The sequence below is a fragment of the Lysinibacillus sphaericus OT4b.31 genome (genome assembly GCF_000392615.1).
In the GTDB taxonomy this organism is placed as follows: Bacteria; Bacillota; Bacilli; order Bacillales_A; family Planococcaceae; genus Lysinibacillus; species Lysinibacillus sphaericus_B.
Map to the genome: position 1 here is coordinate 1,477,062 of NZ_KB933398.1, position 115,343 is coordinate 1,592,404.

Annotated in this window: 109 protein-coding genes, 1 pseudogene and 1 other annotated feature (2 of these 111 cut by a window edge); of the genes and pseudogenes, 98 read left to right on the forward strand and 12 right to left on the reverse strand. The window is 38.8% G+C overall.

What is annotated here, in order from left to right; genetic code table 11:
- Positions 1-20: the start of a nucleotidyltransferase gene (locus H131_RS06630; protein WP_010858318.1), read on the reverse strand. Its footprint begins 1,192 nt before the window's first position; the window shows 20 of its 1,212 coding nt (coding positions 1-20); the start codon lies at positions 18-20; its stop codon lies beyond the left edge, outside the window.
- 188 nt (positions 21-208) lie between these two features.
- On the opposite strand from H131_RS06630, the gene H131_RS06635 reads away from it, so the two are divergent.
- From H131_RS06635 to ileS, 31 genes are all read left to right on the forward strand, one after another.
- Positions 209-742 (forward strand): YceD family protein, encoded by a 534-nt coding sequence (locus H131_RS06635; protein ID WP_010858319.1) that lies wholly within the window; start codon positions 209-211, stop codon positions 740-742.
- A 24-nt stretch (positions 743-766) separates the two neighbouring features.
- Positions 767-940 (forward strand): 50S ribosomal protein L32, encoded by a 174-nt coding sequence (rpmF, locus tag H131_RS06640; protein WP_010858320.1) that lies wholly within the window; start codon positions 767-769, stop codon positions 938-940.
- A gap of 163 nt (positions 941-1,103) precedes the next feature.
- Positions 1,104-1,871, forward strand: a complete 768-nt coding sequence (locus H131_RS06645) for an enoyl-CoA hydratase/isomerase family protein (protein ID WP_010858321.1) — start codon at positions 1,104-1,106, stop codon at positions 1,869-1,871.
- 110 nt (positions 1,872-1,981) lie between these two features.
- Positions 1,982-2,359, forward strand: coding sequence for a hypothetical protein (locus tag H131_RS06650; protein ID WP_010858322.1), 378 nt, complete (start codon positions 1,982-1,984; stop codon positions 2,357-2,359).
- A gap of 405 nt (positions 2,360-2,764) precedes the next feature.
- Positions 2,765-3,664, forward strand: coding sequence for a ketopantoate reductase family protein (locus H131_RS06655; protein WP_010858323.1), 900 nt, complete (start codon positions 2,765-2,767; stop codon positions 3,662-3,664).
- Entirely contained in the window at positions 3,664-4,059 is a 396-nt protein-coding gene (locus H131_RS06660; protein ID WP_010858324.1) for a DUF3397 domain-containing protein, read from the forward strand. Before H131_RS06655 ends, H131_RS06660 begins: the two co-directional genes overlap by 1 nt.
- Before the next feature lie 100 nt (positions 4,060-4,159).
- Entirely contained in the window at positions 4,160-5,776 is a 1,617-nt protein-coding gene (gene bshC / locus H131_RS06665; RefSeq protein WP_010858325.1) for a bacillithiol biosynthesis cysteine-adding enzyme BshC, read from the forward strand.
- 253 nt (positions 5,777-6,029) lie between these two features.
- Positions 6,030-6,461: a division/cell wall cluster transcriptional repressor MraZ gene (gene mraZ / locus H131_RS06670; RefSeq protein WP_010858326.1), complete on the forward strand. Its 432-nt coding sequence runs from the start codon at positions 6,030-6,032 to the stop codon at positions 6,459-6,461.
- Positions 6,462-6,524: 63 nt separating this feature from the next.
- A complete protein-coding gene (gene rsmH / locus H131_RS06675) occupies positions 6,525-7,475 on the forward strand; it encodes a 16S rRNA (cytosine(1402)-N(4))-methyltransferase RsmH (protein ID WP_010858327.1) in 951 nt (316 codons plus the stop codon).
- Positions 7,476-7,844 carry a cell division protein FtsL gene (gene ftsL2, locus H131_RS06680; RefSeq protein ID WP_010858328.1) on the forward strand — a complete coding sequence of 123 codons (369 nt, stop codon included), beginning with the start codon at positions 7,476-7,478 and terminating at the stop codon, positions 7,842-7,844.
- Complete coding sequence (locus tag H131_RS06685) at positions 7,841-10,057, forward strand: penicillin-binding protein (protein WP_010858329.1); 2,217 nt, start codon at positions 7,841-7,843, stop codon at positions 10,055-10,057. Before ftsL2 ends, H131_RS06685 begins: the two co-directional genes overlap by 4 nt.
- Before the next feature lie 58 nt (positions 10,058-10,115).
- Positions 10,116-12,032 (forward strand): stage V sporulation protein D, encoded by a 1,917-nt coding sequence (locus tag H131_RS06690; RefSeq protein ID WP_010858330.1) that lies wholly within the window; start codon positions 10,116-10,118, stop codon positions 12,030-12,032.
- Between the two features lie 125 nt (positions 12,033-12,157).
- Positions 12,158-13,132: a phospho-N-acetylmuramoyl-pentapeptide-transferase gene (gene mraY / locus H131_RS06695; protein WP_010858331.1), complete on the forward strand. Its 975-nt coding sequence runs from the start codon at positions 12,158-12,160 to the stop codon at positions 13,130-13,132.
- Complete coding sequence (gene murD / locus H131_RS06700; RefSeq protein ID WP_010858332.1) at positions 13,129-14,478, forward strand: UDP-N-acetylmuramoyl-L-alanine--D-glutamate ligase; 1,350 nt, start codon at positions 13,129-13,131, stop codon at positions 14,476-14,478. Before mraY ends, murD begins: the two co-directional genes overlap by 4 nt.
- Positions 14,479-14,518: 40 nt before the next feature.
- A complete protein-coding gene (gene ftsW / locus H131_RS06705; protein WP_010858333.1) occupies positions 14,519-15,598 on the forward strand; it encodes a putative lipid II flippase FtsW in 1,080 nt (359 codons plus the stop codon).
- 21 nt (positions 15,599-15,619) lie between these two features.
- Positions 15,620-16,450 carry a cell division protein FtsQ/DivIB gene (locus tag H131_RS06710; protein WP_010858334.1) on the forward strand — a complete coding sequence of 277 codons (831 nt, stop codon included), beginning with the start codon at positions 15,620-15,622 and terminating at the stop codon, positions 16,448-16,450.
- Entirely contained in the window at positions 16,428-17,156 is a 729-nt protein-coding gene (locus H131_RS06715) for a DUF881 domain-containing protein (protein ID WP_010858335.1), read from the forward strand. Before H131_RS06710 ends, H131_RS06715 begins: the two co-directional genes overlap by 23 nt.
- 108 nt (positions 17,157-17,264) lie before the next feature.
- Complete coding sequence (locus H131_RS06720) at positions 17,265-17,984, forward strand: DUF881 domain-containing protein (protein ID WP_010858336.1); 720 nt, start codon at positions 17,265-17,267, stop codon at positions 17,982-17,984.
- A 3-nt stretch (positions 17,985-17,987) separates the two neighbouring features.
- Positions 17,988-18,359, forward strand: coding sequence for a small basic family protein (locus H131_RS06725; protein WP_010858337.1), 372 nt, complete (start codon positions 17,988-17,990; stop codon positions 18,357-18,359).
- A gap of 95 nt (positions 18,360-18,454) precedes the next feature.
- The gene (gene ftsA / locus H131_RS06730; RefSeq protein WP_010858338.1) at positions 18,455-19,738 is read left to right on the forward strand and encodes a cell division protein FtsA; all 1,284 of its coding nucleotides are present in this window, start codon (positions 18,455-18,457) and stop codon (positions 19,736-19,738) included.
- 54 nt (positions 19,739-19,792) lie between these two features.
- Complete coding sequence (ftsZ, locus tag H131_RS06735) at positions 19,793-20,950, forward strand: cell division protein FtsZ (protein ID WP_010858339.1); 1,158 nt, start codon at positions 19,793-19,795, stop codon at positions 20,948-20,950.
- A 298-nt stretch (positions 20,951-21,248) separates the two neighbouring features.
- On the forward strand, positions 21,249-22,082 hold the full coding sequence (locus H131_RS06740; RefSeq protein WP_010858340.1) for a sigma-E processing peptidase SpoIIGA: 834 nt from the start codon (positions 21,249-21,251) through the stop codon (positions 22,080-22,082).
- Between the two features lie 13 nt (positions 22,083-22,095).
- A complete protein-coding gene (gene sigE / locus H131_RS06745) occupies positions 22,096-22,803 on the forward strand; it encodes an RNA polymerase sporulation sigma factor SigE (protein WP_024362133.1) in 708 nt (235 codons plus the stop codon).
- A gap of 114 nt (positions 22,804-22,917) precedes the next feature.
- Positions 22,918-23,691: an RNA polymerase sporulation sigma factor SigG gene (gene sigG, locus H131_RS06750; RefSeq protein ID WP_010858342.1), complete on the forward strand. Its 774-nt coding sequence runs from the start codon at positions 22,918-22,920 to the stop codon at positions 23,689-23,691.
- 134 nt (positions 23,692-23,825) lie between these two features.
- Positions 23,826-24,062 (forward strand): PRC-barrel domain-containing protein, encoded by a 237-nt coding sequence (locus tag H131_RS06755; protein WP_010858343.1) that lies wholly within the window; start codon positions 23,826-23,828, stop codon positions 24,060-24,062.
- Between the two features lie 171 nt (positions 24,063-24,233).
- Positions 24,234-24,938, forward strand: a complete 705-nt coding sequence (locus H131_RS06760; RefSeq protein WP_010858344.1) for a YggS family pyridoxal phosphate-dependent enzyme — start codon at positions 24,234-24,236, stop codon at positions 24,936-24,938.
- The gene (locus tag H131_RS06765; protein ID WP_036129925.1) at positions 24,922-25,413 is read left to right on the forward strand and encodes a cell division protein SepF; all 492 of its coding nucleotides are present in this window, start codon (positions 24,922-24,924) and stop codon (positions 25,411-25,413) included. The genes H131_RS06760 and H131_RS06765 overlap by 17 nt, the downstream gene beginning before the upstream one ends.
- A 20-nt stretch (positions 25,414-25,433) precedes the next feature.
- On the forward strand, positions 25,434-25,712 hold the full coding sequence (locus tag H131_RS06770) for a YggT family protein (protein WP_010858346.1): 279 nt from the start codon (positions 25,434-25,436) through the stop codon (positions 25,710-25,712).
- Between the two features lie 91 nt (positions 25,713-25,803).
- Positions 25,804-26,595 (forward strand): YlmH family RNA-binding protein, encoded by a 792-nt coding sequence (locus H131_RS06775; protein WP_010858347.1) that lies wholly within the window; start codon positions 25,804-25,806, stop codon positions 26,593-26,595.
- A gap of 95 nt (positions 26,596-26,690) precedes the next feature.
- Positions 26,691-27,215 carry a DivIVA domain-containing protein gene (locus tag H131_RS06780; protein WP_010858348.1) on the forward strand — a complete coding sequence of 175 codons (525 nt, stop codon included), beginning with the start codon at positions 26,691-26,693 and terminating at the stop codon, positions 27,213-27,215.
- Positions 27,216-27,346: 131 nt separating this feature from the next.
- Positions 27,347-27,568, forward strand: a binding site (T-box leader).
- 53 nt (positions 27,569-27,621) lie between these two features.
- Positions 27,622-30,390: an isoleucine--tRNA ligase gene (gene ileS / locus H131_RS06785; RefSeq protein ID WP_036131174.1), complete on the forward strand. Its 2,769-nt coding sequence runs from the start codon at positions 27,622-27,624 to the stop codon at positions 30,388-30,390.
- Positions 30,391-30,514: 124 nt separating this feature from the next.
- On the opposite strand, the gene H131_RS06790 is transcribed toward ileS, so the two are convergent.
- Positions 30,515-31,747: an AraC family transcriptional regulator gene (locus tag H131_RS06790; RefSeq protein WP_010858350.1), complete on the reverse strand. Its 1,233-nt coding sequence runs from the start codon at positions 31,745-31,747 to the stop codon at positions 30,515-30,517.
- Positions 31,748-31,938: 191 nt separating this feature from the next.
- Between H131_RS06790 and H131_RS06795 the strand changes: the two genes are divergently transcribed.
- From H131_RS06795 to pyrE, 16 genes are all read left to right on the forward strand, one after another.
- Positions 31,939-32,268: a hypothetical protein gene (locus tag H131_RS06795; protein WP_010858351.1), complete on the forward strand. Its 330-nt coding sequence runs from the start codon at positions 31,939-31,941 to the stop codon at positions 32,266-32,268.
- A 24-nt stretch (positions 32,269-32,292) separates the two neighbouring features.
- Complete coding sequence (locus H131_RS06800; RefSeq protein ID WP_010858352.1) at positions 32,293-33,861, forward strand: sodium/solute symporter; 1,569 nt, start codon at positions 32,293-32,295, stop codon at positions 33,859-33,861.
- Positions 33,862-33,978: 117 nt separating this feature from the next.
- Complete coding sequence (locus tag H131_RS06805) at positions 33,979-35,109, forward strand: FIST signal transduction protein (RefSeq protein ID WP_010858353.1); 1,131 nt, start codon at positions 33,979-33,981, stop codon at positions 35,107-35,109.
- A 16-nt stretch (positions 35,110-35,125) separates the two neighbouring features.
- A complete protein-coding gene (locus H131_RS06810) occupies positions 35,126-36,118 on the forward strand; it encodes a methyl-accepting chemotaxis protein (RefSeq protein WP_010858354.1) in 993 nt (330 codons plus the stop codon).
- 224 nt (positions 36,119-36,342) lie between these two features.
- Positions 36,343-36,822 (forward strand): signal peptidase II, encoded by a 480-nt coding sequence (lspA, locus tag H131_RS06815; protein WP_010858355.1) that lies wholly within the window; start codon positions 36,343-36,345, stop codon positions 36,820-36,822.
- The gene (locus H131_RS06820) at positions 36,819-37,730 is read left to right on the forward strand and encodes an RluA family pseudouridine synthase (RefSeq protein ID WP_010858356.1); all 912 of its coding nucleotides are present in this window, start codon (positions 36,819-36,821) and stop codon (positions 37,728-37,730) included. The genes lspA and H131_RS06820 overlap by 4 nt, the downstream gene beginning before the upstream one ends.
- Before the next feature lie 326 nt (positions 37,731-38,056).
- Positions 38,057-38,599, forward strand: a complete 543-nt coding sequence (pyrR, locus tag H131_RS06825) for a bifunctional pyr operon transcriptional regulator/uracil phosphoribosyltransferase PyrR (protein ID WP_010858357.1) — start codon at positions 38,057-38,059, stop codon at positions 38,597-38,599.
- Positions 38,600-38,619: 20 nt separating this feature from the next.
- Positions 38,620-39,951, forward strand: coding sequence for a solute carrier family 23 protein (locus H131_RS06830; protein WP_010858358.1), 1,332 nt, complete (start codon positions 38,620-38,622; stop codon positions 39,949-39,951).
- A 315-nt stretch (positions 39,952-40,266) separates the two neighbouring features.
- Positions 40,267-41,145 (forward strand): aspartate carbamoyltransferase catalytic subunit, encoded by an 879-nt coding sequence (locus H131_RS06835; RefSeq protein ID WP_010858359.1) that lies wholly within the window; start codon positions 40,267-40,269, stop codon positions 41,143-41,145.
- Between the two features lies 1 nt (position 41,146).
- Complete coding sequence (locus tag H131_RS06840; protein ID WP_010858360.1) at positions 41,147-42,424, forward strand: dihydroorotase; 1,278 nt, start codon at positions 41,147-41,149, stop codon at positions 42,422-42,424.
- On the forward strand, positions 42,424-43,524 hold the full coding sequence (locus H131_RS06845; RefSeq protein WP_010858361.1) for a carbamoyl phosphate synthase small subunit: 1,101 nt from the start codon (positions 42,424-42,426) through the stop codon (positions 43,522-43,524). Before H131_RS06840 ends, H131_RS06845 begins: the two co-directional genes overlap by 1 nt.
- Positions 43,517-46,714, forward strand: coding sequence for a carbamoyl-phosphate synthase large subunit (gene carB / locus H131_RS06850; protein WP_010858362.1), 3,198 nt, complete (start codon positions 43,517-43,519; stop codon positions 46,712-46,714). The genes H131_RS06845 and carB overlap by 8 nt, the downstream gene beginning before the upstream one ends.
- A gap of 1 nt (position 46,715) precedes the next feature.
- Positions 46,716-47,489: a dihydroorotate dehydrogenase electron transfer subunit gene (locus H131_RS06855; protein WP_010858363.1), complete on the forward strand. Its 774-nt coding sequence runs from the start codon at positions 46,716-46,718 to the stop codon at positions 47,487-47,489.
- Positions 47,486-48,397, forward strand: a complete 912-nt coding sequence (locus H131_RS06860; RefSeq protein ID WP_010858364.1) for a dihydroorotate dehydrogenase — start codon at positions 47,486-47,488, stop codon at positions 48,395-48,397. Before H131_RS06855 ends, H131_RS06860 begins: the two co-directional genes overlap by 4 nt.
- Positions 48,397-49,107, forward strand: a complete 711-nt coding sequence (gene pyrF, locus H131_RS06865) for an orotidine-5'-phosphate decarboxylase (protein ID WP_010858365.1) — start codon at positions 48,397-48,399, stop codon at positions 49,105-49,107. Before H131_RS06860 ends, pyrF begins: the two co-directional genes overlap by 1 nt.
- Positions 49,104-49,733 (forward strand): orotate phosphoribosyltransferase, encoded by a 630-nt coding sequence (gene pyrE, locus H131_RS06870; protein ID WP_010858366.1) that lies wholly within the window; start codon positions 49,104-49,106, stop codon positions 49,731-49,733. The genes pyrF and pyrE overlap by 4 nt, the downstream gene beginning before the upstream one ends.
- Before the next feature lie 209 nt (positions 49,734-49,942).
- On the opposite strand, the gene H131_RS06875 is transcribed toward pyrE, so the two are convergent.
- The gene (locus tag H131_RS06875; protein ID WP_010858367.1) at positions 49,943-50,731 is read right to left on the reverse strand and encodes an MBL fold metallo-hydrolase; all 789 of its coding nucleotides are present in this window, start codon (positions 50,729-50,731) and stop codon (positions 49,943-49,945) included.
- 1,217 nt (positions 50,732-51,948) lie between these two features.
- Between H131_RS06875 and H131_RS06880 the strand changes: the two genes are divergently transcribed.
- The 5 genes from H131_RS06880 to H131_RS06900 are packed head-to-tail and all read left to right on the forward strand — an operon-like array spanning position 51,949 to position 57,632.
- Complete coding sequence (locus tag H131_RS06880) at positions 51,949-52,962, forward strand: ABC transporter ATP-binding protein (RefSeq protein WP_010858368.1); 1,014 nt, start codon at positions 51,949-51,951, stop codon at positions 52,960-52,962.
- A complete protein-coding gene (locus H131_RS06885) occupies positions 52,959-53,906 on the forward strand; it encodes an ATP-binding cassette domain-containing protein (protein ID WP_010858369.1) in 948 nt (315 codons plus the stop codon). Before H131_RS06880 ends, H131_RS06885 begins: the two co-directional genes overlap by 4 nt.
- A 1-nt stretch (position 53,907) precedes the next feature.
- The gene (gene opp4B, locus H131_RS06890) at positions 53,908-54,870 is read left to right on the forward strand and encodes an oligopeptide ABC transporter permease (RefSeq protein ID WP_010858370.1); all 963 of its coding nucleotides are present in this window, start codon (positions 53,908-53,910) and stop codon (positions 54,868-54,870) included.
- Between the two features lie 35 nt (positions 54,871-54,905).
- Positions 54,906-55,808 carry an ABC transporter permease gene (locus tag H131_RS06895; protein WP_010858371.1) on the forward strand — a complete coding sequence of 301 codons (903 nt, stop codon included), beginning with the start codon at positions 54,906-54,908 and terminating at the stop codon, positions 55,806-55,808.
- Between the two features lie 15 nt (positions 55,809-55,823).
- Entirely contained in the window at positions 55,824-57,632 is a 1,809-nt protein-coding gene (locus H131_RS06900) for an oligopeptide ABC transporter substrate-binding protein (RefSeq protein ID WP_010858372.1), read from the forward strand.
- Positions 57,633-57,891: 259 nt separating this feature from the next.
- On the opposite strand, the gene H131_RS06905 is transcribed toward H131_RS06900, so the two are convergent.
- The 7 genes from H131_RS06905 to H131_RS06935 form a co-directional block, all read right to left on the reverse strand.
- The gene (locus H131_RS06905) at positions 57,892-58,818 is read right to left on the reverse strand and encodes an ABC transporter ATP-binding protein (protein ID WP_010858373.1); all 927 of its coding nucleotides are present in this window, start codon (positions 58,816-58,818) and stop codon (positions 57,892-57,894) included.
- On the reverse strand, positions 58,811-59,866 hold the full coding sequence (locus H131_RS06910) for an ABC transporter ATP-binding protein (protein ID WP_010858374.1): 1,056 nt from the start codon (positions 59,864-59,866) through the stop codon (positions 58,811-58,813). The genes H131_RS06905 and H131_RS06910 overlap by 8 nt, the downstream gene beginning before the upstream one ends.
- Positions 59,867-59,879: 13 nt before the next feature.
- A complete protein-coding gene (locus H131_RS06915; RefSeq protein ID WP_010858375.1) occupies positions 59,880-60,800 on the reverse strand; it encodes an ABC transporter permease in 921 nt (306 codons plus the stop codon).
- Positions 60,800-61,729, reverse strand: a complete 930-nt coding sequence (locus H131_RS06920; RefSeq protein ID WP_010858376.1) for an ABC transporter permease — start codon at positions 61,727-61,729, stop codon at positions 60,800-60,802. The genes H131_RS06915 and H131_RS06920 overlap by 1 nt, the downstream gene beginning before the upstream one ends.
- 146 nt (positions 61,730-61,875) lie before the next feature.
- Positions 61,876-63,528 carry a peptide ABC transporter substrate-binding protein gene (locus H131_RS06925; protein WP_010858377.1) on the reverse strand — a complete coding sequence of 551 codons (1,653 nt, stop codon included), beginning with the start codon at positions 63,526-63,528 and terminating at the stop codon, positions 61,876-61,878.
- A 1,333-nt stretch (positions 63,529-64,861) separates the two neighbouring features.
- A complete protein-coding gene (locus tag H131_RS06930) occupies positions 64,862-66,547 on the reverse strand; it encodes a methyl-accepting chemotaxis protein (RefSeq protein ID WP_010858378.1) in 1,686 nt (561 codons plus the stop codon).
- Between the two features lie 257 nt (positions 66,548-66,804).
- Complete coding sequence (locus tag H131_RS06935; RefSeq protein WP_010858379.1) at positions 66,805-68,499, reverse strand: Rqc2 family fibronectin-binding protein; 1,695 nt, start codon at positions 68,497-68,499, stop codon at positions 66,805-66,807.
- A 373-nt stretch (positions 68,500-68,872) separates the two neighbouring features.
- Between H131_RS06935 and H131_RS06940 the strand changes: the two genes are divergently transcribed.
- The 15 genes from H131_RS06940 (at position 68,873) to spoVM (ending at position 83,287) form a co-directional block, all read left to right on the forward strand.
- On the forward strand, positions 68,873-69,748 hold the full coding sequence (locus tag H131_RS06940; RefSeq protein WP_010858380.1) for a YicC/YloC family endoribonuclease: 876 nt from the start codon (positions 68,873-68,875) through the stop codon (positions 69,746-69,748).
- 43 nt (positions 69,749-69,791) lie between these two features.
- The gene (gene gmk / locus H131_RS06945; RefSeq protein WP_010858381.1) at positions 69,792-70,409 is read left to right on the forward strand and encodes a guanylate kinase; all 618 of its coding nucleotides are present in this window, start codon (positions 69,792-69,794) and stop codon (positions 70,407-70,409) included.
- A 4-nt stretch (positions 70,410-70,413) separates the two neighbouring features.
- Positions 70,414-70,641, forward strand: coding sequence for a DNA-directed RNA polymerase subunit omega (gene rpoZ / locus H131_RS06950; RefSeq protein ID WP_010858382.1), 228 nt, complete (start codon positions 70,414-70,416; stop codon positions 70,639-70,641).
- 167 nt (positions 70,642-70,808) lie between these two features.
- Positions 70,809-71,819, forward strand: coding sequence for a bifunctional phosphopantothenoylcysteine decarboxylase/phosphopantothenate--cysteine ligase CoaBC (coaBC, locus tag H131_RS06955; protein WP_010858383.1), 1,011 nt, complete (start codon positions 70,809-70,811; stop codon positions 71,817-71,819).
- A complete protein-coding gene (priA, locus tag H131_RS06960) occupies positions 71,816-74,230 on the forward strand; it encodes a primosomal protein N' (protein WP_010858384.1) in 2,415 nt (804 codons plus the stop codon). Before coaBC ends, priA begins: the two co-directional genes overlap by 4 nt.
- A 44-nt stretch (positions 74,231-74,274) precedes the next feature.
- Positions 74,275-74,769: a peptide deformylase gene (gene def / locus H131_RS06965; protein WP_010858385.1), complete on the forward strand. Its 495-nt coding sequence runs from the start codon at positions 74,275-74,277 to the stop codon at positions 74,767-74,769.
- Between the two features lies 1 nt (position 74,770).
- Positions 74,771-75,712, forward strand: a complete 942-nt coding sequence (gene fmt, locus H131_RS06970; protein ID WP_010858386.1) for a methionyl-tRNA formyltransferase — start codon at positions 74,771-74,773, stop codon at positions 75,710-75,712.
- The gene (rsmB, locus tag H131_RS06975) at positions 75,709-77,070 is read left to right on the forward strand and encodes a 16S rRNA (cytosine(967)-C(5))-methyltransferase RsmB (protein WP_010858387.1); all 1,362 of its coding nucleotides are present in this window, start codon (positions 75,709-75,711) and stop codon (positions 77,068-77,070) included. Before fmt ends, rsmB begins: the two co-directional genes overlap by 4 nt.
- Positions 77,070-78,212, forward strand: coding sequence for a dual-specificity RNA methyltransferase RlmN (gene rlmN, locus H131_RS06980; RefSeq protein WP_010858388.1), 1,143 nt, complete (start codon positions 77,070-77,072; stop codon positions 78,210-78,212). Before rsmB ends, rlmN begins: the two co-directional genes overlap by 1 nt.
- 6 nt (positions 78,213-78,218) lie before the next feature.
- The gene (locus H131_RS06985) at positions 78,219-78,968 is read left to right on the forward strand and encodes a Stp1/IreP family PP2C-type Ser/Thr phosphatase (RefSeq protein WP_010858389.1); all 750 of its coding nucleotides are present in this window, start codon (positions 78,219-78,221) and stop codon (positions 78,966-78,968) included.
- 2 nt (positions 78,969-78,970) lie between these two features.
- Positions 78,971-80,950: a Stk1 family PASTA domain-containing Ser/Thr kinase gene (gene pknB, locus H131_RS06990; protein ID WP_010858390.1), complete on the forward strand. Its 1,980-nt coding sequence runs from the start codon at positions 78,971-78,973 to the stop codon at positions 80,948-80,950.
- A gap of 11 nt (positions 80,951-80,961) precedes the next feature.
- Positions 80,962-81,846 carry a ribosome small subunit-dependent GTPase A gene (gene rsgA / locus H131_RS06995; RefSeq protein WP_010858391.1) on the forward strand — a complete coding sequence of 295 codons (885 nt, stop codon included), beginning with the start codon at positions 80,962-80,964 and terminating at the stop codon, positions 81,844-81,846.
- 2 nt (positions 81,847-81,848) lie between these two features.
- Positions 81,849-82,517 carry a ribulose-phosphate 3-epimerase gene (rpe, locus tag H131_RS07000; RefSeq protein ID WP_010858392.1) on the forward strand — a complete coding sequence of 223 codons (669 nt, stop codon included), beginning with the start codon at positions 81,849-81,851 and terminating at the stop codon, positions 82,515-82,517.
- Positions 82,514-83,167: a thiamine diphosphokinase gene (locus tag H131_RS07005; RefSeq protein ID WP_010858393.1), complete on the forward strand. Its 654-nt coding sequence runs from the start codon at positions 82,514-82,516 to the stop codon at positions 83,165-83,167. Before rpe ends, H131_RS07005 begins: the two co-directional genes overlap by 4 nt.
- Positions 83,168-83,179: 12 nt before the next feature.
- On the forward strand, positions 83,180-83,287 hold the full coding sequence (spoVM, locus tag H131_RS24275) for a stage V sporulation protein SpoVM (protein WP_230491827.1): 108 nt from the start codon (positions 83,180-83,182) through the stop codon (positions 83,285-83,287).
- 118 nt (positions 83,288-83,405) lie between these two features.
- On the opposite strand, the gene rpmB is transcribed toward spoVM, so the two are convergent.
- The gene (gene rpmB / locus H131_RS07010; RefSeq protein ID WP_004227417.1) at positions 83,406-83,594 is read right to left on the reverse strand and encodes a 50S ribosomal protein L28; all 189 of its coding nucleotides are present in this window, start codon (positions 83,592-83,594) and stop codon (positions 83,406-83,408) included.
- A 399-nt stretch (positions 83,595-83,993) separates the two neighbouring features.
- Here rpmB and H131_RS07015 point away from each other — a divergent pair, with 399 nt between their 5' ends.
- Together H131_RS07015 and H131_RS07020 are read left to right on the forward strand one after the other, a co-directional pair.
- Positions 83,994-84,392, forward strand: coding sequence for a helix-turn-helix domain-containing protein (locus H131_RS07015; RefSeq protein WP_010858394.1), 399 nt, complete (start codon positions 83,994-83,996; stop codon positions 84,390-84,392).
- A 117-nt stretch (positions 84,393-84,509) separates the two neighbouring features.
- Positions 84,510-85,078, forward strand: a pseudogene (locus tag H131_RS07020) (GNAT family N-acetyltransferase).
- A 444-nt stretch (positions 85,079-85,522) separates the two neighbouring features.
- Here the strand turns inward: H131_RS07020 and H131_RS07025 are convergent.
- Entirely contained in the window at positions 85,523-86,263 is a 741-nt protein-coding gene (locus tag H131_RS07025; protein WP_010858395.1) for an IclR family transcriptional regulator, read from the reverse strand.
- A gap of 218 nt (positions 86,264-86,481) precedes the next feature.
- Here H131_RS07025 and H131_RS07030 point away from each other — a divergent pair, with 218 nt between their 5' ends.
- The 29 genes from H131_RS07030 to ylqF all read left to right on the forward strand — a co-directional run.
- A complete protein-coding gene (locus H131_RS07030; RefSeq protein ID WP_010858396.1) occupies positions 86,482-87,354 on the forward strand; it encodes a dimethylarginine dimethylaminohydrolase family protein in 873 nt (290 codons plus the stop codon).
- Between the two features lie 18 nt (positions 87,355-87,372).
- Positions 87,373-88,134, forward strand: a complete 762-nt coding sequence (locus H131_RS07035; protein WP_010858397.1) for a dimethylarginine dimethylaminohydrolase family protein — start codon at positions 87,373-87,375, stop codon at positions 88,132-88,134.
- A gap of 170 nt (positions 88,135-88,304) precedes the next feature.
- On the forward strand, positions 88,305-89,687 hold the full coding sequence (locus H131_RS07040) for an amino acid permease (protein WP_196228915.1): 1,383 nt from the start codon (positions 88,305-88,307) through the stop codon (positions 89,685-89,687).
- Between the two features lie 50 nt (positions 89,688-89,737).
- The gene (locus tag H131_RS07045; protein WP_010858399.1) at positions 89,738-91,342 is read left to right on the forward strand and encodes a M20/M25/M40 family metallo-hydrolase; all 1,605 of its coding nucleotides are present in this window, start codon (positions 89,738-89,740) and stop codon (positions 91,340-91,342) included.
- 792 nt (positions 91,343-92,134) lie between these two features.
- Positions 92,135-92,542, forward strand: a complete 408-nt coding sequence (locus tag H131_RS25270) for a hypothetical protein (RefSeq protein ID WP_230491828.1) — start codon at positions 92,135-92,137, stop codon at positions 92,540-92,542.
- Positions 92,543-92,571: 29 nt separating this feature from the next.
- Entirely contained in the window at positions 92,572-92,829 is a 258-nt protein-coding gene (locus tag H131_RS25275) for a hypothetical protein (protein ID WP_010858402.1), read from the forward strand.
- A 14-nt stretch (positions 92,830-92,843) separates the two neighbouring features.
- Entirely contained in the window at positions 92,844-93,140 is a 297-nt protein-coding gene (locus tag H131_RS25280) for a GGDEF domain-containing protein (RefSeq protein ID WP_010858403.1), read from the forward strand.
- A gap of 248 nt (positions 93,141-93,388) precedes the next feature.
- Entirely contained in the window at positions 93,389-93,751 is a 363-nt protein-coding gene (locus tag H131_RS07060; protein ID WP_010858404.1) for an Asp23/Gls24 family envelope stress response protein, read from the forward strand.
- A gap of 18 nt (positions 93,752-93,769) precedes the next feature.
- A complete protein-coding gene (locus H131_RS07065) occupies positions 93,770-95,419 on the forward strand; it encodes a DAK2 domain-containing protein (RefSeq protein WP_010858405.1) in 1,650 nt (549 codons plus the stop codon).
- A 350-nt stretch (positions 95,420-95,769) separates the two neighbouring features.
- Positions 95,770-96,432 (forward strand): L-serine ammonia-lyase, iron-sulfur-dependent subunit beta, encoded by a 663-nt coding sequence (gene sdaAB, locus H131_RS07070; protein ID WP_010858406.1) that lies wholly within the window; start codon positions 95,770-95,772, stop codon positions 96,430-96,432.
- A 14-nt stretch (positions 96,433-96,446) separates the two neighbouring features.
- On the forward strand, positions 96,447-97,343 hold the full coding sequence (gene sdaAA, locus H131_RS07075) for an L-serine ammonia-lyase, iron-sulfur-dependent, subunit alpha (protein ID WP_010858407.1): 897 nt from the start codon (positions 96,447-96,449) through the stop codon (positions 97,341-97,343).
- A complete protein-coding gene (gene recG / locus H131_RS07080) occupies positions 97,336-99,381 on the forward strand; it encodes an ATP-dependent DNA helicase RecG (protein WP_010858408.1) in 2,046 nt (681 codons plus the stop codon). Before sdaAA ends, recG begins: the two co-directional genes overlap by 8 nt.
- 110 nt (positions 99,382-99,491) lie before the next feature.
- Positions 99,492-100,070, forward strand: a complete 579-nt coding sequence (gene fapR / locus H131_RS07085) for a transcription factor FapR (RefSeq protein WP_010858409.1) — start codon at positions 99,492-99,494, stop codon at positions 100,068-100,070.
- A complete protein-coding gene (gene plsX, locus H131_RS07090; RefSeq protein ID WP_010858410.1) occupies positions 100,067-101,059 on the forward strand; it encodes a phosphate acyltransferase PlsX in 993 nt (330 codons plus the stop codon). Before fapR ends, plsX begins: the two co-directional genes overlap by 4 nt.
- A gap of 19 nt (positions 101,060-101,078) precedes the next feature.
- Positions 101,079-102,032: an ACP S-malonyltransferase gene (gene fabD / locus H131_RS07095; RefSeq protein ID WP_010858411.1), complete on the forward strand. Its 954-nt coding sequence runs from the start codon at positions 101,079-101,081 to the stop codon at positions 102,030-102,032.
- Entirely contained in the window at positions 102,025-102,771 is a 747-nt protein-coding gene (gene fabG / locus H131_RS07100; protein WP_010858412.1) for a 3-oxoacyl-[acyl-carrier-protein] reductase, read from the forward strand. Before fabD ends, fabG begins: the two co-directional genes overlap by 8 nt.
- A gap of 61 nt (positions 102,772-102,832) precedes the next feature.
- On the forward strand, positions 102,833-103,069 hold the full coding sequence (gene acpP, locus H131_RS07105; protein WP_010858413.1) for an acyl carrier protein: 237 nt from the start codon (positions 102,833-102,835) through the stop codon (positions 103,067-103,069).
- Between the two features lie 358 nt (positions 103,070-103,427).
- Positions 103,428-104,192 (forward strand): ribonuclease III, encoded by a 765-nt coding sequence (gene rnc / locus H131_RS07110; protein WP_010858414.1) that lies wholly within the window; start codon positions 103,428-103,430, stop codon positions 104,190-104,192.
- Position 104,193: 1 nt separating this feature from the next.
- Positions 104,194-107,775, forward strand: a complete 3,582-nt coding sequence (smc, locus tag H131_RS07115) for a chromosome segregation protein SMC (RefSeq protein WP_010858415.1) — start codon at positions 104,194-104,196, stop codon at positions 107,773-107,775.
- Positions 107,772-109,043 carry a signal recognition particle-docking protein FtsY gene (ftsY, locus tag H131_RS07120; protein ID WP_010858416.1) on the forward strand — a complete coding sequence of 424 codons (1,272 nt, stop codon included), beginning with the start codon at positions 107,772-107,774 and terminating at the stop codon, positions 109,041-109,043. Before smc ends, ftsY begins: the two co-directional genes overlap by 4 nt.
- 290 nt (positions 109,044-109,333) lie before the next feature.
- On the forward strand, positions 109,334-109,669 hold the full coding sequence (locus H131_RS07125; RefSeq protein ID WP_010858417.1) for a putative DNA-binding protein: 336 nt from the start codon (positions 109,334-109,336) through the stop codon (positions 109,667-109,669).
- 12 nt (positions 109,670-109,681) lie between these two features.
- Complete coding sequence (ffh, locus tag H131_RS07130) at positions 109,682-111,040, forward strand: signal recognition particle protein (RefSeq protein WP_010858418.1); 1,359 nt, start codon at positions 109,682-109,684, stop codon at positions 111,038-111,040.
- A 94-nt stretch (positions 111,041-111,134) separates the two neighbouring features.
- Positions 111,135-111,407, forward strand: a complete 273-nt coding sequence (gene rpsP / locus H131_RS07135; RefSeq protein ID WP_010858419.1) for a 30S ribosomal protein S16 — start codon at positions 111,135-111,137, stop codon at positions 111,405-111,407.
- Positions 111,408-111,422: 15 nt separating this feature from the next.
- Positions 111,423-111,656: a KH domain-containing protein gene (locus tag H131_RS07140; RefSeq protein ID WP_004269410.1), complete on the forward strand. Its 234-nt coding sequence runs from the start codon at positions 111,423-111,425 to the stop codon at positions 111,654-111,656.
- Between the two features lie 254 nt (positions 111,657-111,910).
- Complete coding sequence (gene rimM, locus H131_RS07145) at positions 111,911-112,426, forward strand: ribosome maturation factor RimM (RefSeq protein WP_010858420.1); 516 nt, start codon at positions 111,911-111,913, stop codon at positions 112,424-112,426.
- Positions 112,426-113,154 (forward strand): tRNA (guanosine(37)-N1)-methyltransferase TrmD, encoded by a 729-nt coding sequence (gene trmD / locus H131_RS07150; RefSeq protein ID WP_010858421.1) that lies wholly within the window; start codon positions 112,426-112,428, stop codon positions 113,152-113,154. The genes rimM and trmD overlap by 1 nt, the downstream gene beginning before the upstream one ends.
- A gap of 126 nt (positions 113,155-113,280) precedes the next feature.
- Positions 113,281-113,625: a 50S ribosomal protein L19 gene (gene rplS / locus H131_RS07155; protein WP_010858422.1), complete on the forward strand. Its 345-nt coding sequence runs from the start codon at positions 113,281-113,283 to the stop codon at positions 113,623-113,625.
- 106 nt (positions 113,626-113,731) lie between these two features.
- On the forward strand, positions 113,732-114,295 hold the full coding sequence (lepB, locus tag H131_RS07160) for a signal peptidase I (RefSeq protein ID WP_010858423.1): 564 nt from the start codon (positions 113,732-113,734) through the stop codon (positions 114,293-114,295).
- Positions 114,296-114,481: 186 nt separating this feature from the next.
- Positions 114,482-115,343, forward strand: the 5' portion of a protein-coding gene (gene ylqF, locus H131_RS07165; RefSeq protein ID WP_010858424.1) for a ribosome biogenesis GTPase YlqF. 14 nt of this gene lie beyond the right edge of the window; 862 of the gene's 876 nt are visible here — the first part of the coding sequence; it begins with the start codon at positions 114,482-114,484; the stop codon falls past the right edge of the window.

Below are 115,343 nucleotides of genomic sequence, written 5' to 3' on the forward strand. Positions count from 1 at the left end.
ACAATGCCGACTGCTTGCATAACGTAAAACCCCCTTTATTTTTGGCCACGCATGGGCACTATTTTGACGACGCGCATGCGGACGAGTACAAATATACTATAATTATATATAATTATAGGTGGGTTTTAGGGTGGTGACAAGAAATTATCTTGACATCTATTTTTACACATTATATAATCAACAGTGTTGTCTCGAGGTGATTAAACGAATGAAATGGTCAATTCATCAATTATCTAAATACCGCCAAGACGGAATGCCAATTGATGCCTATGTGCAGTTGGACGAGGTGATGGAGCGAAACCAGGATATTCGAGCAATTTCGCCCGTTCATGTAAAAGGGCTATGTACCTTCGGTGCATCGCAAATGACATGTCAGTTGACTGTGGCGGCAACGTTAACACTTCCATGTGCACGCACGTGGGAAGATGTTGAGTTTCCTATCGAAGTTAAGACAGTTGAAGTATTCAGCTGGATTGATGATGAAAAAAGAGGGGAAGATGACGGAGACATTCACTACATTGTTGGTGAAGTAATCGACATGAAGCCAGTTCTTGAGGAGCTAGTACTTCTTGAGGTGCCAATGCAAGTATTCAAAGAGGATACCGAAGGACAAATGCAAGGTGGTAAAGACTGGTCTTACGCAACGGATGAAGACGTTGAACTACACAAAAAAACTGACGTACCAAAAGTGGATCCAAGACTAGCTGATTTAGCTAAGTATTTTGATCAAACAGACGAATAGACGATCTGTAAGGAGGTGCCATCAATGGCTGTACCATTTAGAAGAACTTCTAAAACTGCAAAAAGAAAGCGTCGTACGCATTTCAAACTATCTGTACCTGGTATGGTAGCTTGCCCAAACTGTGGCGAAGCAAAATTATCACACCGTGTTTGCAAAGCTTGCGGACAATACAAAGGTAAAGAAGTAGTAAGCAAATAATTCAGTGTTTGCTCACTTAAAAGGCTAGTAGAGAGACCATGGCTCTTTACTAGCCTTTTTATTTGTTAAAAAAGACGGAATTTTTAGTTAATAATAAAAAGATATATAGTGCTATAATAATTTTGTGATACAATCTATCCAACGAGGCAAAGGGGGAACGGTAATGGCATATACAATTGATAACAAAGAGGGTATCATGACATTTACGATAAATCGGGAAGAAAAACGTAATGCCGTAAATGATGAGGTCATGGATGGTCTTCAGAAAGTAATTACATATATTCATCATCATGATGATGTTCGTTTTTTAGTTGTAACAGGCGCAGGAGAGAAATCTTTCTGCTCTGGTGGTGATTTATCGGAGTTTCATTCACTTGAAACAGAGGATGAGGCATTTGGGATGTTAAGTAAGATGGGGAAAATATTATATGATCTTGCAACGTTACCGGTACCGACGATTGCGTTAATTAATGGGACAGCTGTTGGTGGTGGTTGCGAGATTGCTACTGCTTGTGATTTCCGCCTAGTAGCAAGTCATGCGAAGTGTGGTTTTATTCAAGGAACATTAGCGATTACAAGTGGTTGGGGTGGCGGTACATATTTATTTGAACGAGGTTTGCGCCATGACCGTGCGATGAAGATGCTAGTGGATGCGAAGCCATATCCTGCGGAATTACTATACGAGATTGGCTGGGCGATGTGTGTTTTCGAAGAGGCAAAAGAGGATGCGCTGAATGATTTTATCGAGCATATGCGAAAAATTCATCCTTCTGTGCACAAGGCATATAAGGAAATAGAGCTTCGTAAGTGGCGTGAACGAAATATGTATGAGCGTGTGATGGAAGAAGTACGCACATGTGCGAAACTTTGGGAAAGCGAGGCACATCATGAAGCGGTTAATAATTTCCTGACAAAAAAGAATAATAAGTAGTGTTTAATGGCGGTGATTATTAAAAAACATAATCACTGTCTTTTTGTATCCTGTGATTCTATTTTGCCTGCTAAAGCATATAGTAGTAAAAAATGTGAGGGTGATAGATTATGGAACTGAAAAAAAGAAAAGACCAATGGACAAAGGAAGATGATGAAAGATTAGCGGAAATTGTGTTGCATAATGTGCAGAATGGCAAAACACAGTTAGAGGCTTTTGAAATGGCGGCTCATGAACTAGGTCGTACAAAACAAGCATGTGGTTTCAGATGGAATAAAACGTTGCGTGGCCAATATAGTCAGTCACTTTTAGCTGTAAGAAATCAACCACAACAATCTATGCGAAGTCATTTAAAATTGGCTTTGACAAGTTTTGATGAATTAACAGAGGCCTATCAAACTCTGGAAATTAAGCACCGTGAATTGCAGAATGAGCATGAAAAGCTAGTGAAATGGTTACAGCAAGGTTACTCTCTGATGAAAGATTAAATATTTTAAATGCAAAAATGTTAAGTAGAATTTATTTATTTTTTATTTTAGCGGTAATGGATTTTGTAACCTTGAGTGAGCGAAAGATGTTTTTGAAAAATGGATAAAATAGATATACTCATACTGTATATAGCCAACATTGGTTGAAGCAATTAGCCATTTCGTATCGTAAACAACCTGCCAATCCTGTATAATAGAAGCACCTGCAAAGGAGGTGTCTCAGAGATGTTTCTGAGGCACCTCCTTCTAAGCGTAAAGAAAGCCGCGGTTATAGGGCGTTTAATATGGCAATAGTAAATTGATGAACACGGAGTTCTTGTTCCTTTAAAGAAAGGGTAGTTCACAGGGTTTGTTCTGTCCTTTTTAGATAATCCCTTATATACATGTAGAAGATGGAGGAGCGTTATGAATGTAGTGGTTATTGGTGCGGGGGCAGTCGGTCAGCTAACGGCAAGCTATTTAGCTGAGGCTGCTATGCACGTAACGTTAGCTGTACGGCGACGGGAGCAAGCGAGCCAACTAAATATTGAGCATCTAACGAGACTGAATATTGATGGAACAACAACGGCACATCAAGTTATTGCAACGACAGAGTTAGCTACGTTGCCGCAGCGGGATTTGATTGTAGTGGCAGTTAAATATGGTCAACTACAGAATCTCTATGGTCAAATAGCTGCTTTACCAAGTGAAGTACCGTTATTATTTATGCAAAATGGCTTAGCGCATTTCGATGAGGCGCTGCGCTTACCACAACAAAATATTGCTTTTTGCTCTGTTGCTTTTGGTGCTCAGGTAATAAATGATACAACCGTTCAACATAGAGGTGTTGGTACCTGTAAAATTGCGGTTGCGCGTGGGCATAATTCTGTCTTTAAAAAGCTCTCGCAAATGGAAAATCCTTTGTTTCCGGTTGAGTTTGTCCAAAATCCTGAGCAGATGTTATTTGAGAAAGCTGTATTTAACTGCATCATTAATCCGTTAACAGCTATTTTACTAATGAAGAATGGAGAGCTTTTAACGAATAAGCATGCTTTTATATTAATGCAAACAATCTATCAGGAGCTAACGCAAGCTTTTGTGAATTTACAATATACCATACCTTTTTCAGCAGTGACTGCCTTATGTGAAAAAACCGCAGCGAACACGTCGTCTATGCTGGCAGATCGTAAACTTGGGAAAAAAAGCGAAATTGACACGATTGTTGGCCCCATCTTGCAAAAAGCGTTAACAAATGGCCATATTTTACCTACTCTGCGTACGTTGTATAACCAAATGTTAGCAATAGAAGAGAGTGGTGAACGGTAGTGAAAGATTTTTTACATATAATTATTAGTATCATTATTTTTTGTCCCTTACTGCTATTTATCGTTGTCTATTTAATTAGTCGAAAGGTTAATATTCGAGGTACACATGCTTTTGGTGCAGCATCGGATGTTACCACATTTTGGCTGTTTTTCTCAGTACCACTGGCGATTGGTGTGCTTTGGGGAGTAAATATTGGTGCTCTGCTTGTGATGCTAGCAATAATGCTAGCGATGGTTTTTACATATATTGAATGGCGTACAAAAAAGGAACTGGAAGTGAAACCGCTATTACGCAAAATTTGGCGCTTTTTATTTTTAGTGCTAAGTTCAGCGTATTTTCTTATTTGCCTAGTAGGTTTGATTCAATCTGTTATAGAATATTTACAATCTGTATAAGCATTTTCTTTTCATGTTGAAGCCATAAGCGTTAAAATAAAAAGCATTAAAAAGTTTATAAGGAAATTGATGATTTAGTGAGTAGAGGAGTTTATGTTAAATGAAACTGGAGTCAATCCAAGTACCCGTTAAAAATCGTGTGCTAGCAGATTATTGGTCACCGAATACTGCCATTCATACGTTCTTTGAGTACGAATATAGTGATGTATCGTTTAAACGGCGAGTAAAATATTTAGAACAACAAGTGCGCGATCCGCAAAAATTAACAGCAATTATTCGTCAATTTATGGAGCCACTTGGTTTATCAGAAAAAGCGCAAGAACATTTACAGCAATTAGAGCAAGGAGCTGTCGCGGTTGTCGGTGGGCAACAAGCGGGTGTCTTAACAGGTCCTCTTTACTCAGTTCATAAGGCAATTTCAGTCATAACATTAGCGAAAGAGCAAAGTGAAAAGCTTCAAAGAGCGGTCGTACCTGTTTTTTGGATAGCTGGTGAAGATCATGATTTAGAAGAAATTAACCACACGTATACAATGCAAGGTGTGGAGCTCAAAAAGCGCGCCTATAGTGAGCGTTCAAGACGTAAAACGATGGCATCTACTACAAGCCTAAACAAAGAATCTATGATGCAATTAATCAATACTATTATGAAAGATTTCGGTGAAACAGTATACACAGAGGGACTCATTAAACAGCTGGTAGATGCACTTAACAAAAGTGAAACATTTACGGACTTCTTTGCTCGATTAATGAATCAGTTGTTTAAAGAAGAAGGTTTACTAATAATTGATGCAGCTGACGTGAACTTCCGACAATACGAAAGCGAGTACTTTGCACAAATCATAAATCATAGTGAGGAAATTGCAAGATTAGTAACGGAGAAGGAAGCTGAGTTTGAACGTGTTGGATATGATAAGCCAATATTGGCAACAAATGAAGCGGCTAATCTGTTTTATGTGAAAGATGGGGAACGCCATTTATTAGAAAGGCGTCAACAGCAATTCGTTAATTTTGCAGCGAATATTAAGCTATCTCGTGAGGAGTTATTGGCAATTGCAAAAGATCATCCTGAGCAATTAAGTAATAATGTAGTGACGCGTCCATTAATGCAGGAAATGGCTTTACCAGTATTGGCATTCGTAGGTGGACCTGGGGAACTTGCTTATTGGGCAACGTTAAAGGATGCCTTTTCGGTGTTGGGCTTACAAATGCCTATTTTTGCACCACGACTCAATATTACGATTATCACACGTCAAGTAGAACAACTATTACGTGAAAATAGTTTGTCTGTTGAAAATGTGTGGGAAGGTAAAGCGTTGCAGTTGAAGGAACATTTTATTGCTGAGGTGCAAGATGATGAAGCAAAACGTCAAATTCAAGCAATGCAACAACTGCTATTAGAACAATATGAGGCCTTTGAAGCATACTTAACTGAGCAACAAATTTCACTTGAAAAAATTCTTATGAAAAATAAGGAAAATCATTTAAAACAATTTGACTACATGCAACAAAAAATTGAGCAAACGGTGCTTAGTAAACATGAGACGACAATCCGTAAATTTATGAAGCTACAAAATGAGTTGTATCCAAATGAAGGATTTCAAGAACGATGTTATAATCCATATCAATATATGAATGAGTTTGGACCTAGGTTGATTGATGAAATGCTAGGAAAAACATATAGCATTGGAAATCATCACTATTTGTTATATCTATAAACATGTGAATAGGTCTTTTTGTTTATATATTGAGGTCCTGTCTATAAAAATTTGACGGAATTTATCGAACAAAAGGTAAAATAAAGAGCTACCCTCCTACGGGTAGCTCTTTATTTATGTCATTTATCACAAAATGAATTATTTGCTAAAGGTCTAATTTCACATTGGAGGTAAAAATGTCAAGTTTTTTTTAAAAAAAGTGGAGGAAAGTGGGGGGATGTGGTACATTATTTAATAAAGTGGGGTGAATAGCATGTTCATGGGAGAATATCAACACTCTGTTGATGCGAAAGGACGATTAATCGTGCCCGCAAAATTTCGTGAAGCCTTAGGTGAAACGTTTGTTGTAACACGCGGTCTTGATAATTGTTTGTTTGGCTATCCTATGGATGAATGGCGAAAACTCGAAGAAAAATTAAAAGGTTTACCGATGACGAAGAAGGATACCCGTGCATTTGCAAGATTCTTCTTTTCCGGTGCGACAGAAGTTGAGATAGACAAGCAAGGACGTATTAATATTCCTTCAACCCTCGTACAGCATGCACACTTAGTGAAAGAATGTGTTGTGTTAGGCGTTTCGAATCGAATTGAGATATGGGCAAAAGATGCTTGGGAAACTTACTTTAATGAGTCTGAACAATCTTTTAATGAAATTGCAGAAAATATGATTGGCTTTGATTTTTAATTTTTGTATTGGAACGTTTATACGTTAATTGAAAGAAGTTAAGGCCTGAGGGGAGCGAGTGGTATGTTCGATCATACAACCGTGTTATTAAAAGAAACTGTTGATGGGTTGAACCTCGATCCTGATGGTGTATATGTGGACTGTACGCTTGGCGGAGCAGGGCACAGTGAATATTTAGTACAACAATTATCAGATAAAGGTCGTCTCATTTGCTTTGATCAAGATACGATCGCTATTGACAATGCGAAAGTTCGATTAGCGCCCTATTTAGAGCGTGTTACATTTGTACATTCGAATTTCCGTTATTTAAAAGAAGAATTACTAGCACTTGGTATTGAAGAAGTAGATGGTATTTTATATGATCTTGGCGTCTCTTCTCCACAATTAGATACGCCAGAGCGCGGTTTTAGTTATCATCATGATGCACCGCTCGATATGCGCATGGATCAAACGGCAACGCTTTCAGCATTTCATGTTGTCAATGAATGGGCATACGAAGATTTAGTTCGTATCTTCTTCCGCTATGGAGAAGAAAAGTTTTCAAAACAAGTTGCTCGTAAAATCGAAGAGGCACGTAAAACGGCATCGATTGAAACAACAGGACAGCTTGTAGAACTTATTAAAGAGGGTATTCCAGCAGCGGCTCGCCGTAAAGGTGGACATCCTGCAAAGCGTATATTTCAAGCAATTCGAATTGCTGTCAATGATGAGCTAGGCGCAGCAGAGGACTCACTAGTCGATGCGATAGATATGATTAACGTAGGTGGACGCATCAGTGTCATTACGTTCCATTCATTGGAGGACCGCCTATGCAAGACTATTTTTAAGGAAGCGTCATCATTACCGGAATTACCACCGAATTTACCTGTAATTCCAGAAGACATGAAGCCAATCTTAAAGCTTGTAACGAGAAAACCGATTGTCCCTTCTGATGAAGAATTAGAAGTAAACAACCGTGCGCGTTCAGCGAAACTTAGAGTGGTGGAGAAAATTAACGACAAAGGGCGTGAGTAAATGGCAGCAGTTCGTGTAAGGCAGCACCAGCAGCAACATGTGCAACAACCGATAACACCACCTAGTCCACAACCCACTATCATACGTCGTAAAAAAACGAAACAGAAGTTTGAAAAGACAATGCTAATCGTCCTAGTTAGCATTGTTGCTGTACTAGCCGTACTAGTATTAAATAATCAAGCAGCTATACAAACAACAAGCATGGACATTCAAAAAATAGAAGCAGAGGCAGATGAAATTGCGAGACAGAATGTTGACTTAACAGTGCGTGTAAGTGAACTTTCTACATATGAAAACATATGGAAAAAAGCACAAGAACTCGGTTTAACTCAAAATGAGAAAAATGTAAAGGTAGTGCCGGGAAAATGAAAAAAAAGAAATTTCGATTCCAATGGGGAGCCTTTCTATTATTGATTTTTTATGGAGGGCTCTTTTTCCTATTATTCACTAGAATGGTTACATTACAAGCGACGGGGGAAGCAGAGGGACAAGCACTTGCGGCAAAGGCAGCAGCTAAATATGGAAAAGAGAGTGCGATTACTGCGAGTCGCGGGAAAATTTACGATAGAAATGGACAAACGATTGCCGAAGATACGCTGAGCTATCGTTTAATAGCAGTTGTAAATGAGAGTGCGTCTCCGAATCCTGAGAAACCTCGTCATGTCGTTGATGCGGAAAAGACTGCTAAAGTTTTAGCAGAGTACATTCCGATGGATGAACAGGCAATATACAAACAGCTGACAAAATTGAAGCCTGATGGCGAAAAGCCTTACCAAGTTGAGTTTGGTAGTGCAGGACGTGGTATTAACCATGAAGTCATGAGCAAACTTAAAGATGAAAAATTACCTGGAATTTTATTTGTCAGTGATTTAAAACGCTATTATCCAAACGGTGTTTTTGCCTCACATTTAATCGGTTTTGCAATAAAAGAGGATAAAGAAGACGGCTCAGTAACAACTAAAGGCAAAATGGGACTTGAATATACGTATGACAAAGAGCTAACTGGGGAAAACGGCAAAGTGAAGTACCAAACAGATGCTTTTAGTTATTTATTGCCTACCAGTGAGAAGATGGTGACACCAGCAAAAGATGGTGACGACATCTTTTTAACGATTGATAAAACAATTCAAAGTTTTTTAGAGGAAGCGATGACTCAAGTTGAACAGGAATATAATCCTGAATCAATGACAGCTGTTATTGCAGAGTCCAAAACAGGGAAAATCTTGGCGATGTCTCAGCGACCTACATTTAATCCTGATACACGTGACGGTAAAAATATGAAATGGCTGAATGAGGTTATTGAAGAAACGATTGAGCCAGGTTCGACGATGAAAACGTTCACACTAGCTTCGGCTATTGATACTGACACATGGCCACCAAATGCAGAATATATGTCAGGTCAATATACATTGCTTGATCGTACGATTCGAGATCACAATAAATACGGATGGGGCAAAATTACTTATTTAGAGGGCTTCCAACGCTCATCCAATACTGCAATGGCACACTTATTAAAAGTTATTGGTGACGATGTGTTTATAGAGTACCTAGACAGATTTGGTTTTGGTAAAAAAACAGGTATTGATTTACCGAATGAAGCAACAGGAACTATATTATCTCAGTATCCAATACAACGTGTTACAACAACTTATGGTCAAGGTTCAACGGTAACGCCTATTCAACTTATTCAAGCAATGACAGCGATTGCGAATGACGGAACGATGATGCAGCCCTACGTCATTGATCGTATTGTTGACTCATCAACAGGGAAAACGATCCAAAATCATGAGCCAGTTGAAAAGGGACAACCAGTTTCAGCCGGCACAGCGAAGCAAGTACGTGAAATACTCGCTTCTACATTAACGTCAAAATACGGGACAGCAAAGGATTTTGTGCTCGATGAATATCAAGTCGCAGGGAAAACGGGTACTGCCCAAATTCCTAAGGCCAATGGTGAATATTCATGGGGGGCAAATGAGTTCCTGTATTCATTTTTAGGCATGGCACCAGTAGATGATCCACAGCTTATTATGTATGTATCGGTAACAAAACCTAAGCTTAAGGGTGAGCTTGGTTCTGTACCAGTCTCAAAAATATTTAAGCCAGTTATGCAAAACAGTTTAAAACATTTAAACATTAATCCTCAGGATGTTCAGCATGTTAATCATGTAAATATTCAAGATTATACTGGGAAAGACACAAAAGCAGTTCAGGTGGAGCTAGCGAATGACGGCTTGCAACCGGTAATTGTAGGCGCTGGTGGTAAAATTATCGAGCAATATCCAAAGGGTAAACAAAAACTTGTAAACGGTAGCACTGTATTCTTAAAAACAGCAGGTGATACTACATTGCCAAACTTTACGAATTGGTCGTTGCGAAATGTACTTGTGTTCAAATCAATGTCAGGTCTACAAATTGAGGTTGTCGGAGAGGGCTTTGCTGCTAGTCAAAGTGTATCGGCAGGTACAGTGATTTCAGATAGTGCACCGATTGTCGTGAAACTGAAAACACCTGCTGAAAGCTTTGTGAAAGACGTAGAAGCGTCATCCGAAGGAGAAGTTGAACAAATAGAGGATGAATAGATACTGAATAGAAGTCCACTTTATTTCATACGTTGTAAAAAACAAGGTGTGATGTCGAATGAAGTGGATTTCAATCCATTCAAAAAAGCGTTTACGTATTTTATATGTATTGTTTATGTTGATGGCAGTAGCAATTATCATCCGACTGTTGTTTTTGCAGGTGTTCGATCAAAAGGAACTGACAAAAAAAGCAGAAGAAAACTGGGATCGTGAAATTCCATTTGCGAATGAGCGGGGACATATTACGGACCGAGACGGTAAAAGTATTGTGACGAATAAGTTAGCACCTACTTTATATTTTATGCCTTCTCAAAGTAATGATATTGAAGGTGCCGCAGCAAAAATAGCCCAAGTGCTTGAAGTAGATGAACAAAAACTATTGGAAAAAATGAATAAAAAAGTATACTTAGTAAAATTGGCACCTGAAGGCAAAAATATTTCTTATGAGAAAGCCGTTACATTACAAGGTATGCAAATTGAAGGATTATATAGTGGTGTAGATTATTCAAGGGACTATCCTTATGGTACGTTATTGTCACGTTTTATTGGTTTTACAGGCTATGATGCGCAAGGGCTAGCAGGTATTGAATATGAATACGATAAGTTCTTACAGGCAAATTCCTCTGCTATACGGCTTTTTACAGATGCTAGAGGTAATAACTTACCTAATGTAGCGAGCGCATGGAAGTCTGGAGAAGACGGTGCCACGATCGAACTAACGATTGATGTGGATGTACAACAGGTGGTTGAACGAGAATTGTCACAGGCAATGGAACGCTATGAAGCTGACCAAGCAATGGCTATTGCGATGGATCCCAACACAGGAGAAATATTAGCATTATCCTCGTATCCAACCTTTCATCCAGCACAGTACCAATTAGTTGAACCAGCTATCTATAATCAGAATTTACCAGTTTGGATGACTTATGAACCAGGTTCTACGTTCAAAATTATAACACTCAGTGCGGCACTAGAGGAAAATGTAGTGGATTTAGAACGTGATACTTTTTACGATCCTGGTTATACCATGGTTGCGGGAGCTAGGCTGCGCTGTTGGAAACGTGAAGGTCATGGACATGAAACTTTTCTTGAAGTGGTAGAAAACTCTTGTAACCCAGGTTTTATTGAATTAGGCCAGCGTATCGGTAATGAAAAACTACTTCAATATGTTAAAGATTTTGGCTTTGGTGAAAAAACGGGTTCGAATATTGCTGGGGAAGCATCAGGCATATTATTTTCAAAAGAAGCATTTGGTCCAGTAGAGCAGGCAACGACTTCATTCGGGCAAGGAGTAGCCGTAACACCAATCCAACAGGTGCAAGCAGTTGCCGCTGCAGTGAATGGGGGCAAGCTTTATACGCCATATGTTGTGAAAAAGGTTTTTAATCCGACTACTGGGGAAGTTATAAAAGAAACCGAACCAATCGTGAAAAGACAGGTTATTCGTGAAGAAACATCGGCAAAGGTACGTGGTGCGCTAGAGTCTGTTGTTGCCAAGGGTTCAGGGCGCCAGGCTTATCGAGATGGCCTTCGCATTGGAGGCAAAACGGGTACAGCACAAAAAGTAGAAAATGGTCGTTATAAGGATGGCGAATATATCGTATCTTTCATAGGCTTTGCACCAGCGGATAATCCACAAATTGTTGTCTATGTAGCAGTAGATAACCCGAAGAAAACGACGCAATTCGGTGGTGTTGTGGCAGCACCAATTGTTGGTCAAATTATTGAGGATGTTGCACCTTTTGTGGGTATTGAAAAATCGAAGGAACAGCTTGAAAAAGATTATCGATGGGGTGACCCAATTACTGTAAAGGTACCAAGTTTTATAGGTCAGACAAAGGATGATATTGCCAAGCAACATTACCCATTTCGTATTAAATGGCACGGGGAAGGGGCTAAAATTGGTAGTCAATTACCTGAAGTGGATAGTGTTATCGAACAAGATGGCACCATACATTTATATTTAGAGAACTAATGTAACTTTACCTTTAAAAAAAGGGAAAGAACCACTATTATTATGAAGGGTAGTAATAAATATATGAAAGTTTGTACTTTTTTCTTAATGAAGAAAGGGAAACGAGATTTAAAGGAGATTTTTCAATGAAACTCGCAACAACGCTTACCATTTTAGCTATTGCTTTTATAGTAACAGTTATCCTGGCACCAATTAGTATTCCGCTTCTTCGTCGACTGAAGTTTGGGCAAAGTATTCGTGAAGAAGGGCCAAAATCCCATATGAAAAAGGCTGGGACACCGACAATGGGGGGCCTTATCTTCTTAATGGCCATTATTCTCACAACTATGGGGATTGGTAGCTTTTTAGATTTATTCACGACTCAAACGGTGGTCCTCTTACTCGTATTAGTGGGGTTTGGATTGATAGGCTTCCTAGACGATGGTTTAAAGGTGATTTTTAAACGTAATTTAGGATTAACCTCGATTCAAAAACTAATAGGTCAAATTGTTATTGCCATCCTTGCTTATTTCTTATTGCATGTTGGTTCTTTTGACACAACACTGGCTATTCCATTTACAGACTGGACAATTGATCTTGGTATTTTCTATGTAGCCTTTTTAATTTTCTGGTTAGTCGGATTTTCAAATGCAGTAAACTTAACGGATGGACTAGACGGACTTGTGGCAGGAACAGCATCTATTGCATTTGCTGCATTTGGCGTTATTGCTTTATTCCAGAATCAAGCAGACGTTGCCTTATTCACATTTGCAGTGACGGGTGCCCTACTTGGATTTTTACTGTTTAACGCAAATCCAGCGAAAGTGTTTATGGGAGATACGGGTTCATTAGCGCTTGGCGGAGCTCTTGCAATGGTTTCTGTTTTAGTAAAGGAAGAGTTTTTACTCGTATTAGTTGGATTAGTATTTGTGATTGAAACATTATCTGTTATTTTACAGGTGGGGAGCTTTAAACTTCGCAAAAAACGTATTTTTAAAATGAGTCCTATTCACCATCATTTTGAATTATCTGGTTGGTCGGAATGGAAGGTAGTACTTGTTTTTTGGTCAACTGCTTTAGCAGTGGCATTGATTGCAGTTTTATCGGAGGCGTTCTTATGAAAAACTATACAGATTTACAACATAAAAAAATTCTTGTTCTAGGTCTAGCAAAAAGTGGCGTAGCAGCAGCTGAGATTTTACATGAGCTTGGAGCCTTTGTGACGGTTAATGATTCGAAGCCGTTTGATGAAAGCCCAGACGCACAAGGCTTATTGCAAAAAGGCATTACGGTTATTTGTGGACGCCATCCAGAAGATTTACTCGATGAAGGTTTTGAACTGGTCGTGAAAAATCCAGGAATTCCTTATAGCAATAAAATTGTCGCAGACGCACTAAGCCGTGATATTCCTGTATGGACAGAAATAGAGTTGGCGTACTTAATTAGTGATGCACCGTTTATTGGTATTACCGGATCGAATGGTAAAACGACAACAACGACATTGATTTTTGAAATGCTAGAGAATGGTGCAAAAAAACCGTTAATTGCAGGGAATATTGGGACAGTCGCATGTGGAGTAGCAAGGGAAGCGGAGAAAGATAATGTGATTGTCACTGAACTTTCTTCTTTCCAACTGATGGGAACGAAAACATACAAGCCGAAAATTGCTATTTTAACAAATCTTTACGATGCACATCTTGATTATCATGGCACTTTTGATAATTATGCAGAGGCAAAGTTTGGGGTAACACGTAATCAGGATGAAAGCGATTATTTCATCTATAATGCCGATCAACCAATTGTAGTTGGCTATGCTACAAAATCAAATGCAAAGAAAGTGCCATTTACTTCAAGAGGGTATGCACATGAAGGTATTAGTGCAGATGATACAACAATCTATTGGCAAGGCGAGCCGTATATGGAACGAGCGAATATCGCTCTTCCTGGTAAGCACAACTTAGAAAATATTTTAGCAGCCATAGCAGCTTGTCTATTAGTTGGCTGTGAAAAAGAGAAAATGAAAGAAGTTTTAGCGAACTTTGGTGGCGTGCGTCACCGTACGCAATATGTCCGTGAATGGAACGGCCGGAAGATTTACAATGACTCCAAAGCAACAAACTGCTTAGCAACGAAAAGTGCCTTGGATGCATTTCAGGCACCTGTCATTTTACTAGCAGGTGGCTTAGACCGTGGTCATTCATTTGAAGAGTTACGCCCTTGCATGAACCATGTGAAAGGTGTCGTTGCATTTGGTGAAACAGGCTTACGCTTTGTAGAATTTGCGAAATCATGTGGTGTGCAACACACTGTTATTGCTCAGAACGTAGAGGATGCGGTGCATTACGCAGCACCGATGTCTGCAGAGGGTGATGTGATTCTACTATCACCAGCTTGTGCAAGTTGGGATCAATATGACAGCTTTGAAATACGAGGTGACGTTTTTATTGATGCTGTAATGAAGCTGTAATGAGCCTGTAACTATTTTAGAATATACTTGACTTGGAAGGATGGCATTACTGAGAGGGAAAGAAAGCTATTTATTGCTTGTCACAACATTGATGCTATCAGTAATCGGCATTATTTTCGTCTATTCTGCAGGCACTTATTGGAGTGCCATTCATTATAGTGGAAAAATGCCGTTTTATATGAAGCAAAGTATATACTTTGTCGTAGGCATTGTAGTGTTTCTAATTACCATTCGTTTAAATATTCTGCGGGAGCAGTCCTTTTGGAAAATGGCCTATATATTTTCATTGGTTTTACTGGTCCTTGTTCTTATTCCTGGTATTGGACTGGTAAGAAACGGTTCTCAAAGTTGGATTGGTTTAGGCCCATTAACGATACAACCTGCAGAGTTGACGAAAATTACAGTCCTTGTATACATGAGTCATATATTAGCGCAACATAAAACAGGTACGCCGATTGTTAATTGGCGGCATGGATTAATCTTGTTATTACCTGTTGTACTTATTATGCTGCAACCGGATTTTGGTTCGGTATTTATACTTGTTGTTTCCGTGTTCTTATTATTTTTTGTAGCTGGGTACCCACTGAAGCTATATGCGATGTTTATGGTAGCGGGTATTGCCGGATTAGCTATTTTAATAGTCACGGCACCATACAGGTTAAAGCGCATTGAAGCATTTATTGACCCCTGGGTAGATCCTTTAGGCAGTGGCTTTCAGGCGGTGCAATCATTAATGGCGATTGGGCCAGCAGGTATTTTTGGACATGGTTTTGGCCAGAGTAGACAAAAATTTTTATATTTACCTGAGCCGCAAAATGACTTTATTTATGCGATTATTTTAGAAGAAGTTGGCTTACTTGGTGGGCTCGTTATTTTAGCCTTATTTATCTTGACAATATATGCAGGCTATAAATTTGCTGTACAGGCTAAGAACAGAACGTCCTATTATGCAATTATTGGACTTGTGACGATGTTAACTGTGCAAGCATTTTTAAATATAGCAGTAGTGATTGGTTTGGTCCCTGTAACGGGTGTCACATTACCCTTTATTAGCTACGGCGGGACATCTTTAGTAACAATGTGGTTAATAATAGGTATTATTTATCAATTAGCGAAATAAATATAAAGGAGGAGTACTTTTTTGGAGAAAGTAATTGATATAGAAGATCGCATACCTACGCTTAAAAAGCGACGAAAAAAGCGTACGAATCGCAAATTTATAGTGCTGATATTACTTTTCTTTTTAGTACTAGCAGTACTCCTTTATTTTCAATCTCCTTACAGTGATATCAAAAAAATCACGGTTAATGGTGCACAACTAGCAGAAGAGCAATATTACTTACAGACTAGTAACCTTGCGCCTGGGAAGTCGATGTGGAGCTTTAAAGTAGGAGATGTAGAAGAGGCTTTACGGAAGGATAAATGGGTACAAGAGGCGCATGTTAAGCGTAATTGGCTACGAGGCGTAACGATTGATATAAAGGAATGGAAAAAAGTTGCGTACTTAGCTGGTGATGGTACCTATTATCCATTACTTGAGAATGGTAAGCGTTTTGAGCAGGCTGAAGACAGCATTCCGATTGATGCACCTGTCTTTATAGGCATAACTGGAGAAAAAACTATTAACAAGCTTGTAGAGCAGTTAGCACGCTTAAAACCAGAAGTTTTAGCCTTAATTTCTCAAGTAAATACGAATGGTAATGAGACGAATCCAAATGCTGTCAAGCTTTATATGAATGATGGCTATGAGGTACGCGCAGTTATTCAGACATTAGCTGAAAAGCTAAACCATTACCCTTCAATCGTAGCGCAAATTGCAAATTTAGAAAAAGGTATTATCGATTTAGAGGTCGGCTCGTATTATCGTTCTTTTAATGATGAGTACAACCAAGTAAGTATAGACATGGAAAATCCAGATGGAGAAACGGCCAACCAGGAAGTGACAGAAGATGAACAACAAGAAAACGAATAGCAAAGGAAACTTCTTTTCAAGAAAACAATTTGAGCTGCTCATCGTTTGCGTGACAACAGGCTTTATCATCGGCTATTCCTACAACCAGGCAAGGGATAATCGGGAATCCAGTGCCATTAATTCACAACTTTATGAGCAAGAAGATTCGTATCGTGAGGAGTTAATTGAACAGCAAGAACGCAATAAAGAGCTTACAGAAGAGGCAAGTGCTTTACAAGAGAAAATACGCAAATATGAAAAAGAATTCGCATCTAGTGAAAAAAATTATAAGCAGCTTGTTGAACAAGCAGAAGATTTACGTTTATTACTAGGAGATTTAGATTCAGAAGGGAAAGGAATACGTATTACCCTTCAAGATGGTGATTATGATCCTAAGTCTGTCAATCCTAATGATTATATCGTGCATGAAAGTCATGTGTTTAAGCTGCTAAATGAACTGAAAATCTCTGGTGCACAGGCAATAGCTATTAACGGACAGCGCATTATAGCAAATTCTTATATTCGCTGTAATGGACCTGTTATTACGATTGATGGTAAGCAGCACCCAGCGCCTTTTGTTATTGAGGCAGTAGGAGACTCAGCAACACTCAGTGCCTCCTTAAACTTAAGTGGTGGCGTAGTAGATCAGCTGTTAAAGGACAATATTATTGTGTCACTAGAAGAAAATCAAAAACTAACAATGCCAAATGTAAAAATAGAAAGTTAACTATATCCTGATTTAGGACAAGCCTTCCGTCGCTGTGACAGCTCCTTGCACAAGTTTGGAGGCGATGACGCCGAGGTGTTAATTACGATACGTCTAGGAGGGGCTATTTTGAAAAAAAATATGTACACCCGAATAACGATCGTGCTATTTATTATCGGTTTGATGATAGCGGTACAGTACAATACCATTCAAAAACCAGCTGAGCGAGATACACGAGATATTTGGGCCATACGAGAAGAATTAGCAGAAGAGAAAAAAAGGCATTCCACATTATTAGCAGATATTCGCTCACTTAATGATGTAGTGGGTCGCTATGAGCAATCTGAAAAAGCAAATTTACAATCTATTTTAAATGAAACTTTGGATAGTTTAAAACAACAAGCAGGACTAACAGAAGTCACAGGACCAGGTGTGATACTTCGCGTCAAACCAGCGCCGGAATTAGTAGCAATGGGCTATGACCTCGAAGAAATCTCTCCTGATTTACTTACTCAATTATTGAATGCCTTGTTTAAATACGATGCTACAAGTGTTGCCATAGATGGTAACCGCATTGTACATACAACAGCCATTCGAGACATAAATGGAAAAACTACGGTGAATAGTGTTCCACTAACCTCACCACCATTCGAGATTTATGTTGGGACAACTTCTTTTAAGGAAGCGCAGAAAATGTATAACTCAATTCAAGCTTCCACATTTATCGACTCCTTTTATTTAGATAATTTTAATTTAGTAATAGAGGAGCCAATTGAATATTTAACAATCCCGGCATTCGATCATTCATTGACAAACGATTATTTAACAGAGGGCAAAAAAGGAGATTAATTTATGTGGCTACCATTTTTAGGTTTGGCATTTGGACTTGCCTTGGGCTTGTTAACAAATATCCAGATACCCTCTATTTATGAAAATTATCTTTCAATAGCAGTTTTGGCAGCGTTAGATACATTATTTGGCGGTATACGTGCCCAATTACAGCAAGTCTATGATGATAAAGTATTTGTATCAGGTTTCTTTTTTAATATAGTTCTGGCAGCAGGGCTTGCCTTCTTAGGTGTGAATTTAGGTGTGGACTTGTATTTAGCAGCCATTTTTGCTTTTGGCGTACGTTTGTTCCAAAATATTGCAATAATTAGGCGTATATTACTAACTCGATTAGATGAAAAACGTCACAAGAAGAACAAAACTTCCATAGAATGAGAGAAAAATTGCCCAAAATACTCGATTTGCTTAGACATTATGCTAGATTTACAATAGAATGAAATTAAGAGCATTTTTCAAGGAGGTGCAGCGAATTGAACCAACAAGAATTATATATATCACTTGATATTGGGTCATCCTCTATCAAAGTATTAATAGGTGAAATGAGCGACGGACAATTACACGTAATTGGGGTCGGAAATGTAAAATCGAATGGCGTTCGAAAAGGCGCGATTGTTGATATTGATGCAACAGTTCAATCTATTCGAAAGGCAGTGGAACAAGCAGAACGAATGACCGGTTATCAAATCGATGAAGTCGTTTTAGGCGTTCCAGCAAACCAGACGATGTTACAGCTAGTTAAAGGTGTTGTCGCTGTAAATAGTGAAAATAGAGAAATTACAGATGATGATTTAGACAGAGTGGTAGAATCTGCACAAGTCATGTCAATACCTCCTGAGCGTGAATTAGTAAACATCATTCCAAAACAATTTATTGTGGATAATTTAGACGAAATCAAAGATCCACGCGGTATGATTGGAATTCGTCTCGAAATGGATGCAACGATGATTACAACCTCTAAAACACTTTTACACAATGTACTTCGTTGTGTGGAGAGAGCAGGCTTAAGTATTAGAGAGATTTATCTGCAACCATTGGCAGCCGGTTATTTTGCTTTAACGGAAGATGAAAAAAATCAAGGTACTGCCTTCATAGAATTGGGAGGCGGTTCAACAACTATAGCAGTATTTGAAGAAGGTTTGTTAACTCATACGGGTGTGATACCAATTGGTGGTGATCACATTACAAAAGACATTTCAATTGTCTTAAAAACACCGACAGAGCAAGCAGAACAAATCAAACATCAATTTGGACATGCCTTTTACGACGATGCATCAGATGATGAACTCTTTGAGGTGCCGATTGTGGGTACAGATTCAAGAGATCAGTATAGCCAGCGCTTTATTTCAGAAATTATTGGTGCTCGTTTAGAAGAGTTATTTGAGTTAGTGATTGATGAGTTAGCACGTCTAGGCGTTCGAGATTTACCAGGTGGTGTTGTTTTAACTGGTGGTGTTGCAAAGCTTGATGGTATTGCGCAACTGGCGCGCCAGATACTGCAAACGCGTGTTAGAATATATATACCTGATTATATTGGCGTTAGAGAGCCTTCATTTACGACGGCAGTTGGACTAATTCGTTACGCCTATTTAGAAGATGATTTTTACGGAAAAAGTACGAATACGCAACCTATTGAATATGCGGTTGTAGGATCTCAATCAGCGACACCTAAGAAGCAAGAATATGCTGCACCATCAGAGTCTAAGGGAAGCGTAATCGGGAGAGCAAAAAAATTATTTGATAAATTTTTTGATTAACTTGAATGCGTAATGAATGATACAGAGTCGAGTTACCGTGGGAGGAAAAAAAGTATGTTAGAATTTGATACAAGTGTTGATCAACTTGCAGTTATAAAGGTCATTGGTGTCGGTGGCGGCGGTAACAACGCTGTCAACCGAATGATAGAACATGGTGTACAGGGTGTTGACTTTATCGCAGTAAATACAGATGCACAGGCTTTGAATTTATCGAAGGCTGAAATAAAGTTACAAATTGGTACAAAGCTTACACGTGGTTTAGGGGCTGGTGCAAATCCCGAGGTAGGGAAAAAGGCTGCTGAAGAAAGCCGTGAACAGTTAGAAGAAGTTCTACGCGGTGCGGATATGGTATTCGTAACGGCTGGAATGGGTGGTGGCACAGGTACTGGTGCTGCGCCAGTGATCGCACAAATTGCGCGTGATCTAGGAGCACTCACAGTCGGTGTAGTAACAAGACCTTTCACATTTGAAGGTCGCAAACGTCAAACACAAGCAATCGGTGGTATTGGCGGCATGAAGGAAGCGGTAGATACATTAATCGTGATTCCAAACGACAAGCTATTACAAATTGTCGATAAATCTACGCCAATGTTAGAAGCCTTCCGCGAAGCGGATAATGTTTTACGTCAAGGTGTACAAGGTATATCAGATTTAATCGCAACCCCGGGTCTTATTAACTTAGACTTTGCAGACGTAAAAACAATAATGTCTAATAAAGGTTCTGCATTAATGGGAATCGGTATAGCAACAGGTGAAAACCGTGCTGCAGAAGCAGCGAAAAAAGCGATTTCAAGTCCTTTACTTGAATCATCAATTGACGGCGCTAAAGGTGTTCTTATGAATATTACTGGCGGCTCAAACCTTAGCTTATTTGAAGTACAAGAAGCAGCCGATATCGTAGCTTCCGCGTCTGACGAAGAAGTAAATATGATTTTCGGTTCTGTTATTAACGAGAATTTAAAAGATGAAATTATCGTAACAGTCATAGCGACTGGTTTCTCTGAAGAAGCTTTACAACAACATCGTGGGGTTGCACGTCCAACATTAAATGCCAATAGACAAGCTGCTCCTCAACAACAAGCGCCAATTCGTGAGCAACGTCAAGAGGTTCATGTTCAGCAAGAACAACCACGTCAAAACCAGCAGAATTATGCACAGGATGATATGCTTGAAGTACCTGCATTTTTACGTAATCGTAAAAATCGTGGATAAAAGACAAGTATTTATCTTCTTGAAAGCTCGTATTTTACTTCGGTAAAATACGAGCTTTTTATATTTATAGGGCTGGTTTTGTACCATCGGTTCTACGCTTTCGCTTACTTCTTTTGACAGATGTTATGGATGATTTGAACTTTGTGGTTCCGGACTTGAAAGAAAATGATTTTCTTTATTATGTTCAAATGTGTAAGGAAAGCATGTATTTTGTCAAAACATTTTAACGAATTGATGCGATTGTTTGACAATATTTGTGACTGTGGCGTGCTAACTTTGTAAGTAGGAGGCGGCTGTTATGTATGGAGAATGGCTGGTGCTCATTAATACGCTTTATAATCTAGCGATACTCACGTTTACGGCAAAAGTAACACGGGTTCATGTAAAGAATACGAGATTATTAGTGAGTTCTATTTGTAGTAGTTTGATAGCTGTAATCGGTGGTCAAATGCTGATGACAATATTGCTAAGTTTTATCGTACTAATTGGTATTGCATTTCAATTCAAGATTCGAAGTTTTCAGAAGCAAGGACCAATTGTATTGGTAGCAACAATTGTTATTGGCGGACTTTTAACTGCGTTACAACCGTATTTAAAGAATCTATCTGTCATTCATTTGATTGTCATTTGTTTATTGTTAGCAATTGGCTATCTCGCTGTTTTTTATAAACAATGGGGGTTTGTGAAGTTGGAGCGTATAAGTGGTCAGTTTGTTTTTGATACAACATTAAGGATTTTCGATGTAATGATACCACTGTCGGCATTTGTTGATACAGGAAATCAATGCATCGAGCCTTTATCAGGAAAACCTGTCCATTTTGTTTCTTATACCGCTTTACGACCACATTTACCAGTAGCGATACGAAAAGGATTATCTGAATGGCAAGAAACTGATCCGTACGATGTATCAATGTTTTCAGCAGATTATCAACGACTAATTCGATTTATTCATGTAAATACAGTGCAACAACAAGCAGTTGTATTAGGTTTTCGCTTTGATGAGTGGCTTATAAAAGGAGAACCGTCACAAGTGAAAGCAAATGAATATATCGTTTTAACGAAAAAAGCTAAAAATTTTCCACATAGCACAGCAGCAATTTTACATTTTTCAGCGCTTTCAAATAACTCATAGAGGGGGAGAACTATTGCTTCTTAGGCTACTTGCTAGCTTGAAAAAATTATGGGGTAAGTTTCGGAGTCGTGAAACGTACTATATAGGGGGAAATGATTCATTGCCAGTGCCACTAAGTCGAGAAGAAGAAGTCACAGTCATTGCATCCTTTATGAACGGAGATTTACGAGCAAGAGACACACTTATTGAACGTAATTTACGTCTTGTAGTATATATTGCTAGACGTTTTGATAATACGGGTACACCAATTGAGGATTTAATAAGTATTGGATCAATTGGTTTGATTAAGGCGATTGAAACGTTCAATACCGATAAAAATATTAAGCTTGCAACGTACGCATCACGTTGTATTGAAAATGAAATCTTGATGCATTTACGTAAGACAAGTCGCATGAAGGGTGAGGTTTCACTAGATGAGCCATTAAATTCAGATGCAGATGGAAATGAATTACTTTTGTCAGATATTTTAGGAACAGAGGAACATATAATTTTAGATAATGTGGAAAAGAAAATCGAGCGACAACATATGTTCCATGCCATAAATTTACTAGGTGCGCGTGAAAGATATATTATGGAATGTCGTTTTGGCTTAAACGGAAAAATTGAAATGACGCAAAAAGAAGTAGCTGATCATTTAGGTATCTCGCAATCATATATTTCCCGTCTAGAGAAGAAAATTATTCAAGATTTACGGGAAAATTTGAATCAGCCAATATCATAGTTAGGGAAATTTATCCTACCTAAAATTGGTCGAAATTTTTCTGCATATTCTTGATTCTGTCGGACAAACTGATGTAACGGTTTAGTCAGAGAATAACATCCGGAGGAATCGAATATGCGAACAAAAGTAGATCTTTGCGGCTTAGATACATCGACTTTGCCAATTTTAAAGCACGAGGAAATGAAGGAACTCTTCATCCGTTTACAAGCAGGAGAAACAGAGATTCGTGAAGAGCTTGTAATGTGCAATTTAAGGTTAGTGCTCAGTATTGTCGGGCGATTTGCCTATAGGGGTGAACAGGCAGATGATTTATTTCAGGTAGGCTGTATTGGCCTCATGAAAGCCATTGATCATTTTGATTTAAAGCATAATGTACGATTTTCAACATATGCTGTACCAATGATCATTGGAGAAATTCGTCGCCATCTGCGTGATCATCATGCACTACGTGTTTCTCGCTCACTAAGAGATATTGCGTACAAGGCGATGCAGGCAAAAGAGCAATGGATAACCGATAATTTGCGAGAACCAACGATTGAAGAAATTGCTGAAATGATTGACATGAAAAAGGAAGATGTTTTATTTGCTTTAGATGCCATTCAAGACCCAGTTTCATTACAAGAGCCAATTTATTCAGACGGTGGAGACGCTGTTTATATGATGGACCAATTACGTGATGATGATGTATCGGAAGATCAATGGGTTGCCTACGTGTCGGTGAAAGAAAGCTTGCAAAAGTTAGATGAACGTCAGCAAATGATTGTAGCAAAGCGTTTTTATTTTGGTGAGACACAAACTGAAATTGCAAAGGAACTGGGGATTTCTCAAGCGCAAATTTCACGTCTAGAAAAAAATGCAATAGAAACGATGCAGAAAGATTATAAGTAAGTAGACAATGCGCACCCGAGATTTCGGTGCGCATTTTATCTTCATTTAGTTAGAAAAACGCTTACTGAGCGACAGTCAAAGTGATAGCAACGGGTACATTTATTGATGGTTCAATTGATTTAGGAGGGGTACAGATGCGTTTCTCAAATTTACAGCAAAAAGAAGTTATAGAAGCAGGTAATGGACGTTTTTTAGGGTTTGTTGTAGATGCAGAGGTTTCAAAGGAAACAGGCTATGTAACTGCTTTTATGATAGCAGAGCCTCGTAAGTATCTTGGGTTTTTTAGGGGAGAAGATTCAGTTAGAAAAGTTTATATGAAAGATGTGCTTGTTGTGGGAAAGGATGTCATCCTTGTGAAGGCACTATCATAAAACGAATGTTTGTGCTGCTAGTTCATATAAATAGCCAATCTGCGACTATTTTTACCTCAGTTGCGTACGAACAGCACAAATGTACTTTACTAATAGGTCAGGCTATTTATTGATAAATAAAGCGTTGCTTGTTACAATAAAAGAAACTAATGTTGCAAAGTTGGGAAAAAAGTGACGAAAATCTTAACAAATTTATACAAAATTACTGAACAAATACAAGCAGCACAAAAAAGTGCAAATCGTGAACACGATAATGTTCAAATTATAGCGGTGACTAAAGAGGTTTCTGTAGCAAGAACGCAAGAAGCGATTGAAGCGGGGCTAATGCATGTAGGAGAAAATCGCCCTGAAGGTTTAAAACTTAAAATTGAAGCGATTCAAGCTGATGTACATTGGCATTATATTGGTTCACTTCAAACACGTAAAGTGAAACAAATCATTAATGATATTGATTACTTACATTCATTGGATCGATTGAGCTTAGCTGAAGAAATTGAAAAAAGAGCAAACAAGCCTGTAAAATGCTTTGTACAAGTTAATGTATCAGGTGAAGAATCTAAGCATGGTTTAACAGCCGAAGAGACTATAACTTTTATCGAATCTTTACAAAACTTTACGAAAATTCAAGTTGTTGGTTTGATGACAATGGCACCAAATACAGAGGACGAAACAATGATTCGCTCTGTTTTTAAGCAATTAAAACAATGTCAACAGCAAATAGCCGAGCGAGGATTCGCACACGCACCTTGTACCGAGTTATCAATGGGCATGTCTAATGACTTTGAAATAGCGGTAGAGGAAGGAGCTACATTCGTTCGAGTCGGAACGGCTCTTGTTGGAAATGAAAGAGGGGAACAGGATGAGCATGAAAAATAAAATCAAAAACTTCTTTTATCTTGAAGAAGAATTAGAAGAAGAAATCACGCAAGCTCCTATTCAACAGCAACAACCCGTGCAACAACAGCCGATTCATGCAGCCAACTCTAAAAAGGTCATAAAAGAACGTAAGGCACCGATTCATGAAATTGTACCACAAAGCGCGTCTGCTAATAATATTGTCAGTTTACAGGCAGCTATGAATTCTAAAGGAGCAAAAGTGGTATTAGTAGAACCGAGAGTTTATGCAGAGGCCCAGGATATTGCGGAAAACTTAAAAAACAAACGTGCTACAATTGTCAATCTACAACGTATAGATCGTGAGCAGGGTGTACGAATTATCGATTTTTTAAGTGGCACGGTTTATGCACTTGGCGGTGATATACAACGCATCGGTAAAGATATATTCCTATGTACACCAGATAATGTAGAAGTATCTGGCGAAATTTCAAATTTTATTTTAGACGATAATTAAAAGCGAGGATTGTAGTTTATATGACTTTTTATATAATTATGTATTATGTGTCTATAGCATTTAAAGTGTACTCTTTTATGCTAGTTGCATATATTTTAATGTCTTGGATACCCGCTGCACAAAACTCAGCAATTGGTCGGATGCTTGAAAAAGTATGTGAGCCGTATTTGGGGATTTTCAGAAAGTTCATTCCTCCAATCGGTATGATTGATATTTCTCCTATTGTGGCAATTTTCCTATTGAATTTTATTCAAAATGGGCTTTTTATTGTGATTCAAAAAATATACTTAATGTTTTAGCTGGAAATCCTCACAGTTGGTGAGGATTTTTTGTTTAATAGGGAAATACTAGGTATGGCATCTATGGAAGAAAGTTAGAAGAGGTGGGTATATGGAGCATTTAATTCAACATTTTAGGAAGGACGAGCAGCCTTTTATCGAACAGGTAGTGAGTTGGCAACGTGAGGTAGAGGATCGTTATGCTCCAAAACTGACTGATTTTTTAGATCCAAGGCAACGATTCATTGTGACATCCATTATTGGGCAGGATGAAGCAGCCCTAAAAACGATGAGTGCGGGCCTTTTTCATGAGGCTGAACGTCAGCGTATGCTAATCTTTCCATCGTATTTCGAACCGCAATTGGAGGATTTCCAACTAAGCGTGTTTACCATACATTATCCTGCTAAGTTTATACAATTACGTCATCCAGATGTTTTAGGTGCATTATTGTCTTTAGGTTTAGATCGCGCTAAATTTGGTGATATTCGCGTCAATGAGCAACAGCTTCAATTTGTTGTCGCTGATGAGGTTGCAGATTATGTCCGACTCCATTTAACTGGCATTGGCAAAGTCAAAGTGCATGTGGAATCGATTAAAGAGACCGAGTCCCTCATTGAAAATGACGATGAATGGGTGGAAGAATCCCATACGGTTTCTTCAATGCGTCTAGATGTTATTATTGCAAGTGTGTTAAAGGTTTCGCGCCAAAGGGCACAAGCACTTATTACTGGTAAGAAAGTAAGGGTAAATTGGACTGAGCGAGAGGCTGTTGCTTTCGAATTACAAGAAGGCGATATTTTGTCCGTAAGAGGAAGCGGTCGTGTGAAAATTGTTATGACAGAAGGTCGTACAAAAAAAGATAAAATTCGCTTGCAAATCGGTCGATTGGCCCAAAAAAGCTAAAAATCAAGTAAATTTCATTAATTTTTACTGCTAAGTTGTTGGAACAATTGTATAATAGGAAGAACGAATGTACATGTAAAGGAGAGAAGGATTGTATGCCATTATCACCTATTGATATACATAATAAGGAGTTTACAAAATCTTTTAGAGGTTATGCAGAAGATGAAGTAAATGAATTTTTGGATCAGATTATTAAAGATTATGAGATTTTATTGCGTGAAAAAAAGGAAGTCGACAAGCAGCTAGAAATGGCTGTAGAACAAGCGAGATATTTCAGCTCATTAGAAGAAACATTACAAAAATCAATTGTTGTGGCTCAAGAGGCCGCTGATGAAGTGCGAAGAAATTCACAAAAAGAAGCAAAGCTAATTGTGAAAGAGGCAGAGAAAAATGCCGATCGCATTATTAATGAGGCTTTAACAAAAGCACGTAAAGTCACGATTGAAATTGATGAGTTGAAAAAACAATCAAAGGTTTTCAGAAATCGTTTTAAAATGCTTGTAGAAGCCCAGCTTGATTTACTAAATGCTGATGATTGGGATCATTTGTTACAATATGATATAGATTTAACGGAAATTCAATCATCTGTTGAAGAAGCGCAGGAATCAGACGAAGTTTAAGAAATCGACCTCATTGAGTGTTTATAACGGTCTGTAGAGTTGACCAACATCTACTTACTATTTGTTTAACTTGACGTTAATGATGGATTTTCATATACTATGGTAATAGTAATTATTTAGAACAGATATGCATACAGGCGAAGATGGAGACAGTATTTGTTAGGCGTAGTGAAGCGATTTGGGGATAGTGGGAGCCCAAACATTCAAATAACAAAGAACATCACTCCTGAGCTGAATAACTGAACGTTTAGTAAGTTATTTCGGAGCGCACGACGTTAACGTGCTTTCAAGAGGTAGTACTTTTATGTACTGCAACTAGGGTGGTACCGCGAGTCAAGCTTCTCGTCCCTTTTTAGGGATTGAGGGGCTTTTTTGTTTGTTTGCAAAAAAAGAGGAGGAATTACAAATGGTTGAGTATAAAGAAACCTTATTAATGCCGAAAACGAATTTCCCAATGCGCGGAAACTTGCCGGCCAATGAACCGAAGATGCAAGACAAATGGAATGAAATGGACATCAATAAACTGCAAATGGAGCGTACGAAAGATCGCCCAGAGTATGTGTTGCATGATGGCCCTCCTTATGCAAACGGTGATATTCATATCGGCCATGCTTTAAATAAAGTGCTAAAGGATATGATTACACGCCATCGTTCTATGACTGGCTACCATGTTAACTACATTCCTGGTTGGGATACACATGGTTTACCTATCGAGCAAGCGTTAACAAACAAAGGTGTAAAGCGTAAAGAAATGTCGGTTGCAGATTTCCGTAAATTATGTGAAGAATATGCTTATGAACAAATCGACAACCAACGTGTACAATTCCGTCGTTTAGGTGTTCGTGGTGACTGGGAAAATCCTTATATCACATTAAAGCCAACTTTTGAAGCTCGTCAAATTGAAGTATTCGGTAAGATGGCGGAAAAAGGCTATATTTACAAAGGCTTAAAGCCAGTATATTGGTCACCCTCTTCTGAATCAGCACTAGCAGAAGCAGAAATCGAATATAAAGATGTAAAATCAGCATCTATTTATGTAAGCTTTGCCATTAAAGATGCAAAAGGTGTTGTACCAACAGATGCGAAATTTATCATCTGGACAACGACACCTTGGACAATTCCAGCGAACTTAGGAATTTCTTTAAACCCAGAATTTATCTATGTAGTTGTAGCAGTAGCAGATAAAAAATTCATCATTGCCAAAGAATTATTGGAAACAATCGCAAAAGAGCTTGAGTGGGCAACTTATGAAGTTCTACAGGAAGTAAAAGGAGAAGCGCTAGACCGCCTTGTCGCACAACATCCATTCTATGATCGCGAGTCACTTGTCATGGTTGGTGAGCATGTAACAGCTGAAGCTGGTACTGGTTGTGTTCATACAGCTACTGGACACGGGGAAGACGACTATAATATTGGTAAATTATATGGCTTACCAATCCTTAGTCCTGTTGATAATCGTGGATGTTATACAGAAGAAGCTCCAGGCTTTGAAGGTGTCTTCTATAATGATGCGAATAAAATGGTGACAGAGCGATTAGCAGAAGTCGGCGCATTAGAAAAATTAGACTTCTTTACGCACTCTTATCCACACGATTGGCGTACAAAAAAACCAGTTATTTACCGTGCGACACCACAATGGTTTGCGTCAATTGATGCTTTCCGCGATGAGTTACTGGCAGCTGTTAAATCAACAACATTTACACCAACTTGGGGCGAAACACGTCTTTATAACATGATTCGTGACCGTGGGGACTGGGTTATTTCTCGTCAACGTGCATGGGGTGTGCCAATTCCAATTTTTTATGCAGAAAATGGTGAACCAATTATTACACCAGAAACAATTTCACGTATTTCAGCATTGTTCCGTGAGCATGGCTCAAATATTTGGTTCCAAAAGTCGGCAAAAGAATTACTACCAGAAGGCTTTACACATCCAGGAAGCCCGAACGGTGAGTTCACAAAAGAAAACGATATTATGGACGTATGGTTTGACTCAGGTTCTTCTCACCAAAGTGTGCTAGTTGAACGTGGAATGAAATATCCTGCTGATTTGTATTTAGAAGGTTCAGACCAACACCGTGGTTGGTTTAACTCATCATTAATTACATCAGTAGCAATTAATGGCTACGCACCTTATAAAGGTTTACTAACGCATGGTTTCGTGCTTGATGGTGAAGGGCGTAAAATGAGTAAGTCACTCGGCAATGTCATTATTCCGCAAAAGGTAATGGATCAATATGGTGCAGATATTTTACGTTTATGGGTAGCATCTGTTGATTACACGGCCGATGTACGTATTTCAATGGATATGTTAAAGCAAGTTTCTGAAGTATACCGCAAAATTCGTAATACATTCCGTTTCTTACACGGAAATATTGCCGATTTCAAACCAGAGACTGACCGCGTAGCATATGCTGATTTACGTGAAATGGACCAATATGTATACATGCGCTTGCAAGACGTCTTAAAAACTGTGCGTGCTGCTTATGATCGCTATGATTTTGCAGCTGTCTACCATACAATCAATAACTTTGTCGCTGTTGAATTATCTTCATTCTACTTAGACATCGCAAAAGATGTTGTGTACATTGAAGGGCATGACAATAAAGATCGTCGTGCAATGCAATCAGTCATTTACGACACATTAATGACATTAGTAAAAGTAATGACACCAATTATTCCACATACAACAGATGAGGTTTGGTCTTACTTACACGAGCAAGGCTTAGTAGATGAAGTATCTGTTCAATTAACAGATTTACCAGAGGTTGATGAGCAAGAAAACTTCGAAAGCTTGCGCATGAAATGGGTATCAATTATCGATGTACGTGATGATATTCTAAAAGCATTAGAGGAAGCACGAAATGCCAAAACAATCGGTAAATCTCTAGAAGCAAAAGTAACAGTTTATGCAAAAGAACATGTTTTAACATTATTGAAAGATGCAAATATTGATTTTGCACAACTATCAATCGTATCTGACTTTGAAGTAGCACCATTTGAAGCAGCGCCTGCTGAAGCATTAGCTCTTGAGCATGCATCCATCGTTGTTGAAAAAGCAACAGGTGAGAAATGTGAGCGTTGTTGGTCAATTTCGCAAACAGTAGGTACGAACGAAGCGCATCCAACGGTTTGCGCACGCTGTGCAGAAGTAGTGGAAAAGTATTACGTATAAAAAGCTAAAGTAAATACGACCATCCTTAAAGAGATGAGATGCATTCGATCTTAAAGAGTTAGAATTATTCACTTGGATGAATTTAGAAATGAGCAGCGCGATGTTAAAATCGGCTGCTCATTTTTTATTTAAATAAAATTTCCTTTGTATTGCGGTAGTCGGTTGGTGAAAGTCCAACGTATTTTTTAAAAGTAAGGCTGTAATAATTAGGCGTATTAAAACCAGAGCTTGCGGAAATCTTTTCAACGGTATAATCGTATTTTCGTAAAAAGGGGAGTGTTTTAATAATACGTGTAAAAGCTACGTAATCTACGAAATTGCGGCCCGTTTCTTTTTTAAACAATCTGCTAAAATGGGTGGAACTAAAGTTAATGTATTTAGCAACATCACTTATGACAATCTGTTCATCATAATGCTCCTCTATATATTGGATGGCTTTTTGAAGCTGTTCATGCTTCGTTAAATCCTCATAAAAACGGATATGAATATTATCAACGGGTGGTTTTCTTCGAGCCTTTCTTGCTTGACTATAGGACTCCTTGACTTGTAGTGATTGCCGAAATACCCCACCGACCCCCATAAAAAGATGAATACTATAGTCTTTTTTCAAAACCTCGATAACCTCATGCAAACAATGCACGCCCTCAGCCCAATGTTTAAAAGAAGTATAGTCATTGGGAATACGCATTAATAGTAATAAGTAACGTTCAAAATTTAAAAAAGACAGAGGAGCCTTATCAGCAAAATATTGCCGAAACACATTAGAAATCACCGAACTTGCATCATCAGTTACTTGGCTGTGGTCATTAACATCCATGTATCCTTGAATTAAAAAGACAAGGTTTGGTATACAGTCGGTTGATAAAAATGCAGCAGCTTGTATAATCTCTTGTTCATTATCGATTTCACCACGAATAAGACGTCTCAAAAATGCTTCTCTAAAAGGAGACGTATGGTCTAGCGAAATTTGCTGTGATAGTTCAAGCATCGTAAGTGTATGTGCCTGCTTCTCTTTAGAGGATGTATAAAGTTTTTTTACGGTTCGTAAAAATTTTTGCTTCTGCAATGGTTTTATGAGAAGTGCTTGTAAATTTAATTCAATTGCGATGCCAGTCGAATAGGTTAAGTGTACTGCAACAATTGGGACAATAATACTATTAGGATAGTTTCTCCTTAAACGATTGACCTTTACCCAATCAAATAAGCGGTTAATTTCATAGACGAAAATTGCCACTTCGTTAGTAGCTGGTTCTTCACAAACAACAAACGTATTCGGCAAAAATTCCTCTAACCAACCGATCATGTGCTGTTTTTCAACTAAATTCTCAACGTACCACACAACGTTTAAAATGATCAATAGCTCCCTTCTAATTGCAAAAAATGAAAAAGGAATAATAGAAATATTTTAACTTAATATAGTACTTTTTTGTACTAATACAGCAATATTTTGTAACTATATTATTTTCTAAATAGAATAGAATAGTTGTAGTAAATAATAATTTGAAATTTCAGATAATTATTTGCGTAAACAAAGAGGGGGTTAGTAAGATGGCAGGGAGTCATGATTACGATTATGTTGAAGCAGGAACGATCGATGTAAAAGATTTACCACCATTAGATCCAACAACAAATAAAATTATGAAAGATGAGTTTAAAACGGGTTTTGGTTTAACCGTGTTGTATTTTATTTTTATTTTTAGTATTCCGGTTATGAACTGGTTTGTTCCTGAATTCGCTTTTAAGAAAATATGGGGCGGTATGACAGTCACTTGGTTTGTAACAACGGTCGTTATGATGGCAATGGCCTTCGTAATTGCCTATGTGCATACGACATTGTATGAAAAACGCTTAAAGAAGTACGAAACGACAAATAAATAGTTTGACTAAAAGGGGGTATGTTGAATGATTGAAGCCTTACTAGAACCGAAAATGCTGTTAACAATTGCGCTAATGGGGACAATTGTCTACATTACGTATTTAACAAAAAGAAATACAACTGCGTCTGATTTCTTCGTTGGGGGACGAAGCTTCGGGTGGTTTACCAATGGCTCAGCAATTGGAGGAGATTATTTAAGTGCAGCTACATTCCTCGGGATCGCTGGTTTAACTTTTCAACTAGGCTATGATGGTGCATATTATGCATTTTGTTTCTCAATTGGTTTAACGCTTTTAGCTATATTTGTTGCAGGACCATTAAGACGTTTTGGTGCATTTACAGTAGCAGACTTTTTAGCTTACCGTTTTCATAGCCGAAGAGCACGGCTAGCGGCAGTTTTAGTCGTATTAGCTATTTCAGGATTCTATGCAGCACCTCAGCTTTTAGGCGCAGCTCAAATTCTAAGTATGTTCTTTGGTACTTCCTATGAATTCGGTATCATTTTTACATGTGTTGTTATGATTTTCTATGTAGGGATAGGCGGTATGAAAGGAACAACTATTAACCAAGCATTGGAGCTTTGGATTCGTCTAGGTGCATTTATAGTCATGTTGATCGCTGCAATGTACGGAGGTTTACATTACGATAAAATTTTAGCAGCTATTCATTCTTTCAGTGGTCCTATTACAGGTACGTCACCATATGCCTTAGATGGAAGTGATGTTAATTTTGACGGTGCGGCATGGACTGGGACAGGCTTTTATTTCCCGACCTTCTGGCAAACAATTAGTATGACTATTGGATTAGCGTTAGGTACTATTGGTCTTCCACATATTTTATTGCGCTTTTATACAAACCCTAGTGCGAAGGCGGCACGTAAATCAGCATTAATGGCAATTGGTATTGCAAGTGCATTCTTCTTACTAGCCGTATACTTAGGTGTTGTTGGTCGTGCAATTTTCATTTCTGGTACTGCAAGTGAAGAGGTAATGCGTGATTTAGTGCTTGGCGGGAACAATATGGTTATTCCAACGACTGCGCTTGCACTCGGAGGAGATTGGTTACTTGGCCTTGTTATAGCAGGGGCGTTCGCAGCCATTTTCTCGAATTTATCGGGGTTATTTATCACAAGTTCTGGTGCATTGGCACATGATTTATATGCCACTTTCATGAAAAAGGATATTACTCAAAAACAACGAGTTATTGCAGGAAAAGTGGCCATCGTGATTTTAGGTGTTCTTTACGGTGCGCTTGGTTTACTCGTGAAAGATGCATCGATTGGTCATTTAGTCGCTTTAGCGTTTACAGTTGCTGCGAGTACATTTACACCAATTTTTATTTTAGGGATTTGGTGGAGAGGTATGACAGAAAAAGGAGCAATAGCAGGCTTAATAATCGGACTTGCTGTGTCGATGTGGATGATTTTCCTTCCAGGAACGCTACCAAGTTTTTTACAATTTAAAATTCCTGGTATCGTGACAGTACCTGTTGGTTTCCTATCTGTTATTATCGTGTCCTTATTAGATAGAAAAGTGCCTGCTGACGTAAATGATTTCATGAAGCGTGTACACTCAAAAGAATCTGAAACGGTATAAGAGCTCTGCTAGCTATTTCTATTGCTGATCAAGTGATAGAAATAGCTTTTTGTTTATTATAGTAGTATCATTTCGTGCTATAATATTTACAAATTATGCTAGGAGGAGACATGTCCTATGTCAGATATACTTTCAGCTTTATCTACGACAAGAAATACTGCACAGGCATTTAGAGAAGTTAGTGCAAAATTACATATTGAGCCTTCACTTGTTTTGTTTTTTACGAGCACAGTCCATACCTTTGAACAATTAACATGCTATTTTAACGAAAAGTATCCGAATAGTGAAGTAGTGGGTGTAACAACGACTGGTGAAATTGGTCCCCAAGGATTTTCAGAGCATAGCTTGAGTGCACAAAGTTACGGAAAGGATTTCGGACAAGTACAAGCCGTGCTGATGACCAATATTGAAAAGTATCCAATTTTTGATCGTAATAAATTGTTGCAAAGTGCAAAAAAATTAGGCATTCCTCTAGAGAGTCCACAAATTGACAAAGAGGGTCTGGCTTTTATTTTTCCAACGGGCCTAGTTGCAGGAGAAGAAAAAATGCTATCTATTGTCAATTCTATCTTTCATCATGATGGTTTTCCGATTTTTGGTGGTACAGCAGGAGATGATGAAAAATTTGACAAAACAATTGTCAGCTTGAACGGTCAACTAACTGATAAAGGAGGAGTCGTTGTTTTTATCAAACCATACCTCGATTTTTATATCCAAAAAGAGAATATTTTTAAAAGTACAGGTATCGAATTGAAAATTACAAAGGCTGATCCAGAAAAACGTATCGTCTATGAAATTAATGATGAAACAGCGGCAAGTTCTTACGCAAAAGCATTAGGTGTGAGTGAACAACAATTGCCTCGTTATTTTATGAAAAATCCACTTGGACGTTGCTTTAATGAAGAATTGTTAATTGCCTCTCCATTTCGAGTGGAGGCCAATGGAGCTATTGCATTTTATTGTCAAGTGTACCAAGATGCTGTCGTGGAACTGTTAGAACCTAGGGATCCAGTTGAAACATTACAAACGACATTAGCTACATTTACTAGGCAATTTAATCGACTAGAGGGTGTCCTAGCATGTAATTGTATTTTGCGAAAATTACAGTTTCAAGAGCAACGGTTATTTCCAGCACTTAATAAAGAATTAAGCCAACTACCAAACCTAGCGGGATTTTCTAGCTACGGTGAACAGTTAAATAAATCATTAATCAACCAAACCTTATTATTGATAGGGTTTGGCAAATGATGACAGGAGAAAAAAGATGCTAAAACAACTTTTCATACGTCCTCAAGACGAACATCGTGAAGAAGCGCTTATAATGGAAATAAATGGTTTAACGAAAGAAGAGCGTGATATGATTTTAAACGGTATGTTTGATTTAATTGGATTACTGGGTACGGCGAACGAAAAAAATGCAAAAGCTGATAGTATATTTATCGAACAGATAACAGGCATCAAAAAATCACTTGCAATACAACAGCAAGCATTACATGATTCCCATGAAGGTGCAGAGCGAATGGTTCGCGAGACAGAGCATGTCCATGAAATCACAAATGTTGTAGAGGAACAGGGCAAGGAAAACATTCGTTTAGTGGCAGAAGGCAATAACAATATGACGAAGCTTTTTGGACAAATGGAAAAAGTAATGGACGTGTTCAATCGTTTAGAGCAATCAATGAAAGATGTTCAAATAGAAACAAATAATATTATGGCATTTACGAAAATGATTAGTGATATCGCTGATCAAACGAACCTCCTTGCACTAAATGCATCGATTGAAGCTGCACGTGCAGGGGAGCATGGTAAAGGCTTTGCGGTTGTAGCGCAAGAGGTTCGTAAATTGGCTGAGCAAAGTAAAGGTGCATTGGTGCACATTCGTACAAAGGTAACGGATATCGTGGGTCGAATGGAGCTACTGTCCACAACAATGGTGCAGGAAGCGCAAATTGTTAGTGAAACACAGAATATGGCAAACAATACAATGGCCTTTTTTGAAAAGATCGAACAATCAGAACAAGCGCTATTTAGCAATATGACAGCCATTCAGCAGGCAACGAATCAAACGATGTCGGAAGTAACTGCTTTCCAACTGCAAATTATGGCAATTATGGAAGCGACACAGATCTCCATTGAAGAAATTAATGAACTGTATGCCTTCTCGCAGGATAAATTTTACAATGCTAACGATATTACCTCCTATATTTCGCAACTATATTATTTAGCAGAGGCAGTGCGCCAACAGAGGCTTTCCTGAAACAGCAGGCTACAAGCCCGAGCTGTAGCTGACCTAGACCTGAGCGGTGCTTGAGACTACCCGAACGGTCCTGATTCTCACCTGAGCAGAACTTGAGACTTACCTGAGCGCTACTGACCTAGACCCTATTAGTTTTTCAGCAATATTTTCATGGTATATTAGTTATTCCTCTATAGGCTCTTATGGTAGAATAGGTAAGATGTTGAGCGAACGGAGGAATGGCTGTGTATAAATATTATGGATTGGCCGCTTTTGTGATCCTTTTAGATCAATGGACAAAATGGCTAATTGTGAAAAATATGGAATATGGTGAGCGTATTTCTGTATGGGACCCTTGGTTTGGTATTTTATCTCATCGAAATAGAGGGGCCGCATGGGGAATGTTAGAAGGACAAATGTGGTTGTTTACGATTGTGACAGTGGGCGTTATTATTGCCATCATTTACTTTTATCATAAAGAAGCTAAGGGAAAACCGATTTTCCAAGTGGGCTTAATGCTATTACTGGGTGGAGCTATAGGTAACTTTATCGACCGTTTATTTAGAGGCGAAGTGGTCGATTTTGTTGATGTGTTAATTCCAGTGATGAATTATGATTTCCCTATCTTTAATATTGCAGATGCGGCATTAACAGTTGCTGTAGTTGTCCTAATGATTGGTTTAATCATCGAAGATAAAAAAGAAAAGAAACAGGTGAAACAATGACGCAAGTAACATATACAATCGAAGAACAGCAACAAGGAGAGCGTATTGATAAGGCGCTTTCAACTGTGCAAACAGAATGGTCACGTACACAAATTGGCAATTGGGTTACAGAAGGTATTGTCAAAGTGAATGGTGAGACAGTAAAAGCGAAATATAAGGTAAAAGTAGGCGACATTGTCGAAATAACTGTACCAGAGGCAGAGCCATTAGATGTAATAGCTGAAAACTTAGACCTTGATATCGTCTATGAAGATGCGGATGTACTCGTTGTCAACAAGCCAAAGGGGATGGTAGTTCATCCGGCGCCAGGTCATTTGACAGGGACACTCGTAAACGGCTTAATGTATCATTGTAAAGACTTATCAGGCATTAATGGTGTAATGCGTCCAGGCATTGTACACCGAATCGATAAGGATACATCGGGCTTACTAATGGTTGCAAAAAATGACACGGCCCATGTATCATTAGTTGACCAGCTTGTGAAAAAAACGGTAACTCGTAAATATACGGCCCTTGTACATGGGCATATCGCACATGATAAAGGGACGATTGAAGCACCAATCGGACGTGACCAAAAAGATAGACAGAAACAAGCTGTTGTTGATAATGGCAAGCATGCGGTGACACATTTCCAAGTAACTGAACGATTTGGCGATTACACGCTTGTAGAATGTCGCTTAGAGACAGGACGAACACATCAAATTCGCGTGCATATGAAATATATAGGATTCCCCCTTGCTGGAGATCCAAAATATGGACCGAAAAAGACCTTGGATTTTGGTGGACAAGTATTACATGCGGGTATATTAGGATTTGATCATCCTTCGTCAGGTGAATATTTGGAGTTTGAAGCACCTATTCCTGCTGATTATGTCCAATTATTAGATGAGTTAAGAAATAACCATTGACGAATATTTAAAGAAGGTCTATACTAACGACAGTGAATGAACAACTTAACTAAATATTCACCTTTAATGGCAGTCCAGAGAGGCTGAGAAGGTACATGTGATAGTGTTGCAAAAAATTTGTGCTGCAAATTTTTCAACATGCTATTTGAACACGTATATAACCCTCTCAGGCTTTTCGCCTCGAGAGGTTTTTTTATTCCGTACAACGGATGCGAAACGCCGATTTGCTCAACGTATGATCGACAGGATTGAAGTGAATTTCTAACGATGGTAGTTTCGTTTAGTGACACATGACCAACAATAACTAGAAGAGGGGAGGAATTATAGTGACAAAAAATGAGTTATTAGATGGCCAATCTATGACAAGAGCATTAACACGCATAGCACATGAAATTATTGAACGAAATAAAGGTATTGATGAATGTATTTTAGTTGGCATTAAAACGCGCGGTGCTTTTCTAGCAAGACGATTAGCAGAGCGCATTGAAAAAATTGAAGGTAAAGCGATTCGTACAGGGGAGCTAGACATTACCTTATACCGAGATGATTTATCGACTAAGCACGAAAATGAGCAGGCACATGTTGAACAAGTTGATATTGCTTACGAAGTAGTGAATCAAAAAATCATTTTAGTCGATGATGTCTTATATACAGGACGTACAGTACGCGCTGCATTAGATGCAGTAATGGATTTAGGACGACCTGCACAAATTCAATTAGCAGTGTTCATCGATAGAGGACACCGAGAGTTACCGATTCGAGCAGACTATGTAGGAAAAAATGTGCCAACTTCAGGTACTGAACGTATCGTTGTACATTTACAAGAAGTAGATGGAGAAGATTGCGTCACAATTTATAAAGAAGATTAACAATAAAGTGAGGAAACTATATGTCAAAGGCAGTATTAGATATTAATGAGAAACCAACCCCAATACAATTGGTGACATTAAGTTTTCAACATATGTTTGCCATGTTCGGGTCAACCATTTTGGTACCACAACTTGTAGGACTTAGCCCAGCAATTGCCCTTTTGACAAGTGGGATTGCCACACTTATTTTCTTATTAGTTACTCAGTTTAAAGTACCAGCATACTTAGGTTCATCATTCGCCTTTATTTCACCGATTTTAATTGCTTCCAATGGCTTAACTGAAGACGGTGCAAGTGTAAGCCCAGGAAATGCAATGATAGGTGCAATGGCGGTCGGCTTAGTGTACGGTATAGTATCTTTATTAATATGGAAAACAGGTTATAAATGGTTAATGCGCTTACTGCCACCAATCGTAGTAGCACCAGTTATTATCGTCATTGGGTTAGGACTATCAGGTACAGCAGTAAACATGGCGATGAACATAAATGTAGAACAGTTAAATGAAACAACTGGAGTTGTTGAAATAGTATCTCAATACAGTACATTACATTTTTCAGCAGCGCTTGTCACATTATTTGCAGCAATTATTTTTACAGTATACTTCAAAAATATTTTAAGTGCGATGCCGATTCTGATGGGTCTCATTGTGGGGTATATTTATTCAGTCATCATCGGAATTGTTGATTTCACACCAGTAAAAGAAGCAACATTTTTTGCCTTACCGGACTTCATAATTCCAGGAGTGGACTATGAATTCAATATTACAGCAAAAATTTTACTTGCAATGGTACCAATTGTGATCGTGACGATTTCAGAACATATCGGTCACCAATTAGTGTTGGGGAAAGTAGTAAACCGAAATTATGTAAAAAACCCCGGCCTTCATCGCTCGATTTTAGGAGATGGTTTAGGGACATTAGTGAGTTCCTTTATCGGCGGACCGCCAAAAACGACATACGGTGAGAATATCGGTGTGTTAGCAATCACACGTGTCTACTCCGTGTATGTTATCATGGGAGCAGCAGTCATTGCGGTAGTCGTATCATTCTTTGGACAAGCAATGGCCCTAATTTCGACAATACCGACAGCAGTTCTTGGTGGTATTTCAATCTTATTGTTTGGTATTATCGCATCTAGTGGTTTACGTATGCTTGTTGAAAACAATGTAGACTTTGGAAACAATCGTAACATGGTGATTGCATCTGTTATCCTAGTAGTAGGAATAGGCGGTGCAGCGCTTAAATTTACTAATTCATTTGCCATTGAAGGCATGGCATTAGCGGCCATTATCGGTGTAATTCTAAACCTAGCATTACCGGGACGCGATAAAGAAGTTGCAGACTATGATTAACTAAATATGTAGTACCTTTTAATGAATTGTCCAGAGAGGCAAAAAAGGGGAAGATGTGGACAAGATAAAAGTTTGAATGCGTTCTAACTTTAACTTGTCACGCCTCCTTATGCCTCGTTGATGACATCAGCGGGGCTTTTAATTTATTTGCTTGTTGTAAATTAAAACCTCCGACGGTTGCCGCAGTTGTTTTTTACGCGAAAGCTTAGAGACAGCAGCAAATATACCAAGGGGAATTTGATATTTATTCAGCAAGTTGAATAATGAAGAACGTCATACATAGGCGTTCATGACACATAACAATGGAGGTACATGATGAAGAACTTATTATCGATGGAACATTTAACAACTGAAGAAATTAACAGCGTCCTAAATCGTGCGCAGGCTTTTGAAAATGGAGAAGCATCATCGTTATCTCGCGCTTACAACGTAGCAAACTTATTTTTTGAACCAAGTACACGTACAAAAACGAGCTTTGAAATGGCAGAGCGCAAAGTAGGTTGTACAATTATCCCGTTTGATGCTAGCTTTTCCAGTGTGACAAAGGGAGAGACAATGTATGATACAGTAAAGACATTGGAAATGATTGGTATAGATGCAGTGGTCATTCGAGCAAAAGAAGATGAGTACTACAATGAACTGCTTGAAGGCATTAATGTTGCAGTCGTTAACGCAGGGGATGGTGCTGGTCAACATCCTTCACAATCACTACTTGACCTTTACACAATTAAAAAAGAGTTTGGTTCTTTTGAGGGGTTGAATATTACGATTGCTGGCGATATATCGCATAGCCGCGTAGCTAAATCCAATGCTACGGCATTACAGCGTTTAGGGGCAAATGTTCACTTCCTTTGTCCAGAAGAATGGACAGGTGGCTTTGAAGCACATCACTCTTGGGATGATTTAATCGAAATAAGCGATGTTATTATGTTACTTCGTGTACAACATGAACGCCATAAGGTTAACAAAAGTTTTTCAAAAGAAGAGTATCATGAAAAGTATGGTTTAACGATAGAACGTGAAAAACAAATGAAGGATAGAGCAATTATTATGCATCCAGCACCGGTAAATCGTGATGTAGAAATTGCGTCGGAGCTAGTAGAGTGCGAGCGTTCACGAATTTTTGATCAAGTGCGCAACGGTGTATTCACACGTATGGCAATTGTAGAAACAATTTTAAAGGGGAGAGAATAACATGGCAAAGTTACTTCAAAATGTACAAATGTTAAACGAACAGGGCGAGTTAAATACAGTAAATATCGCCATGACCGATGGAAAAATTACTGCAATTGGACAACATGTAAATGTAGAAGGTGCTGAAATCATCGAAGGGAATGGATTAGTTGTGGCGCCGGGCTTTGTCGATGTACACACGCATTTACGTGAGCCAGGATTTGAACATAAAGAAACAATAGCAACAGGCTCGGCTTCAGCAGCGAAGGGTGGTTTCACAACAATCTGTGCCATGCCGAATACGAAACCCGTACCCGATTCAGTAGAAAATATGCAACTGATTAACGGCTTAATTAAGGAAAGCGCAGTAATTCGTGTATTACCCTATGGTTCCTTAACAAAGGATATTTCCGGTGAAGTTCGTACCAGCATTGAGGAGTTAAAAATTCAAGGTGCTGTAGCATTTTCTGATGACGGTGTTGGCATCCAACTGGCTTCGACAATGTATGAACAAATGAAGGATGCTGCAAAGCACGATGTGGTTGTAGTGGCACACTGTGAAGATAACTCACTAATTTACGACGGTGTTATGCATGAAGGTAAACGCAATGTTGAGCTTGGTTTACCAGGGATTCCATCCATTTGTGAGTCTGTACAAATTGCCCGTGACGTTCTTCTTGCAGAAGCAGCAGGCGCACGCTATCACGTTTGTCATGTTTCAACAAAGGAATCTGTGCGTGCAGTACGTGACGCAAAAGCAGCAGGTATCCTTGTAACTGCAGAGGTTTGCCCGCATCACTTATTACTTGAAGAAATGGATATTCCATCAGATGATGCGAACTGGAAAATGAACCCACCATTACGCGGAGCAAATGACAAAGACTCCCTACATGCAGCCTTATTAGACGGCACGATTGACTGTATCGCAACAGACCATGCACCACATACAGTAGAAGAAAAATGCTGCGGCATGGTTGGCGCACCATTTGGTATTGTCGGCTTTGAAACGGCTTTCCCACTGCTCTATACACAATTTGTAGAAACAGGTAAATGGACATTAAAGCAATTGATTGATTGGATGTCTGTCAAGGCAGCACAAATTTTTGACTTACCATACGGAACATTGGAAGTTGGTGCTTCTGCAGACATGATTTTAATAGATTTAACGAAAGAACAAACAATTGATGCAGAAGGTTTTGTATCAAAAGGTCGTAATACACCATTTAACGGATGGGCTGCTAAGGGTTGGCCAGTTGTAACAATTTTTGAAGGTAATATCGTATACCAGGAGGTAGAGTAATGAAAAAACGTTTACTTATTTTAGAAGATGGCACAGTATTCACAGGTACAGCGTTCGGTAGTGAACGAGCTTCACAAGGTGAGGTCGTATTTACAACAGGCATGACGGGGTATCAAGAAACAATATCAGATCCTTCGTTCTACGGACAAATCGTAACGTTAACATACCCATTAATCGGTAACTACGGTATTAACCGCGATGATTTCGAATCTATCACACCAGCAATTCGTGGATTTGTTGTGCGTGAGTTAGCGAAAACTCCTTCAAACTTCCGATGTGATTTAACTGTAGATGAGTACTTAACATCAAAGGATATCCCAGGGATTGAAGGCATTGATACACGTAAATTAACACGTATTATTCGTAACAAAGGTTCAGTAAAAGCCATTTTGACAGCAGCGGATGAGGAAGTAAATGTTGAGGAAATCGTGGCACAACTTCAAGCTACACCAGCGATTACTCATCATGTTCGTGAAGTAACACCAAAAGCTGCGTATCCATCACCAGGTCGTGGTAAGCGAGTGGTGTTAATCGACTATGGTATGAAGCACGGTATTTTACGCGAGTTAAATAAACGTGACTGTGACGTACTTGTAGTACCTTACAATACACCGGCAGAAGAAATTTTAGCATGGCATCCAGATGGTATTATGCTGTCAAACGGCCCTGGTAACCCAGAGGATGTTGAAGAAGGCATCGAAACAGTGCGCAATTTAATCGGAAAAGTGCCAATGTTCGGTATTTGCCTAGGTCACCAAATCTTCTCATTAGCAAGTGGTGCGAAGTCATTCAAATTACCATTCGGTCACCGCGGAGGTAACCATCCAGTAAAAGATTTACGTACAGGTCGTACAGATTTAACATCGCAAAATCACGGCTATGCAGTCGATATCGATTCTTTAAAAGACACAGATTTAGAATTAACACATATCGCATTAAATGACGGTACTTGTGAAGGAGTTCGACATAAAAAATACCCAATCTTCACAGTGCAATATCACCCAGAAGCATCACCAGGTCCAGAAGATTCAAATCACTTATTTGATGAATTTATCGAAATGATGGAAGTAGAAGCAGGGAAGGGGAAACAACATGCCTAAACGTACAGATATAGAAACTATTTTAGTAATCGGGTCAGGCCCAATCGTAATCGGACAAGCAGCAGAATTTGACTACGCAGGAACACAAGCTTGTCTGTCATTAAAAGAAGAAGGCTACCGTGTTATTTTAATAAACTCAAATCCTGCGACAATCATGACAGATACAGAAATTGCAGACAGAGTATACATCGAGCCAATTACACTTGAATTCGTATCACGTATTTTACGTAAAGAACGTCCAGATGCAATCCTGCCAACGCTTGGTGGCCAAACAGGTCTAAACATGGCGATCGAGTTAGACGAATCAGGTATTTTAAACGAATTGAACATCGAAATTTTAGGTACAAAATTAGATGCCATTCATAAAGCAGAAGACCGTGATTTATTCCGTAACCTAATGTATGAGCTAGGTGCTCCAGTACCTGAATCAGACATTATCCACAACATGGAAGAAGCGCATGCGTTAGTTGCCCGCATAGGCTACCCAGTTATCGTGCGCCCTGCATTCACACTTGGCGGTACAGGTGGCGGTATTTGTTACAATGACCAAGACTTAGAGGAAATCGTAACATCGGGTTTAAAATACTCTCCGGTAACACAATGTTTACTGGAAAAATCAATCGCTGGCTATAAAGAAATTGAATATGAAGTAATGCGCGATGCAGCGGATAACGCAATCGTCGTATGTAACATGGAAAACGTTGACCCGGTGGGTATTCATACTGGTGACTCGATCGTCGTGGCACCAACACAAACATTATCAGATCGTGAAAACCAAATGCTACGTAATATTTCACTAGATATTATTCGTGCATTGAAAATCGAAGGTGGTTGTAACGTACAGTTAGCTCTTGATCCATATAGCTTCAATTACTATGTAATCGAAGTAAACCCACGTGTATCCCGCTCTTCAGCATTAGCGTCCAAAGCAACTGGTTACCCAATTGCCAAACTTGCGGCAAAAATCGCTGTAGGACTTACACTAGATGAAATTAAAAATCCAGTAACAGGTTCGACTTATGCTTGTTTTGAGCCAGCACTTGATTACATCGTGGCGAAAATTCCACGCTGGCCATTCGATAAATTTGAATCAGCAAAACGTAATCTTGGTACACAAATGAAGGCAACTGGTGAAGTAATGGCACTAGGGCGTACATTTGAGGAAGCGATGCTGAAAGCAGTTCGTTCGCTTGAAACAGGCCAAGTACATTTAGAGCTAAAACACGCAGAAGACAACTCGGATTCTTGGATTGAAAAACGTATCCGTAAAGCTGGGGATGAGCGTCTATTCTTCATCGGAGAAGCACTTCGTCGCGGTGTGACAATTGAGCAAATTCATGAATGGTCTGCCATTGATTTATTCTTCTTAAATAAATTTAAGAACATCGTTGATATGGAACAAACACTTGCTGACCATAAAAACGATAAAGAGGTATTACGCACAGCAAAACGTCTTGGCTTTGCTGATAAAAAAGTCGCTGAGCTTTGGAAAACGACACCTGAAGAAGTGTATGCATATCGTAAAGAACATGGCATTATCCCTGTCTATAAAATGGTTGATACATGTGCAGCAGAATTCGAGTCGGAAACGCCATACTTCTATGGCACATATGAAGACGAAAACGAATCAATCAAATCGGATAAACCATCAGTTATCGTACTAGGTTCAGGTCCAATCCGAATTGGTCAAGGGGTAGAGTTCGACTACGCAACAGTCCACTCTGTATGGGCAATTCAAGAAGCTGGTTACGAGGCTATCATTATCAATTCCAACCCAGAAACAGTTTCAACGGACTTCTCCATTTCTGATAAATTATACTTCGAACCATTAACGATCGAAGACGTTATGCACATCATTGATCTGGAGCAACCAATTGGAGTTGTAGTTCAGTTCGGTGGTCAAACAGCTATTAACCTTGCTGATAAGTTAGAGGAAAACGGCGTGAAAATTCTAGGTACAACGCTAGAAGATATCGATCGTGCGGAAAATCGTGATAAATTTGAGCAAGCATTACATGAAATCGGCATTCCACAGCCGCTTGGTAAAACAGCTACTTCTGCTGAAGAAGCACTTGTCATTGGGAAGGACATTGGCTTCCCAGTACTCGTTCGTCCTTCTTATGTACTTGGTGGACGCGCGATGGAAATCGTTTATAACGAAGAAGAACTACAACACTATATGGAAAATGCAGTAGAAGCATCTCCAGATCACCCAGTGCTTGTAGACCGTTATTTAACGGGGAATGAGATCGAAGTTGATGCAATTTGTGACGGTGAAAATGTGTTGATTCCTGGTATTATGGAGCATATCGAACGTGCTGGGGTTCACTCTGGTGACTCGATTTCAGTCTATCCACCACAAAAATTAACACAGGTACAAAAAGATACATTAGTGGATTATACAACTCGTCTAGCTAAAGGTCTTGGCATCATTGGTTTAATGAATATTCAGTATGTAATTTCACAAGGTGAAGTGTTCGTAATTGAGGTGAACCCACGCTCATCTCGTACAGTACCATTCTTAAGTAAAATTACAAATATCCCGATGGCCAATATCGCAACGAAAGCGATTCTTGGTAAATCAATTGTGGAACAAGGCTATCCAACAGGCTTAGCGGCTGAGCAAAAAGGTGTGTTTGTGAAAGTGCCAGTATTCTCATTCGCAAAATTACGTAGAGTGGACATCACATTAGGCCCTGAAATGAAATCTACCGGGGAAGTAATGGGGAAAGATGCAACACTAGAAAAAGCTCTTTATAAAGGATTAGTTGCAGCTGGTATGGAAATTCGTACAGAAGGCACAGTATTATTCACAGTGTCCGATAAAGACAAAGATGAAGCTATCGCACTGGCAAAACGTTTCTCAACAGTAGGCTACCGCATTGTGGCGACAGAAGGTACAGCACAAAGCTTTGAAGCGGCAGGCGTGCGTACGGATGTAGTTGGCAAAATTGGTGCGAAAGGACAAACATTACTAGATTTAATCCAAAATGGTGAAGCACAATTAGTTGTAAACACATTAACAAAAGGTAAGCAGCCGGCACGTGATGGCTTCCGTATCCGTCGTGAGTCTGTAGAAAACGGCGTACCATGCTTAACTTCACTGGATACAGCAGAAGCTATGCTACGTGTTATCGAATCGATGACATTCACAGCAGAACAAATGCCTAAAGCGGAGGTCGTACACTAATATGATACGTCAAGAGAAAATGACGGTCGTCTCACAAAAGCAAATTGCGACAAACATTTTCGAATTGACACTTCATGGGGAACTGGTGCAGGAAATGACTCCTGGCCAGTTTGTCCATGTAAAGGTGTCTGATTCATTGGAGCCGCTTTTACGTCGACCAATTAGTATTGCGAATGTAGACAAAGTCAGCAACGAATTTACAATGATTTATCGTGCGGAAGGTCGCGGCACAAAAGTTTTAGCGACAAATCGTGAAGGACAGTTAGTGAATGTACTTGGCCCTATCGGTAATGGTTTCCCTGTAGATGCAGTGAAAGAAGGGGGTACAGCACTTTTAGTTGGCGGAGGTATTGGTGTACCGCCATTACATGAGCTGTCAAAACAATTAAATGCCCGCGGTGTCAAAACAATCCATGTGTTAGGCTTCCAAACGGAGGATGTATGTTTCTATGAGACGGAATTCAATGCACTTGGGGAAACACACTATGTGACAGTTGATGGCTCTAAAGGCACAAAAGGTTTTGTTACAAACGTATTAGCGTCACGTGCACCTGAATTTGATGTGTTTTATTCTTGCGGTCCTCTTCCTATGTTAAAAGCATTAGAAGGATTCTACCCAGAAAAAGAGGGTTACCTATCATTTGAAGAGCGCATGGGCTGCGGTATTGGTGCTTGCTTCGCATGCGTATGTAAAACAACAGATCAAATTGAAAAAGACTATGTCAAAGTATGCTCTGACGGTCCAGTATTCCCGAAAGGTACGGTGGCATTATGAGTCGTTTAAATATCCATTTACCAGGCTTAGAGTTGAAAAATCCAATTATGCCAGCATCGGGTTGCTTCGGCTTTGGGCGTGAATATGCGCAACTTTATGATTTATCAAAACTAGGCGCTATTATGATTAAAGCAACAACAGTGGAAACACGGCCAGGCAACCCTACACCTCGTGTGGCGGAAACAGCAGCAGGAATGCTCAATGCAATTGGCTTACAAAATCCTGGTATTGAAAAAGTAATGAATGAGGAATTGAAATTTTTAGAGGGCTATGATGTACCAATCATTGCGAATGTAGCCGGTACTGAAACAGCAGATTATGTGGAAGTAGCACGCCGAATTTCAGCTGCTCCCAATGTAAAAGCGCTTGAACTTAATATTTCATGCCCAAACGTGAAATGTGGTGGTATTCAATTCGGTACAGATCCGCAGACAGCACGTGAACTTGTAGCTGCGGTGAAGGCTGTTTCTGAAGTACCTATCTACGTCAAGTTATCACCGAACGTAACAAATATTGTAGATATTGCGAAAGCTGTTGAAGCTGGCGGTGCAGATGGTATTACAATGATTAATACGTTAATTGGTATGAGACTACATGAACGAACAGGGAAACCTGTGATTGCAAATGGTACGGGTGGTTTATCGGGCCCGGCAGTAAAGCCCGTTGCCATTCGCATGGTTTATGAAGTATATAAAGCCGTCAATATTCCAATCATTGGGATGGGTGGCGTGACAGAAGCACAGGATGTTATTGATTTTATGTCAGCAGGGGCCTCAGCAGTCGCAGTGGGTACTGCAAACTTTGTTGACCATTTCGTGTGTCCGAACATTATTGAGGAGTTACCAGCAATGCTTGATACTTTGGGTGTAGAGCATATTTCAGAACTTATCGGAAGGAGCCATCGTTAATGCATACAAAACCAATACTTGCACTTGATTTCCCGAGAGAAACGGAAGTTTTCAAGTTTTTACAACATTTTAATGAACCTCTTTTCGTGAAAATTGGCATGGAGTTATATATGCAGGAAGGTCCAGATATTGTACGGAAAGTGAAGGATTTAGGACACGATATTTTCCTTGATTTAAAGCTACATGATATTCCAAACACAGTTGGCTCTGCGATGAAGGGCTTAGCGAAACTGGGGGTAGATTTAGTGAATGTCCATGCAGCAGGGGGTCGTCCTATGATGGAAGCCGCACTTGAAGGTCTAGAAGCAGGTACGCCAGCAGGTCGTGAACGTGCGGCATTAATTGCAGTGACACAGCTTACATCAACAACAGAGGAGCAAATGCAGGCAGAGCAAAAAATTGCTTTATCTTTACAGGAATCCGTATTACATTATGCAAGTTTAACGAAACAAGCTGGATTAAATGGCGTTGTCTGCTCGGTACATGAAGCAAAAGCGATTGCCGCAGCTTGTGGTGAGAATTTCTTACGTGTTACACCTGGTATTCGTTTAGCAGGTGGCGACGCACATGATCAAAAACGCATTGCCACACCAGATGGCGCAAAACAAGATGGATCTTCATTAATTGTTGTGGGGCGTGCTGTAACAGGGGCACAAGATCCAGTAGCAGCATATAAAATCGTAAGCGAATTATGGGAGGCATCAATATGACATTACAAAACGAAATTGCACACGCGATGTTAAAGGTAGGCGCAGTCGAATTAAATCCAACAGAGTTATTCACATGGGCATCAGGCATTAAATCACCGATTTACTGTGATACACGTTTGACAATCTCTGATCCTGCCATTCGCAAACAGTTAGCACATGGCCTAGCATCTGTTATTAAAGAACACTTTGGTGCAACAGAAATCGTAGCTGGTACAGCAACAGCAGGAATTCCACATGCCGCTTGGGTAAGTGATATTTTAGATTTACCAATGGTCTACGTGCGCTCAAAAGCAAAAGAGCATGGTCGTGGCAACCAAATCGAAGGTAAATACGCAGCAGGTCAAAAAGTCGTTGTCGTAGAAGACATTGTTTCGACAGGCGGTTCATCCATCACAGCAGTGGAAGCTTTACGCGCAGCTGGCTGTGAAGTACTAGGCGTTGTTTGCGTATACACTTACAATCTACCACGCGCTGAACAAGCATTCGATGAAGCTGGCATTCAATATGTATCTCTTACAAACTTTGATTATTTAATTGAAGCTGCGAACGAATCAGGCGCTATTAAAGAACAGGACATCCCATTCCTAAAAGATTGGCACGCAAAACTGAAAGCAGGGGAACTGTAAAGCTGATTCTCTATTAAAGATTTAAAACATTAAAACATCTGCTAAAGATAGTCTGGGATGGGAATAGTTTCAGTCACATTTGAAAAATTAAAGTAGATGAGTTTGTAAAAATTACTTAATAAAGCGTGGTACGAAAACAGTTATTTTCGTACCACGCTTTTATAGTTAGTAACTAATTGTCCCCGCGTCAACACATTAAAAAAATTTCATTAAAACTGTACACTAAATCCTTTAAATTTATGAATTCCTGTCCCAAATTTATCAAGGCCATTTTTTCTTAATGTTTCAACTGCATTTTTTACTTCTATTAAAATAGCAGGATCAAGTCCCAATGTATTATGTGAGCCAAATACCCGTGTTATGTTTGGCATATTTGATATCTTTTCTAATGAATTAACTAAGTCAACCGGATTAGTTGTCGGAAAAAAAGCATAAACAGGTGTTTTATCGTAAAGTAAATCACCTGTAAATAAATAGCCATTTTTTCTATCCAAAATAGAAATATGTCCTGGTGAGTGTCCGGGAGTATGAAAGATAGTTAATTTTCTGTCTCCAATATCAATAATATCCCCATCCTGTAAGATACCCGTGGGGTTTCCTTGAAATGGTTGATATGTTTCCGGGTTAAATGTTTCGGGAGTTGGTAGTGTAATATCACGACTTATATCTTTTCTTATCTGTTCAATAGATAATTTTTTTATGCCATTTCTCAGCCAATCCACTTCTTCTTGGTGCACATAAATATTTTCAAATTCTCCATGACTACCAATATGATCCCAATGAACATGCGTCGTCAAGACGATTATAGGCAATGTTGTTAATTGATTGCTAATTCTTTTTATATTATCAATGCCTAATCCAGTATCAATTAAAACTGACTTCTCTTCTCCAATTAACAAAAATGAATGGACTTTTTCCCAATGCCCATATTCACTAATTGCAAATGTATTTTTGTCAATTTCTTTTACAGTAAACCAAGTATCTATAATATTGACCATATTTTTCACTTCCTTTATTGGGTATATTTCGATTCTACTTCAGGGAGAGCTTATTAATCAAAATGATTGTGCCCTTATTTTGGAATTGCATGTTAATACTTTTCTAGATGAATTCATTTTCATATATCGTTTTTCTATAAAGAAACACGAACCATTTTTGGTAGGAGCGTAAGGCAGCGACTCCAGCGGGAAGTGAACCGAGACTCTGGACTGAGTTTTATGGGAACGAAGGCTAAAAGCGTCACGTCCTGTGACAACGACTTCGTGACCAACACCCTGTTGCTGACGCTTCGCTTTCGCACATAAAACACCTGTTGCCCCGAAGCGGCTCGGTCTTGCCCACGCAAAGCGTCCGCCTGAAGCGAAATTTACCTATGGATAGGAACAATTACTTTAATAATATTTCCCTTTATTGATATGAAAGTGAATTATACAAATTATAAGTAGTGTAGAGATTTTAATTTTCAATGCTGTAATTTCTATAAAAATTAGAGAAATTTCATTATGAACGCCTCGTAGTTAATGCGATAATCTATATTTATTTAACCATTTATCATTTTTCTAGAAATTTTTGGAATAAAAATTGTGCAAATGCATAAAATAAATGATGGGAGAAGTATGTAAGATTAATAAGTAAATAAGTATTTTTTTAGTGTGGAAAAATATGATTTGGGTTATTAACACATTAATAGAGTAAATTATATATTGATAGCAATTGTTTATAAAATAAACTGTTGGAAAATATAGAAATATTAGTTTTTTTATTGGTAAACACAGAAAACATTGATGAATAAAGATTGTTGGTACTTAGTTGTGCTGTAAATATTAGTGATTTTATTATTTCGAAATAATAAAATCATGACTTTTTAGCAATGAAGTAAAAATAAAAATTAATAATTAACAGCATATCAATGTAAAGTTATTATTTTTTTTGGGAATAGATGTATGGTAGGTTTTTATTTTTCATTGTAATAATTTAAAAAATATACTTGATTTAACGCATTATTTCTAGATAAAATAATACTACAATTAATTGTCAGATAATTCTTTCAGTAATTAAATGGTTGCTTTTACATTAAAAGTAGCAAAAGCCTATTGATTTGTTAACAAATGTTTAAAAGGTGTTAAAAATGTTTTTGTGCAAATGTAATTCTAGAATAAGTATTAACACTATCTATCAGTATTTTTCAGAATATTGAAATAGGAGGAGAGGTTGTTTGAATACAGCGAAGGACTTATTAACAATTAGAAATTTAACTACGAGTTTTCGTATTAAAGACGAATATCACGCTGCTGTAGAAGAAGTCTCGCTGTCGCTTCGAAAAAATGAGGTTTTAGCAATTGTTGGTGAATCTGGATGTGGTAAAAGTACATTAGCAACGACTATTGTAGGTTTGCACAATGAAATCAATACAAAAGTTTCGGGGGAAATTCTATACAATAATCAAAATTTAACACAATTAAGTGAAGAACAGTTTAATAGTTTACGTGGTAATGATATCGGATTCATTTTCCAAGATCCACTCTCGGCTTTAAACCCATTAATGCGTATTGGTGAACAAATTGCTGAAGGCCTTCTCTATCACACAAAGCTAACAAAACAACAACGTGAAGAGCGTGTATTAGAGCTTCTAAATCAAGTGGGCATTTCTAATCCGAATCGAGTAGCAAGACAATTTCCGCATCAATTGTCCGGCGGGATGCGACAGCGTGTCATGATTGCTATTGCATTATCCGGCAAGCCGTCGATTATTATTGCAGATGAACCGACGACAGCTCTAGACGTGACGATACAAGCTCAAATATTAGACTTATTAAAATCGTTACAGTCCGAAACTGAAGCAGGTATTATTTTAATTACCCATGATTTGGGTGTGGTAGCAGAAGTAGCAGACCGAGTAGCTGTGATGTATGCAGGACAAGTAATTGAAGAAGCACCTGTCCAAGAGTTATTTAGAAATGCTAAACATCCTTATACGCGTTCGCTATTAAATTCTATACCGCAAACACATGATGAAAATGAGAAGCTAGAGGTTATTCATGGTATGGTACCATCGCTCATGAATTTGCCTCGTGAAGGGTGTCGATTTTCAGCTCGTATACCATGGATTAATGAATCTTTACATGAAAAAAAACCACAATTACATGAAATTGCACCAGGACATTTTGTTAGATGTACCTGCTGGAAACACTTTCATTTCGAAGGTGAAGAAGGAGGCGGGACTGTATGAGTTTTATGCAAATTAAAGATTTGAACGTACATTATCCAATACGTGGGGGTTTTTTTAATACAATTACCGATAAAGTGTATGCAGTTGATGGTGTTACGATGGAATTTGAAAAAGGAAAAACATATGGATTAGTGGGTGAATCGGGCTCTGGTAAGTCTACAACTGGTAAGGCAATTATTGGTTTAGAAAAAGTAACATCGGGTCAAATCATCTATGAAGGGGACAACGTAACGAACCAGCGCCGGAAACGTAATTCAGCATATAACCGAGATATCCAAATGATTTTCCAAGATTCGCATTCAAGCATGAATCCTAGAAAGCGGGTACTCGATATTTTAGCAGAGCCAATTCGAAACTTTATGAAGCTCAGCGATCAGGAGGAGCGCAAGCGGATTAAAGAACTATTAGCGATTGTTGGTATGTCAGAGGACGTACTTTTAAAATATCCTCATGAATTTTCCGGAGGTCAAAAGCAACGTCTTGGTATTGCACGTGCTGTTGCATGTAATCCCAAATTGATTATAGCTGATGAGCCTGTATCAGCACTTGATCTGTCAGTGCAAGCACAGGTACTTAATTTTATGAAAGATATTCAAAGTGAATTTGGACTTAGTTATTTATTCATTTCGCATGATTTAGGCGTTGTTAAACATATGTGTGATCACATATCTATTATGTATAAGGGACGCTTTGTCGAAACAGGTACTAGAAATGATATTTATGTGAACCCACAGCATATTTATACAAATCGCTTATTGTCAGCTATTCCGAATATTGAACCTGAGACACGTATGGAGCGAAAAATACAACGCCAAGATGTCGAAGCGAAGTATCATGAGGAGCAACATAAATATTATGATGAGCATGGGAAAGTATACCCCTTAAAATCTATCTCAGATACACATAGAGTAGCAATGTCTGAGATTGAACAGGAGGGCGTATAGTATGTGGAAAACAATTTTAAGACGTGTGTTGATGATGATTCCACAAATGTTTGTGTTAAGTCTCTTTATTTTTATTTTGGCGAAGCAAATGCCAGGAGATCCATTTACAGGTCTTATTACACCTGAGACAGATCCTTCAAGAATTGAGGAATTACGTATACAAGCTGGTTTCTATGACCCCTGGTATATTCAATACTACCATTGGATCACGAATGCGCTACAAGGAGATTTTGGACAGAGCTATACATATAAAATTGCGGTGTCCACACTGATTGGTGAACGTGGCTTAAATACTTTTTGGCTATCTCTACTCAGTGCTATCCTTGTATATTTGATTGCGATTCCACTAGGGATGCTGGCTGGACGCTACCAAGAATCATTTTTAGATAAATCCATTATACTTTACAGTTTTATCAGCTATGCCATTCCGACATTCGTTTTATCACTTATTTTCTTATTTATTTTTGGTTATCGACTCATGTGGTTCCCAACCAGCGGGACCGTCGATGTAGGACTTGATCCAGGCACGGCGGCATATTATTGGAATAAGATATATCACTTGCTATTACCGGCCATAACGTATGCTATCTTAGGTACAACAAGCATTATTCAATATTTACGTTCCGAAATTATCGATTCAAAAACTCAGGATTATGTGAAAACAGCGCGTAGCAAAGGAATTCCTATGCGTAAAGTATACACTCGACATATTTTCCGTAACTCGTTGCTACCCATTGCAGCATTTTTAGGATTTACAATTACTGGATTGTTGGGCGGGGCCATCTTCATTGAAACCATTTTTGGTTTCCCAGGAATGGGTAATTTGTTTGTCAGCTCAGTAATGAGTCGAGATTATAGCGTTATTACTGCGCTAGTTATGCTTTTTGGCTTCTTAACATTATTAGGTAGTCTACTGTCTGATATTATTATGAGCATTGTTGATCCACGTATCCGCATAGACTAACTACTAAAATAATGTTTAAGGAGAGGTGAATTCAAATGGAACAACAAAACAAAGAGGCAGTCAAATTTGAAAGCTCTCCTCCAACGGGAATTCAAGTCGTTTTACGAGAGTTTAAAAAAGATAAACTAGCAATGGTATCTTTTATAGGAATAACCCTTCTTATAATAGCCCTTCTAATTGCAGCAATGATTCTCAATCAAGAAGAGGTTTTGAAAATCAAACTGTTAGAGCGTTACACTGAACCGGGTGTAAATGGATATATACTAGGGGCAGACGAAGCAGGACGTGATATGTTTGGACAGTTAATTATTGGGGCAAAGAATTCCATTTTAATTGCTATTTCCATTACGGTAATTGCTGGTATTGCGGGGATAGCGCTTGGTATTATCATGGGATATTATGGAGGTTTTATTGATAATCTATTTATGCGTATTATTGATTTCTGTATGACATTACCAACATTGATGATCATCATTGTAGTGGTCACAATTATTCCTAAATATGGAGTTATTGAGTTGATTTTGATTATTACTATATTTCAATGGATGGGCACTGCACGCTTAGTACGGAGTAAGGCACTATCAGAAGGGCGGCGTGATTATGTCAGTGCATCAAAAACGATGGGAACAAGTGATTTTTCTATTATGTTTAAAGGGATTTTGCCTAATTTAAGCTCTATTTTGATTGTAGATCTGACCCTTAGCTTTGCAGGGAACGTTGGTATTGAAACAGGGCTTTCTTTTTTAGGGTTCGGGTTACCCCCTTCAACGCCAAGTTTAGGAACATTGGTAAACTATGCAAGAAATCCGTTAGTATTATCAGAAAAATGGTGGGTATGGTTACCCGCATCTCTATTGATTTTAATATTGATGCTTGGTATAAATTACGTCGGTCAAGCACTTCGCCGTGCAGCTGACGCAAAACAAAGATTAGGATAAAAGGGAGGAATTACTATGAAAAAGAAATGGTTAATGCTGTCCGTTATTTTTGCAGTGATGCTTGTATTAACAGCTTGCAATGGTGCTGAAAAAAATGCATCACAAACGGACGAGGGCAACAAAGATAAACCAGCTCAAACAGAAGATGACAAGGTGGATACAAGCACAATACCGATGGAGATAACAAATGAAGGGAGTGCTATTACAGGAGGAACGTTACAGGTAGCTCTTGTAACAGATTCACCTTTCCAAGGAATTTTTAACTGGGAATTATATGAGGATAAATATGATTCGGAAATTATGAAATATGCTTCAAATGTTCTTTATGAGCTTGATGGCGACTTTTTAGTGAAAGATACAGGCATTGCAAAACTAGAAGTTGATGCCGAAAATAATAAAGCAAAAATAACAATTCAAGAAGACGTTAAGTGGTCCGATGGTAAGCCGTTAACTACTGATGACTTAATTTATCCATATGAAATTATTGGTCATCCAGATTATGAGGGTGTACGATATGATGATGATTTTAAAAATATTGTTGGTGTAGAAGAATATCACGATGGCAAAGCAGACACTATTTCAGGTATTAAAAAATTAGATGAAAAATCGATTGAAATTACGTTCAAGAAAGTATCTCCAGCAATCTATTCGCTTGGTGATGGTTTGTGGGGCTATGCAGAACCAAAGCATCAGCTAGAGTCTATTCCTGTGAAAGAGTTAATTTCTTCAGATGCAGTACGTAAAAACCCTGTAACACTAGGTGCGTTCAAAATTGATAAAATTGTTAATGGTGAATCCGTACAACTTGTCGCAAATGAACATTATTTCAAAGGTAAGCCAAAGATTGATAAAGTAGTTATTGAAGTTGTACCTTCAACATCAATCGGTGAAGCTTTAAAAACTGGAAAATATGATATCGCGACATCGTTCCCAACAAATCAATATGATGGTTTGAAAAATCTTTCTAATGTAGCGATTTTAGGTCGACCTGAATTAGCATACTCTTATGTTGGATTTAAATTGGGAAAATATGATAAGGCAAATCGTATAAATATTTTTGATGAGAAATCAAAAATGAATGATATTAATTTACGTCAAGCAATGGCTTATGCGATGGATATTGAATCGGTTACAGAGAAATTCTATCAAGGTCTACGAGTACGAGCAAATTCATTGATTCCACCAGTATTTGCATCATACTATGATGAAACTTTAAAAGGCTATAACTATGATGCTGAAAAAGCGAAACAATTACTAGATAAAGCAGGATACAAAGATGCAGATGGTGATGGTATCCGTGAAGATAAAGATGGCAAAAAGTTTACAATCCGTCTTGCGAGTATGGCGGGTTCAGATACGGATGAAGCAATTGTAGAGTACTATCGTCAAAACTGGAAAGATGTTGGTTTAGATGTTCAATTAACGACAGGTAGATTAATTGAATTTAATAGTTTCTACGATAAAGTACAGGCTGATGATCCTGAAATCGATATGTATATGGCGGCATGGGGAACTGGAACAAACCCATCTCCAGCAGGGTTATATAGTGAAGGTGCAGAATTTAACTTTAGCCGTTTTGTTTCGCCTGAATTAACAGAAATGTTAAAAGATATTGATTCTGACAAAGCAATGAAGCCAGAATATCGTGCAGAAGCATTTAGTAAATGGCAAAATTATATGGCTGAACAGGCAATGGTATTCCCAACATTCTTCCGTACGGAAATCATTCCAGTAAACAAACGTGTGAAAAACTACAATGTTGATTATGCAAATGAAACAGAGCTGCAAAATATCGAGTTAACAGCAGATGCTCCATTAAAATAATTGATATCGAAGAAACAGTCTTTCTTGATATGAGAAAGACTGTTTTCTTAAATCATCAATTGCAAGCTAAAAACGTTTATGTATTAGAAATTATATAGCTAGTAAGAGCAGATAGCGAACGACAGCCACAATGTTAAATAAACATATCTTCATAATCGATATGAATGATATAGAAATAGATTTCGTTATAGAGGATTTGATGTGAAATACTAAAAAATCCACCCACTGGAACTCCAATGGATGGACTGTACACATGATATTATCTTTCATTAACCCAAGTTTTCACAAGATCGGCTGTGCCATAAACGTAATGTTGTCCGCCAACTTCTTGATACGTTGCACTGTCATCAACTTCTGTATGCTGATATGGAATACGTTGGCGACGTTTTTCAGACAGTGGGTCTGGAAGTGGAATCGCTGATAGTAACGATTTTGTATACGGATGCACAGGACGATTATAAATATCATCTGCTTTACCGATTTCCATGATTTGACCGCGGTACATAACAGCGATACGATCACTGATGTATTTTACCATGGATAAGTCATGGGCAATGAAAAGATAGGTTAAGCCGCGTTCTTTTTGTAGTTGTTTTAATAAGTTAACAACTTGTGCTTGAATGGATACGTCAAGCGCTGAGATTGGTTCGTCGGCAATGATAAACTTAGGATCTAAGCTTAGAGCACGCGCGATGCCGATTCGTTGACGCTGACCACCTGAGAATTCGTGAGCATAACGGTTAGCGTGCTCTTTGTTTAAACCAACAGCTTCAAGTAGCTGAGTAATTTTTTCACGACGTTCCACTTTATTTTTGTAAAGTCCATGGATATCAAAAGCTTCACTAATGATTTCACCGGCTGTCATACGAGGATTTAATGACGCATACGGATCTTGGAAAATCATTTGCATTTGACGATTGAAATTCTTTAAATCATTTTTAGATTTTTTACCATGAACGTTTTCACCGTCGAAAATAATTTCGCCATCTGTAATATCATATAGACGAATAATAGAGCGCCCAGTCGTCGATTTACCGCAACCAGATTCACCAACAAGTCCAAGTGTTTCGCCTTCGTATACATCGAAACTGATGCCATCAACTGCTTTAATAGGGTTGCTTGGAGATCCAAAGTGTTGCTTTAAGTTTTTAATTTCAAGTATTTTCTTTGCACCTGATTTAGTCATTGAATTGTTCCTCCTTTGCTAAAAAGCCCTCGATACGTTTAGCAACAGCATCTGGAAGTGGAATTTTTGGTGCATCAGGATGCAATAACCAAGTCTTTGCAAAATGTGTTTCACTCACTTGGAACATAGGAGGCTCTTGTTCATAATCAATGGCCATAGCAAATTCATTACGAGCCGCAAAAGCATCTCCTTTTGGCGGGTGAATTAAGTCTGGTGGTGAACCAGGAATCGTACGTAATAGCTCATCTGCATTATTATCCAAGTCTGGCATTGAGCCAAGAAGTCCCCAAGTATAAGGATGCTTCGGGTTATAGAAAATATCGTTTACAGTACCATATTCTACGATTTGACCAGCATACATAACTGCAACACGGTCAGCAACATTGGCAACTACACCTAAATCATGTGTAATGAAGATGATAGATGTTTTAGAATTTTTTTGAATTTCTTTCATTAATTCTAAAATTTGTGCTTGAATTGTTACATCCAGTGCTGTTGTTGGTTCATCGGCAATGAGTAGCTTTGGATCTGCCGCCAGTGCAATGGCGATAACAACACGTTGTCGCATACCACCTGAGAATTCATGTGGGTACTGGTTAAAACGTTTTTCAGGGAAGGGGATACCTACCTGAGTTAAGAGTTCGATTGCACGTTTTTTAGCTTCGTCTTTAGAAACTTTTTTGTGTTGTAAGATTACTTCAGTTATTTGACGTCCGACCTTCATTGTCGGATTCAAACTCGTCATTGGATCTTGGAAAATCATAGCAATTTCATTTCCGCGTACTTTGGACATTTCTTTATCGCTTAACGGAATTAAATCACGGCCATTGAACAAAATTTGTCCTGAATCATAAATACCAGGTGGCTGTGGGATTAGTTTCATTAAAGCGTTACTCGTAACACTTTTACCAGAACCAGACTCTCCAACGATTGCTAATGTTTCGCCTTCACTTAAATCAAAGCTCACACCACGTACGGCATGTACAATACCTGCGTAGGTTTTAAAATTTACTTTCAAATCTTTTACTTCTAATATTTTTTTACTCATTTTAGCCACCTCCTTATTTACGTAGTTTAGGATCTAGTGCATCACGTAAGCCATCACCGACTGCGTTAAATGCAAAAATTGTCAGTGAGATAAACACTGCTGGGAAAATTAAACGCCATGGAGCATTAGCAATCGCTTTATTTCCTTCTGATGCCATTGTTCCCCAAGATGCATTCGGAGCAGGAACCCCGAGACCAAGGTAACTTAGGAATGATTCTGTGAAAATAGCAGATGGAATTGTTAATGTCATTGTTACTAAAATAGCACCTAGTGCGTTTGGAATTAAATGTTTTAAGATCAAGTGACCTGTGCTTGCTCCTAATGTACGGGCAGCAAGTACGTATTCTTGGTTTTTAATCGATAATACCTCACCACGGACGATACGGGCCATGTTAATCCAACCTGTAATCGAAAGGGCAATAATCATTGGAACTAACCCTGGTTGTAATACAACTAGTAAAACGATTACAACTAGTAGGTAAGGAACAGCAGTTAATACGTCAGCAATACGCATCATAATATTATCAACACGACCGCCAGCCAAACCTGAAATACTTCCCCAAAGAACACCAATGATTAAGTCAATAACTGCAGCAGTAATCCCGATGAATAGGGAAATACGAGCACCTGCCCAAATACGAACGAAAATATCACGGCCTAAATCATCTGTTCCGAACCAGAATTGAGCAGATGGTGGGGCATTATAAACACCAAGTTGATCACTGTATTTGTATTGAGATAACATTGGTGCAAAAATCGCCATCAAAATAATAATAATTAACGCGATTAAGCCAAAAATCGCCATTTTATTATGTGAAAAACGGATAAAAACTTCTTTCCAGAAGGAAACGGATTTATCGGCTAATCTTTCTGTTGCCTCATGATTTCCACCGACAATTTTAAACATATCTTTGTCAATTGGTTGTTGCGTCATTATTTTTTCGCTCCCTTCAACTTAATTCGCGGATCGATTACACTGTATAAAATATCTACGATGAGAACCGCAAATAAAAGGATGATTGAATAGAAAACAGTCGTTCCCATGATAACTGTGTAATCACGGTTTGTAATACTTTGAACGAAGTGCTTACCAAGTCCAGGGATTGCAAAAATTTGTTCCACAATGAAACTACCCGTTACAACACCAGCAGTTAATGGACCTAAATAAGTAACGACAGGTAAAAGTGCGTTACGTAAAGTATGACGGAAGACAACCGTCCATTTACCAAGACCTTTGGCACGTGCCATTTTTACATAATCACTATTGTTTTGTTCAAGCATACTTGAGCGAGTTAATTTAGCAATAAAGCCCATATGAGTGAATGCAATGGCTAAAGCAGGTAATATACTATATATAAAGCCATCCCATCCACTTGTGGGGAATAAATTTAGTTTGTATGCTAGGAAATACTGCATTAACCCAGCCAAAATAAATGATGGTACAGAAATGCCGAGCACCGCAAAGGACGTTGCCAAATAATCCGGGAACTTATTATGATAAAGCGCGGAAACTACGCCTATTAATACACCGAATCCAACTGCCAGTAGCATAGCTTCAATCCCTAAGGTTAAAGAAACCGGGAAGCTCTCAGAAATCATATCATTTGTAGAACGCGCTTTATACTTCATAGACTCACCGAAATTGAAAGTGGCCGTATCGATTAAATAATCTTTATATTGAATATACCAAGGGTTATTTAATCCATACGTTTCGTTTAACTTTTCCTCAATTTGAGGAGGGAAATTACGTTCACTTGCAAATGGACTACCAGGAGCAAGGCGCATTAAGAAAAACGTTACCGTTACGATGACGAAAAGCGCGAGAAGTATATACATCAGCCTTTTCAAAATATATTTAATCACATGAAACTCCTCCTTCTATTTGTCAATTTTCAGACAAATATATGCCTTCGTATTTTAAAAAGAGCTGACCCGCTAGTCGAAGTTGACTACGGGGCAGCTCTTCGCTGTAGAGCTTTACAAAATAAAACTTAATTTAAAAATCTGAATTATTTAATGTCAACTGATTTAAGTTGGATATTCCCAATACGGTCAGGAGCCATGTTTTGTACCTTATCATTCTTCACATAAAGGTTTGTGTAGTAATAAATTGGTGCAATTGGTAATTCAGTCATAGCGATTGCTTCTGCTTGTTTTAAATACTCAAGACGTTTAGCAGGGTCAATTTCAGCGACAGATTTTTTCAATAAATCTTTGTATTCAGCATTTTCCCAACCTGTGTCATTGTTACCGTTTGCAGCAGTGTCATACATTTCTAAGAATGTGTATGCATCGTTGTAGTCTGCAATCCAGCCCATACGACCAACTTGGTAGTCTAAAACATTAAGTTTTTCTAAATAAACTTGCCATTCTGAGTTATCAAGACCTACAGTAATACCAAGGTTTTTGCTCCATCCTTCTTGGATGTATTGAGCGATAGCAGCATGTGCTTCAGATGTATTGAATGAAACATTGATTTTAATTTGACTTGGATCTGTAATACCAAGTTCTTTCATACCAGCTTCAAGTGCAGCTTTTGCACCTTCCATATCGTTATCTTTGTAGTAACCACGATCTTCTTCAAAGCCTGAGATAGCAGAAGGAACCATACCTAATGCAGGTTTTTGTTCACCTTTAGTAATGTTGTCAATTAAACCTTGACGATCGATTGCTAAAGTTAACGCTTTACGAATGTTAGCGTTTCCAGTGATTTTGTCTGTTGTATTGAACTTATACCAGTAAATCGCAGCATAGTCAGAAATTTGTAAAGATTTATCAGCTTTGAAACCATCAATAGCATCAAGAGCTACAGTTTGGTAAGGAGAACCTAAATAATCGATTTCACCTTTTTTAAACATAGTAACAGCAGTTGATTCGTTTTCAACCATACCGATGTTGACTGTTTCTAATGCTACATTTGCAGCATCCCAGTAATCAGCGTTTTTCTTCAGAACTAATGAATCATTGTGTTTCCAAGTGTCTAATGTGAATGGACCATTAGTTACATAGTTTTCACCAGCATCTGTGTACCACTCGTCATTACCTTCAACAACTTTTTGGTTAAGAGGTAGGTAAGTTTTGAACGCAGTTAATTCTACGAAATAAGCAGTAGGGTTTGCTAGAGTTACAACTAAAGTTTTGTCGTCCTCAGCTTTAATCGCTACATCATCAGCAGAACCTTCACCTAAATTGTAAGCTTCAGCGCCTTTGATTGGGTAAAATACAGAAGCATATTCAGATAAGTTTTCTGGATTTAAAGCCCATTTCCATGCATAAGCGAAGTCGCCAGCTACTACTGGATCTCCGTTTGTCCATTTTGCATCACGTAATTTAAATGTGTAAGTTAAACCATCTGGACTAACGTCCCATTTTTCAGCAATTGCTGGAGTTGGTTTGCCATCAGCGTCTAAACGAGTTAGACCTTCAAATACGTTAATTAATACAGCACTAGAAGTAGAATCTGTTGCAAGTTGCGGATGTAAAGATGGTGGCTCAGAAGCTACAACTAATTTCAGCTCTTTAGAAGCAGTTTCTGTTGAACCAGAACCTTTGTTATCGTCTTTTGAACTATCTGACGAATCTCCACCGAAGCCGCATGCAGCAAGTACTAGAGAAAATACTGCAATGACTGTTAGTAATAAAAACTTTTTGTTCTTATTCATGTGAATCCCCCTTATACAATTTTTAAGCCTTTTGTGAAGCTCCTATTTAATATACCAAAAAAGTCATTGTGTACAAAATAAAAAAGATTCAAATTTATATAGTATTATCTGACATCGGGGAGAATAATAATTTTTTTCGATTTATCACTTTAATGAACGAAAGTGATTAAATGATGAAAATTTGATAAATTCTAACTTCAAATATCAAAAATAAAATAAAAACGAAAAATTGACTTACTATACGGAAAATTCCTATTTTTTCGATAATATTATCACTCTATAAAAAATGAATCAAAAGTCACGGTTGTATTACCTTGAGAAATTTATATAGTTTTGTAGAAAATCTATGTAAAACTAAGTTTTTTAGTTTTTTTATAACGGAATTTCTTGTAATATCCTATCGAAAAACATGAATAAAATTATCTATTAATGATATATAAGAAACTTGTATTGTATTTATCTGGGATTATACTTCTAAGAAAAATAAAAAAAAGAGATTAATAGAAAATATTAGCAAAAACATGCTATTTTTAAGGAAAAATACTATCTTTAGTGATGAGAAATAATGGACAATGTTTTTTTGAAATAATTTGAGGGCTAGAGCTTAGTCTTTCATTTTATAAACGCTGCGCATTTTAATCGTTCCTTTTTGACGTGCATAGATTTGTTTCATGTCATTGATGACATAAATGATCGGCTTCTTCCACATGATGCGCTAACTATGGCGTTCAATGATTTTTCGATTCCAATTTGCGTACTAAATGGTCTACAGGCATTATTTGATCAATTGTCAGCATTTCTAATTGATGTAGTTCATTATTTATATTTCCTCATCCTCTCAATCATCTTAATAACCGTACACTAGTTGTTTGGAGCGCAGGCGGCGGCTTTTGCGGGAATAGCATGAACTGAAGGCCCCGCAGGAGCGTAGCGACTAGGAGACTGAAGCCATGCCTAGGAAAAGCATCCGCCGTAGCGGAAATCAACGGGCTCATATCAATACTTCTATTTTTGAAAAGAAAAAAACAAACTCAATTTTTTGAGTTTGTCTACAGTCAGAAGGTTTCAAGAATGTTAGTATTCCTGAAACCTTGTGAATTTACTATGATTTTTATTTAAAATGCCGTCTACTGCTTGTATGCCCTCATCTCGTTTTTGAGTAGCTTGAAATCACACAACACTTCATGATTCCGTAGAGAGAGGAAAAAGCTGTGAGACACCAGGAGAAGCACAATGTACCTGGACACGTACAAAACGTATAGAGGAGGAGATTAGCCGGTTCCTCCAAGGAAAGCGAGTGGCTTTTTTCTAACTTGTTAGTGAGTTTGTTTCGTTACAGTTTAAATTGATTTATTTGACTTTGTAAATCTAAAGACTTTTCACTTAAATCTGTAGCAACTAAGTTCACTTGTTGCAGGGTATCGGCTTGTTCCTTTATGGCGTCAGCAACAATTTGTGTATGGGTTGCACTTGTAGAAGCTCCATGTGCAATTTCAGCTACAGACGCAGCAACTTGTTCGGCACTTGCGGAAATTTCTTCGGACGTAGCCGAAATATCTTCTATCTGATCTGTCATTGTACCAATCGCCGTGACGATTGAATCAAAGGCTTGGCCAGCATTGCCGATAATCTTCACCCCATCTGTTACAGATTGGAGACCTTCTATTACTGCGTTTTCTACATTTTGCGTATCATGTTGAATATCTTGAGTTAAAGCAACAATTTGATTAGCCGATTGCTTCGATTCTTCAGCTAATTTACGCACTTCGTCAGCTACGACAGCAAAGCCTTTACCATGCTCTCCCGCACGAGCAGCTTCAATTGCAGCATTTAGTGCCAGTAAATTTGTCTGGTCAGTAATTGCAGTAATCACTTCTGTTATATTACTTATTTCTACGGATTGCTTGCTCAGTTTTTGAACGAGATTATTAATAATTTGCGTAGAATCATAAATTACATTCATTTGTTGCTGTGCTTCTTCGATTGCTGAGTTACCAATATTCGCTACTTCTGATGTTTCAACTGCACTAGAGTGAAGTTGCTGGGTTGCCTCAGCGATACGTTGTACACCAGTTGCTGTTTCATCCATTGCATGTGCACATTCATTGGCTGCTGATGTAGCAGAGTTCGCAGTTTCGGCTGTTTCATTAATACGTACAGTCACCTCATCTGTTGTAGCAGCAATTTCTTCTGTAGAAGCAGTTAATTCTTCTGCAGAAGCTGTTAAATGCTCTGAATTACCCTGTATATTTGTTAATAGGCTACGTAAATTACCTTTCATAGTATTAAAAGCTACAGAAAGTTGACCAATTTCATCTTTTGATTGAAAAGAAATATCTTGTTGATATAATTCACCATTTGCAATATTGTTGGCAGCGGCCACAACGGTTTTTAAAGGACGAGAAATCGTACGTTGCACATAAAAGACAAGAAAAACTCCAAGCACCACACCGATTACAAGTGCGACAACAGAAATTATTTGAGAATTTTTTACTGCCTTCTTAGATTCTTCGGATACCTTAGTTAATTGATTTTTTTGGTATTCCACAATTTTATCTGAAACTTCTAATAGTCCTTTGTTTGCTAGTTGAGCACCGCCATTCACAATCTGTAAAGCTTCATCTAATTTACCATCATCATGTAGATTAATGGCTTGATCAGCCGCTTCGTTAAAGGCATCATTGTATGTATTTAGATCTTTTGCAAATGCATCCATTTGAGCAGAATCAGATTTTTCCATCATCTCAGCAACATGTTTATCCAGCATACTTGAGTAATTTTCAAAGTTCTCTTTATTGTTGACTGTATCCTCAATAAACATTGCACGAATGAAAAGGCCCTGCATGGCTAGCTCAAATTGAATATTATCGCCTAGCTCCACCAAGGCAACGCGGTTATCTAATGCGTTTTCTACTTTTTTTTCTATATTGGAAAATAGAAAAAACATAATAAGTAAAGAAATAAATAAAGTGAGTATAATGGAGAAAAAACCAAAGCTTAATTTTTTGCCTACAGACATAGTGTAACGCCCTTTCTAAATTGCTGTTTAGAATTTATATTATACTTAAAATTTAGCTTTGCGATGAGGTGAAGTCAATAACGGTTGTCATAAACAGTGCAGATTGTTCACAAGTTTTTTTACGCGTAATGGCAATAGGGAACAACGACTGAAAAATCGATAAGAAAATCTCTTTTTCTTATCGTTGTATAGTGCTGATTACACAGGAGTTAGTCAAAAAGAAAAATACGATGCAAAATGCACCGTATTCAACCACTTTAAGACTGTTTTTTTAACTGTAAAATGACAGCTTCGTCTGGATCTATGAATAGTGTTTTCTGTTCAAAATAAATAACAAAACCAGGTTTTGAACCATTTGGTTTTTTTACTTGTCGTATTTCTGTGAAATCTACAGGCACAGATGAGGAGTCTCGAGCTTTTGAAAAGTAGGCTGCTAGTGTTGCAGCTTCTCGTAAAGTGGTGTCATCTGGGTCGCTGGCATGTATGACGACATGAGAGCCAGGTATATCTTTTGTATGCAGCCAAATATCTGTACGTTTTGCAATTTTAAATGTCAGCATATCATTTTGCTTATTGTTTTTTCCAACAGATATTTGCACACCTGTAGACGATATAAATCGTTCGGGCTCAGGCTTCGATTGTTTCTTCTTTTTCTTTGCGTGACGCAATTTTAAATAACCTTGTTCAGCTAATTCCTCACGTATTTCCTCAATATCCCCTGGTGAAGCTTGTTGGACTTGCTGTGCGAGCATTTCAAAATACGTAATTTCTTCCTTTGTTTTCTCCAACTGTTCTTTGACCATAATCAGTGCATTTTTTGCCTTCGTATATTTGGTGTAATAGCCTTGTGCATTTTCTATAGGCGTTTTACGCTCACTTACGGGTATGGTAATTTGGTCGGCAGTTTCACTGTAATAGTTTGTGACAGTTACTTCCTTTACGCCTTTTTCAAAGGCATATATATTGGCCATTAGTAGTTCACCGTACAATTGGAATTGATCTAGTTTTGAGGCACGGTCAAAGTCCTTATTTAATTTCTTCGTTTTTAAAGTTAATTTATCAATTTCATTTTGCAACCAACGTTCTAAATCGCCAGCTTGTTGCTTTACGCGATCACGCTCTGCACGTGCAAAGAATACACGGTCCAATAGCTCGTGTACATTCGGATAAACTGTTGCTTCGCCTTGCAAATGAGTTAAAGCGATAGGGGAGAAATATGTTTTAGTATTCGCTAGTACATACATTGGTTCAGTCCCACCATCATTAAATGCTGCCATAAACTCCTTGAAGCATGCGACTACATTTGGTGATTTTGTTATACGGAATAATAATTCCTCAGCATGTAGCGGAGAGAAACCTACAAATTGTGAAACTACATCCTTTGCAGTTATCTGTTCAGCAAAAAAAATGGTTAATTGTTCGTCCGTTACTGTTAAAGGATGCCATTTGTCTTGTGCAGGTGGTGCAATATAAGGCTGTCCAGGTAATATCGTTCGGAAACTATTCACTGAAGGAGATAAATGTTTTAAGCTATCGATAATTTTCTTCTGTTCCTTATCAATTAATAGCAGATTACTATGACGACCCATAATTTCTGCATGTAGTTCACGTACTATAGGATCCCCAATTTCATTTTTACTTTGAATTTCTACTATAATAATGCGATCAAAATCATGCTGTTTAATAGAAGAAATAAAACCGCCTTCAAGATGCTTACGTAGAAGCATGCAAAACATAGGAGGTTCCGCAGGGTTGCCTATCGTCTGCTCTGTAAGATGGATACGTGCATAGGATGGATGAATAGAAAACAGTAATTTATGATTTCCTCCATTCGCACGGATTTGTAGAACAACCTCTTGAGCGTTCGGTTGATGTATTTTAGTTATGCGACCCGTCACTAATTGCTGAAGGTCGGCTGTCATTGAATAAGTAAATAAGCCATCAAATGCCATATGAATTCCTCTTTCCAACGATGCAAGGCATCATTGTATTTCTTTTGTTATTTTGTTATTGGCGCATGGTACTGCAAAAGTTGTTTGCCCCCTAGAATAAGCTGATTTGTGACCTGATTAGCTTGCCTAACGTGTTCGCAAGTAACTATCGTGTTCATATCTTTCCAGCGTAAAAGGCTAAGGGTCCAGAATAATCGGACACTAATGCTCTTTTCGTATGTTTATCATAGCATTTTTTAGGTGAATATTAAATTATAGCTTCAATTGTGGTAGAATTACCTTTTGCTCTACCTAATTTTTTACGGTGAGACGTCATAAATGGCAGAGCTTATGTTATAATAATCCCAGTATGCAAAGAAAGGTGTGACGAACCTTGGTGCGTAGTATGACTGGTTTTGGCAGAGGTGTCACAACAACAAGAGACTTCCAATTAACCGTAGAAATGCGCTCGGTTAACCATCGTTTTTTAGAAATCCATGCAAAATTTCCAAAAGAATGGCTTGAAGCAGAAATTTTTGCAAAGAAATTGATTGCACAAGCATTGTCACGCGGCAAAATTGACGTGATGGTGTATGTGAAGGACTTGGAAGACGTCGAGCAATCTATTGAAATTAATTGGTCATTAATTGAAGCGTATCGTAAGGCAAAAGAACAATTAGCAAGTAAAGTACCACTTGAAGAGAAATGGACGATGCAAGAGCTTTTATCGCTTGAGCAAGCATTAGTACAGGAAAAACCGCAGCTAACACCAGAGGATTTACTTAGTGCTGTTGAAGAGGTCATTACTAAAGCCATTAATCAGCTGATACAAATGCGCGAGCGCGAAGGGCAAGAGTTGCAAGAAGTCGTATTACAATATAAAGAACAGTTAATGGAACAGGTAAACCAGATACGTTTATACGCCCCTCTAGCTGTTGAAAAATATCGTACGCGTTTACTGGAACGAATTGTGGAAGTAGCGAATGGCGCATTATTAGAAGATCGTTTGCTTGCAGAAGTAGCGATATTTGCAGAACGAGTGGACATTAGCGAAGAATTAGACCGATTAGATAGCCACTTTGGACAGCTGGAAGAAACGTTACTAGAAACGATTTCCGTTGGACGAAAGTTAGACTTTTTAATGCAGGAAATACACCGCGAGATTAATACGATTGGTTCAAAAAACCAATCTACAGAAGCATCTGTAGCGGTTGTTCAGGCAAAAACAATCTTAGAAAAGATGCGTGAGCAAGTTCAAAATATCGAATAGAATGCTTGCATCTGTTATAAATTAAGGGAGATATAGAGAATAAATGATAAAAGAACGTGGATTATTAATTGTTCTGTCTGGCCCATCTGGTGTAGGTAAAGGGACAGTGCGAAAAGAATTATTTTCTCAGCCGAATACGAATTATGAGTATTCCATCTCGATGACAACCCGAAATCCTCGCGAAGGTGAAGTAGATGGTGTAGACTATTTTTTCAAGACACGTGTTGAATTTGAAGCGTTAATTGATCAAGGCGGCTTATTAGAGCATGCTGAATTTGTAGGTAACTACTATGGCACACCGTTAACCTATGTAAATGAAACACTTGATGCAGGGCGCGATGTGTTTTTAGAAATTGAAGTGCAAGGTGCTGCACAAATTCGTGAAAAAGCACCGGATGCCTTATTTATTTTTTTAGCACCACCAAGTTTAACGGAATTAAAAGATCGTTTAGTAGGTCGTGGGACTGAAACAGCAGAGGTTATTGCGAAACGAATTGCAACCGCAAGCGAAGAACTTGAAATGATGAGTTTATATGATTATGTTGTTGAAAATGATGAAGTAACAAATGCCTGTGACCGCATTAATGCTATTATTAAAGCAGAACATTGTCGTAGAGAGCGTGTCGAAAAAAGATATTTGTCAATGTTGAGAGGAGAATAAACCTATGTTATACCCATCAGTAGATGCCTTAAAAAAAGAAATTGATTCAAAGTATTCTTTAGTGAGCCTAGCTTCAAAACGCGCTCGCCAAATGCAAGAGGAAGATGGCACAGAGCGTTTACACAGATATGTGTCATATAAATATGTAGGAAAAGCACTTGAAGAAGTAGCTGCAGGTGTACTTACGAAAGTATCACAAGACGAGTCAGCTGTGTACGAAGACGAAATCTAACTGCGGTTCAATGGTTTAACCAAGAGGAGATGTAGCACTGTATAGTTACGAAGCTAAATTGCAACTTCTGTATCGTCCTCTGATTAAATTTTTACTTATACAGAACGCCGAGAGCTCCCGAGGAATCCTCCTTTGGGAGCTTATCGTTTGAAAGGACGACATCGTATATGAATAAAAACATTTTACTTTGTGTTTCAGGTGGGATTGCTGTCTATAAAGCTGTGGCACTGGTTAGCAAGCTATCTCAGGCGGGTGCAAATGTGAAGGTGATGATGACAGCGTCGGCACGACAGTTTGTGAATCCATTGAGTTTTCAGGTCATGTCCAAAAATGATGTCTTTTTCGATACATTTGATGAAAAGGACTCCCATGTGATTGCCCACATCGATTTAGCTGATTGGGCAGATTTAATTTTAGTAGCACCTGCAACAGCAAATGTCATTGGTAAATTAGCAAATGGCATTGCGGACGATATGGTCACAACGACCTTACTGGCAACAACTGCTCCTGTATGGATTGCACCGGCGATGAATGTGCATATGTACGATCACCCTGCTGTTAAACGGAATTTGGCACAACTTGTCGCAGATGGCTATCAATTTATTGAACCATCGGAAGGCTTTTTAGCATGCGGTTATGTCGGTAAAGGACGTTTAGAGGAACCAGAAAAAATAACTGCGATTGTCAAAGATTTTTTTTCTTTTAATTCCAAGCCTCTTGCGGGTAAAACGGTGATTGTCACTGCGGGTGCAGTCTCCGTTCCAATGGACGACCAACATATGATTAGTACAAAAGCGAACGGTAAAATTGGACAGGCATTAGTTGAAGAGGCAAGAACACTTGGGGCAAATATTGTCCTTGTAGGTGAGAACGGGGTAACTGTGTATGATCTAATCGAAAAGTTAGAGCAATACAAAAAGCAATATCCACATGCTTTATTCATTCATGCGGCTAACATCCCTACTATGGATGGTACGCCTAAATTATCTATTGAAGGGACAAGCGCGGTAACCTTTGGACAAAAGGTTGTTGGTGAACCGATGCTGAATGTCATATCACCAGAGTGGATTGATTTTAGTGACACAGCTGAAGTGAACGGACAGATAGTGAAAGTGACCAATGCAGCGCAATTTGCAAAGTCTTTGTGGACATATGTATTACAAGGTGTAGCCAAATGAACGTTTCTGTTGCTGAGGTCATAGTCGATGTTCCAACTTATCATGTTGATAGACCATTTGATTATGCGATCCCTATGGAATGGGCGAATGTTATTGAAGAGGGTAGTCGTGTGAAGGTACCGTTTGGACCTAGAAATGTTTTAGGTTTTGTAGTGGGGTTGAAAAACGACACAGATGTTCCTGTAAATAAGTTGAAGCCGATTGCTCATATTTTAGATATAGAGCCTGTATTAACAAAAGAAATGCTTTCTTTAGCAAAATGGCTGAAAAACGAAACTATATGTTATGAGATTGATGCTTTGCAAGTAATGCTACCATCAGCGCTTCGTGCGAAATACGAAAAAATTGTTAACTGGCAAGACGATCAAGCGATAATACCTGAAGAAGCACGAGCGATTTTCGGTAAACGTCGACAGGCCAATTTCAAGGAGTTTGAAAAGGTTGGATTATTACCGCTATTAAAGCAACTTATTGAAGAGCGTCTTGTGACAGTCGAAAACGTCGTTAAGCAGCAAGGAAATGTCAAAGAAGTCCGTATGGTGAAAATTACGGATGACGTGCATAAACTGGATGTAGCAATGCAGGAAGCTGCAAGAGCGGCAAAGCAACGTTTGCTGATAGATTGGATGCGCGAACATCTAGGTGAGGTACTTAAGCCACAGCAAATTTATGAAGAAACTGGTGTATCTTCAGCTGTATTGCAGGCAGTGATTGAAAAGGGCGTAGCTTGTTTTATCCAAGAAGAAGTATACCGAGACCCTTTCACAAAAAATGTCGCACGTACTCATTCCTTAAGGCTTACTGAGGAACAAGATAGCGCATTAAAGGCAATCAAAAAGTCGGTTGAGGAACCTACTGCAACTACCTTTCTACTACACGGAATAACCGGAAGTGGAAAAACAGAGGTATATTTGCAAGGAATACAAAAAGTATTAGACGAAGGTAAAGAAGCAATTATGCTAGTGCCTGAAATTTCTTTAACTCCACAAATGACAGAGCGTTTTCGTAGTCGCTTCGGTGAAATGGTTGCGGTGATGCATAGCGGATTATCTGTTGGCGAGAAATACGATGAGTGGCGTAAAATTCAGCAAGGTAAAGTGAGAGTAGTCGTTGGCGCTCGTTCAGCTATTTTTGCACCCTTTACTAATATAGGACTCATTATTTTAGATGAGGAGCATGAATCGACTTACAAGCAAGAAGATTCGCCTCGTTATCATGCAAGGGACGTAGCAATTTGGCGAAGTAACTATTACAAGTGTCCTGTTATTTTAGGTAGTGCAACGCCCGCACTTGAATCTTTTGCACGTGCCAAAAAAGGTGTGTATACACTTTTAACGTTGAAACAACGTGCGATGAGCCAGGCGTTACCCACTGTCTATGTAGCAGATATGCGAGAGGAACTTCAAAAAGGGAATCGTTCAATGTTTTCTGAACAGCTTGTAGAAGGAATACGTGTGAGACTAGAGCGAAAAGAGCAGATGGTGCTGTTTCTAAATCGACGTGGTTACTCGTCGTTTGTACTTTGTCGTGATTGCGGGACGGTTGTGCAGTGTCCAAACTGTGATATTTCACTGACCTATCATCGCACAACGGAAAAACTAAAATGTCACTATTGTGGCTATGAAGAGCACGTGCCACAAATATGTCCACAATGTCAAAGTGAACACATTCGTTATTTTGGTACAGGGACACAAAAAGTAGAGGAAGAAATATATAAGCTTTTTCCAGAGGCGAGAGTATTACGGATGGATGTCGATACAACAAAGCATAAAGGTGCACATGAAGAGATTTTGCAAGCATTTGGGGAAGGACAAGCGGATATATTGCTTGGCACGCAAATGATTGCCAAAGGACTTGATTTTCCTAATATTACGCTTGTTGGTGTACTAAGTGCCGATACATCACTACATTTACCAGATTATCGTGCAGCTGAACGTACATTCCAGCTATTAACACAAGTAAGTGGAAGAGCTGGACGTCATAAAAAGCCTGGCGAAGTTATTATTCAGACGTATACGCCAGAGCACTATGCGATTGAACTTGCAAAAACACAAGATTATGAACCGTTTTATGAACGAGAAATGTTCTTACGTCGCCGTTCAGGCTATCCACCGTATTATTTTGTAGCACTAGTACAAGTATCACACGAAGATGTTTTGATGGCTGCAGAGTATGCAGGACGAGCAAGTGATTGGCTTCGTGGGAATTTGTCAAATCAAATAGCGATTATTGGTCCAACGACTGCAAGCATTAGTCGTCTCCAAAATAGATATCGCTATCAATGTTTGATAAAATATAAAATTGAACCAAATCTGATTCCGGTACTGCAACGCTTGCTTGCAATGTATCGTGCTGAATGGATTAAACAAGGTATATTAATGACGGTAGATTTAGACCCGTCTACCATATAGAAATGGCTAAAGAGAGCTTTAAATAGCAGAAATGAGGAACGAAAATGGCGATTAAAAAAGTTGTAGAGCATCCAGCAAAAGTATTATCAACACCATGTGCGGAAGTAAATGAAATTAACGAAGATATTATTACATTATTAGATGATTTATATGACACAATGGTGGAATATGATGGTGTTGGGATTGCCGCACCACAAATTGATGTAGCGTTACGCGTGGCAATTGTAGAGCTTGGTGAGGAACGTGATATATTAGAAATGATTAACCCATCGGTTATTAAGACAGACGGTGCCGAAGTAGATATTGAGGGTTGCTTAAGCTTCCCTGGACTTTATGGTGAAGTAGAACGTCCAGACTATGTAAAAATTGAAGCATGTGACCGAGAGGGTCGTGTTTATGAGTTAGAAGCTGGTGGTTTCGATGCACGTGCAATTTTACATGAAATCGACCATCTAGATGGCGTGCTTTTTGAATCGAAAATCAAACGCGTTGTGACAGAGGAAGAACTAGAAGCTATGTATGCTGAAGAGGAGGAATAAAATGACGTCAATAGTATTTATGGGGACGCCCGATTTCTCCGCACCAATATTACGTATGCTACACGATGAGGGCTACGATATTAAGGCAGTCGTCACACAACCAGACCGTCCAGTTGGGCGTAAACGTGTTCTAACGCCAACCCCAGTGAAAGTTACAGCAGTAGAGTTAGGCTTACCTGTTATTCAACCTGAAAAACTACGCGACTCAGAAGAATTACAGCAAATACTCGATTTACAACCAGATTTAGTTGTAACGGCAGCGTTTGGACAAATTTTGCCGAAGAGTTTGCTAGAGGCGCCATCATTAGGTTGTATCAACGTCCATGCTTCTCTTTTGCCGAAATACCGTGGGGGTGCACCAATCCACCAAGCTATTATCGATGGTGAAAAAGAAACAGGTGTCACAATTATGTATATGGTAGAAAAACTTGATGCAGGTGATATAATTTCACAAAAGGCCATTCCAATTGAAGAGGATGACCATACAGGTGGATTTTTTGACAAGCTCAGCATTGTGGGAAGTGATTTATTAAAAGATACGCTTCCTTCTATTATAAATGGTTCAAATACTCGTACTGTACAAGACGAGGCGCAGGTAACATTTGCAAGAAATATCTCGCGCGAACAAGAGCGTATTGATTGGACAAAGGATGCAACGACTTTATACAATCAAGTACGAGGTCTTCACCCGTGGCCAGTTGCTTATACAACATTTGAAGAAGGTAACTATAAAATTTGGTGGGCACAGGTAGGTAAAACAAAGCATGATACTACACCTGGTACGGTCGTAGCTATTGCAAAGGACCATTTTGAAGTTGCGGCTGGAGACGGAACAACTCTTGCACTTTATGATGTACAACCAGCTGGTAAAAAACGCATGACTGCTGAGGAATATTTGCGTGGTACCGGTTCAAAATTACAGATCGGGGACCAGTTTGAATGAGTAAAAAAAGTGTAGTTATTTGGGATGGCAATGTGCGGGATGCAGCACTTTCTATTCTATTAGCAGTTGATAAAAACCAAGCATATAGTAATTTACTTTTACATGAAACGATTAAACGACATAAAATTGAAACAAAGGACCGTGCACTCTTAACAGAACTAACGTATGGGACGCTTCAATATAAAATGACGCTCGACTTCTATTTAGAGCCATTTATTCGAGGTAAAGTAGATCATTGGGTACGATGGCTATTACGCTTATCTTTATACCAAATGCATTATTTAACACGTATTCCACCACACGCAGCAGTCAATGAAGCGGTAGAAATTGCAAAACGCCGTGGACACCAAGGAATCGCTTCTACGGTCAACGGTATTTTACGTTCTATATTACGTCAAGGTGTCCGCTCTACAGCTGAAATTAAAGACCCGATTGAGCGTCTTGCAATCGAAACAAGTCATCCACATTGGCTAGTAGAGCGTTTTGTCGAGAATTACGGTATGGAAGTAGCTACAGAAATGCTACATGAAAATAATGTGCCTCCTGTTCAAACGGTTCGTGTGAATAGGACAAAAGCGACGATCGACCAAGCAATTGTAAGCTTAGAAGCGGAAGGTTTAACTGCAAAGCAAAGCGACATGATGCCAGAATGCTTACATGTGACAAATGGTCAGCCTGCCCGTACGCAAACATTTAAAGACGGACTTATCACAATCCAAGATGAAAGCTCAATGATACCAGCGAATGTGTTAAACCCAACGGCAGGCATGCGCATTTTAGATATGTGTGCAGCACCTGGTGGAAAAACGTCACATTTAGCCGAAAAGATGAATAATGAAGGGTCCATTTTAGCAACTGACCTTCATCCACATAAATTAGATTTAATTGACCATAATACAGAACGTCTAGGCCTCGATATTGTAGAGACTGCACCGATTGACGGGCGTAAAGCACCAGATTTTTTACAACTGGCATCATTTGACGCGGTTTTAGTCGATGCACCTTGCAGTGGTTTAGGTGTTATGCGCCGCAAGCCAGATATTAAATATACGAAGCGTGAAGAAGATTTAGAAAATCTGCAAAAAATCCAATTAGCGCTTTTGGATGCAGCGACAAAAGTATTAAAGCAAGACGGGAAACTTGTATACAGTACATGCACCGTCGACAAACAAGAAAACGAAGGCACAGTACATGCCTTTTTGAGAGAGCACCCAGAAATGGAAGCTATACAACTAGAATCTTTACCAACAAAATTAGCGGAAAAGCAGGCTAATGGCATGCTTCAAGTCTTCCCGCAAGACTTTGGCAGTGACGGTTTCTTCGTCGCCGCCTTTCGTAAAAAAGGAGAATCCCAGTAATGCTGGATCAAGAGAAATTTAATGAGCGTATTAGCGACTTAGTTGAAGAAGCAGAAGATAAGCCTGTTCGACGCCCGAAAAAAGAAAAGCCAAATTTAAAAGAATCGGTCTATTCCTTACAATTGATGCAGCTAGAAGAATGGCTTAAGGACAATGGAGAAAAACCATTCCGTGGAGCACAAATTTTCGATTGGTTATACAATAAACGTGTTAAAACTTTTGAAGAAATGTCTAACCTATCAAAAGGATTACGTGAAAAGCTAGAGGCAAGTTTTTCCTTAACTACATTGTCAACAATTATTCAGCAAGAATCAAAAGATGGTACCATTAAGTTTTTATTTCAATTACAAGATGGCTATTCAATTGAAACGGTATTAATGCGTCATGAATATGGCAATTCAGTTTGTGTGACAACGCAGGTAGGTTGTCGTATTGGTTGTACGTTCTGTGCGTCTACGTTAGGTGGACTAAAGCGTCATTTATTAGCAGGTGAAATTGTTGAGCAGGTCGTTAAAGTACAACAAACGTTAGATGAAGTCGGTGAACGTGTAAGTCATATCGTCATTATGGGTATCGGTGAACCATTCGATAATTATGATGCGATGATGAACTTCTTAAAAGTCATTAACCATGAAAAAAGCTTAAATATCGGTGCTCGCCACATTACAGTATCGACATCAGGTATCGTGCCGAAAATTTATCAATTTGCGGATGAGCAATTACAAATTAACTTTGCTGTATCGCTTCACGCACCAAACCAAGAAGCACGTCAAAAGTTGATGCCGATAGCACGTGCTTATAAATTGGAAGAATTAATGGAAGCTGTTCGCTACTATACAAAGAAAACAGGTCGCCGTGTTAGTTTTGAGTATGGTTTAATGTCTGGTGAAAATGACTCAGTTGAAATTGCCGAAGAATTATCCACACTAATAAAAGGAATTAAATGCCATGTGAACCTAATTCCTGTAAACTATGTACCAGAACGTGATTATGTTCGTACGTCCCGTAGTCAAATTTTTGCTTTTGAAAAAACATTGAAGAAGAATGGTATTAACGTAACGATCCGCCGAGAGCAAGGTTCTGATATAGCAGCTGCGTGTGGCCAATTACGTGCGCAAGAGAGATCTGAAGAGACGAGGTGACCAGTGATGAAATACACAGTCGAAAGTGATATTGGTTTAAAACGATCAATTAATGAAGACCGTGCTGCATTTTTTAAACGTCCAGATGGGCTAGCACTAGCACTTGTAGCGGATGGCATGGGTGGTCATAATGCTGGCGATGTAGCGAGTGATATGGCAATGAAACAGATGGAAACCGTTTTTTTACAGGCAGAGTCACATCATTTTGCATCAACAACAACAAAAAGAGAATGGTTATTACAGACAGTTAAACTGTTAAATACAAATGTCTATGACTATTCTTTATCACACGAAGACTGTAAAGGAATGGGTACAACGTTTATTGCCGTGTTAATTGAAGGTCATCACTGCTTCATTGCACATGTTGGTGATAGTCGCGTGTATTATTTCTTTGATGATGGTGCACAACAAATAACAAGAGATCACTCATATGTTAATGTTTTGGTAGAAAATGGTGAAATAAGTGAAGAGGAAGCGAAGACGCATCCGAAGAAAAATTTCATTTTGAAAGCTGTTGGAACAGAGGAAACTATTGAGCCAGACTTTTATGAAGTAGATTTAGCACCAGAATCGTATTTACTCGTTTGCTCTGATGGTTTAAGTAATAAACTGTCAGTGTATGAAATGGCATCTATTATTACTTATCCACATTCAATGGTAGAAAAAGGACGAAAGCTTGTGGAACTAGCAAATGCTAGCGGAGGGGAAGACAATATCTCCCTCGTATTACTCACAAGGCAAGATGAGGAGGTGTAAGTATGCTTGTAGGAAAACGAATTAGTGATCGCTATAAAATTTTAGAACTCATTGGTGGCGGAGGCATGTCCAATGTGTATTTGGCTCATGATATGATTTTAAATCGTGATGTAGCGATTAAGGTGTTACGCTATGATTTTACCAATGAGGATGAATTACATCGACGTTTTCAGCGTGAGGCGCTTTCAGTTACAAGTCTTACACATCCGAATATTGTTAGTATTTATGATGTGGGTGATGATGGAGATCTGCATTATATAGTTATGGAGTATGTTCAAGGGAAGACTTTAAAGCAGTACATACAAGAATTTGCACCGATTTCTCCAGCTAGATGTGTGCATATTATGAAGGAACTGACGTCTGCCATTGCCAATGCCCATGAAAATCACATTATTCATCGTGATATTAAGCCACAAAACATCTTAATGGATGCTGAAGGTAATGTAAAAATAACGGATTTTGGAATAGCGATGACACTAAGTGCAACGTCATTTACACAAACAAATTCTGTGCTTGGAACCGTACATTATCTATCCCCAGAACAGGCACGTGGTGGCACAGCAACGAACAAATCAGACATTTATGCACTTGGAATTGTTTTATATGAATTATTAACTGGGGAATTGCCATTTTCAGGAGAATCAGCTGTTTCCATTGCCCTTAAGCATTTGCAAACAGAAACACCATCAGTCCGCGCTTTTGATGCTACAATTCCACAAAGTTTAGAAAATGTTGTATTGAAGGCTACTGCCAAAGATGCATCACATCGGTATGCAACTGTAGAAGAAATGCAGGAAGACTTAGAGACAGTTTTGACCCCAACAAGAGTCAATGAGCCAAAGTTTATGGCACCTATCGATAATGATATTACAAAGGCTATTCCGATTATAAAAGAACAATTTATTCGGAAAGACGAGGATTTAACAAAAACAAGGGCGATGGAGCCCATCACTCAAACGATACCAGTAGCAAAAAAGCCAGTTGAAAAAACAAAGCCTGTAAAGCCAAAGTCAAAGAAAAAGTGGCCGATTATTGTGGGCGGACTTTTATTGACAGTAGTTGTGATATTCCTATTCGCTTTATTCGCTACAGATTTATTTAGTCCGAAAAAAATAGCTGTACCTGATGTGGCGAATATGACCGTTGAAGAAGCGAAAAAGGAATTAGAAAAGCAAGGCTTCATTGTTGGTGAGCAACAGAAACGTCACTCAGAAGATATCGAAAAAGACAAAGTAATTGAAACAGATCCTGCAGAGGGCACACTGCGCGTGAAAGATACTGAAGTTGATTTAATCGTTAGTTTAGGTGTGGAAAAGTCACCAATGGATAATTATATAGGTCAAAAAATTGATCAAGTTCAATCTGTGTTAAAAGACAAATTTATGGGTGATGTGCGAGTAAATTATGTGCATTCATCTGAAGAAGCAGGCAGTATTATAGACCAGGATCCTGCGCCAAATACAGAAATTGTACCAAAAGAAACAAATGTTGTTTTTACCGTGAGTCAGGGTAAAAAACCAATTTCTGTTCGAAATGTAGTAGGATATTCGAAAACAGATTTAGATAACTATGTAAATTCTGAAGGCTTGAAGTGGCGAGTAGAGCGTGAGGATTATTCACCGACAATAGCAAAAGGACTTGTTATTTCACAAAAACCAGCAGCAGGTACCAACCTTGTAGAAGGTGATACAATTGCCGTTGTGTTAAGTAAAGGGCCTGAAGAGAAGCCTGTGAAGACTTTTGTGAAAACAATGTTAATTCCATATGAGCCAACAGAAGAAGGTATGGAGCAGTTAATAAGAATCGAAATACAAGATAAAAATCATTCAATGGCAAAGCCTTTGGAGGAATTTTTTATTAACAGTGACAGGGAATACAAGATACAGCTTGTGATTGAGGAAGGCGAAGAAGCAGCGTATAAAATTCTTCGTGATTCCGCAATCATTGCTGAAGAAAAATTTAGCTATGATGATGTCAACTAAGGGGGAATTGGATGGCGCAAGGCCAAATTCGTAAAGCATTAAGTGGTTATTATTATGTATTCGATGGAAAACAACTTATTCAATGTCGCGGGCGAGGGGTGTTTCGAAACCGTGGGGAATCCCCACTCGTTGGTGATATGGTAGAGTACTCGTTAGAGACAGCAGGCTCGGATGGTACAATTCAAAAAATTATGGATCGACAAAATGAGCTTGTTCGCCCACCTATTGCAAATATTGACCAAGGAATTTTAGTGTTTTCTGTAAAAGAACCGAATTTTAATACAATATTGTTGGATCGTTTTCTAGTAGTTCTAGAGTCTTTCCATGTGCATCCGATTATTTGTCTAACAAAGATGGATTTGCTAGCAGAAAAAGATCGTGCGGAATTACAGGGATATATAGAAGATTACGAACGTATGGGTTATACAGTGCTACAAACTTACAAAGATGAGGAGGAATTAGTGGCACGTTTACAGCCTATTTTAAAGGGAAAAACATCTGTATTAGCAGGGCAATCGGGTGTGGGGAAATCTACTCTACTCAATACATTGATTCCAGAGTTGAATTTAAAAACAGGCATTATTTCGCAAAGCTTAGGACGTGGGAAGCATACAACGCGTCATGTTGAGCTAATAGAGGTGTGTGACGGTTTATTAGCGGATACACCTGGTTTTAGTTCCTTTGATTTTGATGACATTGATAAAGAAGAGTTAGGTGCATGTTTCCCGGAAATGGCTCGAATGGCAGACGACTGTAAATTTAGAGGCTGTCTCCATTTGAAAGAACCGAAATGTGCGGTTAAGACGGCAGTAGAAGCGGGAGAAATCCGTGACTATCGCTACAAACATTATGAACAATTTATGCAAGAAATTATGGATCGAAAGCCGAGGTATTAAGGATGATACAAATAGCACCATCAATTTTAGCAGCGAATTTTGCTAAATTAGGAGAAGAAGTAAAGGAAGTAGAACAAGCAGGTGCAAAGCTCATTCATATTGACGTTATGGACGGTCATTTTGTGCCGAATATTTCATTTGGTTCCATCGTGTTAGATGCAATTCGTCCTTTAACAGATTTACCACTCGATGTGCATTTAATGATTGAAAATCCAGATCAATATATTGAACAGTTTGCAAAAGCTGGGGCAGATTATATTACGGTGCACGTAGAAGCTTGTCGCCATCTACACCGTACAATTCAATTAATCCGTTCATGTGGTGTAAAGCCTGGTGTGGTGTTAAATCCTCATACACCAATTGAATCTATTCAACACATCTTAGAGGATATTGATATGGTGTTATTTATGACAGTAAATCCTGGTTTTGGTGGTCAAAAATTTATCCACTCTGTTGTGCCTAAAGTAGAAGCATTAGCTCATATTATTAAAGAGCGAAACCTAAACATTGCTATTGAAATAGATGGGGGCATTAATGCGGAAACCATTGTCCCTTGTGCAAAAGCAGGTGCAACAATTTTTGTAGCAGGTTCGGCCATTTATAGTAAAGAAGATCGTACAGCCGCATTGCAGGAAATATTAGCTGCAGGTGAAGCTGCGATGAAAAGATGACTACTGTTGTCGTTTGTGCTGGCGGTCCAATGGGGGAGCTTTGTTCCTTCGAACCGTATAAAGAACGTAAAGATGTATTATTTATTGGGGCAGACCGAGGTGCGCTGTATTTAATTGAGCAAGGAATTACCCCACATGCCATTGTTGGGGATTTTGATTCATTATCACAAGTGGAATTTAAACAGGTCATGGAGCATACAAATGATACACAGCGCTTCCATGAGGAAAAAAATGAAACAGATACTGATTTAGCTCTGTTAAAGGCCCTTACCTTTAGTCCGACAGATATTGTGTTAACAGGCGTTACGGGTGGACGTCTCGATCATTATGAGGCAGCCGTACGTTCAATTTATCGTATGCAAATACAACATCCTCATGTCATACTGAAAATTATCAATCATGCCAATCTGTTGCAGTTCTTGGTGCCAGGCACGCACACAATTCTGGCAGATCAGCAGTATCGTTATTTGTCTTTTTTCGCACATGAGAAGCCAATTGAGAATGTGACATTAAGACATGTTAAATACGAAACAACGAATGAACAAATTTCACTCGGTACATCTCGTTTTACAAGTAATGAAATAATAGGCGCTTCAGGGTCTATATCTTTCTCACGAGGCATATGTTTAATGATAAGAAGCATAGATTAGTGCGAGGGGGAGATGGCTCTGAAAGTATATACGTTCCAACTACCGAAATTTGTGAGTAGCATCACGCGTACGTGCATCAACCTTTTTAAAAAAGACAAGAAAGTCAAAAAATCCGACTAATACTAGTCGGATTTTTACTGTTTTAAGCTATATAAACGATTGGTAGTTTGCCAAGAAAAAGAAGAAAGAAAAAAATCGATTTGCATCTAATGCGAAATCGATTTTTTATAAGCAACGATTATACGCGCTCAATTTTACCTGATTTTAATGCACGAGCAGAAACCCATACACGTTTTGGTTTACCGTCTACTAGGATACGAACTTTTTGAAGGTTAGCGCCCCAAGTACGTTTGTTAGCGTTCATAGCGTGGGAACGGTTGTTACCAGTACGAGCTTTACGTCCAGTGATTACACATTGTTTTGGCATGTTGTATTCCCTCCTTACAGTTGATGCTGAAAGATTATTATTTCAGTTCGGTATTTCACATACCATAATAATTTACCATACGAAGGCGCACAGTGCAACAGTTTTCACATAACCTTTCAAGAAAAAAACCTTTACAGGCAATTTTCTAGCTAGAATGTAAATATATTATTCTAAAAGTGTGGTAAGACAATCTAACCCCGATGCGAGCAGATAAAAAATGAGAGTAGGAAAACCATCTCGTCTAAATAGCTATTTACATATGTACAAGGGATATAAAGATGTTACTCGTTTTGCAGTAAGAGTACTTTCCGTTAAAGTACGCTTCGGTGTAGGGTAATAACTAAGACTTAGCGTTTTTCGAGTAGTCTATAGAATAGAAATTAGGAGTGGTGTTGAGAAATGGATTACTTTGAGCGAATACAAAAATTAATTGACTTCATCGATAAGAACCTACAAGAACAATTAGACATAACTGAAATTTCAGCAAAAGGTTATTTTTCAGCCTTTCACTTTCAGCGTCTTTTTCAAGCAATTACAGCATTTACTGTGCAACAATACATTAGAAACAGGAGACTTGCTGTTGCGGCAAGATTACTGAGAGAAACAACAAAAAACATTTTGGAAATTCTAGATTACAAAATGAACATTAAGGGAGATAGTAGTATGAACAGACCCGAAATAGTGTACCTAAAAACACGCTTATTATTGGGCAATATACGACAAATTTTAAATAATGATAAGTGCTTCGAAGAAATTCCAAAATTTTATATAAGTTTTGGAAGAAATAAATTTTATTAGCACCCCAAGAAAATCGCGCCGAATATGTCATACGGTATTTCAAGTTACTTTCAAAATAACGGTGAATTTTCTTTTATAGTAGGTGAGGCGTTACGGAATAGTAAAGGAGACGAAAAAATGGATTCACAAAAAGTCTTTGCAAATTATCCAGTTTTACAATCAGATCAGCTAGTATTAAAAAAAATCGAAGAAATACATTTACAGGACCTTTATGCAATTTACGATAATGATTATGTATTTCAATATTGCGGAATTACTGCTAAACATAACATCCAAACGGTCAGCAAAATGATTGGCCATTTCGAGAGAGATTATTAGAAAAAAGTAGAGTGAAGTGGGGAATATTTCAAAGGGGTCAGAATAATACACTGGTAGGAATAATAGAGTGTATGGATTTCAATCATAAGGTGAATATGGTGACAATTGATTACTTTTTAGCTGAGGATCATTGGGGAAAGGGAATGGCCACTGAAGCTGTTCGGATAGTAGTCAATTTTTTGTTCGAAGAGGTGGGGATAAACAGAATTCAAGCTGAAGTCATACCTGCAAATGAAGTTTCCAAAAAGGTGCTGTTGAAAAATGGTTTTTTGAAAGAAGGATTATTAAGACAAGCTTCTGTATGGTCCGGTAAGGGGATAGTAGATTTAGAAATATACAGCATATTGAAAGAAGATTACACATCCTAATTAATGACAATGGTGCTGCTGCGAATATTTTATGCCTGTCGCAATAAAACGATTGAACGGGTTTTAGTCAATGTGAAGGAAAAGCATAGTAATAGCTAGTCACACAAAGTAATGCTTAAAGCGACACTGGCTTTATAAATCAACTCAAGCTATTCAAAAATGACATGCCCAACCATGGGGGATTATGTTCAAAATGAAAAAGAGTCGCTCTATCCGTGGAGTCGTTTTGAATGTAAAACTACAGAAAAAATTAAAGGTTTCGGGAATTGCTCGCATTCCCGAAACCTTTTGTCATCAAACTGCATCGATTCCGATTTAAGCGAGATTGAACTTTTAGAGGCAGTGAAAAATTAGCTAAATTGCATGAGTAAAGATTCTTACAGGTTTTGTATAGACGTATATATAGGAATCCACATAGCCCGCTAAGCTGATCTTTAACATGGTTTACCTCGCACGGTAACCTAGTTTCATCGACACTCTCTTTCCTGTTTCCAGTAGATGTTCAGTAAGGAATTGTATATGTTCATCGGTCACGTTGAAGCTAACAAAGCCAATGCTTACAGCGCCTACTACTTCTCCGAATCCATTCAAAACTGCCACTGCGACAGAGGACGTTCCTGCTGTTCGCTCTCCATGACTTATTGAAAATCCTTGTTTCCTTATTTGTTCTAGCTGTGTATTAAAGTCAGCAATATCGTCATTAGGAACTAGCTGGCTAATAATTTCACTTGCTTGTGAAGTAGGCATAGAGGCCAAAATGGCTTTGTTTGCTGCACCAATATGCATAGGTATTCGAATACCAAGTTGGTCATAAATTCGAATTGGATTGGCTGCGCTGTCAATTCTTTCGATAATAATTGTATCTGTCCCCGCGGGCTTACTTAAATAAACGCTCTGTTCTACCTCTCGTGCTAAACGTTCTAATTCTGGTCTTATTTTGCTGATATAGTCCATCGTATCATATACTTGTAAACCAAATTCCATCCATATTGTACCGAGACGATAGTGTTTAGTTTGTTCGTCTTGTTCAATCATGCCCTGTTGAATCATTGCTTTTAAAATTCTATGTAATGTACTAAGAGGTAAATCGACTTTAGTTGCAAGCTCAGATATGGACAGACTGTTTTCAGTTGTTTCAGAAGCTAAAACCTTAGCAATGGTCATTGCCCGTTCTAATAATTGCATATGTTGTACCACCTCCTCTACTTCTATTTTATTTTTATTCTCTAGCCACGTCTAGTTACATAATAGTGGAGCTTCTTTATATAATATTCTCCTAAAATAATAGAATATAAAAATTTTTCTAAATATATTGACAGTATAACATAAAACGCATATATTTTTCATATAAACTTTCCTCTAAACGGAAACGTTTTCCACTATACGGAAAAGGGGTGAAGGGAATGCATTATTGTTCTTCAATGTATGCACCTTTAAAACGCGTTATTGTAAAACATCCAAAAGAGGCTTTTAAAAGCCAAGAGTATCTTAGTGGTGAATGGAAAACATTCAACTACATATCAGAGCCTAATTTTAACGAGGCTTTAAGTGAATATGCAGAGTTCATTGCAATTCTCGAAAAATATGTTGAAAAAATTGATTATTTACCAGTTTCAAATGATGTAGGGTTGGACTCGCTATACGCACATGATCCTGTAAAATTCACACCACATGGTGCCATCATTTTGAAATCTGGTAAACAATTAAGACAATCAGAAGCGACTGTTTATAAAGCCTTCTTAGAAGAACAGGGTATCCCAGTTGTCGGAGAATTAACAGGAGAAGCAGTTTCGGATGGTGGGGATATTGTCTGGCTTGATGACCGGACACTTGTTGTAGGACGTGGCTATCGCACGAATGAAGAAGCTATCCGTCAATTAAAAGAAATTACGGCTGATTTTGTTGATGAATTTATTGTAGTGCAGCTTCCACATGATTTAGGTGAAGCCGAATGTTTACATTTGATGTCCTTTATCAGTATGGTGGACAAGGATTTGGCTGTCGTACATTCAAGGTTAATGCCAGTATTTTTCCGTCAGCTTATCATTAATAAAGGAATTCAACTCATTGAAGTACCCAAAGAGGAATATGACAATTTAGGCTGTAATGTGTTAGCACTTGCTCCAAGAGTTTGCGTCATTCCAAATGGAAACCCTTACACAAAACAACAATTATTAGATGCAGGCGCTACAGTTTATGAATATAAGGCTGAAGAAATTTCGGTTAAAGGAACAGGTGGACCAACTTGTCTAACTTGTCCAGTAATTAGAGGATGAAAAAGGAGACTATATATTATGTTTAAAAATGTCATTGTAAAAACACCAGGAAATAGTTATATCAACGGTTTAACAACTAGTGATCTTGGAAAACCATTCTTAGAGAAATTATTTGAACAGCATGAAAAATATATAAAAGCTTTACAAAAATGTGGGGTAGCTGTAACGCAACTTCCAGCCAATGAAGCATTCCCTGATTCTACTTTTGTAGAGGATACAGCGGTATTAACGTCTGAATTCGCTATTATTTCTAAACCAGGTGCGGATGCTCGCAATCGAGAAATTGAGGAGATAGAACCCGCAGTGAAAAAGTTTTATAACAAATTGTACTATATCGAAGCGCCGGGTACACTCGATGGTGGAGACGTATTGCAAGCAGAAAAGAAATTTTATGTAGGTATTTCAGAACGTACCAATGAAGAAGGAGCACGTCAATTCAAGGAAATCGTTGAAAAAGAAGGCTATGAAGCAACGATTCTTCCTTTAAAAGAATTCTTCCATTTAAAAACAGGTATCGCCTACGTTGGTGAAAATCGTATGGTGCTTGCTGGCGAGTTTGTCGATCATCCAGCATTCGAATCGTATGAAAAAATTGTGATTCCTAAAGAAGATGAGTATTCAGCAAACTGTATTCAAGTGAACGATTATGTTATTCTTCCAGCTGGCTATCCAAATACGAATCGTAAGCTGAATGAATTAGGCTATAAAACAATTGAACTTGACATGTCTGAGTTCAGAAAACACGATGGCGGATTAAGCTGCTTATCATTACGTTTTTAATTTACTACAGTACTAGAAAAACTAAAACCCAATCAATTTGTAGGGGAAAATTGATTGGGTGCTTATAATTTTAGATATCAGAATATTTGATATTTTGATAGTGAGGAATATGAAAGCGGGGATGGACGTTGAGTAAAGGGGAACAACAAAATAATTTATTGAATCGTTCTATGAAAAGTCGCCATTTATTGATGCTATCACTAGGCGGAGTTATTGGAACAGGATTATTTTTAAATGTTGGTTATACAATCAATCAAGCAGGTCCTGGTGGGGCTTTAATTGGGTATTTGTTTGGTGGTTTCATATTATACATGGTAATGAATTGTCTTGGAGAACTGGCTGTTTATATGCCAGTAACCGGTTCCTTCCAAACATATGCAACACGTTTTATAAATCCAGCGGCTGGTTTTTCTTTAGGCTGGATGTATTTTGTTGGATCTGCTGCCACAGCGGGAGTGGAATTTACCGCAGCGGGGATATTGATGCAACATTGGTTTCCTGATATCCCTATTTGGATATGGTGCGCTGTTTTCATGGTGCTGTTATTTTTATTAAATGCCCTAACTACTAAAGGTTTTGCAGAAGCAGAGTTTTGGTTTGCGAGTATCAAAGTGGTTGCAGTTATCGCTTTTATCGTTATTGGTGCAGCAGCTATATTTGGCTTGATACCATTGGCAGATCGTCCGACACCTCATTTAACTAACTTAGCACCAACAGGGTTATTTCCAGCGGGTATCGTAATTATATTTGTGACCATGATGAATGTTATTTTCTCATATCAAGGCTCAGAGCTGGTAGGAATTGCGGCTGGGGAAACTGAAAATCCAGAAAAGAATATACCAAGGGCAATACGTACAATCATTTTTAGAATTATCGTATTCTATATCGCCTCCATTATTGTACTATCTGCAATTTTTCCAGCATCTGAACTTGGACTGCTTGAAAGTCCTTTCGTAACATTGATGAAAATAGCAGGTGTTCCTTATGCAGCAGGCATTATGAATTTTGTCATTTTGACAGCGATTTTATCAGTTGGTAACTCGTGTCTTTATGCTTCTACACGTCTACTGTGGTCAATGTCAAAAGAGGGAATGGCTCCAAAATTATTTGGGCGTCTCACTAAAAATAAAGTGCCATTAAATGCACTTATTTTCACAATGCTTTTCTCCCTGTTATCGCTATTAACGAGTGTCATGGAAGCAGATGCAGTATTTGTTTTACTCATGTCGATTGCAGGAATTGCGGTTACGATTTCATGGATGGGTATTGCGACATCGCAATTGATGTTCCGCCATCGCTATGTGAAAGCTGGAGGAAAGGTGGATGATTTGAAATTTAAAACACCTTTTTATCCATTGATTCCTTTGTTTTGTATTAGCTTTTGTGTACTAATTCTTGTGTTTTTAGCATTTGATCCAACACAACGAATTGGTTTGTTCTACGGCATTGGATTTTTTATAGCTTGTATGCTTTTCTATAAAATGAAATTGAGTAAAACGAATACAGCTCCTTCTGACATTGACATCAATGAGGAACCACTTGATTTACATTAAAATGGCTCAGCACTAAGAAGAGTATTTGCATTGGATAAAGGAGAAATATTATGAACAACTACGTATGGAATACACCTGAAAAACTTCGAGCGTTATTATGTGAAATTGTGAGTTGGGAAAGTAGAACATTAACACAAGGAGAAAATGAGTTTGCCCACAAATTAAAAACGATGTTGCGAACGCTTACTTATTTTTGTGAAAATCCACACCATATTGAGTTACATGATGCAGGTTTGGGAAGAAATGCTGTAACAGCCTTGTACAAACATCCGACTGCAACAGAAACAGTTGTACTCATCAGTCACTTTGATACTGTTCATACGGAAGAGTATGGTGAACTGGAGCCATTCGCTTTTTATCCTGAAGAGTTGACAAAAAAACTAATGGAACCCAAATACAAGAAAGACTTACCCGAAGCGGCAAGAATCGATCTGGAGTCAGGGAATTATTTATTTGGTCGTGGGACGATGGATATGAAAATGGGGCTTGCTCTGCATATGCAACTACTTGAAAAAGCAAGCATTGAGCAGTGGCCAATTAATCTGGTATTAACAGCTGTACCTGATGAGGAAGTGAACTCTGCTGGTATGCGCGCAGCAGTTGTTGAACTTGTAAGGTTACGTGAGCAGCATGGCTTAACCTACAAATTATTTTTAAATAGTGAACCTTCTTTTTCACAAGGTCCATCAGATATAAATGAGTATATCTATTCAGGGACAATTGGTAAAATTATGCCAGCCGCTTTATTCTATGGAAAAGAGACGCATGTAGGCGAACCTTTAAAAGGAATGACGGCGAATTACATTGCTTCATATATGACACAGTATATGGAGTGGAACCCTATTTTCCGTGAAACGGACCTTGGTGAAAGTACGCCGTTGCCAGTATCTTTACAATTAAAGGATCTGAAAATGGAATATTCCACACAAACACCATATCGAGCGGCTGCTCTTTACAATGTTTTTTTAATGAAACGTACAGCGTCCGAGGTGATGGAGATATTTGAACATGTAGCAAAGGAAGCGATGGCCGCTTGTAATATGCATTACAAAGAAATTTGTGAGCGCGAGCGGGTTAAGGGTGTTGGTGAAGTGAAAGTTCTTTGTTACGAGACACTCTTAGCACATGCGATAAATAAAATAGGTGCCGAAGAAGTGCAATGCATAAAACAAAAAGTTCTAGAAAATAATTCTTGGGATGATCGTGAGAAATCCATCCGCATTGTAGATCAGCTCATGATTCGATGCCAAGAACTAACACCTGCAACAGTGCTGTTATATGCACCACCCTACTATCCTGCTATCAACTCATCTGATAATGCTCTTGTTATTAAATCAATCGAATTGATGAAAGAAACAGCAAAAACGTTTCATATTGAAATAGATCAGATTCATTATTTTAATGGTATTTGTGATTTGAGTTATGTTAACTATGCAGATGATGCTAATGGTTGGCTAGCATTTGAGCGTAACACACCTGTTTGGGGAGATACGTATAGCATCCCATTTGAAGCAATGGCAGCATTAAAGGGTCCTGTTTTGAATGTCGGTCCTTTTGGAAAAGATGCACATCAGAAAACAGAGCGATTACATGTTGACAGTGCATTTAAGGAAATGCCTGTCATGATTGACACACTTATAAAGAGCCTATTTTAATAGTTCTTATATTGAAAGACGACTGGTACTAAAGGTAACACCTTCTGGCTGTAGACAAACTCGGCAAAAAATCGAGTATGCCTACAGTCTTTTTTCTCTTACAATAGAATATAGGAATAATCAGGTCAGGAAAAAACCACTCGCTTTCCGCGGACGAACCAGCTACTCTCCTCTTTCGCTCCGCTTCGTGCGGGGTCTAGCTGGCTCGTTTCTTCCGAAGCTTTTTCAGCTTCGAAAAACCACAAAAAAATCAAAAGGTCTCGGGACTGTCCAGCATTCCCGAGACCTTTTGTCGACACTGGAGCTGATGCTAAATGTACCAGCTTTTTTAATATACTTATATTCATAATTTGAATAACGCATTTCATTACAATTAATGGGTAATTTATTGTAAGGTATTAAGTAATTGGAAGTAGAAAAAGAAAATATCTAGGGATTTTTAAAAAATGTTACGAAAGCTTGTGGTATTCATTTTTCGAACGATAAATAAAGCACAATATATTTGAAAAGACGGCACGGTCATTAAAGCACCCTTTTTTGCTCGGGTCAAGGTCTGAAACGCTCGGGTCAAAGACAAAATCGCTCAGGTATCAAGTTCCCACACGAGACAACCTGGCATGCATAAGTGCATTCACTTCCCGAGCAATATGAAGCTGCTCTTGTAAATTGGTTTCAATGAAGCCCTTGTGCCTATTGTAACTGCTTCTTCAAATCTATATCCTAGGAGCGGATATTACGGAAAATCTAGCTCTATCTTTACGAAAAGAAATGATCCAACTGAATTTAAAACGAATGCGAACAGTAGCTTGGACATTGATGTATATATCGGCTATCGTAACATTTATTCATTTTGGAGAGGTCTTTTTCTCAATAAAGGAAAGAGTGATGGAACCGTCCTATATCGCCATTCACACAGTAATGTTTTATATAAATTTAGCGGTCTTACTATTTGTCAAAGAAAAAAGAATACATGTTAATTCACTGAATATACATAAATATGAATATGTATTGTTAAGCTATATATATATAACAATTTTATTGATAACTGGTATTACGGTAATGGATGTTTATTACTTTAATCATGCAGCACTTTATGAAGTCTTTTTTAAAATTCTGTGTAGCGTATTTGCGTTATCATTGCGTAAAATGATTTTGGCGGTTTTAATAACGGTTCCAACTATTTTAATAGCGCTTTTTTGAATGTAGGGATGACAGGAGAGAGTATTAAAGTGATACTACCAATGTCTCTAATTGTACCGATAGGTTTAGTTATTCAACATCGTATTTATAAAATGCAAAAGCAGTTTACAAAGGAGCATATTTTGTTGGAGGAAGAAATAACAAAATCAAAGCAACTATCAAAATTGTTAGCGGAAAAAAATAGTGAACTAACAGAACAAGCACTTCGTGATTCCTTAACAAACTTACCATATCGTCGGGCTTTTAATGACAAATTGGAACATATGGTGCAACACTTAATAAATTGAAGACGCTAATATTTATGATTATTGATATTGATTTTTTTAAAAATTTTAATGATTATTACGGTCATTTACATGGGGATGAAGCGTTGATTAGAGTCACTGGTCTTTTGGGTGAAATTTCCTTAAAGTATAATGCATTTGCGGCACGATGGGGAGGAGAAGAATTTGTCATCGTCAGTCAACATGCACAACATTTTACAGTACATGTTTGTGAGGAAATTTTACAAGAAGTACGTAACCTGAAAATTCGTCATGAACATTCACCGATTGCTGATGACCGTCAGCATATGGATGTGTCATGCCAAAGTTTTTAATTTACAACATATTCAAACCTGTTGTGCTCTAGCTGATTAAGCGCTGTATACTGTGAAGCAATACAACCGAAATCATTTTCATGTAAAAACAGTAGTTTTCGAAGAAGAAGTATGTTGGCCTGTATAATTTTGCCTAATAAAAGCTTAGAACGTTGATGCGATGCGCTTTCAGGGCTTCCTAGGTTGCTTAATGTATATCCAAAGTGGTACAATATAATTTAGTCAAAAAGAGCCAAGGGGGCATTTCTATGTCAATTGAATTAAATAACGAATTCGGCCAAATTGATATTTCAACGGATGTACTTGCACAAATTGCTGGTGGCGCTGCTATAGAATGCTACGGTATCGTTGGCATGGCATCTAAACATCAAATTCGTGATGGTCTAACTGATATTTTACGTAAAGAGAACTTTACTAAAGGTGTTGTTGTTCGACAACAAGACGAAGATTTACATATTGATATGTACATTATTGTTAGTTACGGAACGAAGATTTCGGAAGTTGCTTATCAAGTACAATCGAAAGTGAAATATACAGTGGATAAAACATTAGGTATGAGCGTAAAATCTGTCAATATCTTTGTGCAGGGCGTTCGTGTAGCGAATGTGTAAGAGGAGGAACTAAATCGAATGCAGTCATTAGACGGATTAAAATTTGCAGAGATGGTGCAAATGGGAGCGCATCATCTATTCCAAAATGCAAATTATGTAGATTCATTAAATGTATTCCCAGTACCAGATGGTGATACAGGAACAAACATGAACTTATCGATGACATCTGGGGCAAAAGAAACAGAACTTCAAGCATCAGAACATATTGGGAAAACGGCACAAGCTTTATCAAAAGGCTTACTTATGGGTGCTCGTGGGAATTCTGGGGTTATTTTATCGCAGCTTTTCCGTGGCTTTGGTAAATTTATTGAAAAACAAGCTACAATCGATGCTAAGGGCTTTGCAGGTGCCTTCCAAGCAGGCGTGGATACAGCATATAAAGCGGTTATGAAGCCAGTTGAAGGTACGATTTTGACTGTTGCGCGCGAAGCTGCGAAAAAGGGTGTCGAAGTAGCGGATACTGAAAACGATATCATCGCTGTGATGGAGGCTTTCACTGCGGAAGCTAAGGCTTCACTGGAACGTACTCCTGACCTACTTCCAGTACTTAAAGAAGTTGGCGTTGTAGATAGTGGCGGGCAAGGATTACTATTTGTTTACGAAGGTTTCTTAGCTTCCTTGAAAGGCGAGCCACTACCTAAGAAGAACGATGCTACGTTGGATGATTTAATCAATGCAGAACATCACAGAGCGCAAGACTTCATGAACACAGTAGATATTGAGTTCGGCTATTGTACGGAAATTATGGTGCGTTTTGAAGAAGATAAAGAACCGTTTAGTGAGGAACAATTCCGTAATGAATTGAATCCACTAGGTGATTCATTACTTGTCATATCAGATGAGGAAATTGCCAAAGTCCATATTCACTCTGAACAACCAGGGGCTGTTTTAGCTATGGGTCAAAAATATGGTAGTCTCATTAAAATTAAAGTCGATAATATGCGTGAACAACATTCAGCAATTGTTGGTGAAGACCATAAAGCACCTGTTTCAACAAAAAAAGTTGAAAAACATCCATATGCCATCGTGACGATTGCTATGGGAGAGGGCATTGCTGAATTACTTCGTTCAATCGGGGCTTCTTATGTCATTGAAGGCGGACAAACAATGAACCCTTCAACTGAGGATATTGTAAAAGCTGTCCAAGAAATTGGTGCAGAAAAAGTGTTGATATTACCAAACAACAAAAATATCGTGATGGCAGCGGAACAAGCTGTTGAGCTTCTTGATATTGAAGCGGCGGTTGTACCGACAAAAACTATTCCTCAAGGAATGGCTGCGATTTTATCATTTAATCCGGAAGCGACTGTAGAAGTGAACCAAACAACAATGACAGATGCTTTAGCAAACGTGAAAACAGGTCAAGTAACTTATGCTGTTCGTGATACGTCAATTGATGGCGTTGAAATTCATAAAGATGATTTCATGGCACTTGCGGAAGGGAAAATTGTGTTATCAACACCCGCTTTAAAAGATGCTGCGGAGAAAGTTATCACTGATTTAGTTGATGAAGATGCTGAAATCGTAACGATTATTTATGGTGAGGATACGACAGAAGAGAACGCAGCGACATTAGTGAAATTTATCGAAGAAAATTATCCAGATATAGAAGTTGAGCTATTTAATGGTAAACAAGGATTATATCCGTATATTATTTCTGTAGAATAATTAACAGTAACCTTGAGATGAATCAAGCGAAGCAGTGCACAAGTCGTGTACTGCTTTTGTTTATGGCTAAGGGATATTGAATATAAGAATATCACTGGAATAGCAAGAAAGAGGTAACTGAATGTATTTATCTAGAGGACAAAGTGTTTACAAATATTGGTTCAGTGGTATTTAGAAATGACTGTATTAGAGAGAAAGACATAAATAGTCGACCATGTACAAAGAAGAAGTTATAGTAGTGTTAATTTTCTGAAAGTTGATAAAGTAGTGCTTTACTTTTATAGTAACTATCAAGCATGATATAAGTAAAAATAAATATTATTATATGAATAGAATAGAGGGGTGCTTGTATGAAGTTTACATCGGTATTTGATATTATTGGACCAGTGATGATTGGGCCTTCTTCCTCTCATACGGCAGGTGCAGCGCGTATCGGAAGAGTTGCACGAGATTTGTTTGGAAGACAGCCGAAATGGGTGAAGATTCATTTATACGGTTCTTTTGCTGAAACGTATAAAGGGCATGGGACAGATGTAGCATTAATTGGAGGCTTATTAAATTATGATACATTTGATGAGCGTATTAAAACAGCGTTTGCGGACGCTGAAAAAGCAGGATTAGAGTTTGAGTTCATTCCAGAAACGGCCAATACAGAACATCCCAATACGGCCCGTCTTGTCCTTGGAGATGATGAGGGGGAGATGTCGGTAGTTGGAATTTCTATCGGCGGTGGTAAAATAGAGGTAAGTGAGGTTAATGGCTTCAAACTACGTTTAACTGGTGGAATGCCAGCTATCCTTGTTGTGCATGATGATCGTGCTGGCTGTATTGCCAATGTTGCAAACTGCTTGGCTATGCATGATGTGAATATCGGTCATATGGAGGTTTCACGTATTGAACGTGGTTTAACGGCTCTTATGGTGATTGAGGTTGATCAAAACATTGAAGAAAAAATATTACAGCAGATTTCGTTAATTCCATATATTACGAAAGTGTCGAAAATTAATAACTAAGGAGGCGTGACAATATGGACGTATTGTTTCACAATGTACGCGAGCTTGTTGCGCGTGCAGAACAAGAAGGTAAATTAATTTCAGAACTGATGATAGAGCAAGAAATGTTAATAAGTGGACGGACACGCGAAGAGATCATGCAGCAAATGGACCGTAATTTAACAGTTATGGAAGAAGCAGTTGAGCGTGGTTTAAATGGCGTACAGTCTGTGACAGGTTTAACAGGTGGAGATGCCGTACTGCTACAAAATTATATTGCACAAGGGAATTCACTATCGGGGGATTTATTGTTAGATGCCGTTAGTAAAGCGGTTGCAACAAATGAAGTCAACGCGGCGATGGGTACAATTTGTGCAACACCGACAGCTGGCTCAGCGGGTGTTGTACCAGGTACATTATTTGCAGTGAAAAATAAGCTAAATCCAACACGTGAACAAATGATTCGTTATTTGTTTACATCGGGTGCTTTTGGTTTCGTTGTAGCCAATAATGCTTCTATTTCAGGTGCTGAAGGTGGCTGTCAGGCAGAGGTTGGTTCAGCCGCAGGTATGGCTTCTGCAGCTATTGTGGAGATGGCAGGTGGTACACCGCAGCAATGTGCAGAAGGTTTCGCTATTACACTCAAAAATATGCTAGGGCTCGTATGTGATCCAGTAGCAGGATTGGTAGAAGTACCCTGTGTGAAGCGTAATGCGATGGGAGCTGCAAACTCACTGGTGGCTGCAGATATGGCACTTGCAGGTGTAACGAGTCGCATCCCTTGTGATGAAGTAATAGGAGCAATGTATCGTATCGGCTTGTCGATGAGTCCGAATTTAAAAGAAACGGCGCGTGGTGGTCTAGCAGCAACACCAACAGGGAAGGCACTCGCGGCGAAGATATTCGGAGGAGCTGTCGTGCAAGGTGACTGAATTAATCAGTCCCGTCTCTGATTTAAAGGGAGTCGGGAAAGAAACAGCAGCGCATCTAGAAGCATTAGGCATCGAGACACTATCCGATTTATTGTGGACATTTCCACATCGACACGAGGATTTTCGTTTAAAAGATCTAGCACAGACGCCACATAATGAGCGGGTCACTGTTGAATGTAAAGTGGAACGTGAGCCGACTGTGCTGTTCTTAGGACGAAATAAATCCCGTTTGCAAGTGACTGTGCTAGCAGGACGTCATTTAGTGAAAGTTGTATTTTTTAACCAAAACTATTTAAAACAAAAGCTTGTACCAGGTTCTATGATTACCGTAACTGGGAAATGGGATCGAGGAAGACAAGTTATTAATGGAACGACTGTAACTTTTGGTCCAAAAACCGATCAAGTAGATTTTGAACCCGTGTATAGCCTTAAAGGTTTGATACCGCAAAAACGTTTTCGTAAATATATGCGACAGGTACTTGATGACTTTGCCGTAGAATTACCAGATGCGATACCAGAACATTTACAAGCATCGTATAAGCTTGTATCAATGCGGGACGGGCTTGAGGGTATTCATTTTCCGGTGGATGCACAACATGCAAAGCAGGCAAGAAGACGCTTTGCTTACGAGGAATTATTAAACTTTCAGCTACGTATCCAAGCATTACGCAAAATACGAAAAGATAGTGAGCATGGTACGGTGGTGCAATTTGATTTGCAAAAGGTGCGTGAATTTATTGATTCATTACCGTATGAATTAACAGGGGCGCAAAAACGGGTCGTTAATGAGATTTGCAAAGATTTAAAAGAACCACATCGTATGAACCGCTTGCTTCAAGGAGATGTTGGCTCAGGAAAGACAGTTGTTGCGGCTATATGTTTATATGCAGCTGTCACTGCAGGCTTTCAAGGGGCGTTAATGGCACCAACTGAAATTTTAGCTGAACAACATGCGGAAAATTTAATCGCGTGGTTCGAGCCATTTGGTATACGTATAGCTTTGTTATCAGGCTCGACAAAAACGAAAGCGCGCCGCTTGCTTTTGGAAGCGCTGGAAAAAGGCGAAATAGATATTGTCATCGGTACGCACGCACTTATTCAGCCAGATGTGATTTTTCGAAATCTAGGCTTTGTGATAACCGATGAACAGCATCGTTTTGGGGTTGAGCAACGTAGGATATTACGTGATAAAGGTGAAAATCCTGATGTGCTCTTTATGACAGCAACGCCAATACCGCGAACACTTGCCATTACGGCATTTGGTGAAATGGATGTGTCGATGATTGATGAAATGCCAGCGGGGCGTAAGCAAATTGAAACACATTGGATGAAAAAGGAACAACTTAGTTCTGTCTTATCTAAATTAGAGTTGGAGCTGGCAGCAGGGAGACAAGCGTATGCCATTTGTCCGCTTATTGAAGAGTCAGACAAGCTTGACGTGCAAAATGCGGTTGATATATATGAGCAGCTTGCAGTGCATTTTAATGGACGCCATAAAGTGGGGTTGATGCACGGTCGTTTGCCGGCGGATGAAAAAGATGAGGTAATGCGTGCATTTAGTGAAGGTGACATTCAAGTGCTTGTCTCTACTACGGTCGTAGAAGTTGGTGTCAACGTACCGAATGCAACGTTTATGGTTGTTTACGACGCTGAGCGTTTCGGCTTAGCGCAATTGCATCAGCTACGTGGCCGTGTTGGTCGTGGCGAACATCAGTCGTATTGTGTACTTATTGCCGATCCAAAATCAGATGAAGGTAAAGAGCGAATGCAGTCGATGACAGAAACAAATGATGGCTTTCGACTAGCTGAAAAAGATTTGGAGCTACGGGGACCGGGTGACTTCTTTGGGCGCAAACAAAGTGGCTTGCCTGATTTTAAAGTGGCAGATTTAGTGCATGACTATAGAACGCTTGAAACTGCACGGAAAGATGCAACTGACATGATTGAAAGTGATGCGTTTTGGCATGATGAGGCTTATAAATATTTGCGCCAAATGTTAGAAACGTCAGGTGTCTTACTAGGTGAACGCTTTGATTAAGAGGGATGCAAGCACTGTTTTTGAAAACAGGTCTTGCATTCTTTTTTTATACTCTATATACTGATATTAGTACCAAGTGCTAATAACAACTAAAAAGGTGGCGAATGACGTTGAGACGAACGAAAAAAGAGCGACAGCGATTACTATCTGAAACGATTGCGGAAAATCCATTCGTCACAGATGAACAGCTAGCATCAGAGTTTCAGGTAAGTGTCCAAACGATTCGTTTAGATCGTATGGAATTAGCAATTCCTGAATTGCGTGAACGAATTAAAGATGTGGCTTCGAAAACCTATGAAAATGAAGTGAAATCTTTGCCGATTGATGAAGTAATCGGTGAAATTATTGATATTGAATTAGATAGTCGTGCATTATCTATTTTTGACGTAAAAGAAGAACATGTTTTTCAGCGCAATGGCATCGCGCGCGGACATCATTTATTTGCACAGGCAAACTCATTAGCGGTAGCGGTTATTGATGATGAACTGGCCTTAACAGTGCACTCCAATATTACATTTGTGAAACCTGTGAAAGCCGGAGATCGTGTTATTACGAAGGCTGTCGTTATCGGAAGAGATGATGGACATCATCGTACGAAAGTGGAGGTACTATCTACTGTTAACGGTGAAACAGTCTTTGTTGGCGAATTTGATATGTACCGCACGAAAGGTAAAGGTGAACAATCATGAAATTAGCGCTTGATGGAATGGGTGGCGACAACGCACCAAAATCAGTTGTGGAAGGTGCTTTATTGGCATTAAATCAAATTCCAAATTTGGAAATTCAATTATATGGACAGCAAGAGAAGCTTGAGCCATTTTTAAAAATGCATGATCGACTAACGATTGTTCATTGTGAAGAAGTGGTAGAAGGTACTGACGATCCGGCACGTGCTGTTCGACGTAAAAAGGACTCATCAATGGCGCGAATGATGGATGCAGTGGAGGAAGGTAAGGCTGATGCATGTCTATCGGCTGGCAATACGGGTGCATTAATGGCAGGTGGTTTATTTAAAGTTGGTCGTATTGAAGGAATCGCACGTCCAGCTTTAGCAACGACATTACCAACACTTGATGGCAAAGGATTTTTAATGCTTGATTTAGGGGCGAATGCGGATGCACGACCTGAACATTTATTGCAATATGCAATAATGGGCGATATTTACGCTAAAAAGGTTGGGGGACTTCAAAAGCCACGTATTGGACTTTTAAATATCGGTACAGAAGATAAAAAAGGCAATGATTTAACGAAGGCGGCTTTCGAATTACTAAAAGAAGCCGAATTGAACTTTATCGGTAACGTAGAAGCGCGTGATTTACTTGAAGGGGTTGCGGATGTTGTTGTGACAGACGGTTTTACGGGTAATATGGTGTTGAAATCGATTGAAGGAACAGCTGGCGCGTTATTTACGATGTTGAAAGAGGCGTTTATGTCTTCTACAAAAACAAAAATTTCAGCGGCACTTATGAAAAATAATTTACGTGACTTAAAAAATAAAATGGATTACACAGAGTATGGTGGAGCAGGGTTATTTGGCCTGCAAGCACCTGTTATTAAGGCTCATGGCTCATCAAATGGCAAAGCAATCTTTAGTGCGATTCGCCAAGCTAATACGATGGTAGAGCATACAGTCATACCAACGATTACTGACACAGTGCGTCGCATAGAAATTGACTAACAAAGGGGATTCATGACAAATGACGAAAATTGCATTTATTTTTCCTGGCCAAGGCTCACAAGCAGTTGGGATGGGGCAAGAATTTGTAGAAAACGCGGCAGAGAGCAAAGCATTTTATGAAAATGCAGACAAGGCTTTAGGATTTGCACTATCAAAGTTAATGTTAGAGGGACCAGCAGAGGAATTGACGTTGACATACAATGCACAGCCGGCGCTATTAACGACAGGTGTAATGGTAGCAGAGAAATTGCGTGCAGCTGGCGTTACGCCTGATTTCGCAGCTGGTCATTCCCTTGGCGAATATAGTGCATTAGTTATTGCAGGTGTGCTGTCTTTCGATGATGCCATATCTGTTGTACACAAACGCGGTTTATATATGAACGAAGCAGTACCGGCAGGGCAAGGTGCAATGGCGGCTATTCTTGGAATGGAATTGAATGCATTACATGATGTAACTGAACAGGTAACAGCTACGGGAGATGCTGTCCAGGTAGCCAATGTTAACTGTCCAGGTCAAATTGTCATTTCTGGTACAAAGGAAGGCGTTGAAAAAGCATCTGTAGCAGCAAAAGAAGCGGGTGCAAAACGTGCGATTCCATTAGTAGTAAGTGGTCCATTCCATTCAGAATTAATGCGACCATCTTCTGAAAAATTACGTGTAACATTAGATGATATTGCTTTATCCGCGCCACAAATCCCGGTAATAGGCAACGTTATGGCGAATGAATTACAGGATGTTTCTGCGATTCAACATGAATTAGTGGAACAAGTATACAGTGCTGTACAGTGGGAAGCTTCTGTTCGTGAAATGATTGCTAAGGGCGTTGAGGTATTTATCGAATGTGGACCGGGCAAAGTTTTAAGTGGCTTAGTGAAGAAAATAGATCGATCTGTGGCAACGTATTGTGTGTATGATGAAGCATCATTAGAAGCACTATTAGAAGCGTCAAAGGAGTGGACTATCAATGCATAAATTAAATGGTAAGGTAGCGGTTGTAACGGGTGCTTCACGAGGGATAGGACGTGCGATTGCGTTGAAGCTTGCTGAAGAGGGAGCTAAAATTGTAGTCAATTATAGTGGCTCGCAGGTAAAAGCTGAGGAAGTTGTTACTTTAATTCAAGCGAATGGTGGTGAGGCGATTGCAGTACAAGCAAGCGTCTCAAAATCTGAAGAAGTTACGGCGTTAATGGATGCGGCAGTCAAAACATTTGGCTCACTTGATATTTTAGTCAATAATGCGGGTATTACACGTGATAATTTATTGATGCGTATGAAAGAAGACGAATGGGATGATGTTTTAGACACGAATCTAAAGGGTGTTTTCCTTTGTACAAAAGCGGTAACGCGTCAAATGATGAAGCAACGGACAGGACGTATTATTAATATTTCGTCGATAGTTGGTGTGGCAGGCAATGCTGGGCAGGCCAATTATGTTGCTGCCAAAGCAGGTGTTATTGGTTTGACAAAAACAACTGCTAAGGAATTGGCGTCTCGTAATATTTTAGTTAATGCTATTGCACCAGGCTTTATTGAAACAGAAATGACAGATCAGCTACCAGAAGAATTAAAACAAGGCATGCTTACACAAATTCCGTTAGCGAAGCTTGGTCAGCCAGAAGATATTGCTAAAGCAGTTGTTTTTCTAGCTTCAGACGATGCTAACTATATGACTGGTCAGACGTTACATATAGACGGCGGCATGGTGATGTAATAATATGTAATGGGCATAGAAATTGATTTTTTGTATAATCATGTGAGGGGAGGTGAAAGATTTGACTACTGTATTAGAACGAGTAACAAAAGTAATCGTGGACCGTTTAGGTGTAGAAGAAAGCGAAGTAACACTTGAAGCTTCTTTCCGTGATGATTTAGGTGCTGACTCATTAGACGTAGTTGAGCTTGTTATGGAGCTTGAAGATGAATTCGATATGGAAATTTCTGATGAAGATGCTGAAAAAATCTCAACGGTTGGTACTGCAATTTCATACATCGAAAGTAAAATAAGCTAATTTTGTTTTAACTTTATTCAGCAGCAGTCGTTCACCTTGATGGGTGCAGAAATGAATGCATATTCAGTTTAATCAATAAGCAGTCAACGTTAGCTGAATAAAGTTAAAGCCTTTGGCAGATGTCGCAGATTTTGAATTGCAAGCACAGTTCAAAATCTGTTTGCCAATACGGCAAGGTGTATTTGAAAGGGTACGTAATGGTTCGTTTATCGAACGCAGAACGTGCCTTTTTTCATTTTCTAAATCAATTTGTGAAAAAATTTCCAAAACATTGCATTTTGGTGGAAATACTTTTGCATAAACGCCTTGAAAAAGGTACACTAATACGGTAGAAACTATTAGGAAGGCAGATTGTTCAATGGCTATGAAAAGAAAAGGAATTATGCAGAAATCAGGCGTACTTCCTGAGAAAGTACGCAATCAATTCGAGCTGTTACAGCATGAATTGAATATCACATTTTTAAATAAAAATTTATTGTATCAAGCATTCACACATTCATCTTATGTGAATGAGCATCGCCGTAAATTGTTTACGGATAATGAGCGTCTAGAATTTTTAGGTGACGCTGTACTTGAACTATCTGTTTCTAAATACCTCTTTGAGAAATACCCACATATGAGCGAAGGCGAATTAACGAAACTGCGTGCGTCAATTGTTTGTGAGCCGTCACTTGTTATTTTTGCAAATGAATTAGGCTTTGGTCGCTTTGTGTTACTTGGAAAAGGTGAGGAATTAACAGGTGGTCGGGAACGTCCAGCGCTACTTGCAGATGTATTTGAATCATTTGTAGGTGCCCTATATCTAGATCAGGACTTACAAACGGTCGTGACATTTTTAGAACGAGTCGTGTTCCCAAAGGTAGAAATCGGTGCTTTTTCGCATGTGATGGATTTCAAGAGTCAGTTACAAGAAATGGTGCAACAAACGAATAATGGCCTTCTACATTACGAAATTATCGATGAGAAGGGTCCTGCCCATAATCGTACATTTGTATCGAGCGTGTTACTAAATGGACAAGAGCTTGGTATTGGTCGAGGAAAATCAAAAAAAGAAGCCGAGCAGCAAGCTGCACAATGTGCTATGCATGCTATGCGTGCGCAGTCTGCTAAAGAGGAGGCTTAATATGTTCCTAAAACGACTGGAAGTGATTGGCTTTAAATCTTTTGCGGAGCGCATTGGTATTGATTTTGTACCAGGTGTTACTGCTGTTGTCGGACCAAATGGCAGCGGAAAAAGTAATGTGACCGATGCTATTCGTTGGGTACTCGGAGAGCAATCGGCAAAGTCGTTACGTGGAGCAAAAATGGAAGATGTTATTTTTGCTGGGAGTGACTCTCGAAAGCCACTGAACTTTGCAGAGGTAACGTTGATTTTAGATAATACTGATGAGCAAATCGCTTTTCCATATACAGAAGTAAGTGTAACAAGACGCGTATACCGTTCAGGTGATAGTGAATATTTACTAAATAACCAGCAGTGTCGCCTGAAGGATATTACGGACTTGTTTATGGACTCGGGTCTTGGTAAAGAAGCTTTTTCGATTATTTCACAAGGCCGTGTCGATGAAATATTAAATAGCAGACCTGATGACCGCCGATCAATTTTTGAAGAGGCGGCAGGCGTATTAAAGTATAAATTACGCAAGAAAAAAGCGGAGCATAAGCTTGTAGAAACAGATGAAAACTTATACCGCGTATTAGATATTTTGCATGAGTTAGATGGTCGGCTAGAACCTTTAGCTATTCAGGCTTCTAGCGCAAAAGACTATGTGCAAATGTCAACAGAGTTAAAGGATTTTGATATTGCGATTCTTGTGCACGATTTAAAAAGTTGTGCACAATCTTTGCATGCTCTGAAGGAAGAATTTACACAACTATCTGAAACAGAACAATCGCAAGCGAAGAATATTTTGGCTCTAGAGACAAAGTCAACTGAGATTCGTAAGCATTTGAAAGAACTAGATGACTTATTAGACGCCTGTCAATCCGATCTTGTTGATGCGACAATGGAAGTGGAGCGTTGGGATGGTCGTAAAGCCTTGATGGCAGAAAAGCGTCAAAACACTTCTAACCAGCTATTACAGTTAAATACATCTTTACAGGAAGCGAAGGGTGAAGTGGAGACGCTGACTGTTCAAGAACTTGATAAGAAAGAGCTATTTACTGAAAAACAGCAAGAAGTATCAGCGCTGAAGCACATCATTAAGCAATTAGAGCAATCGTTAAATCGTTCTGTCACAGAAATAGAGCAAGAAATTGAAGAGCAAAAAAATCGTTATATCGATTCGTTAAACGAAGAAGCAACTGTAAAAAATGAATTGAAAAATATTGACCAACAATTAGCTCAACAAAAAGCAATGGCTGCACGTATGACAGACCAAACCGATGAGTTTGGTCTGGAGCTTGCACAGATTGTAGGCGAAAAAGAAACGCTTACTGTAGCGCATACTGCTACCACGAACGAGTTACAGCATAAGTTAGAGAAGTTCGAAACACTGCAGATACAGCTAAAGCAAGTAAATACATCCTTTAACGACAAACAAGAAATGCTTTATAAAGCGTACCAACATCAGCAACAATTGAAAGCTAGAAAAGATACGCTAGCCGAGCTAGAATCTGATTTCTCAGGATTCTTTCACGGGGTAAAAGAAGTATTGTTAGCGCGTGATAAGGGTGAGTTGCAAGGAATTGAAGGTGCAGTTGCTGAATTAGTACAGGTCAATAGTAAGTATTCACAGGCTATTGAAACGGCATTAGGTGCTGCCTCCCAGCATATTGTGACAACGAATGAGCATCATGCACAGCAGGCCATTCATTGGTTAAAACAAAAAAGAGCTGGTCGTGCGACATTCTTACCGAAAACCGTGATGAAGTCACGTAAAATCAATCTGTCCGCTATACAGCTCGCTACTGAGCACCCGGCTTTTGTACAAATGGCGGATGCACTCGTTACATTTGATGAAGAGAATCGTTCAATTGTCGAAAACCTGCTAGGTAATGTAATAGTCGCAGCGAATTTAGAAGGAGCTAGCCAAATTGGCCGTTTATGTGGTTTTCGATATCGTGTAGTAACTCTAGAAGGCGATATTGTCAATGCGGGCGGTTCGTTAACAGGTGGTGCAGCGAAGCAACAATCTTCGCTCTTTACTAGAAAAGCGGAATTAGATGGCTTAATTGCAAAGTTAGAAGCATTAGAAACGTCAATTTATAGTGCTGAACAGGCTGTGGCAGTTGAAAAAGAGAGCCTTGCGACATTGCGTGAAACTGTTGAGAAACTGAAACTAGATGGCGAGCAATTGCGTAAAGAGGAAATGCAACAGGCGAGTCGTATTCGAGAATTAGAGGTTGTTGAAAAAAGCTTATCTGCACGAGTTTCTTTTGCATCGAATGAAACACAGGATGTTAAAACACGAGAAGAAGGACTACTTGCACAAAAAGAAGTCGCAACAGCACGGTTAGCAACTCTTGCAACTGAACTATTAGCGATTAATGAAACTGTTGAACAGCTAGGTAAGGTGAAGTTACAAAGCGAAACAGAAAAAGATGTTCTTCGCGAACAATCGGCAGAGAAACGCTCGCAATTAGCGGTGATACAGGAGCAAATGTCACAAGTACAAATAGCGACCGCAGAGCTTGCTATACAATTAAACAAAGCTCGTCAAAAAGTCGACAATATTTCTCAGGAAATAATCTGGCTTCAATCGGATGAATCGACAAAACTACTAAGTGATGAAGAAGTGGATGAGCAGGTTGCTTCTTGGAAATCGAGACGTGAATCGTTACAGATTACGATTTCACAGAAAAAAGAAGAAAAAACTGCGCAACAACAAGAACTTACATCATTGGAAGCACAGCTGAAGGAAATGCAACGTATACATAAAGGCTACCTTGAAGCAATACGTGCGAATGAATTAAAGCGTAATCGCGTAGAATTTGAAATGAATAATTTCAATGAACAGCTCGAAGAAAATTATCAGCTAACGTTTGAAGAAGCGATGCATGAAGCTCTTACGATTGAAGATGAAGAGCATATGCGTCGTCGCGTTAAGCTGTTGAAAAAATCAATTGAAGAACTAGGTCCTGTTAACTTAAGTTCTATTGAGGAATATGATCGTGTACTAGAACGTCATTCATTTTTAACTGAGCAACGTGAGGATTTACTGGCGGCACAGGAAACTTTACATGAAGCTATAAAGGAAATGGATGAGGAAATGACCCTACGCTTTAGTGATACATTTTATGCGATTCGGGAGCAATTCAAACTAGTATTCCGTGAACTATTTGGTGGAGGTCAGGCGGATTTAGCGTTACTTGAGCCAGACAATATGCTTGAAACCGGTATTGAAATTGTTGCACAACCACCTGGAAAGAAATTACAAAATTTAAGCCTTCTTTCTGGTGGTGAGCGAGCACTGACGGCAATTGCTTTATTGTTCTCGATTTTAAATATCCGCCCAGTGCCATTCTGTATTCTAGATGAAGTAGAGGCAGCATTAGATGAGGCCAATGTTGTTCGATATAGCGAATACTTGAAGAAATTTAGCCTTGATACACAATTCATTGTTATTACTCATCGTAAAGGTACAATGGAAGGGGCTGATGTACTGTATGGTATTACAATGCAGGAATCGGGCGTATCAAAACTTGTTTCAGTAAAATTAGAAGATGAACCCGTACTTGCGGAGCAAAGGAGCGAACAAGCATGAGTTTTTTTAAACGATTAAAAGATAAGTTGATGGGCAATCCATCTGAAGAAGAAGAAAAAGTAGTGGATGTCAACGAAGAAGAGTCTACCGCACAGCAGCAAGTTGACCTAACAGAACCTGCTCAATTAGAAACGACTGTAGAAGGAGTCGTTGAAGCGAAGGTAGAGGACGTACCAGTAAGTGAGCAACCTCTCATAGTGGAGACACCGGCTGTAGTTGAAGAGCTAAATGAAGAAGAAGTGCAGGAAATTGCTCTTGTAGAGGAGCAACCTGTCGAAGATACCGATATAGAGAAAAAACCATCAGCCTGGTCCATTACTCAAAAATTTAAGGCTGGTCTTGAAAAAACGCGTAATTCATTTACTTCAAAAGTGAATGATTTAGTTGCCCGTTACAGAAAAGTGGATGAAGATTTCTTTGAGGAATTAGAAGATCTATTATTGCAAGCGGATGTCGGCTTCGAAACTGTGATGGAACTGATGGATAAATTACGCTATGAAGTGCAACGAAAAAATATTAAAGATACAAATGGCATTCAAGCAATTATTTCCGAAAAGCTTGTGGAAATCTATGAGCAAGGCGAAGAAGATTTAATTGACCTCAACATACAGCCTAAGGGTGAACTAACCGTTATTTTATTTGTCGGCGTGAACGGCGTAGGGAAAACGACAACGATTGGTAAACTTGCCCATCGCTTAAAAACACAAGGTAAGAACGTCGTATTAGCTGCGGGAGACACTTTCCGTGCTGGCGCAATTGATCAATTACAAGTCTGGGGAGACCGCGTTGGTTGTGAAGTTATTAAACAATCTGAGGGATCGGATCCTGCGGCAGTGATGTATGATGCAATTCGCGCGGCGAAAAATCGTAATGCTGACGTGTTAATTTGTGATACAGCAGGTCGTTTGCAAAATAAAGTGAATTTAATGAATGAACTTGAAAAAGTACATCGCGTAATTTCACGTGAAGTACCAAATGCACCGCATGAAGTATTACTAGCGCTAGATGCGACAACTGGTCAAAATGCTCTTGTTCAGGCGCAAACGTTTAAAGAAGCAACAAATGTGACAGGTATTGTTTTAACCAAACTTGATGGTACGGCTAAAGGTGGTATTGTACTAGCCATTCGTAATAAATTACACATTCCGGTGAAATTTGTTGGTCTGGGTGAAAAGATGGATGATTTACAGCCATTTGATGCAGAACGCTATGTATATGGATTATTTGCTGATGGTTTAGATAAGGAATTACAAAATAACGAGGATTAATGTTTATAGCGAAGCGACAGTGGTAAAATGCTTGCTCAGAGAAAGTAGCACAATGGTCAGTTTGTTGTGCTGTACTTGCCATCCAAACGAATTATGCGGCGACGTAATGGATTGATGATACGCTCGTCTGTGAAAAGGCGAATCACATTGTTTAAAAGGGAAATACTAGCTAAAGGTGGAAAACGCCTGGTATCGGCTATATAGGGCTTTTAGACAAGGAGATTACCTTGACACAGATGGGCGCTTTTCGTTATGATACAAATGACTAACAACAGGGGGAGAAATATTCGATGCTACTTGAAAAAACAACACGCATGAACTTTCTCTTCGACTTTTATCAAGCATTATTAACAGATAAGCAAAGAAGTTATATGGAACTTTATTATTTAGACGATCACTCGCTTGGAGAAATCGCTGAATCATATGGAGTTTCACGCCAAGCTGTTTATGATAATATTCGTCGAACAGAAGCGATGCTTGAAGAATATGAAGAAAAACTATGTTTACTTGAAAAATTTAAGCAACGCACACAAATGCTAGCGCAGCTAACAGCAGGGATTACGGAAAAAAGTATGACAGCTGAGCAACAGTTAACGCTTATTGAACAATTGAAAGAATGGGATTAGGAGGCGAAAGCAGTGGCTTTTGAAGGATTAGCGGAACGACTCCAAGGGACGATCCAAAAGATTAAAGGTAAAGGGAAAGTATCGGAGCAAGACGTCAAAGAAATGATGCGTGAAGTCCGATTTGCTTTAATCGAGGCGGACGTTAACTTAAAAGTAGTAAAAGAATTTGTTAAAAAAGTAAGTGAACGTGCTGTCGGCGTGGACGTTATGCAAAGCTTAACTCCGGGTCAACAGGTTATTAAGATTGTTCAAGACGAATTAACGCAACTAATGGGTGGCGAACAAAGCCCGATTAAATTTAATACCAAGCCACCAACTGTTATTATGATGGTCGGCCTACAAGGTGCAGGTAAAACGACGACTTCTGGAAAATTAGCGAATGTGTTACGTAAGAAATACAATCGTAAACCATTATTAGTTGCGGCTGACGTTTATCGTCCTGCGGCGGTGCAACAATTACAAACATTAGGTAAGCAATTATCGCTTCCTGTATTTGCATTAGGCACTGATGTATCTCCTGTAGAAATCGCTCGTCAAGCAATAGAACTGGCAAAAGAAGAGCATCATGATGTTGTTATTATTGATACAGCAGGTCGTTTGCATATCGATGAAGATTTAATGCAAGAATTAAAAGATATTCGTGCGTTAAAAGAACCAGACGAAGTGTTCCTTGTTGTGGATGCTATGACAGGTCAAGATGCAGTAAATGTTGCGGAAAGCTTTAATGAGGCTGTTGGCATAACAGGCGTTGTTTTAACGAAGCTTGATGGGGATACACGTGGTGGTGCGGCATTATCAATTCGTTCAGTGACACAGAAACCGATTAAGTTCGTCGGTATGGGTGAAAAGATGGATGCACTTGAGCCGTTCCACCCAGAGCGTATGGCGTCTCGTATTTTAGGTATGGGTGATGTTTTATCACTTATTGAAAAAGCGCAAGCAAATGTTGATGAAGCAAAAGCAAAAGAACTAGAGGAAAAGTTCAAAACACAAAGCTTCACTTTAGATGATTTTGTTGAGCAGTTGCAACAAGTGAAGAAAATGGGCCCACTGGATGAAATTTTAAAAATGTTACCAGGCGCAAACAAAATCAAAGGCTTAGATAATGTTAAAGTTGATGATAAGCAAATGGGTCACGTTGAAGCAATTATTTACTCGATGACGCCTGCTGAAAAAACGAATCCAGAAATCATTAATGGTAGTCGTAAAAAACGAATTGCTCAAGGGTCTGGTACGTCGATTCAAGAGGTCAATCGTCTGTTGAAACAGTTCGATGAAATGAAAAAAATGATGAAGCAAATGACTGGTATGGCAACAGGTAAAGGTAAGAAAAAAATGAAATTACCAGGCTTTGATTCATTATTTAAGTAATATTTTTTAGGTGTTAAGAAAAAACACTTTACAAACATCACAAACATTGATAATATACTATCTTGTGTGAAACTTATTCGGAGGTGCTATTAAAATGGCAGTTAAAATTCGCTTAAAACGTATGGGAGCTAAAAAATCTCCTTTCTATCGTATCGTAGTTGCAGATGCTCGTTCACCACGTGACGGTCGTCAAATCGAAACAGTTGGTACTTACAACCCACTAACTCAACCAGCTACTGTAAACATTGATGAAGAGAAAGCTCTTAAATGGTTAACTGACGGTGCAAAACCATCAGATACAGTGCGTAACCTGTTCTCAGAACAAGGTATCATGGAGAAATTCCATAACCAAAAATTCAGTAAATAATCGGGGGAGACGTCTTTGAAGCAGCTGATTGAAGCAATCGTTTTACCGTTAGTCGATTATCCAGAAGAAGTCCGTATTGAGACGGACGAAAATGCAAATCGAATTGTTTATAAACTTTTTGTTCATCCAGAGGATCGAGGGAAAGTCATAGGCAAACAGGGGCGGGTTGCTAAAGCGATTCGTACAATTGTTTATTCAGCGGCAGGTAGTCACCATCAAAAAAAGACTTACGTCGATATATTGGATTGAATAGAAAAGATTTTCACGCTCGTTTACACGAGGGATAGTAGCTCCGCATCCAATGTGGTATTATCCCAATGTCCGGCATCGTGTCGGCCTCAAGCTTGGAGAATCCTGACAACCGTGCTTCTATGTGTTGAAAGGACTCAAAGTGACTTTGAGCGTGTTGTGTGAAAATCTGAACAAAGGAGGAGGGAGCTTGCTGGTTCCTTCCTTTTTTATATAGTACGGATAGCAAAAAGATTGCATAGAGGTGAAATTGGATGGAATGGTTTAATGTAGGCCGTATCGTCAATACGCACGGTATTCGCGGTGAGGTACGTATATTATCGACATCAGATTTTGAAGAGGAACGCTTTGTAGTGGGTAATAAACTTGCGGCGTTCAAAAAAGACGATAAAAAGCCAACGTGGGTAACAATTCAATCAGTACGCCGCCATAAAAATTTTATCTTGCTAACATTTGAAGGCATGAACAACATCAACTTGGTAGAGCCTTTTAAAGAAGGTATGCTAAAAGTTACCAAAGATCAAATGGCAGATGATTTATTAAAAGAAAATGAATATTTCTTCCATGAAATTATTGGCTGTGCGGTTGTATCTGAAGAAGGTGAAATGATTGGAGAAGTGAAGGATATTCTCCAAACAGGCGCAAACGATGTATGGGTTGTAAAAGATGCTAAAAAAGAGCATTACATTCCATACATCGAAGACATCGTAAAAGATATTGATGTGAAAGAAAAGAAAATCGTTATACACGTGATGGAAGGCTTGCTATGATGAATGTTCATGTATTAAGCCTATTTCCAGATATGTTTACAGGTGTGTTTGGTGCCTCGATTTTAAAAAAGGCACAGGAAAAAGGTGCTGTACAGTTAGAAGTAACAGATATCCGTGTATATTCAGGCAATAAGCACAATCAGGTGGACGATTATCCATATGGTGGTGGCGCGGGGATGGTGTTAAAGCCAGAACCGATGTTTAGCGCTGTAGAGGCAATAACAGCGGGAAAAAAGCCACGTATCATTTTGATGTGCCCACAGGGTGAACGCTTTACACAAAAAAAGGCAGAAGAGCTAGCTCAAGAAGAAGAATTAGTTTTTTTATGCGGACATTATGAAGGCTATGATGAACGTATACGTCAGCATCTTGTGACAGATGAAATCTCAATTGGAGATTTTGTATTAACTGGTGGAGAGTTAGGTGCCATGACAGTTATTGATAGTGTTGTCCGCCTTTTACCTGGCGTCTTAGGACAAGAGGATTCACATATACAAGATTCATTCTCGACGGGACTACTTGAGCATCCGCATTATACACGCCCAGCAGAATTTCGTGGCATGAAAGTGCCTGATGTTTTACTGTCAGGTAATCATGCAAAAATTGAACAATGGCGTGAGGAACAGTCATTAAAAAGAACATTTGAGCGTCGCCCAGATTTATTCGAACAGTATCCATTATCGGACAAGCAGAAAGCGTATCTCGAAAAACTAAAAAATGAACAATAATGATGCTTGCTTGCATGGAGTATTTGTGATAACATCTATTTTGTACTTCTATGTGAAGTACTGAATTACGATGTTCCGCTGTGGCATAGATTGCGTGCAAGAGCATCTGTCTAAGGAGAGAAAACAATGTCAAACATTATTACAGAAATTACAAAAGCTCAGCTTCGCACTGATCTACCAACTTTCCGTCCTGGTGATACTGTTAAGGTACACGTGAAAGTAGTAGAGGGTACTCGTGAACGTATCCAAGTATACGAAGGTGTAGTTATCAAACGTCGTGGTGGCGGTATTAGCGAAACTTTCACAGTTCGTAAAATTTCTTACGGTGTAGGTGTTGAACGTACATTCCCTGTACACACACCAAAAATCGCTAACTTAGAAGTTGTACGTCGTGGTAAAGTACGTCGTGCTAAACTTTACTACCTACGTAACTTACGTGGTAAAGCTGCTCGTATTAAAGAAATTCGATAATTATGACTTAAAAGTGAGGGGCTTGTGTAGCAAGCCCCTTTTCTTTTTGCTTGTCATCTTAAATAGCTATCATCTAAAATGAAGATAGACAAGGGGGCAATTCTCGATGGAAAAACAAGTGAAAGAAAAGAATGAATTATGGGAATGGACAAAGGCGCTTTTAATTGCATTTGCGATTGCAGCAGTTATTCGTTATTTTTTATTTACACCAATTGCAGTAGATGGTGAGTCCATGATGCCAACCCTTGAAGATGGCGACCGTATGATTGTCAACAAAATCGGTTACAAAATTGGCGAACCTAAACGCTTTGATATCGTTGTGTTCCATGCACCGGAGCAAAAAAATTACATTAAACGTGTAATTGGGTTACCGGGCGACACATTGGAATATAAAGATGATCAATTATATATTAATGGTGAAGCTATAGACGAGCCATATTTAGATGCTTATAAAGCAGAAATTACAGAAGGTACGTTAACAGAAGATTTTACGTTAAAGGACATCGATGTTTCGCTTGATGTAATTCCAGAAGGCTATGTTTTTGTTATGGGCGATAACCGTCGTTATAGTAAGGATAGCCGGCATATTGGCATCGTCGAACAGAAAGAAATTATTGGCAATACAAGCCTTATTTTCTGGCCATTTAACGATATTAAAATTGTAAAATAGTGTATGAAAGGGAGAGGCTAACACTCCCTTTTTCTTAACGTATAAAGAAGAATTAGTTTCTTAACAATGTCTCGCATTCTCGCTGCACGCTGAGATCACTTTGACTCCAAAGTTTTGCTTCGGGCTCTCCAATGCTTGTCGCGTGCGAAAAGGCGGGAATGCGCTTTTTTATTAGGAGGTATTGCAATGACCATACAATGGTTCCCTGGGCATATGGCAAAGGCCCGACGTGAAGTAACAGAAAAATTAAAACTAGTAGATATAATATTTGAATTAATCGATGCACGTTTACCATTATCTTCACGTAATCCAATGATTGATGAAGTAATTAACCAAAAACCGCGTCTGCTAATATTAAATAAGTCAGATATGGCGGATGAACAGGAAACGCGCAAATGGGTGGAGTACTTTGCGAAACGTGGACACAAAGCAGTGGCCATCAACTCCCTTGAAGGTAAAGGTTTACAGCTTGTAACAAAAGCAGCCCAAGAAATTTTAAAAGAAAAATTTGACCGCATGAAAGCCCGTGGTATGAAGCCAAGAGCCATTCGTGCAATGATTGTAGGTATTCCAAACGTTGGCAAATCAACACTTATTAATCGCTTAGCCAAAAAAAACATTGCGAAAACGGGTAACACGCCCGGTGTGACAAAAGCACAGCAATGGATAAAAGTCGGTAAAGAGCTTGAATTGCTTGATACGCCAGGTATTCTATGGCCAAAATTTGAAGATCAAGAAGTAGGTTATAAGTTGGCGTTAACAGGGGCTATAAAAGATACCATTACAAATATGGAGGATTTGGCCGTATATGGTCTGCGCTTCTTATCGGATCATTATCCAACACGTATGGAAGAGCGATATGGCTTTCAATTTATTCATGAAGATTTAGTTGAAACTTTCGATCATATTGGTAAGCTACGCCGTGTTTTTAGCACAGGGGGCGAAATCGATTATGACCAAGTAGCACAACTTATCGTGCGTGATATTCGTGGCTTACAACTAGGAAAACTAACATTTGACTTTGTTAACGAACAGCTTGACAAGGAAG

Coding starts and splice junctions, on each gene's coding strand:
- priA (WP_010858384.1), top strand. CDS start 71,816: ATGAACGTTTCTGTTGCTGAGGTCATAGTCGATGTTCCAACTTATCAT.
- pyrE (WP_010858366.1), top strand. CDS start 49,104: ATGACATTACAAAACGAAATTGCACACGCGATGTTAAAGGTAGGCGCA.
- def (WP_010858385.1), top strand. CDS start 74,275: ATGGCGATTAAAAAAGTTGTAGAGCATCCAGCAAAAGTATTATCAACA.
- H131_RS06985 (WP_010858389.1), top strand. CDS start 78,219: ATGAAATACACAGTCGAAAGTGATATTGGTTTAAAACGATCAATTAAT.
- rpmF (WP_010858320.1), top strand. CDS start 767: ATGGCTGTACCATTTAGAAGAACTTCTAAAACTGCAAAAAGAAAGCGT.
- H131_RS06930 (WP_010858378.1), bottom strand. CDS start 66,547: ATGTCTGTAGGCAAAAAATTAAGCTTTGGTTTTTTCTCCATTATACTC.
- rsmH (WP_010858327.1), top strand. CDS start 6,525: ATGTTCGATCATACAACCGTGTTATTAAAAGAAACTGTTGATGGGTTG.
- H131_RS06715 (WP_010858335.1), top strand. CDS start 16,428: ATGAACAACAAGAAAACGAATAGCAAAGGAAACTTCTTTTCAAGAAAA.
- H131_RS07040 (WP_196228915.1), top strand. CDS start 88,305: ATGAAAAGTCGCCATTTATTGATGCTATCACTAGGCGGAGTTATTGGA.
- rplS (WP_010858422.1), top strand. CDS start 113,281: ATGTCAAACATTATTACAGAAATTACAAAAGCTCAGCTTCGCACTGAT.
- H131_RS06925 (WP_010858377.1), bottom strand. CDS start 63,528: ATGAATAAGAACAAAAAGTTTTTATTACTAACAGTCATTGCAGTATTT.
- ftsZ (WP_010858339.1), top strand. CDS start 19,793: ATGTTAGAATTTGATACAAGTGTTGATCAACTTGCAGTTATAAAGGTC.
- H131_RS06770 (WP_010858346.1), top strand. CDS start 25,434: ATGACTTTTTATATAATTATGTATTATGTGTCTATAGCATTTAAAGTG.
- H131_RS07035 (WP_010858397.1), top strand. CDS start 87,373: ATGTTTAAAAATGTCATTGTAAAAACACCAGGAAATAGTTATATCAAC.
- gmk (WP_010858381.1), top strand. CDS start 69,792: ATGATAAAAGAACGTGGATTATTAATTGTTCTGTCTGGCCCATCTGGT.
- H131_RS06905 (WP_010858373.1), bottom strand. CDS start 58,818: ATGACTAAATCAGGTGCAAAGAAAATACTTGAAATTAAAAACTTAAAG.
- H131_RS25280 (WP_010858403.1), top strand. CDS start 92,844: ATGATTATTGATATTGATTTTTTTAAAAATTTTAATGATTATTACGGT.
- murD (WP_010858332.1), top strand. CDS start 13,129: ATGAAAAACTATACAGATTTACAACATAAAAAAATTCTTGTTCTAGGT.
- sigG (WP_010858342.1), top strand. CDS start 22,918: ATGCGAACAAAAGTAGATCTTTGCGGCTTAGATACATCGACTTTGCCA.
- mraZ (WP_010858326.1), top strand. CDS start 6,030: ATGTTCATGGGAGAATATCAACACTCTGTTGATGCGAAAGGACGATTA.
- H131_RS06685 (WP_010858329.1), top strand. CDS start 7,841: ATGAAAAAAAAGAAATTTCGATTCCAATGGGGAGCCTTTCTATTATTG.
- rpsP (WP_010858419.1), top strand. CDS start 111,135: ATGGCAGTTAAAATTCGCTTAAAACGTATGGGAGCTAAAAAATCTCCT.
- H131_RS06775 (WP_010858347.1), top strand. CDS start 25,804: ATGGAGCATTTAATTCAACATTTTAGGAAGGACGAGCAGCCTTTTATC.
- fabD (WP_010858411.1), top strand. CDS start 101,079: ATGACGAAAATTGCATTTATTTTTCCTGGCCAAGGCTCACAAGCAGTT.
- H131_RS06635 (WP_010858319.1), top strand. CDS start 209: ATGAAATGGTCAATTCATCAATTATCTAAATACCGCCAAGACGGAATG.
- H131_RS07065 (WP_010858405.1), top strand. CDS start 93,770: ATGCAGTCATTAGACGGATTAAAATTTGCAGAGATGGTGCAAATGGGA.
- ftsY (WP_010858416.1), top strand. CDS start 107,772: ATGAGTTTTTTTAAACGATTAAAAGATAAGTTGATGGGCAATCCATCT.
- ftsW (WP_010858333.1), top strand. CDS start 14,519: ATGGCATTACTGAGAGGGAAAGAAAGCTATTTATTGCTTGTCACAACA.
- trmD (WP_010858421.1), top strand. CDS start 112,426: ATGAATGTTCATGTATTAAGCCTATTTCCAGATATGTTTACAGGTGTG.
- H131_RS06875 (WP_010858367.1), bottom strand. CDS start 50,731: ATGGTCAATATTATAGATACTTGGTTTACTGTAAAAGAAATTGACAAA.
- H131_RS06725 (WP_010858337.1), top strand. CDS start 17,988: ATGTGGCTACCATTTTTAGGTTTGGCATTTGGACTTGCCTTGGGCTTG.
- H131_RS06935 (WP_010858379.1), bottom strand. CDS start 68,499: ATGGCATTTGATGGCTTATTTACTTATTCAATGACAGCCGACCTTCAG.
- rsmB (WP_010858387.1), top strand. CDS start 75,709: ATGAGTAAAAAAAGTGTAGTTATTTGGGATGGCAATGTGCGGGATGCA.
- fmt (WP_010858386.1), top strand. CDS start 74,771: ATGACGTCAATAGTATTTATGGGGACGCCCGATTTCTCCGCACCAATA.
- spoVM (WP_230491827.1), top strand. CDS start 83,180: ATGGCTCTGAAAGTATATACGTTCCAACTACCGAAATTTGTGAGTAGC.
- H131_RS06900 (WP_010858372.1), top strand. CDS start 55,824: ATGAAAAAGAAATGGTTAATGCTGTCCGTTATTTTTGCAGTGATGCTT.
- H131_RS06810 (WP_010858354.1), top strand. CDS start 35,126: ATGCTAAAACAACTTTTCATACGTCCTCAAGACGAACATCGTGAAGAA.
- mraY (WP_010858331.1), top strand. CDS start 12,158: ATGAAACTCGCAACAACGCTTACCATTTTAGCTATTGCTTTTATAGTA.
- H131_RS06645 (WP_010858321.1), top strand. CDS start 1,104: ATGGCATATACAATTGATAACAAAGAGGGTATCATGACATTTACGATA.
- H131_RS06690 (WP_010858330.1), top strand. CDS start 10,116: ATGAAGTGGATTTCAATCCATTCAAAAAAGCGTTTACGTATTTTATAT.
- H131_RS06650 (WP_010858322.1), top strand. CDS start 1,982: ATGGAACTGAAAAAAAGAAAAGACCAATGGACAAAGGAAGATGATGAA.
- H131_RS07005 (WP_010858393.1), top strand. CDS start 82,514: ATGACTACTGTTGTCGTTTGTGCTGGCGGTCCAATGGGGGAGCTTTGT.
- H131_RS06915 (WP_010858375.1), bottom strand. CDS start 60,800: ATGACGCAACAACCAATTGACAAAGATATGTTTAAAATTGTCGGTGGA.
- sdaAB (WP_010858406.1), top strand. CDS start 95,770: ATGAAGTTTACATCGGTATTTGATATTATTGGACCAGTGATGATTGGG.
- carB (WP_010858362.1), top strand. CDS start 43,517: ATGCCTAAACGTACAGATATAGAAACTATTTTAGTAATCGGGTCAGGC.
- H131_RS06885 (WP_010858369.1), top strand. CDS start 52,959: ATGAGTTTTATGCAAATTAAAGATTTGAACGTACATTATCCAATACGT.
- H131_RS06855 (WP_010858363.1), top strand. CDS start 46,716: ATGATACGTCAAGAGAAAATGACGGTCGTCTCACAAAAGCAAATTGCG.
- rnc (WP_010858414.1), top strand. CDS start 103,428: ATGGCTATGAAAAGAAAAGGAATTATGCAGAAATCAGGCGTACTTCCT.
- H131_RS06740 (WP_010858340.1), top strand. CDS start 21,249: ATGTATGGAGAATGGCTGGTGCTCATTAATACGCTTTATAATCTAGCG.
- H131_RS06830 (WP_010858358.1), top strand. CDS start 38,620: ATGTCAAAGGCAGTATTAGATATTAATGAGAAACCAACCCCAATACAA.
- H131_RS07060 (WP_010858404.1), top strand. CDS start 93,389: ATGTCAATTGAATTAAATAACGAATTCGGCCAAATTGATATTTCAACG.
- smc (WP_010858415.1), top strand. CDS start 104,194: ATGTTCCTAAAACGACTGGAAGTGATTGGCTTTAAATCTTTTGCGGAG.
- H131_RS06795 (WP_010858351.1), top strand. CDS start 31,939: ATGGCAGGGAGTCATGATTACGATTATGTTGAAGCAGGAACGATCGAT.
- rlmN (WP_010858388.1), top strand. CDS start 77,070: ATGCTGGATCAAGAGAAATTTAATGAGCGTATTAGCGACTTAGTTGAA.
- H131_RS25270 (WP_230491828.1), top strand. CDS start 92,135: ATGCGAACAGTAGCTTGGACATTGATGTATATATCGGCTATCGTAACA.
- plsX (WP_010858410.1), top strand. CDS start 100,067: ATGAAATTAGCGCTTGATGGAATGGGTGGCGACAACGCACCAAAATCA.
- opp4B (WP_010858370.1), top strand. CDS start 53,908: ATGTGGAAAACAATTTTAAGACGTGTGTTGATGATGATTCCACAAATG.
- pknB (WP_010858390.1), top strand. CDS start 78,971: ATGCTTGTAGGAAAACGAATTAGTGATCGCTATAAAATTTTAGAACTC.
- H131_RS06765 (WP_036129925.1), top strand. CDS start 24,922: ATGAGCATGAAAAATAAAATCAAAAACTTCTTTTATCTTGAAGAAGAA.
- H131_RS07125 (WP_010858417.1), top strand. CDS start 109,334: ATGCTACTTGAAAAAACAACACGCATGAACTTTCTCTTCGACTTTTAT.
- rpoZ (WP_010858382.1), top strand. CDS start 70,414: ATGTTATACCCATCAGTAGATGCCTTAAAAAAAGAAATTGATTCAAAG.
- H131_RS06820 (WP_010858356.1), top strand. CDS start 36,819: ATGACGCAAGTAACATATACAATCGAAGAACAGCAACAAGGAGAGCGT.
- H131_RS06780 (WP_010858348.1), top strand. CDS start 26,691: ATGCCATTATCACCTATTGATATACATAATAAGGAGTTTACAAAATCT.
- H131_RS06800 (WP_010858352.1), top strand. CDS start 32,293: ATGATTGAAGCCTTACTAGAACCGAAAATGCTGTTAACAATTGCGCTA.
- rpmB (WP_004227417.1), bottom strand. CDS start 83,594: ATGCCAAAACAATGTGTAATCACTGGACGTAAAGCTCGTACTGGTAAC.
- fabG (WP_010858412.1), top strand. CDS start 102,025: ATGCATAAATTAAATGGTAAGGTAGCGGTTGTAACGGGTGCTTCACGA.
- H131_RS06860 (WP_010858364.1), top strand. CDS start 47,486: ATGAGTCGTTTAAATATCCATTTACCAGGCTTAGAGTTGAAAAATCCA.
- H131_RS06655 (WP_010858323.1), top strand. CDS start 2,765: ATGAATGTAGTGGTTATTGGTGCGGGGGCAGTCGGTCAGCTAACGGCA.
- ileS (WP_036131174.1), top strand. CDS start 27,622: ATGGTTGAGTATAAAGAAACCTTATTAATGCCGAAAACGAATTTCCCA.
- sdaAA (WP_010858407.1), top strand. CDS start 96,447: ATGGACGTATTGTTTCACAATGTACGCGAGCTTGTTGCGCGTGCAGAA.
- H131_RS06840 (WP_010858360.1), top strand. CDS start 41,147: ATGGCAAAGTTACTTCAAAATGTACAAATGTTAAACGAACAGGGCGAG.
- H131_RS07045 (WP_010858399.1), top strand. CDS start 89,738: ATGAACAACTACGTATGGAATACACCTGAAAAACTTCGAGCGTTATTA.
- rimM (WP_010858420.1), top strand. CDS start 111,911: ATGGAATGGTTTAATGTAGGCCGTATCGTCAATACGCACGGTATTCGC.
- H131_RS07025 (WP_010858395.1), bottom strand. CDS start 86,263: ATGCAATTATTAGAACGGGCAATGACCATTGCTAAGGTTTTAGCTTCT.
- H131_RS06845 (WP_010858361.1), top strand. CDS start 42,424: ATGAAAAAACGTTTACTTATTTTAGAAGATGGCACAGTATTCACAGGT.
- H131_RS07030 (WP_010858396.1), top strand. CDS start 86,482: ATGCATTATTGTTCTTCAATGTATGCACCTTTAAAACGCGTTATTGTA.
- coaBC (WP_010858383.1), top strand. CDS start 70,809: ATGAATAAAAACATTTTACTTTGTGTTTCAGGTGGGATTGCTGTCTAT.
- H131_RS06910 (WP_010858374.1), bottom strand. CDS start 59,866: ATGAGTAAAAAAATATTAGAAGTAAAAGATTTGAAAGTAAATTTTAAA.
- rsgA (WP_010858391.1), top strand. CDS start 80,962: ATGGCGCAAGGCCAAATTCGTAAAGCATTAAGTGGTTATTATTATGTA.
- bshC (WP_010858325.1), top strand. CDS start 4,160: ATGAAACTGGAGTCAATCCAAGTACCCGTTAAAAATCGTGTGCTAGCA.
- lepB (WP_010858423.1), top strand. CDS start 113,732: ATGGAAAAACAAGTGAAAGAAAAGAATGAATTATGGGAATGGACAAAG.
- ftsL2 (WP_010858328.1), top strand. CDS start 7,476: ATGGCAGCAGTTCGTGTAAGGCAGCACCAGCAGCAACATGTGCAACAA.
- H131_RS07015 (WP_010858394.1), top strand. CDS start 83,994: ATGGATTACTTTGAGCGAATACAAAAATTAATTGACTTCATCGATAAG.
- rpe (WP_010858392.1), top strand. CDS start 81,849: ATGATACAAATAGCACCATCAATTTTAGCAGCGAATTTTGCTAAATTA.
- pyrF (WP_010858365.1), top strand. CDS start 48,397: ATGCATACAAAACCAATACTTGCACTTGATTTCCCGAGAGAAACGGAA.
- H131_RS06835 (WP_010858359.1), top strand. CDS start 40,267: ATGAAGAACTTATTATCGATGGAACATTTAACAACTGAAGAAATTAAC.
- H131_RS06805 (WP_010858353.1), top strand. CDS start 33,979: ATGTCAGATATACTTTCAGCTTTATCTACGACAAGAAATACTGCACAG.
- H131_RS06755 (WP_010858343.1), top strand. CDS start 23,826: ATGCGTTTCTCAAATTTACAGCAAAAAGAAGTTATAGAAGCAGGTAAT.
- H131_RS06895 (WP_010858371.1), top strand. CDS start 54,906: ATGGAACAACAAAACAAAGAGGCAGTCAAATTTGAAAGCTCTCCTCCA.